The organism is Caulobacter radicis (assembly GCF_003094615.1).
Classification (GTDB): domain Bacteria; phylum Pseudomonadota; class Alphaproteobacteria; order Caulobacterales; family Caulobacteraceae; genus Caulobacter; species Caulobacter radicis.
The window spans coordinates 168,735-279,892 of the sequence record NZ_QDKO01000020.1 but is presented as its reverse complement, the minus strand read 5'-3'; the positions used below and the strand labels follow the sequence as shown (position 1 = coordinate 279,892).

Annotated in this window: 108 protein-coding genes, 1 tRNA gene and 1 other RNA gene (2 of these 110 cut by a window edge); 46 read left to right on the top strand and 64 right to left on the bottom strand. The window is 69.2% G+C overall.

From position 1 onward, the window contains the following. Together DDF62_RS13000 and DDF62_RS12995 are read right to left on the bottom strand one after the other, a co-directional pair. Positions 1-926, bottom strand: partial view of a FecR family protein gene (locus DDF62_RS13000; protein WP_116489485.1) — the 5' portion only. Its footprint begins 100 nt before the window's first position; the window shows 926 of its 1,026 coding nt (coding positions 1-926); its start codon is at positions 924-926; its stop codon lies beyond the left edge, outside the window. Beyond that, entirely contained in the window at positions 889-1,452 is a 564-nt protein-coding gene (locus DDF62_RS12995) for an RNA polymerase sigma factor (protein WP_101711944.1), read from the bottom strand. Before DDF62_RS12995 ends, DDF62_RS13000 begins: the two co-directional genes overlap by 38 nt. A 252-nt stretch (positions 1,453-1,704) precedes the next feature. Here DDF62_RS12995 and DDF62_RS12990 point away from each other — a divergent pair, with 252 nt between their 5' ends. The 5 genes from DDF62_RS12990 (at position 1,705) to DDF62_RS12970 (ending at position 6,965) form a co-directional block, all read left to right on the top strand. Then, entirely contained in the window at positions 1,705-4,224 is a 2,520-nt protein-coding gene (locus DDF62_RS12990; protein ID WP_165832247.1) for a TonB-dependent receptor, read from the top strand. An 86-nt stretch (positions 4,225-4,310) separates the two neighbouring features. Then, positions 4,311-4,493, top strand: a complete 183-nt coding sequence (locus DDF62_RS12985) for a hypothetical protein (RefSeq protein ID WP_116489483.1) — start codon at positions 4,311-4,313, stop codon at positions 4,491-4,493. Positions 4,494-4,580: 87 nt separating this feature from the next. After that, positions 4,581-6,032, top strand: coding sequence for an NCS1 family nucleobase:cation symporter-1 (locus DDF62_RS12980; protein WP_116489482.1), 1,452 nt, complete (start codon positions 4,581-4,583; stop codon positions 6,030-6,032). A 52-nt stretch (positions 6,033-6,084) separates the two neighbouring features. Then, positions 6,085-6,423 carry a GIY-YIG nuclease family protein gene (locus DDF62_RS12975; protein WP_116489481.1) on the top strand — a complete coding sequence of 113 codons (339 nt, stop codon included), beginning with the start codon at positions 6,085-6,087 and terminating at the stop codon, positions 6,421-6,423. Then, positions 6,420-6,965 (top strand): DUF2239 family protein, encoded by a 546-nt coding sequence (locus DDF62_RS12970; protein ID WP_116489480.1) that lies wholly within the window; start codon positions 6,420-6,422, stop codon positions 6,963-6,965. The genes DDF62_RS12975 and DDF62_RS12970 overlap by 4 nt, the downstream gene beginning before the upstream one ends. A 134-nt stretch (positions 6,966-7,099) precedes the next feature. Here DDF62_RS12970 and DDF62_RS12965 read toward each other — a convergent pair whose 3' ends face one another. The 4 genes from DDF62_RS12965 to DDF62_RS12945 all read right to left on the bottom strand — a co-directional run bounded on the left by DDF62_RS12965 (position 7,100) and on the right by DDF62_RS12945 (position 10,486). Continuing rightward, complete coding sequence (locus DDF62_RS12965; protein ID WP_116489479.1) at positions 7,100-8,116, bottom strand: ThuA domain-containing protein; 1,017 nt, start codon at positions 8,114-8,116, stop codon at positions 7,100-7,102. 4 nt (positions 8,117-8,120) lie between these two features. Further along, the gene (locus DDF62_RS12960; RefSeq protein ID WP_116489478.1) at positions 8,121-8,519 is read right to left on the bottom strand and encodes a VOC family protein; all 399 of its coding nucleotides are present in this window, start codon (positions 8,517-8,519) and stop codon (positions 8,121-8,123) included. Positions 8,520-8,586: 67 nt separating this feature from the next. Then, positions 8,587-9,417: a flagellin gene (locus tag DDF62_RS12955; RefSeq protein ID WP_116489477.1), complete on the bottom strand. Its 831-nt coding sequence runs from the start codon at positions 9,415-9,417 to the stop codon at positions 8,587-8,589. A gap of 313 nt (positions 9,418-9,730) precedes the next feature. After that, the gene (locus tag DDF62_RS12945) at positions 9,731-10,486 is read right to left on the bottom strand and encodes a tRNA1(Val) (adenine(37)-N6)-methyltransferase (RefSeq protein ID WP_116489475.1); all 756 of its coding nucleotides are present in this window, start codon (positions 10,484-10,486) and stop codon (positions 9,731-9,733) included. A gap of 104 nt (positions 10,487-10,590) precedes the next feature. On the opposite strand from DDF62_RS12945, the gene DDF62_RS12940 reads away from it, so the two are divergent. From DDF62_RS12940 to DDF62_RS12930, 3 genes are all read left to right on the top strand, one after another. Beyond that, the gene (locus DDF62_RS12940; RefSeq protein ID WP_165829101.1) at positions 10,591-11,601 is read left to right on the top strand and encodes a polyprenyl synthetase family protein; all 1,011 of its coding nucleotides are present in this window, start codon (positions 10,591-10,593) and stop codon (positions 11,599-11,601) included. Continuing rightward, positions 11,601-12,125 (top strand): hypothetical protein, encoded by a 525-nt coding sequence (locus DDF62_RS12935; protein WP_116489473.1) that lies wholly within the window; start codon positions 11,601-11,603, stop codon positions 12,123-12,125. Before DDF62_RS12940 ends, DDF62_RS12935 begins: the two co-directional genes overlap by 1 nt. A 79-nt stretch (positions 12,126-12,204) precedes the next feature. Further along, complete coding sequence (locus DDF62_RS12930; RefSeq protein ID WP_101717553.1) at positions 12,205-12,603, top strand: YccF domain-containing protein; 399 nt, start codon at positions 12,205-12,207, stop codon at positions 12,601-12,603. Here DDF62_RS12930 and DDF62_RS12925 read toward each other — a convergent pair. From DDF62_RS12925 to fumC, 4 genes are all read right to left on the bottom strand, one after another. Next, a complete protein-coding gene (locus DDF62_RS12925; protein ID WP_165832246.1) occupies positions 12,600-12,908 on the bottom strand; it encodes a CcdB family protein in 309 nt (102 codons plus the stop codon). The genes DDF62_RS12930 and DDF62_RS12925 overlap by 4 nt on opposite strands. 1 nt (position 12,909) lies before the next feature. After that, positions 12,910-13,161 carry a type II toxin-antitoxin system CcdA family antitoxin gene (locus DDF62_RS12920; RefSeq protein ID WP_116489471.1) on the bottom strand — a complete coding sequence of 84 codons (252 nt, stop codon included), beginning with the start codon at positions 13,159-13,161 and terminating at the stop codon, positions 12,910-12,912. A 13-nt stretch (positions 13,162-13,174) separates the two neighbouring features. After that, complete coding sequence (locus DDF62_RS12915; protein WP_116489470.1) at positions 13,175-13,915, bottom strand: AAA family ATPase; 741 nt, start codon at positions 13,913-13,915, stop codon at positions 13,175-13,177. A gap of 102 nt (positions 13,916-14,017) precedes the next feature. Further along, complete coding sequence (fumC, locus tag DDF62_RS12910) at positions 14,018-15,409, bottom strand: class II fumarate hydratase (RefSeq protein ID WP_116489469.1); 1,392 nt, start codon at positions 15,407-15,409, stop codon at positions 14,018-14,020. Positions 15,410-15,545: 136 nt separating this feature from the next. On the opposite strand from fumC, the gene DDF62_RS12905 reads away from it, so the two are divergent. Together DDF62_RS12905 and DDF62_RS12900 are read left to right on the top strand one after the other, a co-directional pair. Beyond that, entirely contained in the window at positions 15,546-16,700 is a 1,155-nt protein-coding gene (locus DDF62_RS12905; protein ID WP_116489468.1) for an acyltransferase family protein, read from the top strand. A gap of 62 nt (positions 16,701-16,762) precedes the next feature. Next, entirely contained in the window at positions 16,763-17,149 is a 387-nt protein-coding gene (locus tag DDF62_RS12900) for a RusA family crossover junction endodeoxyribonuclease (RefSeq protein WP_101711910.1), read from the top strand. Here DDF62_RS12900 and DDF62_RS12895 read toward each other — a convergent pair. The 12 genes from DDF62_RS12895 to DDF62_RS26660 all read right to left on the bottom strand — a co-directional run bounded on the left by DDF62_RS12895 (position 17,111) and on the right by DDF62_RS26660 (position 26,215). Next, positions 17,111-17,503 (bottom strand): hypothetical protein, encoded by a 393-nt coding sequence (locus DDF62_RS12895; RefSeq protein WP_116489467.1) that lies wholly within the window; start codon positions 17,501-17,503, stop codon positions 17,111-17,113. The genes DDF62_RS12900 and DDF62_RS12895 overlap by 39 nt on opposite strands. 55 nt (positions 17,504-17,558) lie before the next feature. Further along, positions 17,559-19,427 (bottom strand): serine hydrolase domain-containing protein, encoded by a 1,869-nt coding sequence (locus tag DDF62_RS12890; RefSeq protein WP_244286809.1) that lies wholly within the window; start codon positions 19,425-19,427, stop codon positions 17,559-17,561. Positions 19,428-19,785: 358 nt separating this feature from the next. Further along, on the bottom strand, positions 19,786-20,586 hold the full coding sequence (locus tag DDF62_RS12885) for a C13 family peptidase (RefSeq protein WP_116489466.1): 801 nt from the start codon (positions 20,584-20,586) through the stop codon (positions 19,786-19,788). A 7-nt stretch (positions 20,587-20,593) separates the two neighbouring features. Next, on the bottom strand, positions 20,594-21,064 hold the full coding sequence (locus tag DDF62_RS12880) for a PaaI family thioesterase (protein WP_116489465.1): 471 nt from the start codon (positions 21,062-21,064) through the stop codon (positions 20,594-20,596). A gap of 3 nt (positions 21,065-21,067) precedes the next feature. Then, complete coding sequence (locus DDF62_RS12875; RefSeq protein ID WP_116489464.1) at positions 21,068-21,547, bottom strand: SspB family protein; 480 nt, start codon at positions 21,545-21,547, stop codon at positions 21,068-21,070. A 350-nt stretch (positions 21,548-21,897) separates the two neighbouring features. Further along, positions 21,898-22,263, bottom strand: a transfer-messenger RNA (tmRNA) gene (gene ssrA / locus DDF62_RS12870). A 5-nt stretch (positions 22,264-22,268) separates the two neighbouring features. Next, positions 22,269-22,493 carry an Atu4866 domain-containing protein gene (locus DDF62_RS12865; protein WP_116489511.1) on the bottom strand — a complete coding sequence of 75 codons (225 nt, stop codon included), beginning with the start codon at positions 22,491-22,493 and terminating at the stop codon, positions 22,269-22,271. Continuing rightward, positions 22,493-22,627: a hypothetical protein gene (locus DDF62_RS26485; RefSeq protein WP_279629664.1), complete on the bottom strand. Its 135-nt coding sequence runs from the start codon at positions 22,625-22,627 to the stop codon at positions 22,493-22,495. The genes DDF62_RS12865 and DDF62_RS26485 overlap by 1 nt, the downstream gene beginning before the upstream one ends. Positions 22,628-22,766: 139 nt before the next feature. After that, positions 22,767-23,648 (bottom strand): hypothetical protein, encoded by an 882-nt coding sequence (locus DDF62_RS12860; protein ID WP_116489463.1) that lies wholly within the window; start codon positions 23,646-23,648, stop codon positions 22,767-22,769. Between the two features lie 5 nt (positions 23,649-23,653). Continuing rightward, positions 23,654-24,211, bottom strand: a complete 558-nt coding sequence (gene ilvN / locus DDF62_RS12855; protein ID WP_101717566.1) for an acetolactate synthase small subunit — start codon at positions 24,209-24,211, stop codon at positions 23,654-23,656. 41 nt (positions 24,212-24,252) lie between these two features. Further along, entirely contained in the window at positions 24,253-26,058 is a 1,806-nt protein-coding gene (locus DDF62_RS12850; RefSeq protein ID WP_116489462.1) for an acetolactate synthase 3 large subunit, read from the bottom strand. 109 nt (positions 26,059-26,167) lie between these two features. Continuing rightward, positions 26,168-26,215, bottom strand: a complete 48-nt coding sequence (locus tag DDF62_RS26660) for a hypothetical protein (RefSeq protein ID WP_370444040.1) — start codon at positions 26,213-26,215, stop codon at positions 26,168-26,170. A 290-nt stretch (positions 26,216-26,505) separates the two neighbouring features. On the opposite strand from DDF62_RS26660, the gene DDF62_RS12845 reads away from it, so the two are divergent. After that, positions 26,506-27,051: a hypothetical protein gene (locus tag DDF62_RS12845; protein ID WP_116489461.1), complete on the top strand. Its 546-nt coding sequence runs from the start codon at positions 26,506-26,508 to the stop codon at positions 27,049-27,051. Here DDF62_RS12845 and miaA read toward each other — a convergent pair. Continuing rightward, positions 26,984-27,856 (bottom strand): tRNA (adenosine(37)-N6)-dimethylallyltransferase MiaA, encoded by an 873-nt coding sequence (gene miaA, locus DDF62_RS12840; protein WP_425267047.1) that lies wholly within the window; start codon positions 27,854-27,856, stop codon positions 26,984-26,986. The two genes, DDF62_RS12845 and miaA, sit on opposite strands and share 68 nt — an antisense overlap. Positions 27,857-27,917: 61 nt before the next feature. On the opposite strand from miaA, the gene DDF62_RS12835 reads away from it, so the two are divergent. From DDF62_RS12835 to DDF62_RS12825, 3 genes are read left to right on the top strand one after another with little or no spacing between them, the layout of a single operon-like run. Then, complete coding sequence (locus tag DDF62_RS12835; RefSeq protein WP_165832245.1) at positions 27,918-28,385, top strand: hypothetical protein; 468 nt, start codon at positions 27,918-27,920, stop codon at positions 28,383-28,385. Between the two features lie 42 nt (positions 28,386-28,427). After that, positions 28,428-29,276, top strand: coding sequence for a phosphoserine phosphatase SerB (gene serB / locus DDF62_RS12830; protein WP_244286808.1), 849 nt, complete (start codon positions 28,428-28,430; stop codon positions 29,274-29,276). After that, positions 29,273-29,938, top strand: coding sequence for an HAD family hydrolase (locus tag DDF62_RS12825; protein WP_116489458.1), 666 nt, complete (start codon positions 29,273-29,275; stop codon positions 29,936-29,938). The genes serB and DDF62_RS12825 overlap by 4 nt, the downstream gene beginning before the upstream one ends. Positions 29,939-30,072: 134 nt before the next feature. Here DDF62_RS12825 and hflC read toward each other — a convergent pair whose 3' ends face one another. Both hflC and hflK read right to left on the bottom strand, forming a co-directional pair. Then, on the bottom strand, positions 30,073-30,924 hold the full coding sequence (gene hflC, locus DDF62_RS12820; protein ID WP_116489457.1) for a protease modulator HflC: 852 nt from the start codon (positions 30,922-30,924) through the stop codon (positions 30,073-30,075). Continuing rightward, positions 30,921-32,039, bottom strand: a complete 1,119-nt coding sequence (gene hflK, locus DDF62_RS12815; protein WP_116489456.1) for an FtsH protease activity modulator HflK — start codon at positions 32,037-32,039, stop codon at positions 30,921-30,923. Before hflK ends, hflC begins: the two co-directional genes overlap by 4 nt. Before the next feature lie 105 nt (positions 32,040-32,144). On the opposite strand from hflK, the gene DDF62_RS12810 reads away from it, so the two are divergent. Next, a complete protein-coding gene (locus DDF62_RS12810; protein ID WP_116489455.1) occupies positions 32,145-33,257 on the top strand; it encodes an Mrp/NBP35 family ATP-binding protein in 1,113 nt (370 codons plus the stop codon). 1,029 nt (positions 33,258-34,286) lie between these two features. Here DDF62_RS12810 and DDF62_RS12805 read toward each other — a convergent pair. Next, the gene (locus DDF62_RS12805) at positions 34,287-35,132 is read right to left on the bottom strand and encodes a hypothetical protein (RefSeq protein ID WP_244286807.1); all 846 of its coding nucleotides are present in this window, start codon (positions 35,130-35,132) and stop codon (positions 34,287-34,289) included. A 194-nt stretch (positions 35,133-35,326) separates the two neighbouring features. Then, positions 35,327-35,401, bottom strand: a tRNA-Lys gene (locus DDF62_RS12800). Between the two features lie 228 nt (positions 35,402-35,629). On the opposite strand from DDF62_RS12800, the gene DDF62_RS12795 reads away from it, so the two are divergent. The 4 genes from DDF62_RS12795 (at position 35,630) to DDF62_RS12780 (ending at position 41,258) form a co-directional block, all read left to right on the top strand. Beyond that, the gene (locus tag DDF62_RS12795; RefSeq protein WP_116489454.1) at positions 35,630-36,880 is read left to right on the top strand and encodes a rhamnogalacturonan acetylesterase; all 1,251 of its coding nucleotides are present in this window, start codon (positions 35,630-35,632) and stop codon (positions 36,878-36,880) included. Between the two features lie 19 nt (positions 36,881-36,899). Continuing rightward, positions 36,900-37,871 (top strand): alpha/beta hydrolase, encoded by a 972-nt coding sequence (locus tag DDF62_RS12790; protein ID WP_116489453.1) that lies wholly within the window; start codon positions 36,900-36,902, stop codon positions 37,869-37,871. Continuing rightward, the gene (locus DDF62_RS12785) at positions 37,868-39,313 is read left to right on the top strand and encodes a rhamnogalacturonidase (protein ID WP_116489452.1); all 1,446 of its coding nucleotides are present in this window, start codon (positions 37,868-37,870) and stop codon (positions 39,311-39,313) included. Before DDF62_RS12790 ends, DDF62_RS12785 begins: the two co-directional genes overlap by 4 nt. A gap of 172 nt (positions 39,314-39,485) precedes the next feature. Next, positions 39,486-41,258, top strand: coding sequence for a PAS domain-containing hybrid sensor histidine kinase/response regulator (locus tag DDF62_RS12780; RefSeq protein WP_165832244.1), 1,773 nt, complete (start codon positions 39,486-39,488; stop codon positions 41,256-41,258). 233 nt (positions 41,259-41,491) lie between these two features. Here DDF62_RS12780 and DDF62_RS12775 read toward each other — a convergent pair whose 3' ends face one another. The 8 genes from DDF62_RS12775 to rhmD form a co-directional block, all read right to left on the bottom strand. Continuing rightward, a complete protein-coding gene (locus DDF62_RS12775) occupies positions 41,492-43,117 on the bottom strand; it encodes an MFS transporter (RefSeq protein ID WP_116489450.1) in 1,626 nt (541 codons plus the stop codon). 217 nt (positions 43,118-43,334) lie between these two features. Continuing rightward, positions 43,335-44,444, bottom strand: a complete 1,110-nt coding sequence (gene bglB / locus DDF62_RS12770) for a beta-galactosidase BglB (RefSeq protein WP_109099342.1) — start codon at positions 44,442-44,444, stop codon at positions 43,335-43,337. 42 nt (positions 44,445-44,486) lie between these two features. Continuing rightward, complete coding sequence (locus DDF62_RS12765) at positions 44,487-48,278, bottom strand: beta-galactosidase (RefSeq protein ID WP_244286806.1); 3,792 nt, start codon at positions 48,276-48,278, stop codon at positions 44,487-44,489. Between the two features lie 5 nt (positions 48,279-48,283). After that, the gene (locus DDF62_RS12760; RefSeq protein WP_116489448.1) at positions 48,284-48,619 is read right to left on the bottom strand and encodes an L-rhamnose mutarotase; all 336 of its coding nucleotides are present in this window, start codon (positions 48,617-48,619) and stop codon (positions 48,284-48,286) included. A 29-nt stretch (positions 48,620-48,648) separates the two neighbouring features. Beyond that, the gene (locus DDF62_RS12755; protein ID WP_116489447.1) at positions 48,649-49,566 is read right to left on the bottom strand and encodes an amidohydrolase family protein; all 918 of its coding nucleotides are present in this window, start codon (positions 49,564-49,566) and stop codon (positions 48,649-48,651) included. A 67-nt stretch (positions 49,567-49,633) separates the two neighbouring features. After that, positions 49,634-50,383 (bottom strand): SDR family NAD(P)-dependent oxidoreductase, encoded by a 750-nt coding sequence (locus DDF62_RS12750; RefSeq protein WP_116489446.1) that lies wholly within the window; start codon positions 50,381-50,383, stop codon positions 49,634-49,636. Beyond that, on the bottom strand, positions 50,380-51,243 hold the full coding sequence (locus DDF62_RS12745) for a 2,4-didehydro-3-deoxy-L-rhamnonate hydrolase (protein WP_116489445.1): 864 nt from the start codon (positions 51,241-51,243) through the stop codon (positions 50,380-50,382). Before DDF62_RS12745 ends, DDF62_RS12750 begins: the two co-directional genes overlap by 4 nt. A 45-nt stretch (positions 51,244-51,288) precedes the next feature. Further along, positions 51,289-52,467, bottom strand: a complete 1,179-nt coding sequence (rhmD, locus tag DDF62_RS12740) for an L-rhamnonate dehydratase (RefSeq protein ID WP_101711886.1) — start codon at positions 52,465-52,467, stop codon at positions 51,289-51,291. Between the two features lie 213 nt (positions 52,468-52,680). On the opposite strand from rhmD, the gene DDF62_RS12735 reads away from it, so the two are divergent. From DDF62_RS12735 to DDF62_RS12700, 8 genes are all read left to right on the top strand, one after another. Beyond that, on the top strand, positions 52,681-53,514 hold the full coding sequence (locus tag DDF62_RS12735) for an IclR family transcriptional regulator (RefSeq protein ID WP_116489444.1): 834 nt from the start codon (positions 52,681-52,683) through the stop codon (positions 53,512-53,514). A 32-nt stretch (positions 53,515-53,546) separates the two neighbouring features. After that, positions 53,547-54,308, top strand: a complete 762-nt coding sequence (gene lra1, locus DDF62_RS12730) for an L-rhamnose 1-dehydrogenase Lra1 (RefSeq protein ID WP_058350571.1) — start codon at positions 53,547-53,549, stop codon at positions 54,306-54,308. A 15-nt stretch (positions 54,309-54,323) separates the two neighbouring features. After that, complete coding sequence (gene lldD / locus DDF62_RS12725) at positions 54,324-55,463, top strand: FMN-dependent L-lactate dehydrogenase LldD (RefSeq protein WP_116489443.1); 1,140 nt, start codon at positions 54,324-54,326, stop codon at positions 55,461-55,463. Beyond that, positions 55,463-56,257, top strand: coding sequence for a rhamnogalacturonan acetylesterase (locus DDF62_RS12720; RefSeq protein ID WP_116489442.1), 795 nt, complete (start codon positions 55,463-55,465; stop codon positions 56,255-56,257). Before lldD ends, DDF62_RS12720 begins: the two co-directional genes overlap by 1 nt. Before the next feature lie 332 nt (positions 56,258-56,589). After that, the gene (locus DDF62_RS12715; protein ID WP_116489441.1) at positions 56,590-57,816 is read left to right on the top strand and encodes an SGNH/GDSL hydrolase family protein; all 1,227 of its coding nucleotides are present in this window, start codon (positions 56,590-56,592) and stop codon (positions 57,814-57,816) included. Between the two features lie 74 nt (positions 57,817-57,890). Then, on the top strand, positions 57,891-58,070 hold the full coding sequence (locus DDF62_RS12710) for a hypothetical protein (protein WP_116489440.1): 180 nt from the start codon (positions 57,891-57,893) through the stop codon (positions 58,068-58,070). 157 nt (positions 58,071-58,227) lie between these two features. Beyond that, the gene (locus DDF62_RS12705; protein ID WP_116489439.1) at positions 58,228-59,553 is read left to right on the top strand and encodes a serine hydrolase domain-containing protein; all 1,326 of its coding nucleotides are present in this window, start codon (positions 58,228-58,230) and stop codon (positions 59,551-59,553) included. Between the two features lie 49 nt (positions 59,554-59,602). Next, on the top strand, positions 59,603-60,370 hold the full coding sequence (locus DDF62_RS12700) for an SDR family oxidoreductase (RefSeq protein WP_116489438.1): 768 nt from the start codon (positions 59,603-59,605) through the stop codon (positions 60,368-60,370). 174 nt (positions 60,371-60,544) lie between these two features. Here the strand turns inward: DDF62_RS12700 and DDF62_RS12695 are convergent, their stop codons facing one another. After that, positions 60,545-61,390, bottom strand: coding sequence for an arginyltransferase (locus DDF62_RS12695; RefSeq protein ID WP_116489437.1), 846 nt, complete (start codon positions 61,388-61,390; stop codon positions 60,545-60,547). A gap of 111 nt (positions 61,391-61,501) precedes the next feature. Then, the gene (locus DDF62_RS12690) at positions 61,502-62,401 is read right to left on the bottom strand and encodes a flagellar motor protein MotB (protein ID WP_058350562.1); all 900 of its coding nucleotides are present in this window, start codon (positions 62,399-62,401) and stop codon (positions 61,502-61,504) included. A gap of 126 nt (positions 62,402-62,527) precedes the next feature. Between DDF62_RS12690 and DDF62_RS12685 the strand changes: the two genes are divergently transcribed. After that, on the top strand, positions 62,528-63,385 hold the full coding sequence (locus tag DDF62_RS12685; RefSeq protein ID WP_116489436.1) for an NAD(P)-dependent oxidoreductase: 858 nt from the start codon (positions 62,528-62,530) through the stop codon (positions 63,383-63,385). Positions 63,386-63,388: 3 nt separating this feature from the next. Further along, the gene (locus DDF62_RS12680; RefSeq protein ID WP_116489435.1) at positions 63,389-64,456 is read left to right on the top strand and encodes an alpha/beta fold hydrolase; all 1,068 of its coding nucleotides are present in this window, start codon (positions 63,389-63,391) and stop codon (positions 64,454-64,456) included. Positions 64,457-64,615: 159 nt separating this feature from the next. Here the strand turns inward: DDF62_RS12680 and DDF62_RS26205 are convergent, their stop codons facing one another. The 5 genes from DDF62_RS26205 to DDF62_RS12655 all read right to left on the bottom strand — a co-directional run bounded on the left by DDF62_RS26205 (position 64,616) and on the right by DDF62_RS12655 (position 70,601). Continuing rightward, positions 64,616-65,482, bottom strand: a complete 867-nt coding sequence (locus DDF62_RS26205; protein ID WP_116489434.1) for a 3'-5' exonuclease — start codon at positions 65,480-65,482, stop codon at positions 64,616-64,618. Beyond that, a complete protein-coding gene (gene ligA / locus DDF62_RS12670) occupies positions 65,482-67,830 on the bottom strand; it encodes an NAD-dependent DNA ligase LigA (protein ID WP_116489433.1) in 2,349 nt (782 codons plus the stop codon). The genes DDF62_RS26205 and ligA overlap by 1 nt, the downstream gene beginning before the upstream one ends. Before the next feature lie 182 nt (positions 67,831-68,012). Further along, entirely contained in the window at positions 68,013-69,002 is a 990-nt protein-coding gene (locus DDF62_RS12665; protein ID WP_116489432.1) for a DUF2891 domain-containing protein, read from the bottom strand. Then, positions 68,983-69,936: a DUF979 domain-containing protein gene (locus DDF62_RS12660; protein WP_116489431.1), complete on the bottom strand. Its 954-nt coding sequence runs from the start codon at positions 69,934-69,936 to the stop codon at positions 68,983-68,985. The genes DDF62_RS12665 and DDF62_RS12660 overlap by 20 nt, the downstream gene beginning before the upstream one ends. Beyond that, a complete protein-coding gene (locus DDF62_RS12655) occupies positions 69,933-70,601 on the bottom strand; it encodes a DUF969 domain-containing protein (protein ID WP_116489430.1) in 669 nt (222 codons plus the stop codon). The genes DDF62_RS12660 and DDF62_RS12655 overlap by 4 nt, the downstream gene beginning before the upstream one ends. 164 nt (positions 70,602-70,765) lie before the next feature. Here DDF62_RS12655 and DDF62_RS12650 point away from each other — a divergent pair, with 164 nt between their 5' ends. The 4 genes from DDF62_RS12650 to DDF62_RS12635 all read left to right on the top strand — a co-directional run bounded on the left by DDF62_RS12650 (position 70,766) and on the right by DDF62_RS12635 (position 78,371). After that, positions 70,766-71,542: a class II aldolase/adducin family protein gene (locus DDF62_RS12650; protein WP_116489429.1), complete on the top strand. Its 777-nt coding sequence runs from the start codon at positions 70,766-70,768 to the stop codon at positions 71,540-71,542. 174 nt (positions 71,543-71,716) lie between these two features. Continuing rightward, a complete protein-coding gene (locus tag DDF62_RS12645) occupies positions 71,717-72,856 on the top strand; it encodes an efflux RND transporter periplasmic adaptor subunit (RefSeq protein WP_116489428.1) in 1,140 nt (379 codons plus the stop codon). After that, complete coding sequence (locus DDF62_RS12640) at positions 72,856-76,002, top strand: efflux RND transporter permease subunit (RefSeq protein ID WP_116489427.1); 3,147 nt, start codon at positions 72,856-72,858, stop codon at positions 76,000-76,002. The genes DDF62_RS12645 and DDF62_RS12640 overlap by 1 nt, the downstream gene beginning before the upstream one ends. A 14-nt stretch (positions 76,003-76,016) precedes the next feature. Further along, positions 76,017-78,371: a transketolase gene (locus DDF62_RS12635; RefSeq protein ID WP_116489426.1), complete on the top strand. Its 2,355-nt coding sequence runs from the start codon at positions 76,017-76,019 to the stop codon at positions 78,369-78,371. 44 nt (positions 78,372-78,415) lie between these two features. On the opposite strand, the gene DDF62_RS26655 is transcribed toward DDF62_RS12635, so the two are convergent. The 4 genes from DDF62_RS26655 to DDF62_RS12620 are packed head-to-tail and all read right to left on the bottom strand — an operon-like array spanning position 78,416 to position 79,836. Further along, positions 78,416-78,538 carry a hypothetical protein gene (locus tag DDF62_RS26655; RefSeq protein WP_420808155.1) on the bottom strand — a complete coding sequence of 41 codons (123 nt, stop codon included), beginning with the start codon at positions 78,536-78,538 and terminating at the stop codon, positions 78,416-78,418. Between the two features lie 22 nt (positions 78,539-78,560). Beyond that, positions 78,561-78,923, bottom strand: coding sequence for a nuclear transport factor 2 family protein (locus tag DDF62_RS12630; protein ID WP_116489425.1), 363 nt, complete (start codon positions 78,921-78,923; stop codon positions 78,561-78,563). Positions 78,924-78,925: 2 nt separating this feature from the next. Continuing rightward, complete coding sequence (locus DDF62_RS12625; protein WP_116489424.1) at positions 78,926-79,288, bottom strand: nuclear transport factor 2 family protein; 363 nt, start codon at positions 79,286-79,288, stop codon at positions 78,926-78,928. After that, positions 79,285-79,836 (bottom strand): c-type cytochrome, encoded by a 552-nt coding sequence (locus tag DDF62_RS12620; RefSeq protein WP_165832243.1) that lies wholly within the window; start codon positions 79,834-79,836, stop codon positions 79,285-79,287. Before DDF62_RS12620 ends, DDF62_RS12625 begins: the two co-directional genes overlap by 4 nt. Before the next feature lie 288 nt (positions 79,837-80,124). Between DDF62_RS12620 and DDF62_RS12615 the strand changes: the two genes are divergently transcribed. Further along, positions 80,125-80,616 carry a GcrA family cell cycle regulator gene (locus DDF62_RS12615; protein ID WP_116489423.1) on the top strand — a complete coding sequence of 164 codons (492 nt, stop codon included), beginning with the start codon at positions 80,125-80,127 and terminating at the stop codon, positions 80,614-80,616. Positions 80,617-80,650: 34 nt separating this feature from the next. Further along, positions 80,651-80,851 carry a hypothetical protein gene (locus DDF62_RS12610; RefSeq protein ID WP_058350547.1) on the top strand — a complete coding sequence of 67 codons (201 nt, stop codon included), beginning with the start codon at positions 80,651-80,653 and terminating at the stop codon, positions 80,849-80,851. A gap of 159 nt (positions 80,852-81,010) precedes the next feature. On the opposite strand, the gene DDF62_RS12605 is transcribed toward DDF62_RS12610, so the two are convergent. Next, positions 81,011-81,601, bottom strand: a complete 591-nt coding sequence (locus DDF62_RS12605; protein WP_116489422.1) for an alpha/beta hydrolase — start codon at positions 81,599-81,601, stop codon at positions 81,011-81,013. A gap of 222 nt (positions 81,602-81,823) precedes the next feature. Between DDF62_RS12605 and egtB the strand changes: the two genes are divergently transcribed. Beyond that, positions 81,824-83,983, top strand: coding sequence for an ergothioneine biosynthesis protein EgtB (gene egtB / locus DDF62_RS12600; protein ID WP_116489421.1), 2,160 nt, complete (start codon positions 81,824-81,826; stop codon positions 83,981-83,983). A gap of 159 nt (positions 83,984-84,142) precedes the next feature. Here the strand turns inward: egtB and DDF62_RS12595 are convergent, their stop codons facing one another. Next, positions 84,143-84,352 carry a KGG domain-containing protein gene (locus tag DDF62_RS12595; protein ID WP_058350544.1) on the bottom strand — a complete coding sequence of 70 codons (210 nt, stop codon included), beginning with the start codon at positions 84,350-84,352 and terminating at the stop codon, positions 84,143-84,145. Between the two features lie 9 nt (positions 84,353-84,361). Beyond that, positions 84,362-84,529, bottom strand: a complete 168-nt coding sequence (locus DDF62_RS25600; RefSeq protein ID WP_165832242.1) for a hypothetical protein — start codon at positions 84,527-84,529, stop codon at positions 84,362-84,364. Between the two features lie 252 nt (positions 84,530-84,781). Here DDF62_RS25600 and DDF62_RS12590 point away from each other — a divergent pair, with 252 nt between their 5' ends. Further along, positions 84,782-85,321 (top strand): DUF1345 domain-containing protein, encoded by a 540-nt coding sequence (locus DDF62_RS12590; RefSeq protein ID WP_243410688.1) that lies wholly within the window; start codon positions 84,782-84,784, stop codon positions 85,319-85,321. 6 nt (positions 85,322-85,327) lie between these two features. On the opposite strand, the gene DDF62_RS12585 is transcribed toward DDF62_RS12590, so the two are convergent. From DDF62_RS12585 to DDF62_RS12575, 3 genes are all read right to left on the bottom strand, one after another. Continuing rightward, positions 85,328-86,101: an EF-hand domain-containing protein gene (locus DDF62_RS12585; protein ID WP_116489419.1), complete on the bottom strand. Its 774-nt coding sequence runs from the start codon at positions 86,099-86,101 to the stop codon at positions 85,328-85,330. 91 nt (positions 86,102-86,192) lie between these two features. Continuing rightward, complete coding sequence (locus DDF62_RS12580) at positions 86,193-87,668, bottom strand: ATP-binding protein (protein ID WP_116489418.1); 1,476 nt, start codon at positions 87,666-87,668, stop codon at positions 86,193-86,195. After that, positions 87,665-88,432: a response regulator gene (locus DDF62_RS12575; protein ID WP_101711996.1), complete on the bottom strand. Its 768-nt coding sequence runs from the start codon at positions 88,430-88,432 to the stop codon at positions 87,665-87,667. Before DDF62_RS12575 ends, DDF62_RS12580 begins: the two co-directional genes overlap by 4 nt. A gap of 104 nt (positions 88,433-88,536) precedes the next feature. Here DDF62_RS12575 and DDF62_RS12570 point away from each other — a divergent pair, with 104 nt between their 5' ends. Then, positions 88,537-88,980: an EF-hand domain-containing protein gene (locus DDF62_RS12570; RefSeq protein ID WP_116489417.1), complete on the top strand. Its 444-nt coding sequence runs from the start codon at positions 88,537-88,539 to the stop codon at positions 88,978-88,980. A 7-nt stretch (positions 88,981-88,987) separates the two neighbouring features. Here the strand turns inward: DDF62_RS12570 and DDF62_RS12565 are convergent, their stop codons facing one another. Together DDF62_RS12565 and DDF62_RS12560 are read right to left on the bottom strand one after the other, a co-directional pair. Next, entirely contained in the window at positions 88,988-89,698 is a 711-nt protein-coding gene (locus DDF62_RS12565; RefSeq protein WP_116489416.1) for an MBL fold metallo-hydrolase, read from the bottom strand. A gap of 74 nt (positions 89,699-89,772) precedes the next feature. Then, positions 89,773-91,389 (bottom strand): amino acid permease, encoded by a 1,617-nt coding sequence (locus DDF62_RS12560; protein ID WP_116489415.1) that lies wholly within the window; start codon positions 91,387-91,389, stop codon positions 89,773-89,775. 181 nt (positions 91,390-91,570) lie between these two features. Between DDF62_RS12560 and hrpB the strand changes: the two genes are divergently transcribed. Beyond that, positions 91,571-94,015, top strand: coding sequence for an ATP-dependent helicase HrpB (hrpB, locus tag DDF62_RS12555; RefSeq protein WP_116489414.1), 2,445 nt, complete (start codon positions 91,571-91,573; stop codon positions 94,013-94,015). A 20-nt stretch (positions 94,016-94,035) separates the two neighbouring features. On the opposite strand, the gene DDF62_RS12550 is transcribed toward hrpB, so the two are convergent. Then, positions 94,036-94,725 carry a DUF4145 domain-containing protein gene (locus DDF62_RS12550; RefSeq protein WP_116489413.1) on the bottom strand — a complete coding sequence of 230 codons (690 nt, stop codon included), beginning with the start codon at positions 94,723-94,725 and terminating at the stop codon, positions 94,036-94,038. A gap of 391 nt (positions 94,726-95,116) precedes the next feature. Here DDF62_RS12550 and gatB point away from each other — a divergent pair, with 391 nt between their 5' ends. Next, positions 95,117-96,613 (top strand): Asp-tRNA(Asn)/Glu-tRNA(Gln) amidotransferase subunit GatB, encoded by a 1,497-nt coding sequence (gene gatB, locus DDF62_RS12545; RefSeq protein ID WP_116489412.1) that lies wholly within the window; start codon positions 95,117-95,119, stop codon positions 96,611-96,613. A gap of 89 nt (positions 96,614-96,702) precedes the next feature. On the opposite strand, the gene DDF62_RS12540 is transcribed toward gatB, so the two are convergent. Both DDF62_RS12540 and DDF62_RS12535 read right to left on the bottom strand, forming a co-directional pair. After that, positions 96,703-97,095 (bottom strand): proteophosphoglycan 5, encoded by a 393-nt coding sequence (locus DDF62_RS12540; RefSeq protein ID WP_116489411.1) that lies wholly within the window; start codon positions 97,093-97,095, stop codon positions 96,703-96,705. Positions 97,096-97,297: 202 nt separating this feature from the next. Beyond that, positions 97,298-97,810 (bottom strand): RcnB family protein, encoded by a 513-nt coding sequence (locus DDF62_RS12535; RefSeq protein ID WP_058350533.1) that lies wholly within the window; start codon positions 97,808-97,810, stop codon positions 97,298-97,300. 181 nt (positions 97,811-97,991) lie between these two features. Between DDF62_RS12535 and DDF62_RS12530 the strand changes: the two genes are divergently transcribed. Continuing rightward, positions 97,992-98,717: a glutathione S-transferase family protein gene (locus DDF62_RS12530; RefSeq protein ID WP_116489410.1), complete on the top strand. Its 726-nt coding sequence runs from the start codon at positions 97,992-97,994 to the stop codon at positions 98,715-98,717. 174 nt (positions 98,718-98,891) lie between these two features. Next, on the top strand, positions 98,892-99,170 hold the full coding sequence (locus DDF62_RS12525; RefSeq protein ID WP_058350531.1) for an SEL1-like repeat protein: 279 nt from the start codon (positions 98,892-98,894) through the stop codon (positions 99,168-99,170). Between the two features lie 65 nt (positions 99,171-99,235). Here DDF62_RS12525 and DDF62_RS12520 read toward each other — a convergent pair whose 3' ends face one another. Beyond that, positions 99,236-99,976, bottom strand: coding sequence for a polysaccharide biosynthesis/export family protein (locus tag DDF62_RS12520; protein ID WP_116489409.1), 741 nt, complete (start codon positions 99,974-99,976; stop codon positions 99,236-99,238). Between the two features lie 86 nt (positions 99,977-100,062). Here DDF62_RS12520 and DDF62_RS12515 point away from each other — a divergent pair, with 86 nt between their 5' ends. The 3 genes from DDF62_RS12515 (at position 100,063) to DDF62_RS12505 (ending at position 103,613) form a co-directional block, all read left to right on the top strand. Beyond that, entirely contained in the window at positions 100,063-101,565 is a 1,503-nt protein-coding gene (locus tag DDF62_RS12515; protein ID WP_116489408.1) for a GumC family protein, read from the top strand. Positions 101,566-101,673: 108 nt separating this feature from the next. After that, on the top strand, positions 101,674-102,354 hold the full coding sequence (locus DDF62_RS12510; protein WP_244286805.1) for a P-loop NTPase family protein: 681 nt from the start codon (positions 101,674-101,676) through the stop codon (positions 102,352-102,354). 44 nt (positions 102,355-102,398) lie between these two features. Next, entirely contained in the window at positions 102,399-103,613 is a 1,215-nt protein-coding gene (locus DDF62_RS12505; protein WP_116489508.1) for an O-antigen ligase family protein, read from the top strand. 191 nt (positions 103,614-103,804) lie between these two features. On the opposite strand, the gene DDF62_RS12500 is transcribed toward DDF62_RS12505, so the two are convergent. Genes DDF62_RS12500 through crtY form a run of 3 tightly spaced genes read right to left on the bottom strand, consistent with a single transcriptional unit; the run spans position 103,805 to position 107,453 of the window. After that, complete coding sequence (locus DDF62_RS12500) at positions 103,805-104,749, bottom strand: phytoene/squalene synthase family protein (protein WP_116489406.1); 945 nt, start codon at positions 104,747-104,749, stop codon at positions 103,805-103,807. Then, a complete protein-coding gene (locus tag DDF62_RS12495; protein ID WP_116489405.1) occupies positions 104,746-106,269 on the bottom strand; it encodes a phytoene desaturase in 1,524 nt (507 codons plus the stop codon). Before DDF62_RS12495 ends, DDF62_RS12500 begins: the two co-directional genes overlap by 4 nt. Next, positions 106,266-107,453, bottom strand: a complete 1,188-nt coding sequence (gene crtY / locus DDF62_RS12490) for a lycopene beta-cyclase CrtY (RefSeq protein WP_116489404.1) — start codon at positions 107,451-107,453, stop codon at positions 106,266-106,268. Before crtY ends, DDF62_RS12495 begins: the two co-directional genes overlap by 4 nt. 124 nt (positions 107,454-107,577) lie before the next feature. Here crtY and folD point away from each other — a divergent pair, with 124 nt between their 5' ends. After that, positions 107,578-108,456, top strand: a complete 879-nt coding sequence (gene folD, locus DDF62_RS12485) for a bifunctional methylenetetrahydrofolate dehydrogenase/methenyltetrahydrofolate cyclohydrolase FolD (protein ID WP_116489403.1) — start codon at positions 107,578-107,580, stop codon at positions 108,454-108,456. Positions 108,457-108,673: 217 nt separating this feature from the next. Here folD and DDF62_RS12480 read toward each other — a convergent pair whose 3' ends face one another. The 3 genes from DDF62_RS12480 to DDF62_RS12470 all read right to left on the bottom strand — a co-directional run. Further along, positions 108,674-109,153 (bottom strand): Hpt domain-containing protein, encoded by a 480-nt coding sequence (locus DDF62_RS12480; protein ID WP_109099393.1) that lies wholly within the window; start codon positions 109,151-109,153, stop codon positions 108,674-108,676. Positions 109,154-109,266: 113 nt separating this feature from the next. Continuing rightward, positions 109,267-110,046, bottom strand: a complete 780-nt coding sequence (locus tag DDF62_RS12475; protein ID WP_058350522.1) for an NAD kinase — start codon at positions 110,044-110,046, stop codon at positions 109,267-109,269. Positions 110,047-110,104: 58 nt separating this feature from the next. Continuing rightward, on the bottom strand, positions 110,105-111,158 hold the 3' portion of the coding sequence (locus tag DDF62_RS12470; RefSeq protein WP_116489402.1) for a DUF2336 domain-containing protein. The gene runs 68 nt beyond the window's last position; 1,054 of the gene's 1,122 nt are visible here — the last part of the coding sequence; the start codon falls outside the window, past its right edge; it ends in the stop codon at positions 110,105-110,107.

The window sequence follows — 111,158 nt, the reverse complement described above, 5'->3', positions numbered from 1 at the left end:
TTGAAGCGGCCGCTCATCGGAGTGGCGGCCACGCGCGGCGAGTCGATGCGGATCTTGCGCACCGAATAGCGGTTCAGCTCGCCGACGATCTGCGCCAGCGGCTGGTTGTCGAAGGTGACGCTGCCGTCGCGCCAGCTGGTCAGGGCGGCCACGTCGGCGGCGGCCACGGCCCAGGTCGAACCGGCCTGCTGCTCCAGGCGAGAGCCCGGCAGAAGGTCGACGCTGTTGTGGGCGGCCGGGTCGGCGACGCGGATCTTGCCTTCCAGCAGGCTGACCGACCACTTGCCCGGATCGATGCGCACGTTGAAGGCCGTGCCCAGGGCGGTGACCGTGCGGCCGTCGGCGGTGACCACGAAGGGACGCTGCGGGTTCTTGGCCACCTGGAAGAAGGCCTCGCCGCGATCCAGGGTCAGGGCGCGCCGGGCGCCCATCTCGGTGACGCGCAGCACCGAGTCGGTCGACAGGGTGGCGACCGAGCCGTCGGCCAGGGTGATGACCTTCTGCTCGCCGACGCCGGTGCGATAGACGACCTGGGCCATCTGGGCCGGAGCGACGGCCGGGGCATGGTCCGATGGCGCGGTGGCCAGCCACAGGGCCGTGCCGAAGCCGCCGGCGGTGACCAGGGCGGCGACGGCCGCGGCCCAGCGCATCTGCGGGCGAGCGCGGCGGTGGCGCTGGTCGGCGGCCAGCTCGGCCTTCAGACGGGCGCGGGCGGCGACAATCTCGGGTTCGTCCGACAGGGCGCCGATACGCGTCCAGGCGTCCGAGGCCGAGGCGTAGGCGTCCTTGTTGGCCGGATCGGCCTTCAGCCAGGAATCGAAGTCACGCCGCAGGGTAAGGTCGTTCGGCCGGTTCTGCAGGCGCGCGACCCATTCCGCGGCGTCCGGTTCACCGGAAGAAGCCAGGTTTGGGACGGTGTGGCGCATCGTGTTCCTGCAGGCGGCTCGTCAGGTGCTTGAGAGCCTTGGCGACATGTTTTTCGACCGCGCTGACGGAGAGTCCCAGTTGAGCGGCCGCCGCCTTGTAACTCATGCCTTCAAATCGGACGAGCATGAATGCAGCGCGCGTCCTTAAGGGAAGGTCACCGAGGGCGGCCGCGGCGACGGCGGCCTGCTCCTTGGCTTGCAGGATACGGTCCGGCGACAGCTCGTCCAGGGGGTGGTGGATTTCCTCCAGCTCGCAGTGCGCCTGGCGTTTTCGCACCGTGTCGCGGCGGCGACGGTCCAGCAGGACGTTGGTGGCGGTCTGGAAAATGAAGCTGCCGAGGTTCGACACCTCGCCGCCGTCACGGCGGTTGTGCAGTCGAAGAAGCACTTCCTGCACGAGGTCGTCGACCTCGCCGCCTTCCACTCTTCGGCGGAAGAAAGCCTTCAGGGCCTGCTGGTAGGGCAGGGAAGCATGGGCCAGGCCCTCGCTTCCACGCGCTCCAGCGGCAAGATTCGCCAGCGCCATTCGTCGTCCCCGACACAACGAGTCTTTTTTGTTGCGATCATTCGTCAGCAGCGTGACGGCGCGGTCAACCCACACTCTCGCACTTGCCGTCGGGGCGCCCCGCCTGCCAGATTATCAGGCAGAGTCTTCCGCGCGGTCCCCCTGGCCCGGGCGAGGGGGCCGGATCGCCGGTCAACGGCGACGAGGGGACTGGCTTTGGCGAACGCAGCAGTAAAGGAAGGGGCGCTGCCGCGTACTGGAGCCCCGGGGGTATTGCACACACGTCATCGCCGCTGCGCGCTCGCCGGTTGGCTGGCGCTCGCCGCGTTCGCGACCCCCGTGGTCGCGGCGGCCGCGCCGCGTCGCGTCGACATCGCCGCCGGCACGCCGATGGCGCGCGCCCTGACCGCCTTCTCCGCTCAGACCGACATCGAGATCCTGTTCAACCCGGCCCTGGTGACGGGCCTGCGCGCGCCTCGTGTGCGGGGCCAGATGGAGGCCGACGAGGCCCTTGAGCGCCTTCTGGCCGGCTCGGGCCTGGTCGCCCGCCGCCATGGCGGGCGGCTGCTGATCGAGCGCGGCGCGCCCGAGCGTCCGCCGCCGGCGGCCCTGCCCGCCGCGCCCATGGTCTCGGCCGAGGTCGACGCGGTGATGGTCACCGCCCTGCGCCGCGCCACCGCCGAGCAGAACACGCCGCTGTCGATCCGGGTGGTCAGCGGCGAGGCGCTGCGGGCCACCGGCGCCGTGACCTTCGAGCGCGCCGCCCAGCGCCTGCCGGGCCTGACCCTGACCAGCACGGGCGTGGGCCGCATGCGCATGACCCTGCGCGGCGTCTATGGCTCGGGCGAAGCGACGACGGCCCTCTACTACAACGACATTCCGGTCTCCGGGCCCAGCGGCACCACGGCCGACCCCGGCGGATCGTTCCCCGACCTGCTGCTGGTCGACATCGACCGGCTGGAGGTCCTGCGCGGGCCGCAGGGCACGCTCTACGGATCCAGCGCCATGGGCGGGGCCATGAAGGTGGCCTTCAACCGCGCCGATCCGGCGCGCGACCAGATGGGGCTGGAGGTCGAGGGCGGGGTGGTCGGCGGCCGGGCCGGCGGCGCGGTCACCGCCGTCGCCAACAAGGCGTTCGCCGACGATCGCGCGGCCGTGCGCCTGACCGCCTATCGCCGCGACGAGGCGGCCTTCTCCGACAACGCCCGCCTGGGCCTGCAAGGCGTCAACGCCGGCCGCACGGTCGGCGGGCGGCTGGCGGCGGTCTGGCGGCCGAGCGAGGCGATGCGCTTCGACCTGTTGCTGGCGGGCCAGGAATCGCGCCTGAACGACACCGGCGCCGGCGCGCCGGGAGAGCCCTCGCACGTCTCGCGCAACTTCGTCCGCACGCCCTTCGACAGCGAGGTGTGGTTCGGGGCGCTGTCGATGGAAAGCCGCCTGCCGGGCGTGCGCTTCTCGGCTTCGCTGGCCCACTACCAGTGGAACAACACCCGCCAGATCGACTACACCGGCACCCTTCAGGCCGAGCGCGGCAGCGCCGCCGGCTGCGCCCGCTGGCTGGGCCTGGGGTCGAGCCTGGCCTGCGACGCCGGCCAGATGGGGGCCTATGCGTCCTACGTCGACAGCCGCACGCCGGGCCTGCTGTACCAGCCCATCGACCTGACCGCCGACGTGCGCGAGGCGCGCTTGACCTCCGATCGCGACGGTCCGCTGCAATGGACGGTCGGCGTCTTCTCCGAGACCCGCAGCGACACCATCGACAGCCAGGTCCGTGTCGCCGACCCCGTCACCGGCCTGCCCATCGACGCGGCGGGCTTTACCGGCCGGCGCATCGTCGACACCCGCCTCGACCAGGTGGCGGTCTATGGCGAGGCGACGCTGGCGGTCGACGACCGCTCCGACATCACCATCGGCGCCCGCCGCTTCTCCTACGACAAGAAGACCATCGGCGAGGTGCTGGTGGTCAATGTGATCTCCGACACTTCCGGCGGCAATTTCCGCAACCGGGTCGAGGAGGACGGCTGGAGCGTCAAGGGCCTGGCCTCGCGCCGCTTCACCCCGCGCCTGATGGGCTACATGCAGGTCTCGCAGGGCTTTCGGCCCGGCGGCATCAATACCGCCCCCGGCCTGCCGGCCGCCCTGCAGGGCTACGGCTCGGACACGCTGTGGAACCGCGAGCTGGGCCTGAAGTCCCGCTGGCTGGAGGGGCGGCTGTCGGCGAACCTGGCGGTCTACAGCATCGACTGGCGCGACATGCAGTATTCGGCGACCAGCGAGAACGGCGCCTTCGCCTTCGTCACCAACCTGGGCCGCGCGCGCATCGACGGGGTCGAGTTCGACGCCACCTGGAGCCGGGCCGGCTCGAAGGTCGGGTTTAACTTCGCCGCCACCGAGGCGGTGCTGACCCAGGACCAGACCACCGGCGCCATGGCGGGCCTGGGCCGCGAGGGCGACCACCTGCCGGCCGTGCCGCGCGTCGCCTTCACCCTGTGGGGCGAGACCCGCCGCGAGTTGGCCGGCGGGGCCAGCCTGGTCCTCAACGGTTCGGCCGCCTATGTCGGCGAGTCGCGCTCGACCTTCGAGTCCGTCAGCCCAGGCGCGGGCCGGGACCTCGGCGGCGTGACCCTGATCGACGGCCGCATGGCGATCGAGGTCGGCCGGCGCTCGGTCGGGGTGTTCGTCGAGAACCTGCTCGACTCCGACGCGCCGCTGTTCATCACCGCTGGCCGCCTGCCGCAGTCGTTCTCGCCCCAGCCGCGCCGCGTGGGGCTCAGCATCCGCTTCGCCTACTGAGCGAGTTTTTCGCCTTTTGGGTGAGCTCGTGTTAACCTTCCGCCACGCGCCCGCCAGAGGCGCCTGATCGTCAGGGAGGTTCAGCCATGGCCCACGCCATGCGTGTTTCCACGCGTCCCGTGTTCTTCCGCAAGTGCGACGTCAACAAGCCCGAGGCGTCCGAGCTGCGCCATGCCGGCCCCTGCATCCAGTGGGATCGCGTCGGCATCGTGGCCATGGTGCTGCTGCTGGGGGCGGGGCTGGGGACCTTCGCCTACGCAGCCTTCTAGAAACGCTCCGCGACCGGTGTTTTCCAAGGTGACGGCCCGACCGCCGCCGCGCATGCTCGCGTCTTGAGTGCGGGCTCGGGGGAGCGCATGAGCGACGAAGGCGGAAACCTCTGGAACGAGGATCTGGCGCCGACCACGGCGGCCCAGCGCACCTGGCGCGCCCGCCATTTCGCGGCCCTGTGGCTGGGCATGGTCATCGCCGTGCCGGCCTACATGCTGGCCGCCGGCCTGGTGGAGCAGGGGATGTCGGCCGGCCAGGCGGTCTGGGCCGTGCTGCTGGGCAATGTGATCGTGCTGGTTCCCATGCTGCTGATCGGCCATGCCGGCGCTCGGCACGGCGTGCCCTACGCGGTGCTGGCGCGCGCCTCGTTCGGCTGGCGCGGCGCGCGGCTGCCAGCGCTGGCCCGCGCCATCGTCGCCTGCGGCTGGTACGGCATCCAGACCTGGATCGGCGGCGGCGCGCTGCTGACCCTGCTGGGCGTCATGGTCGGCGCGAAGCTGGACGGCCCGCCGATCCCGCTGCTGGGCATCGGGGTGGGCCAGATGCTGGCCTTCCTGGCCTTCTGGCTGATCCAACTGGCCTTCGTCACCAAGGGCCTGGAGACCGTCCGCAAGCTCGAGACCTGGACCGCGCCGATCAAGGTGCTGGTGTGCCTCGCCCTGGTCTGGTGGGCTCTGTCCAAGGCCGGCGGCCTGGGCCCCATCCTGCATGAGCCCTCGGCCTACGACCCCGGCGGCGCCAAGGCCGGCCGTTTTTGGGCCGACTTCGGACCGGCGGTCACCGCCATGACCGGCTACTGGGCCACGCTGGCGCTGAACATCCCCGACTTCACCCGCTTCGCCCGCACCCAGAAGGACCAGATCCTCGGCCAGGCCCTGGGCCTGCCCGGACCCATGGCGCTGCTGGCGGCGATGAGCGTGGTGGTCACCTCGGCCACGGTGCTGATCTTCGGCAAGGCGATCTGGGACCCGGTGGCCCTGTCGGGCGACATCGGCGGGATCGCCGTGCTCGTGGGCCTGGTGATCATCAGCCTCGACACCGTCTCGTGCAACATCGCCGCCAACCTGGTGGGTCCGGCCTACGACTTCGCCGCCCTCTGGCCCCGGCGGATCACCTACCGCATCGGCGGCTGGATCACGGCCGGGATCGGGGTGCTGATCATGCCCTGGAAGCTGCTGGAGAGCACCGCCGGCTACATCTTCGTCTGGCTCACCGGCTACGGAGCCCTGCTGGGACCGATCGCAGGCATCCTGATCGTCGACTACTGGATCTTGCGCCGCACGGCCCTGGACGTGCCCGCCCTTTACGACCGCGCCGGCGCCTACACCTACAAGGCCGGCTGGAACCCGGCCGCGCTGATCGCCTTCGCCGTCGGGGTCGCGCCCAACCTGCCGGGCTTCCTGCACGCCGCCGCGCCGCACGCCTTCGCCGGGATCGGCCAGCCCTGGACCACGATCTACCAGTACGCCTGGTTCGTCGGCGCCCTTCTGGCCGGAACGCTGTACGGCCTGCTGATGCGCGAAAAAACACCCGGGTAATATTGACTCCATAATTTGCCCGGGTAAAAAGGTCGCCAGCAAGGAGGCGGCCATGAACTCGCGCAAGGCGCTGCTGCGCGCCTACAAGGAAGAAAAGACCGAGCCCGGGGTCTACGCCGTGCGCTGCCAGCGCACCGGCCAGGCCTTCGTCGGCGCGACGCAGAACGTCGCCACGCGCAAGAACGGCGTATGGTTCAGCCTCAAGCTGGGCTCGCATCCCAACGCCCGGCTGCAAGGCGCCTGGAACGCTCATGGCGAGGCCGCCTTCGCCTTCGAGGTGCTGGAGACGATCGACGACGACGGCCTGGAGCCGAAGGGCAGGGCGCTGCGCCTCGCCGACGCTCGCAGGCGCTGGTGCGAAGCCCTGAACGCGGTAGACCTCGTCCGATGACCTACGCCCTGTTCGAATCCGGCGCCCGTCTCGCCGCCGGCGACAAGCTGGCTGTCGCCCTGGCCGCCCAGGCGGTGGTGAACGAGCGTCCAGGCGCCCCGATCCTGATCTTCGATCCCGACGGCCGGCAGGTGGACTTCGACCTGCGCGGTTCGCCCGAAGACCTCGCCGCCCGCCTGGCGCCGGCCGAAGTCGAACCCGAGGCCCCGCGCGGCCGCGGCCGCCCCAAGCTGGGCGTCGTCGCCCGCGAGGTCACCCTGCTGCCCCGTCACTGGGACTGGCTGGCGAGCCAGCCCGGCGGCGCGTCGGTGGCCCTGCGCAAGCTGGTCGAGGCGGCCCGCCGCGAGGCCGAGGCCCCCGACCGCCAGCGCCGCGCCCGCGACGCCGCCTACCGCTTCGCCAGCGCCGCCGCTGGCGACGCCCCGGGCTTCGAGGCCGCCATGCGAGCGCTCTATGCGGGTGATCGGGAAGGCTTCGAAGCCGGCCTGGCGCAATGGCCGGCCGACGTGGCGGCGCATGCGAGAGAGCTGGCGGAGCTCTAGAGATCCTCCCCCTCTGGGGGAGGTGGCCCGGAGGGCCGGAGGGGGGACGTTTTCAGCTTTCTGGGATGCGGCCGATCTTCCAGCCACTCCCCCCACCGATCGCTGCGCGCTCGCCTCCCCACAGGGAGAGGTTCCTAACGGGGCGTCTTCGCCCTGACCTCCGCCAGCAGCGGCTGATAAGCCGCCTCGAACCTCGTCCGGTCCGCCTCCGGCTTGCCCGGATAGGCCCCCCGCAGCGCCGCGATCCGGCCCGCGACCGCCAGCAGCCAGGTCTGGTCCTTAGCCCGCGCCAGCCGCGCCTCGACGTCGGTTTCGCCGGCATAGGTCAACAGCGCCCGCAGCTGGTCGAGCGCCTGCTCGCGCGGGTTGGGTGTGTCGTCGCCGCGCGCCTTCCAGGCCGTCCATCGCACCGCCCGCACGATCTGGTCGGCGAAGCGCGGATCGGCCCAGGTCGCTTCGTTGTGGCCGAGGTTGGTGAAGAACAGGCGGCCGCTCCCCACGCTCCGCACCCAGCTGACCGGCACGGCGTAGGGCCGCTTCAGCGGCGTGCCGGAGAAATCCAGGCTCTGGATCACCCGCACGGCGGCCGGGTCGAAGCGCTTATATTGGTAGATCTCCTCGACCAGGTCGACGCTGCGGCTCCACGGCGCGGCCAGCGGATGGTTGTCGAGCGCCCTGACCCGGACCTTCTGGTCTTCCGTCCACGGATGGCCGGCGAACTGACCGTTGAGCATCGTCGTGTAGTCGAGCCCCGGCCCCGCATAGTCCCAGGCCGTGTCGGCGGCGCTGTGCAGGCCCACGAACCCCAGCTTGCCGGCCGCGAGCCGCTGCTGCACCGCCGCCCAAGCCTGCGCCGAAATCGGCAGGGCGCCGGTGGTGTAGAACACCAGCACGTCCACGTCCTTCAGCCGCTCGGGCGTGATCTCGCGGGCGTCCTGCGTTACCTGCGCCTCGAAGGCGCCGCTGGCCTTGCCTATGGCGATGATCGCCGCTTCTGAAGGCGCGAGGCCTTCGGCGGGCCGGGTCACCGGGCGATGGCGCCAGCCGACCGACTGGTCGAGATAGAGCACGCGGATCGGCGCCTCCGCGGCGCCGGCCGCGCCGGCCGCCAAGGAGAAGACGATCGCGACGAGAGCCAGCAGGAGGCGCACGGGCTCAGGCCTTGCCGCCGCGCGGCTGAAGCAGGTCCCAGCGATTGCCGTAGAGGTCCTCGAACACCGCCACGCTGCCATAGGCCTCGTGGCGCGGCTCCTCGAGGAAGCTCACGCCGGCCGTGCTGAGGCGCGCGTGGTCGCCCTCGAAATCGTCGGTGTGCAGGAACAGCCAGACCCGGCCGCCGCCCTGGCCGCCGATCATCGCGACCTGGCGCTCGTCGGCCGCCTTGGCCAGCAGGAAGCGCGAGCCGCCCGGACCGGGCGAGACCACCACCCAGCGCTTGCCCGCGCCCAGCTCGCTGTCCTCCACGAGGTCGAAACCCATCTTGCCGACATAGAAGGCCAGAGCCTCGTCATAGTCGCGCACGAGCAGGGACAGGAGGGCGAGGTGCTGGGCCATGGCGACTCACGCTGGGGAAGGAAAAGCTGGCGGACTTTGCGGCCAATCCCTCGTCCGTAAAATCCCCTCAGCCCCCGAAGAGCTTGAGGATGTAGCTCGGCGCGGCGTTGGCGATCGACAGCGACTTGATGGCCAGTTGCTGCTTGATCTGCAAAGCCTGCAGGCGGGTGGCTTCCTGGGCCATGTCGGCGTCGATCAGGCGGCCGACCGAGGCCTCCAGCGTGTCTTGCAGCTTGTCGATGAAGGTCAGGTGGGTGTCGAGCCCATTGGCCTGGGTGCCCAGCCGCGACAGGGCCGAGGTGACGTTCTGCATGGCCGTGTCCATGGCCTTGATGTCGGTCGAGGAGGGCGCGGTCAGCAGGTCGGCGCGCATGCCGGCCAGGGCCGCGCCGCCGGTCGACAGGTCCACGTGGTCGACATCGATGGTCTGGTCGGCCTTGGCGTTGGCCAGGGCGCGGATATTGCCGGTGTTCCCGGCCGAGATCAGGTTGACGCCATTGAAGCTGGCGTTCTCGACGGCGCGGTCGATCTGCTTGCGCAGCGAGACGTAGTCGTCGTTCAGCAGCTTGCGGCTGGCGGTGGTCAGGCTGGGGTCCGACGCGGCCAGCATCTTCTGCTTCATCTGGTCGAGCAGGTCGGTGACCGTGTCGCCGGCCGCCAGGGCCACGTCCACCGTCGACTGGCCGCGCTGCAGCGAGGCGCGCACGGCGTCCAGCGACTTGGCCTCGGAGGCCTGCATCTTGGCGGTCGCCCAGACGGCGGGATTGTCCTTGGGGGATGAGATCTTCAGGCCGGTGGCGATACGGCGCAGCGTCGTCGCCAGATCACGATTGATCGTGTTCAGCGACTGCAGGGCGATCATCGCCCCGACGTTCGTGTTGATGCTGTTCTGCGGCATCGACCCGTTGTTCCCGGTGCGGCCTTCTGGCCAAGGGCGCGTTTTGCGCCCGAGGCCCAGCTATGCACGCGTTGCGTTAGCAGAACGTTAGGGGACGCGTAAAAAGCGCTGCGGTCGTGGCGCTCTCCCATAAGGAGAGGCCGGCCTGCTCCAGATCCTCCCCTTGAAGGGGGAGGTGGCCCGGAGGGCCGGAGGGGGAAGTGTCCGATGAGGTCAGCACATCCCCAGCGTCAGCAATCCCTTCCCCCTCAGTCGGCTTCGCCGACAGCTCCCCCTTCAGGGGCAGCGTCTTCAAGGAAAGGCCGCGTCTACCTCACCACGCCAGCGCCGCTTCCCCCCGCAGGATCGCCTCGGCCTGGTCCGAATGTTTCCCCCCGCCGCGCTCGTGCATCACCAGGGCCGGCAGCAGCACCAGCGGGGCCTTGCCGGTCTTCACCGCCCGCACCAGCACCCGCTTGGCCGGCGCGTCGGCGAAGGGCTGGATCGGGCGGATGCGGAACGACCCGGCCTTGGGGGCCAGCAAGGCCAGAATGTCGGCCAGTCGGTCGGCGCGATGGATCAGGGTGATGGTCCCGCCCTCGCGCACCGCCTTCAGGGCGAAGGCGGTCCAGGCGGAGAGGCCCGCATCGGCCATCCAGGCGCCGGTCTTCTCCGGCGCCGGGGCGCGCAGGGTCTTGGGGTCGTCGAAGAACGGAGGGTTGCTCATCATCGCGTCGAAGACGGGCAGGGCCAGCGCCCGGAAGCCGGCCGCCACGTCGCCCTCGACGACCTCGACGCGGTCGGCCAGGCCGTTCAGCGCGGCGTTCTCGCGCGCCAGGGCGGCGGCGGCCGGATCGCGCTCCAGTCCGGCGAATCGCGCGCCCGGGCGACGGGTCGCCGCCGCCAGCAGGGCCGCGCCGACACCGCATCCGGCTTCGATGACGCGGTCTCCGTCGCCGGCGTCGCAGGCGGACGCCAGCAAGGCCGCATCCAGCCCGGCCCGGTATCCGGCGGCCGATTGGCGAAGCTTCACGCGTCCGTCGAGGACGCGGTCTTCGGTGAAGGAAGGAACAGAGGTGGGGTCGGACAACGTTTCGGGCCTTGTGCTCGCCTTGACCCTGACCTATCCCGCCACCATTGTCGCTCGCAACGCCCATGGCGCTACGAGCGGCGTCGCCTGAGGAGTACATGGTCTTGGACGCAGCTGCAGCGACCCTCGCCCGTCAGCCGGGATCGGTGGATCGTCTCGTGCGCCTGGCCGCCGCCGACATGGGCGGCGTGGACCGCCTGATCACCGATCGCATGCAAAGCGACGTCCCGGTGATCCCGGCCCTGGCCGAGCACCTGATCGCCGCCGGCGGCAAGCGCCTGCGCCCGCTGCTGACTGTCGCCGCCGCGCGCCTGGCCGGTTCGGATAACGAGCACTGCCTGAAGCTGGCCGCCGCCGTCGAGTTCATCCACACCGCCACCCTGCTGCACGACGACGTGGTCGACGGCAGCCAGCTGCGTCGCGGCAAGGTCGCCGCGCACCTGATCTGGGGCGCGGCCCAGAGCGTGCTGGTCGGCGACTTCCTGTTCGCCCGCGCCTTCGAGCTGATGGTCGAGACCGACTCGATGCGCGCCCTGCAGATCCTGGCCCAGGCCAGCCGCGTCATCGCCGAGGGCGAGGTGCTGCAACTGATGCGCAGCCACGACCTCAACCTGTCGCAGGCGGTCTATCTCGAGATCATCGCGGCCAAGACCGCCGAGCTGTTCGCCGCCGCCGCCGAGGCCGGCGCGGTGTCGGCCGGGGTCGACGCCGAAAAGTCCAAGGCCCTGCGCGACTACGGCATGAGCCTGGGTCTGGCCTTCCAGCTGGCCGATGACGCCCTCGACTACGGCGGCGCCACCGAGACGCTTGGCAAGAACGCCGGCGACGACTTCCGCGAAGGCAAGGCGACGCTGCCACTGCTGCTGGCCATCGCCCGCTCGGGTCCGCGCGAGGCAGAGTTCTGGGAGCGCGCCATCGGCCGTCGCGAGCAGACCGAGGCTGACTTCCGTCGCGCTCGCGAACTGATCATCGGCACCGGCGCCCTGGACGCCACGCTGGACCTGGCCGCCGAGTACGCCGACAAGGCCAAGGCCGCCCTGGCGGTGTTCCCGGCCAACGACTGGCGCGAAAGCCTTGAAAGCCTCGCCGACTTCGCGGTCAGCCGCCGGGCCTGATGGCGAAGGGCTACAACCCGTCCGGCGATCCCCATGGCGAAGGCCGCCACCACGGCGCGCACGCCGCCGGCGAGGCGGCCGGCAAGGTGATCGGCGGCGGGGTAGGGGTCCTGGTCGGTCTGGCCCTCATCCTTCTCTTCTTCGGCCCGCTGCTGTGGGCGCCGCTGCTGGCCGGCTTTAGCGCGGCGCGCCTGGCGCCGGGAACCTGGCAGCCCTGGCTGGCCGGCTTCGCCGCCGCCTCCGCCGCGATCTTCGTCCAGTTCCTGCTGCTGGTGCAGAAGAGCCCGATCCTGCGCTATCCGGCCGTGGCCTTGTTTTCGATCGCCTGGGTCGGCGGCCTCTGGCTGGAGCTGACCTCGCCCCCGCATGACTGGCTGACAACGGCCCCGACCTGGCAGGCGCCCGGCGCCTGGAGCTGGGCGCTGATCGGCCTGGGCGTCGTCGTCTATGCCGGCCTCTACCTTCTGGCGCTGTCGCGCTTCGGCAAGGGCCGCTGGGCCAAACGCTGGCAACTGCTGCGGTGAATTCGCCGTAAGGTCGCACCGTCAAGCTCGACAACGGGCCGACGAGATCCCAAGTCTTGGCCGAGACGAAAGGACCGCGATGATCCGCTTCATCCTCAACCTGCTCTGGTTCTTCCTCGGCGGCTGGCTGTCGGGACTGCTCTGGCTGCTGGGCGGCCTGCTGCTGGCCATCACCATCGTCGGCCTGCCCTATGCCGGCGCGGCCTGGCGCATCGCCGGCTTCGCCTTCTGGCCGTTCGGCAAGGAGATCGTCAGCCGCGAGATCGTCACGGGACGCAGCGACATCGGCACCGGTCCGCTTGGCTTCCTGCTGAACCTGATCTGGTTCGTGCTGGGCGGCTGGTACATCGCGCTCAGCCACCTGCTGATCGCCGTGGCCGAGGCCATCAGCATCATCGGCATCCCGTTCGCCATCAAGGACCTGCAGCTGGCCTACATCGCCCTGGCCCCGATCGGCCGCACGGTGGTTCGCCGCTAGAAGCCGGTGAACAGCCGGTCCAGGGCGCGCCGGATCGCGTCCTCGTGGGCGGCGAGGGAAGAGATGCGCTGGCGGAGTTGGCGAGCATCGATGCTGAACAGCTCGCTGATCACCAAGGTCAGCGGCTGATCCTCGATCACGACGGGAATCTCCAATTCGGCGACGATGCTCTGCGCATCGTTTACGGCGGGCGCAACCACGACCTCGGTGAGGCCGTGAAGATGATGGGAAGAAAGGACAACGAGGAACGGCGCGACGTGGCGCGCGGCCGGGGCTGGATTTCTGTAGGCATCAAACTGCCTCAAGCTACCACTTTCGGAAGTGGTCCGAGATGAGTCCGCGTCGGGCCACCCGCGCGTTGTGGTCTGTGATCGCCTCGGCGTTCTCTTCGGCCCAGCGCCTGGCGCGTTCCTCGGCCCCGGCGGGATCGACCTTCTGCAGGTGCAGCCGCAACTGCCGCTCGCTCATGCCGGCGACCGAAATCCCCAGCCGTTGAGCCTGCGCCAGCAGTTCTGGGTCGATGGCTTCAGGCGCGATGTCGAGTTCGGGCTTGCCCATGGACGGAAGGCTATCACGCCTCATCGTCGTCCGACAGCAAGACGTCCAGGAAGGTCTGGCGGCGGTTGAGGAAGTTGCGGGTCACCTGGAAGTGCTCGGTGTCCTCGTAGTCCACCCGTTCCAGCCCGCGTTCGGAGGCCTGGTAGATCCAGGCGTCGGGATAGCCCAGCAGGATCGGCGAGTGGGTGGCGATGATGAACTGCGACCGGGCCTGCACCAGCTCGTGCAGGCGCGCCAGGAACGACAGCTGGCGGCTCGGCGACAAGGCCGCTTCCGGCTCGTCGAGGATGTAGAGGCCGTCGCCTCGAAAGCGGTTGTCGAACAGGGCGAAGAACGCCTCGCCGTGCGATTGTTCGTGCAATGGAACCTGGCCGTAGCCCGAGACGCCGACCTCCTCGATATAGCTGGCCACGTTGAAGAAGCTCTCGGCCCGCAGGAAATAGCCGTCGATGGGCCGCAGATGCCCACGGACCTTGCGGATGTGCCGGCTGAGCGGCGAGTGCGAGGCACGGGTGGAGAAGTTGACGCTGGTCGATCCGCCCTCGGCGTTAAAGCCCCAGGCCACGGCCAGGGCCTCGATCAGGGTCGACTTACCCGAGCCGTTCTCGCCGACCAGGAACGTCACGCGCGGATGGAAAGGCAGAGTGTCCAGGCCGCGAACAACGGGCAGATCGAACGGATAGGCGGACGGGTTCCAGCCTTCGCCGCGCTCGAAGCGGGCTTCGATCCAGTAGGGGCGGACAAGACCGGTCATGCGACGTTCCGCATAGCATCGGTTCACCGTGACCGGGATACGAAAACGGGGCGGTCGCCGATGCGCCGCCCCGTCTTGTCAGTCGCTTGGTCGGACGAGGCCTCAGCCCGGCGAGACCATCTTTTCCGGACGGACGTACTGGTCGAACTCTTCGTTCGTCAGGTAACCGCCGCCGACGGCTTCCTCGCGCAGGGTCGTGCCGTTCTTGTGGGCGGTCTTGGCGATCTTGGCGCAGATGTCGTAGCCCAGGCGGCCGTTCAGGGCCGTGACCAGCATCAGCGAGTTCTCGACGCCCTTCTGGATGTTGTCGATGCGCGGCTCGATGCCGACCACGCAGTTGTCGGTGAAGCTGATCGCCGCGTCGGCCAGCAGGCGCACCGACTGCAGGAAGTTGTAGGCCATCACCGGGTTGAAGACGTTCAGCTCGAAGTGGCCTTGCGACCCGGCGAAGGTCAGGGCGGCGTGGTTGCCGAACACCTGCACGCAGACCTGGGTGAGCGCCTCACATTGCGTCGGGTTGACCTTGCCCGGCATGATCGACGAGCCCGGCTCGTTTTCCGGCAGGGCCAGTTCGCCCAGACCGGCGCGGGGGCCAGAACCCAGGAAGCGGATGTCGTTGGCGATCTTGAACAGCGAGGCGGCGACCGTGTTGATGGCGCCGTGGCTGAACACCATGGCGTCGTGGGCGGCCAGGGCTTCGAACTTGTTCGGAGCGGTCGTGAAGGGCAGGCCGGTGATGGCGGCGATGGCCTCGGCCACGCCCTCGGCGAAGCCGATCGGCGCGTTCAGGCCGGTGCCGACGGCGGTGCCGCCCTGGGCCAGTTGCATCAGCTTGGGCAGGGTCTGCTCGATGCGCTCGATGCCGTTCTCGACCTGCTGGGTGTAGCCGCCGAACTCCTGGCCCAGCGTCAGCGGGGTGGCGTCCTGGGTGTGGGTGCGGCCGATCTTGATGATCTCCGCCCACGCTTCCGACTTGGCCTTCAGGGCCGCGTGCAGGTGCTTGAGCGCCGGCAGGAGGTCGGAGACGATCTGCTCGGCGCAGGCCACGTGCATCGCCGTCGGATAGGTGTCGTTCGACGACTGGCTCATGTTGACGTGGTCGTTCGGGTGGACGGGCTTCTTGCTGCCCATCTCGCCGCCCAGGATCTCGATCGCGCGGTTCGAGATCACCTCGTTGGCGTTCATGTTCGACTGGGTGCCCGAACCGGTCTGCCAGACGACCAGCGGAAAGTGGTCGTTCAGCTTGCCTTCGATCACTTCGTTGGCGGCCTGGACGATGGCGTCCTTGATGGCCGCATCCAGCTTGCCGAGCTTGTGGTTGGTCTCGGCGGCGGCGCGCTTGACGATGCCCAGGGCCCGGACGACCGGCAGCGGCTGCTTTTCCCAGCCGATCTTGAAGTTGCCGAGGCTGCGCTGGGCTTGCGCGCCCCAATAGCGGTCGGCGGCGACTTCGATGGGGCCGAAGGTGTCGGTCTCGGTGCGCGTGGCGGTCATGCGGGTCTCCCGGAAAACGGTCGACGGGGGGTCTAGACCCTGAGGGCCGCCAGGGCAACGCTCCCGACGCCGGTTGACACCAGGCGCGAGCATGCGAACCCTCCGCGCCCAGAAAAAGTGTTCGGGGGAAGCGTACATGGCGTCGGGCAAGGGCGGCGGTCGGATCGTCGCGCTGGATCTTCTTCGTGGTCTGGCCGTGGCCGGGATGATCATCGTGGTCAGCCCGGGATCATGGAGCCAGGTCTACGCGCCGCTGGCTCACGCGCCGTGGCATGGCTGGACGCCGGCCGATCTCGTCTTCCCGACCTTCCTGTTCTGCGTCGGCATGGCCATCGGCTTGTCCGTCCCGCGCCTGACGCCCGGCGACCGCGCCTCGGCCGGCTTCTGGATAAAGGTCGCCCGCCGCACGGCGATGCTGATCCTGCTGGGCCTGGTGCTGAACGCCCTGCCGAAGTTCGATTTCGCCCATCTTCGCCTGCCGGGCATCCTGCAGCGCATCGGCCTCTGCTACGCGCTGGGCGTGGCGATCTGCGTGCTGGCCGCGCCGCGCGCCGGAAGCCGCCTGAAGTTCAGCTTCGTGGCCGTCACCATAGCCGCCGTCGTTCTGCTGGCGATCTACTGGGCGCTGCTGGCCTTCGCGCCGGTCCCGGGCTTCGGCGCGGGAAGGCTCGACTCGCACGGCTCGCTGCCGGCCTTCATCGACCGGACGGTGATCACCATCCCGCACCTCTGGAAGCACGGCACGACGGAGGGCGTTGGCGTCACCTATGATCCCGAAGGCCTGCTCTCGACCCTGCCGGCGGCCGTCAACGTGCTGATCGGCGCCATCGCCGCGGCCTTGCTGGCGAGGGGCGGGGCCAGCCGCATCGCCCTGGCCCTGCTGTCGGCCGCGCTGATCGCCGGCGGCCTGCTGCTGGACGGCGTCATGCCGATCAACAAGTCGATCTGGACGCCCAGCTTCGCCCTGCTGAGCAGCGGCCTGTCCATGGCGGCCCTGTTCGTGCTCGACCTGCTGGCGGGACTGAAGCCGGCGCTGAAGCTGGCCGCCCCGCTGACCATCTTCGGCGGCAACGCCATCCTGGCCTTCATCCTGTCGCAGCTGCTGGGGATCTTCGGTTCGATGCCGCTGCTGCCGGGCGGACATTCGGCCCAGGGGCTGACCTACGACCTGGCTCTTCGTGTGATCCCCGATCCAAAGGCCGCGTCCCTGGCCTGCGCCCTGGCGGTGCTGGCCTTCATCCTGGCGATCCTGATCCCGCTGCATCGGCGCGGGATCCATTTGCGCCTCTAGGCCCGGGCCGCGTAGACAGCGCTTCGACGCCCGCCGCGACGGCGGGCCTGGAGGCCTCGCGCTTGCAAGACGACTGGACGCATCACGGCAAGGTCCGCGCCCGCGAGGCCGGGGGCGAGCTGACCATCGTGGTCGACGGCCTGACGACCCAGGCCAAGTACTACAAGCCGCTGATCTACGAGTTCTTCCGCAAGAGCTGGCGCGGCTCGCGGCCGGCCTGGGGCGAGTTTTCGGTCGAGATCGGCATGGAGTTCGTCGGCGAACCGCCGTGGCTGGACCTCGACAACCTGGCCAAGGCCCTGCTCGACGCCATCAAGGGCTACGCCTTCCACGACGACGCCCAGGTCGCCCGGCTGCTGGTCGAGCGGCGTCCGGGCGAGCGCGAGCGGATCGTGATCGTGGTGCGAAAGCTAGAGTCGCGCTTTCTGCGGGGCACGCTCGAAGACTGACGCGCCGATCGAGATGTAGAGCACGATCAGGAAGGCCAGATAGCGCCCCAGGCTGGAGGGCTCGGCGCCGGGCGCCAGGGGCACGAGGCCCAGCAGGATCAGGTTCGCCGCCGCGACGCCGGGCAGGGCGAAGGCCATGGCGGGAAAGAGGCGTCGGGTGCGGGGAATCCGCAGCAGCCGGGCTGTGGCCTGGAATGCGAAGGCGCCCAGCGTCGCGGCCAGGAATGCGTTGAGGGCGTAGAACCAGAAGGCCCGTTCGATCAGTTCGGTCCCGAAGGCCCCGTAGAACAGCGTCGCGGCCAGCCAGACGCCGAGGCCTGCCCCGGCCAGGATACAGACGTTCCGTTTCGACACGCGCCAACTCCCCCATCGTCGCCACGACGGGGGAGCCTGCACGCGGCGTGCCGGATCAGGTGTTCCAGAACTCGAGGAAGCCCCAGGCGGCCAGCACCACCGAGAAGCCGATGAAGATCAGCGCCGTGACCGTGAAGCACAGCTTGCGCAGGTCGTTCCAGCTGTCGACGCGGCGGCCGCCGCGCCAGACGACCGGCGCCATGGCCAGGGTCAGCAGGGTCAGCAGGGTGGCGATGAAGGCGCAGGCCGAGGCCGTCAGCAGCCAGCCGCTGGGCCAGCCGAAGACCACGGCGGCCACGTCTCCCGAGCCCAGCGCGAAGGCGCCCACGCAGGCGATCGCCGTCAGCCACAGCACCGCCTGGGTGGTCTGCAGCAGGCTGGCGCGGGCCTGGCTGGTGGTCTGGCGGGTGTCGCGGCGGCTGCGCACGAACACGCCGGCCAGGGTGGCGATCGAGGCCAGGGCGGCCAGCAGGGTCATGCCGGCCAGGACGCCCTGCTTGAACAGCGGGCCGACCCGCTCGTAGGCGGCGACGCCGGAGGGCGCGAAGAACCGCGCGGCCGCGCCGTCCTGGCGTTGGAAGACCAGCATGTCGGCGCTGTCGGCGGCCTTGAAGACGTCCTCGCGGTCGGTGGGGAGCCACAGGCGGGTCTGGCCGTCGGTGGTCACGGCGAGGCCGCCCTGATCGCTGACCCGCACCTTGGCGACGCCGATCAGGCGGTTCACGAAACCCTCCAGGCCGCCATAGGCGCGGCGGTCGGTCAGGTAGTCGCCCTCGTAGACGGCCGCCGCTTCGGCCGAGAGCGGCGTGAAGGCCGGCACGGCCCGGGCCGGGGCGTAGAAGCGCTCGACGATGGCCGAGGGCAGGGTCGCCGGCAGGCTCTGGCCGGTGTCGGTGTTGACCGAGACGAAGACGCCCAGGCCCAGGTCGGGCGCGATGACCATGTTGGAGTGGAACCACAGGGTGGCGCCGGCATGGCCGAAGCCGCGGCGATTGCCGGGCAGGGCGATGTCCTGGAAGCCGCTGTTCAGGCCGGCGGCGCCGGCCGCGGGGCGATAGCTGGGCGTGCGGAAGGCCTGTGCGGCGCGGGCCGAGAACACGGTGCGGCCGTCGATCGCCCCGCCGTTCAGCAGCAGGGTCATGTAGCGGGCCATGTCAGCGGCGGTGCTCGAGGCTGAGCCGGCCGGCGCGATCTGGCCGATGAACTCCACCGGCTGGGCCTGCAGGCCCAGCGGCGTCCAGCGATAGCCTTGGGCCATGTCGGCGGCCAGGGCCGGGGCCATCGGCGCGGGCAGGTCGTCGCGCCAGGCGCGGGGCTCGCGGAAAGTGGTGCGGGTCAGGCCCGCGGGAACGATCACGCGCTCGGCGATCAGGTCCTCGAACGGCTTGGCGCCGGTGTTGGCCAAGGCCGCGCCGACCAGGGCGACCCCGTAATTGGAGTAGGCCGGCAGCACGCCCGGTTCACGCACCCGGTTGGGGCGCTCCTGGCGCAGATAGACGTCCAGCGGCCGGATGCGGCGTTCGTCGCGCTCGAACAGCTGGCCCAGGGCGCGGTCCTCGAATCCGGGCGTGTGGTTGTAGAGGTCGCGCACGCGAACCGGGTTCTTCTTGCCCTGGTCGCGCACCTGAAGCTTCTCGGGCAGGTAGACGTTGATCGGCGTGTCGGGGCGGATGCGGCCGGCGTCGATCTCGTTTTGAAGGGCGATCCAGGTGAAGGTCTTGGAGATCGAGCCGATGCGGAACAGCGTCCGGTCCGGGTCGACCCGGCGACCATCGGCCAGACTGGCGACGCCATAGCCCTTCTTCAGAACGACCTGACCGTTCTGCACCACCGAGACGGTAACGCCGGCGATGTGGTCCTGGTTCATCGAGCGGCGGACGAAGCCGTCGACGAAGGCTTCCAGTTCAGGCGCGGGCAGGGGCATGACGCCGGGCAGGGCGGGCGCGACGGGAGGCGTCGCGGCGGGCGTGGCGGCCGGCGTGAGCGGACGTGTCGCGCGAACGGCCGGCGCGGTCCTCTGCGTGGTCGTCGCCGGACCAGGGACCGAAGCGCGCGGCGCGGTCGATATGGGGGCTGTCGGCGCCGTGCCTTGGCTCGTGGCGCTGCTCGCGCCTCCCAGCCAGATTCCCACGACCGCCGCGCACCGCGCGACCTTGGACGACAAACGCAACGTCACGTATCCCACCTCGCCGATAGAGCCCCTCAGGGCCTTCTTAGGCCAATTCGCGCGGCGAGGGACACCGGCGCCGGGAAGAAAACTGCCGCTGCGTCAGTCGGGCTGTTCAGTTTCCAGCCGGCGGCGGCGAAGCAGCCGGCGAGGGCGCCGGCTTTCGCGCCTTGGCGAAGGTGTAGAGCGGCAGCAGGGGGCGCAGTTCGGGGCCGATCCACATCTGCGGTTCCGACGGCGGAGTCATGCCGGTGTCGACTTCCTTGCGAGCCACGCAGGCCTGGACCGCCCGGCCCAGCGCGACGAAGTCGCGCGCCTTGCCGATCTCGGCCAGGAAGCAGTCGTCGAAATAGGGATAGCGATCGCTTTCGCCGCAGCCGAACGAGGTGCGGTCCGGACGTGCGGCGGTCAGGATCATGCGGTCGTCGCGTTCCAACGCGGGCACGAACACGCCCGAGAAGCAGGCCGAGACGACCACGATCGAGGGGCGGCCCGGGCAGGCGCCGTCGACCATCGCCGCCAGGCGCTGGGGGCGCAGGACCTTGTCGCCCATCACCACGCCCTCGGGCGCGCCGTGCGAGGTGATGTAGACGAGGCAGCCGGCGGGAGAGACCTCGGCGGCCGAGGCCAGGCCCGCCTGGATCGACTTGGGATCGGATGACGCCACGCCTTGCGACGGGTAGCGCTTTGGACGCGTCGAGAATTGGGCCGGCGCGGGGAAGCCGAGCGCCGTCAGGCTTTGGGAGACGTCGCGGCGAGCATTGTCGAAGGCCTCGGTCGAGCCGCCGGAATGGGCGCGGAAGTCGCCGGCCACGACGACGGCGGCCCAATGGTCGAATGGACCTTCGGCATGGGCGGGCGCGATGGCCAGGCAGGCCAGCAGCAGGCCGATGAGGAGGTTCGCCGTCCGGGCCATGGCGCGCCTATTTCTTGAACTTGGCGAAGGGCGTCGGCAAGGCCGTGCCCGTCGACGTGGCCAGCAGACGGCCCTCGGCGTCGTATAGCTCGCCTTCCATGAAGCAGACGGTTCTCCCCCACTTCACCACGCGGCCGACGCCGCGCAGCGGGCCGGGCATGGCCGGCCGCAGGAAGCTGGTCTTCATTTCGAGCGTGGGGACCACGTGGGTCATGCCCGAGGTGATCAGTCCGGCCACCGACATGCACTCGTCCAGCATGGCGCAGACGAAGCCGCCCTGGACCTGGCCCATCGGATTGGCCAGCAGGTCGGCGCGGGCGTCGAAGGCGATCTCGACGCGCCGCTCGGCCTGGCTGACGGCGATGAGCTTGAAGCCCAGCGTCAGGGCGCTGGGCGGCGCGTTCTTGGAAGCCGTGAAGCGGGCGAGTATCGCCTCGTCGGTAAGAGCGCTCTTCTCCTCCGAGACGACGTCGTTCAAGGCCTACTTCTTCCGGAACTGATCGAGGGAGATGATCTTGGGGGCCTCGTCGCCGTCGGCGGGGGGCGGGGTGGGCTCGGGTTCCGGCTCGACCGGCGCGGGCTCGATCTCGGGCGCCTCGAACTGCAAGGCGAACTGAACCGACGGGTCGTAAAAGCGGGTCACGGCGGCGTACGGGATCGACAGCCGCTTGGGCTGGCCGCCGAATTTCAGCGTCACCGAGAAGAAGGTCTCGCCCGGCGCCAGGTCCCAATACTGGTGCTGCAGGATGATCGTCATCTCGTCGGGGTACTTGCCGAGCAGGTCCTGCGGCGCGGAGACGCCGGGGGCCTGGGTCTTGAAGGTGATGTAGAGATGGTGCGGTTCGGGCAGGCCGCCGGGCGCGGCGGCCTTCTTCAGCGCGGCCTTCACGACGCCACGCAGGGCGTCCTGGGCCATGGCCTCGTACTGCATCAGGTCTTCGGTCGGAGGAGTGCGGGCCATGGGTCTTCGATAAAGCAAAAACGACAAATCCAGCCGCCAGCGTAACCCGTCGCGGGGCTGCGGCAAAGGCGCCCGTATACGGTAGCGGCGTACAAATTTTCGAGGGCGACCGGCGAGCTCGAAAAGTGGCGGATTTCCACCATCAGCCTCCTCGAATCCGCTGGATACGGAAGAGAAGGGAGCCGTCCACATTTCTGGAAGGTGGAGGGATTCTGTTGCCAGGCTCCCTCATTCCACTTTTGGCAAAGAGGAGGGAGCCGTCCACATTCCTAGAAAGTGGAGGGATTCTGTTGCCAGGCTCCCTCATTCCACTTTTGGCAAAGAGGAGGGAGCCGTCCACATTCCTGGAAAGTGGAGGGATTCTGTTGCCAGGCTCCCTCCGGGCCCCGCCTAGGGATCTGAACCCCTAGGACTTAAGAGGCGAATTCACCTGCACCGCATTACGCAGCGACGGCGAACTCTTCAGCGAAGTTATCGTTCGCATTTAGTTTAAAGGCCCGAAACGGTGGGCCAAGCCGAGAGAAAGCAAACACCTTTACACGTCTGTCGATGCTGATCGGCCCCATGCAGTCCCGTGATAACTCGGGAGAGATTTGGTGGAGCCGCCGGGAATCGCACCCGGGTCCAGTCCGCTTATTACGTGCGCGTTTATCCCCATAGTTCGGCCGAAGCCGGACAAACTGAATATAGGCCCTCGGGGCCGCGGATGGAAGGGGCGCGGCTAAACCGTCCCCAGGCTGAGGCGGCCGTCGGAGAGGCGGCCGGTGACCACGGCGCCGTGGTCCTCGAACAGTTTCAGCGTTTCGCCGACCAGGACGTAGGCGCCGGTGAAGACGCTGTCGGGGTTGGCGTGGACCTCGACGAAGCGGCCGTCGGGGCGCAGCTCCAGGCTGAAGCGGCCATCGGGCGAGGACCAGACGCCGGAGACAGGGAGGTGATCGATCATCATGGCAGGATCCTCCAGGCGGAAGCGGACGAGAGCAGGGCGGGCAGGGCGGCCATCGCGCAGGCGCCGGCCCAAAGGGCGATGGCGAACCAGCGCGGCGCCGCCGTCGCGCGACGGGGCATGTGGCGGGTCATGGCCAGGCTTTGACTTGGGGTTTGGTTTGGGGGAACGCCGCAGGGGAGCTACGGCGGAACGAGGCCAATATGACCGGGCCGGCTGTCCAGCCGGTAGAGCGATGCTCCGGGTTGATTGCACGATCCTACGGATCTGCGGTCAGCGAGGCTCGGGCGTAACGGGAGCGGGCGGCTCGACCGGTTCGGGCTCGTCGTCGGCGACCGGCACGGCTGGCGGCTGCGGGCGGCTGGACGTTCCGGCCTTCAGCTTGCCGCCCTGGGCCTTGAGGTCGGCATAGGCCGCAGCCTGGCGCGAGAAGTCGCCGCCGCGCGGCAGCACCGCGTCGAACAGCGGATCGCGGCCCGCCGCCGCACCGACGACGGCCGAGAGGACGCCGGCGATCGAGCCGACCTCGGCGTCGTCGCAGGCGCGGCGCAGGTGGCGCGCCTGGCCGGGAACCAGCAGGGTCACGTCCCAGGATACGCCGTCGACGCAGACGCCTTCGACCGCGCCGGCGCCGTAGTCGACGATGACGCTGCGGGGCTGGCCCCAGGCCGGATCGCCGGCCATGGCCTTGAGTACGGCGATGCGGTCGTCCGCCAGTTCGGCGTTGATGTCGACGCGGCGGCCAATCTCGGGGGTGCAGCAGCCGAGGCCCGCGCGGGCCTGGACGAAGGCGCGGCCGTCGCGGCGCACCGTGACGCGCACCACGGCCTGGCGGACGCCGCGCGCCGGGCGGGCCCAGGCCTCGAGCACGAGTTCGCCGCCGCGCACCAGCTGGGTCTGCAAGGGCTGCAGGCCCCACAGGCGGTAAAGCAGGGGATCGACGCCGTTGTCGATCGGGACCGGCTGTTCCTTGCGCCCCAGCCGGCGACCGGCCAGCGGGTCGATCTCTGACGAAGGGCGGGGAATCTCGTTCGACCACCACACCGCCGGATCGAGCGGCGGGGCGGGCGCGGCCGGAACCACGGGCGCGACCGGCTGGGCCTGGGCCGCGAGCGCCAGGGCTCCCGCGATGACGGCCGGTCCGATGACGCCCATGCGGCTTACATCCCTTCGAAGCCCCGCTCGATGGAAAGGACGCCGGTGCGGGAAAGTTCCACCAGGCCCAGCGGACGCATCAGGTCGAGGAACTTGTCGATCTTCGACGGCGCGCCCGAGATCTCGAACACGAAGCTTTCCAGCGTGGTGTCCACGGGCTTGGCGCGGAAGATGTCGGCGATGCGCAGGGCTTCCACGCGCTCGGGGCCCGAACCGCGCACCTTGACCAGGGCCAGCTCGCGCTCGACGCCATTGGGGTCGCGGGTCACGTCGTGCACGCGGCGGACGTTGACCACCTTGTTCAGCTGGGCCTCGATCTGGTCGAGCACCTGGCGCGTGCCGCGGGTGACCACGGTGATGCGGCTGGTGTGGGCCTTGCGGTCGGTCTCGGCCACCGTGAGGCTCTCGATGTTGTAACCGCGGGCGGCGAACAGGCCGACCACGCGGTGCAGCACGCCCGGCTCGTTGTCGACCAGCAGGGCGAAGGTCGCGGTCTGCTCGGCCTGCTCGTTGGGGCTGAGGTCATAGGCCGAGGCGGGGGCGGGTTGGACGTTTGCGGTCATGAATCGAGCCTAGAACAGTGTGTCGCGAAGGGCGAGGTCGATCAGACCAGCCCCGCGCCCTCTTCGCCGATGACGTTCCCGATGTCCTCGACCTCGCCCATGATCATCTCGTTGTGGGCCTTGCCCGAGGGGATCATCGGCAGGCAGTTCTCGTGCTTCTCGACGCGGCAGTCGAAGATCACCGGCTTGTCGCTGTTGATCATCTCCAGGATCTTGGCGTCGAGCTCGGCCGGATCCGAGCAGCGGATGCCGACCGCGCCATAGGCCTCGGCCAGCTTCACGAAGTCGGGCAGGCTGTCGGAATAGGAGTGGCTGTAGCGCTCGCCATGCAGCAGCTGCTGCCACTGGCGGACCATGCCCATCCATTCGTTGTTCAGGATGAAGATCTTGACCGGCAGGTCGAACTGGATCGCCGTCGACAGCTCCTGGATGCACATCTGGATCGAGGCTTCGCCGGCGATGTCGACGACCAGGCTCTTGGGGTGGGCCAGCTGCACGCCCAGGGCGGCGGGCAGGCCGTAGCCCATGGTGCCGAGGCCCCCGGAGGTCATCCAGCGGTTCGGCTCCTCGAAGCGGAAGAACTGCGCGGCCCACATCTGGTGCTGGCCGACCTCGGTGGTGATGTAGACGTCCTTGTCCTTGGACAGCTCGTACAGGCGCTGGATGGCGTACTGCGGCTTGATGACCGTGTCCGAGCGCTTGTAGGCGAGGCACTGGCGAGCGCGCCAGGCGTCGATCTGGGTCCACCAGTCGGTCAGGGCGGCCTTGTTGGGCTGGTGGCCGGCGGCTTTCCAGGCCTCGATCAGGTCTTCCAGGATGCTGCCGGCGTCGCCGACGATCGGCAGGTCGACGCGGACGTTCTTGTTGATCGACGAGGCGTCGATATCGATGTGGATCTTCTTGCTGCCCGGCGAGAAGGCGTCCAGGCGGCCGGTGACGCGGTCGTCGAAGCGGGCGCCGACGCAGATCATCACGTCGCAGTCGTGCATGGCGTTGTTGGCTTCGAAGGTGCCGTGCATGCCCAGCATGCCCAGCCACGCCGGATCGGCGGCCGGGAAGGCGCCCAGGCCCATCAGGGTCGAGGTGACCGGCGCGCCGGTCAGGGCGGCGAACTCGCGCAGGGCCTGGCTGGCCTTGGGGCCGGCGTTGATGACGCCGCCGCCGGTGTAGAAGATCGGCCGACGGGCCTGGGCGATCATCCTGGCGGCCTCGGCGATGCGGCCGGCGTCGCCCTTGATGCGCGGCGAATAGGCGTGGCTCGAGGCGACTTCCGTCGGGCCGTAGTATTCGCCCTTGGCGAACTGGACGTCCTTGGGGATGTCGATCAGCACCGGGCCGGGACGGCCGGTGGTGGCGATCTTGAACGCTTCGTGGATGATCTGCGGCAGGTCGCGAACGTCTTTGACCAGGTAGTTGTGCTTGGTGCACGAGCGGGTCATGCCGACGGTGTCGGCTTCCTGGAAGGCGTCGGTGCCGATCAGGTGGGTGGGGACCTGGCCGGTGATGACGACCATCGGGATCGAGTCCATCAGGGCGTCCATGATGCCGGTGATGGCGTTGGTGGCGCCAGGGCCCGAGGTGACCAGGACGACGCCCGGCTTGCCCGACGAGCGCGCATAGCCTTCGGCGGCGTGGGTCGCGCCCTGCTCGTGGCGGACCAGGATGTGCTGCAGGCGCGGCTCGTGGAACAGCGCGTCGTAGATCGGCAGGACCGCGCCGCCCGGATAGCCGAACAGGACTTCGACGCCCTGGTCCACGAGGCCGCGAACCACGATCTCGGCGCCGGTCATGGCGCGGTTCGCGGCGTCTGCGGGAGCGTTGCTCTCGATGGTCTGGTGGGCGGTCATGGCGGAAGTCCCGGATGGACGTGAAACTGGGCTTTGGCGGCGGCGGAAAAGAAAAAAGGCCCCGAAGGACCTTTGTGCGCGCGACCGATCTATCAACGTGACTTCGAGGTCACGCCGTGAACGGCCGCTCCATAAGTACGATCATGGTGGTGCGCACGAGTGTTGCTCCAAATGGATGATCGGGGAATGCCATGCTCGCGGAGGGGCGTCAAGGCGCGGTTTGACGCAATAAAAGACCTCGATTGGACGTGCTGGCGATCTCTTTGGCGGCAACTTGCTTCGGTCTCATCGTGCTGGGCGCAATGAGCTTGCGCGCGATGGCCGTCTGTCGGTCACGCTCTGCCTGTAATCTTGCGGCTGCGCGCATGGGGGCGCCGTCTCGCGTCGGACTTGCCGTCTACCGCGACCGTGCGCGAAGCTGACGCGTGAGTTGAGGGGGAGATCAAAATGCCACAGGCCGATACGCCGCCAGCGGCCGTCGCCGAGCCGCCGGCCATGCATCGCCTGGTGTCCATCGCGACCGAGGATCGGCCGCTGGTCCTGGTCAAGGGCGAACGATCGGAAGCCGCGCTGGCGCGGCAGGCGGTCTTCCTGAAGATGTCGGCCAGGGAGGAGGCGGCTCTGGCGACGCAGGGCGAGGGACTGGCCTTCAAGTGCCGGTGGATCATCGAGGCCTATCACCAGCGGGACTTCTGCTTCACCTCGATCACCGGCCAGACGGCCTGCACCGAACCGATGACCCGGATCCTCACGGAGACCGAGGCGGGAGAGACGCTGAGCGGGCCTGATGCACCGTGCGGCCTGGAGCTTCCGGAAGTGGCGCGGGCGTCCGACCGCCTGGGGGCGATCGTCCAGGCGCGCAGTGCGGTCCTGTTCAAGGCCGAGTACGAGCAGCGCGTCCGACCGGGCCTGCTGGCGTCGGGCGTCAAGCTGACGGAACGGCCCCCGGCGAGAGCCGCGACCAGTCCGACGTCTGGTTCCGGAACCAGGTGAGCTGGCGCTTGGCGTAGCGGCGGGTCTCCTGGCGGGCGGCGTCGAGGGCCTGGTCCTGGCTGGTTTCGCCGCGCAGGTGGGCGGCCAGTTCGCGATATCCGACGGCCTTGAGGGCGGGCAGGGCCGGATCGAGACGCCGCGCCTCCATCGCGGCGACCTCTTCGAGCGCGCCGTGCTCGACCATCAGGCCCAGCCGCGTGTCGCAGCGGGCGTAGAGCTCGGCGCGCGGCGGATCCAGGACCACGCCGCTCCATTCGCCGGGCTGCAGCGCGGGCCGGGTGTCGGCCTGCCAGTCTGACAGCGCGCGGCCGGTGGCCACGGCGACGGCATGGGCGCGGACCAGGCGCTGGCGGTCGCCGCTCTCGATCCGGGCCTCGGCTGCGGGGTCGAGGGGGCGCAGCAGGTCGCGGAAGGCGGCCTCGCCCTGGGCCGCGTAGAGCAGGCCGGAGATCTCGCGCTGGCTTTCGGGCACCGGCGGCACGTCGGCCAGCCCGTGGGTCAGGGCGCGGAAATAGAGGCCGGTGCCGCCGACGACGATGGCGGGACGGCCGCGAGCGGCGATGTCGTGCAGGGCCCTGACGGCCGCCGCCTGCCAGCGCCCCACCGACCAGCCCTCGGCCGCGTCGGCGACGCCGAACAGGTGGTGCGGGGCGCGGGCTTCTTCCGCGGGAGACGGAGCGGCCGTCAGCACCCGCAGGCCGGCATAGATCTGCATCGAGTCGGCGTTGACGATCTCGGCTCCGGTGCGCTCAGCCAGGTCCAGGGCATAGGCCGACTTGCCGCTGGCGGTGGGGCCAGCGATCATCCAGACGCGCGAGTCGGGTGCAAAGGGCGTTTCGACGGTTGCATGGGGGGCGTCACGGTCCATGAAGCGTACATACATGATCGCGGCCGCGATGGTCGCCTTCCTGACGGCCGGATCCGTCCAGGCCGCCACCACCGAGGCCGCCAAGGCCAAGGCGCCGCCGCCAGCCGCCCAGGCCGCGCCCGCGCCGGCCGAGTTGACCTCGCGGGAAAAGGCCGGCTGCGGCGCGGTGCTGGTGATCCTGGGCAAGGTGGCGACCAGCTATCCGCAGCTCTTCGCCCAGAAGGGCAATGACGGGCGCGGCGCGCAGTTCATGCTGGAGGCCTTCGGCGCCAAGGGACGCATGATGATGGACGAGGCCTTCGAGGACGGCGCCGAGCAGGGCGTGAAGCCGACCAAGGTCTATGAGGACGGCCTGGGTTTCCTGTTCGAGAGCGTCAAGCCCGAGCCGGGCGAGAGCAACGAGGCCGCCGGCAAGCGGGCCGCCATGGCGCTCTTGCAGCGCTGCACGGGCATCAGCACGAACTAATGCGGGTTGACGGCGGGGGGCGACTGGCTTAGCCGCCCCGCCATGCACGTCCTGACCCTCGTCGGCCCGGAGGCCGAAACTCTCGCCGCCGCTCTTGCGCTGGGCCAGATCGTTCCGCTCGGCCCGGACGCCGTCGACGTGACCTTCGAGGGCGAGGCCGCCCCGGTCCGCGACCGGGTCATCGCCGCCATCGGCGACAAGCCCGTCGACTTCGCGATCCAGCCCGCCCTGAACCGCAGGAAGCGCCTGCTGATCGCCGACATGGACTCGACGATCATCAATGTCGAATGCCTGGACGAGCTGGCCGACTTCGCCGGCGTGAAGGCGCAGGTCTCCGAGATCACCGAGCGCGCCATGCGGGGCGAGCTGGCCTTCGAGGGCGCCCTTCGCGAGCGGGTCGGCATGCTCAAGGGCCTTTCGACCTCGGCGCTGCAGACCTGCTTCGACGAGCGCGTGCGGCTCAACCCCGGCGCCGAGACGCTGGTCAAGACCATGGCCGCCCACGGCGCCCGCTGCGCCCTGGTCTCGGGCGGTTTCACCTTCTTCACCAGCCGGGTGGCGCAGGCCGCCGGCTTCCACCTGAACCGCGCCAACACCCTGATCGAGCAGGGCGACGCCCTGACCGGCGAGGTCGGCGATCCGATCCTAGGCAAGGAGGCCAAGCTGGCCGCCCTGAACGAGGAGACCGCCGCCCTGGGCCTGACCCCGGCCGACGCCCTGGCCGTGGGCGACGGCGCCAACGACCTGGCGATGATCGAGGCCGCGGGCCTGGGCGTCGCCTACCGCGCCAAGCCGATCGTCGCGGCCCAGGCCCATGCGAAGGTCGACCACGCCGACCTGACCGCGCTGCTGTATTTCCAGGGCTATCGCGCCGAGGAGTTCGCGCAGTGAGCTTCCCGCGCCGTGTCGAGGCGGTGGTCTTCGACATGGACGGCCTGCTGCTCGACACCGAGACCGTCTATCGCGCCGCGATGATCGACGCCGGCCAGGCGTTCGGGGTTCCGGTCACCGCGGCGACCTACGCCTCGATGGTCGGCAAGACCAATCCCGAATGCGCGGTGATGCTGCGCGACCTCTATGGCGAGACCTTTCCCGTCAAGCCGTTCTTCGAGCGGCTGTGGGCCGACGTCGAGCTGCTGCTCAAGGCCGAGATCCGGCTGAAGGACGGGGTGCAGGAGATCCTCGACCACCTGGACGAGCTGGGCCTGCCCCGCGCCATCGCCACCTCGAACGGCCTGCCGGCGGTGGAGCGCTATCTGGGCCGCTTCGATCTCCTTCCCCGGTTCCACGCGGTGGTCGCCCACCACGACGTGACGCGCCACAAGCCGCACCCGGATCCCTACCTGCTGGCCGCCCAGCGGCTGGGGGTCGATCCGCTGGCCTGCCTGGCGCTGGAGGATTCCCACCCCGGCGTCCGCGCGGCGCACGGGGCGGGGATGATGACCATCATGGTGCCCGACATCCTCGATCCCACCGAGGAGATGCACGAGAAGTGCGTCCACATCGCCGACAGCCTGCACGTGGTGCTGGACCTGCTGAAGCGGGCGGGGTGAGGACCCAAGAAACCTCCCCCTGTGGGGGAGGTGATCGCGCAGCGATCGGTGGGGGGAAGACGTTCGGACATGGCGGAAGCTGAAAACGTCCCCCCTCCGGCCCTTCGGGCCACCTCCCCCACAGGGGGAGGATCTTATCCCCCGGGACCCTTGTCGAAGTATTTGAAGTAGGCGCTGTCGGGCGACAGGACGAAGGTGGTGTCGCCCTTGCCCATCGACTGCTCGTAGGCCTGCATCGAGCGGTAGAAGGCGGCGAAGGACGGGTCGCGGCCGAAGCTGGAGGCGAACAGCTGGGCGCGCTGGGCGTCGGCCTCGCCTCGGATCTTTTCGGCTTCCTCGTAGGCGGTGGCGACGATCTCGCGGCGCTGCTGCTCGCCGATGGCGCGCAGTTCGGCGGCCTCCTGCTTGCGGGCCGTCTGCATCCGCTCGTAGACGGCCTGCTGGTTGGGCTCGGGCAGGTCGGCGCGCTTGATGCGCACGTCGATGATCTGGATCCCGAGGTCCGAGGCCTTGACCTGGCGCGCCACCTCGTCGCGGATCGCGGCCATGATCTGGGCCCGCTTGCCGGCGATCACGTCGCCGGAGTCGGCGCGGCCGATCTGCTCGCGCAGGGCGGCGTTGACGATGCGGTCCAGGCGGTCGCGGGCCACGGTCTCGCTGCCCAGCGCCCGGAAGAACTGGCGGGTGTCGGAGATCCGGTAGCGGACGAAGGCGTCGACCACCAGCTTCTGCTGGTCGGCGGCGGTGACTTCCTCCTGGTTGGCCGACAGGTCGATGTTGCGCTTGTCGAAGCGCAGCACGTTGTCGATCGGCGACTTCAGGTGCAGGCCGGGCGCGGTGACCACGGCGACCGGGTCGCCGAAGCGGACCACCAGGGCCTGCTGGCGCTGGTCGACCTTGTAGACCGTCGTGCTGACGAGGATCAGCGCGCCGACCGCGGCCACGCCGGCGGCGATCAGGGGCGTGTTGCTGGCGGGGCGGCTCATCGGGCGACTCCGTCGGTGGCGGCAGGGGCGGCGGCGGCGGCCGGGGCGACGGGCCTGGCGCGGAAGGTGTCCGACGGCAGGATCACCGGCGCGTTGGCGCCCTTGTTGTCGACGATGACCTTGTTGGAGTTGGCCAGCACGCGCTGCATGGTCTCGATATAGAGGCGCTCGCGCGTCACGGCCGGGGCCAGCTTGTACTGATCGTAGACCTGGTTGAAGCGGGCCGCGTCGCCCGAGGCCTCGCGCACCACCTGCTCGCGATAGCCCTTGGCCTGCTGGATCACCTGGGCGGCCTCGCCGCGGGCGACGTTGGCGGCCGACTGGGCGTTCTGGGCCGCGCGCTGCACGTCGCGGAAGGCGTCGACGACCGGCTCGGGGGCGTTGGCCACCTGGATGCGGACGCCCTCGACATAGACGCCGATGTCGTAGCGATCGAGCACCCGCTGCATCAGCAGGCGGGTCTGGGCCTCGACCTCGCCGCGGCCGTTGGTGAGGATCGGGGTGAGGGCGGTCTTGCCGACCACCTCGCGCATGGCGCTTTCGGCCACGTCCTTGAGCACGACGTTCGGCTCGCGGACGTTGAACACGTACTTGCCGGCGTCGGACACGCGCCACTGCACCGTGAACGACAGGTCGACGATGTTCTCGTCGCCGGTCAGCATCAGGCGCTCGGCCGGGACCTCGGCGCCGGGCACGCCGCCGATGTCGAGGGTCTGGATCGAGGTGACGGGCACGCGCTGCACGGCCTCGAACGGCCAGGGCAGGTGATAGCGCAGGCCAGGATTGCTGGTGCGGCTATAGGCGCCGAAGGTGGTGACCACGCCCTGCTGGTTGGGCTGGACGACATAGGTTCCCGTCAGCAGCCACAGGCCGACCACGGCGCCGGCGCCCAGCATGATCGCCTTGCCGCGGCCGGGGCCGCCGAAGGTGGCGCGCAGGCGCTCGGTGACCCGCTCGACCAGCTCGCTGACGTCGATCGGAGGCGGCGGAACGCCAGGCGGGCCGGATGCGGGGCGGCGGCCGGGGTCGGACTTGTTCCGCCCACCGTCGTTCTTGTCGTCGCCCGGCGGGGGAGAGCCCCAGGGGCCGGGTCCGGCGTTGTCGTTCCAGGGCATGGGCGGCGCTATCTTCCCGTCGCTCGTTCTTGCGGATGGCGGGGTTGTAAAAGCCCCCCCGTACGCGGATATGAGGACCCCCGCACGACAAGGCAAGACAAAGACGTGACCGCGACCCCTTCCGCCACCCCCGAAGACGCCCGCGAGGCCCTGGATCGCATCGAGGATCCGGCCACCGGTCTTGGCCTGGTCAAGGCCGGCCTGGTGCAGGGCCTGGTGGTGCGCGAAGGCAAGGCGGGCTTCGTCCTGGAGGTTCCGGCCGCGCGGGTCGGCGGCTATGGCCCGGTGCGCGAGGCGGCAGAGAAGGCCCTGGCCGCGCTGCCCGGGATCACCCGCGCCCAGGTGGTGCTGACCGCCCAGGCCCCGGCCGAGACCACGCGGGTGCGCAAGGGCGCCCGTGTCGCCGACGACCCGCAGGCCCAGGTCGGCCCGCCGCCGGCCTCGGAAAAGCCCGCTCACGTGCGCCACGTCATCGCCGTGGCCTCGGGCAAGGGCGGGGTGGGCAAGTCGACGGTCTCGACCAACCTGGCCTGCGCCCTGGCGGGGCTGGGCCTGAAGGTGGGCTTGCTGGACGCCGACATCTACGGCCCCTCGGCCCCGCGCATGATGGGCGTCGACGGCGAGCCGACCTTCGAGGACAAGAAGCTGCTGCCCATGGAAGCCCACGGCGTGAAGCTGATGTCGATCGGCTTCATGGTCGACGAGGGCAGGGCGATGATCTGGCGCGGGCCGATGGCCTCGTCGGCGGTGCGCCAGCTGATCCATGACGTGGCCTGGGGCAGCGAGGCCGAGCCGCTGGACGTGCTGGTCGTCGACCTGCCGCCGGGCACCGGCGACATCCACCTGACCCTGGTCCAGAAGCTGCGCATCGACGGAGTGGTGCTGGTCACCACGCCGCAGGAGATCGCCCTGATCGACGCGCGCCGCGCGGCGGCGATGTTCGCCAAGACCGCGACGCCGATCCTGGGCCTCATCGAGAACATGGCCTTCTTCGCCGACCCGGCGACGGGCGCGCCGATCCCGATCTTCGGCTCGGGCGGCGGCGTGGCCGAGGCGCAGGCGATCGGAACGCCGGTGCTGGCCCAGGTGCCGATCGAGATGAGCGTCCGCGAAGCGGGCGACGCGGGCCGGCCGGTGGTGCTGGCGGCTCCCGACAGCGCGGCGGCCAAGGCGTTCGTCGAGGCGGCCGGCGCGGTGTGGAAGAGCATTTCGCATTAGAGCCAGAGATGCTCCCCCTTCAGGGGGATCTGTCGCCCCCGGGTCCGGCCAAAGGCCGGCCCGAGGATAAACTCCGCCGACTGAGGGGGAGGGGACTGCTGGGTTTGGGGCGGTCGCTGTCTCGTCAGACACTTCCCCCTCCGGCCCTCCGGGCCACCTCCCCCTTCAGGGGGAGGATCTTTGGCGAGGAACCTCCCCCTCCTGGGGGAGGCGGCCGAAGGCCGGTGGGGGGGCGGTTTCAGCTTTCGGGGTGGTGGGTGAGTTCGTAGTCACTCCCCCCACCGATCGCTGCGCGATCGCCTCCCCCACGGGGGGAGGTTCCTCAAGACACGGCTTCGCATTCTCCCGCGCGGATGCGCGTTAGGTCGGGGAGGCGCGGAGCGGCCGGGCGGAGCCCGGGGACCGTGGGTTTGTTTAGCGTTTCGGCTTCGTCGACCGCTCCGCCGCGTCGTTATTCCGAAGGGCCGGAGGCGCGGGTGCTGTTTCAACCCTGGACCCGGCTGTCCCACGGACGGGCAGGACCAATAGCCCCGCGGTAATCCGGCGGCGGCCTCGGCTGATCCTGTTAGGCCGGTTTGAACGATCCCGGCCCTGTCGACCCGCTCGTTACGCCATGGACGGCTTGGCGGCCCAATCGCGCCTTCTGAGCGCTCCTGCAAACCCGCCTTTTCCCATGACGCTCCGAGCGGCCCCGCTCGATGCGGTCCTCGCCACGCTTGGGCCGGTACCAAGAGCCCTCCCCATAGCGGGGACGGGTTTGATTATGACCCAGGGCTGGGCGCGTCTGATAAGTTTGGCTGAGAAAGTTGTAGTACGTTGAGTTCGTTCGGTTCTTTGGCGAATTCACCGGGGATGGAGCTGGGTCTATCCCCGTCCGGCATCCAAGATGCTCCCCCTGAAGGGGGAGCTGTCGGCGAAGCCGACTGAGGGGGAAGGGATCGCCGACGTTGGGGTGCGCTGACGTCATCAGGCACTTCCCCCTCCGGCCCTTCGGGCCACCTCCTCCTTCAGGGGGAGGATCTTGGCGATTCAGTCGCTGGTCGGCCCCTGCGGCGTCGCCGGCTGGACCGGTTGCGGGGCGGCGGGGACGGGGGTGATGGGGTAGGCGGGTTTGCGCTTGCCCTTGGCGGTTTCGGGCGGGGCGTCCGCGGCCGGCGGGGCGTGGACGTCGGGAATCGGCTCGACGGTGGGGCCGACCACCGAGGGCTTGGGCTTGGGCGGCGGGGGCGGCGGCTCGTCCTTGCCGCCCATGAACGGGAAGCGGCGCTTCTTGGCCGGTTCGGGCTGGGCCTCGCCGCGGTGCTGGGGCGTGGCCGGCGGCATGCAGCCGCGCGCCTCGCCCAGGCCCTTGAGATAGGCGCGGCGCACGGCGCCGGCGGCCATGGCCGACTGGACCATGCGGTCGTGCTTCTCGGCGCCCGACAGCTTGCGCACCCAGCCGCGCATCGGGATCAGGTCCTGGGCGGCGCTGGCCATGGCGCCCAGGGCCGCGTCGCCGGCGGCCTTGCGGCCCCGGTCCATCAGGTCCTCGTCCTCGCCCGGCGGCACCTGGTCGAGGTCGATCCCCAGCGCCGCGTCGAGCGGCTTCACCAGGGCGGTCAGCTGGCCGCAGCTGGAGGGCTGGGGCCGGGCGTAGGGGTCCTGCATGGCCTCCAGCAGCACGGCCGGGATCTTGGTGCGCATCAGGTTGACGTCGCGCAGCGGGGCGGTGACGGCGCCGGAGAAGCCGTCCTTGTTGGCCTCGGAGGTGGTCTGGATCTTGTCGGGGTTCTCGACCTCGGCCGGAGCCGTGGAGACCTGGGGAGCGGGCTCGCGCGTGGTGGCGCAGGCGGCCAGCAGGGGCAGCGCGGCGGCGAGGAGGAGCAGACTTCGCATGACTTGACCCTAACGCGCGAGAAGCCGTGTCGTCATCCGCCGTGTCGCGTACGAATCGAACAGCCCCCCGAAGAGGTCGCGGAAGTTGCGGGCCGACTACGGCCTAGATTGGGCGGCAGGATGAACGCGGCCACGCCGGTCCCCGCTGGATGTCCAGTTCGGGGCTGATTTCGTTCAGGTTTTCGAGGAAGGTTTGGTGGGCCGGCTGGGATTCGAACCCAGGACCATTCGATTAAAAGTCGAATGCTCTACCACTGAGCTACCGGCCCGCTGTCGACACGGAAGGCCGTGAGAAGCGGCGCGGAACATAGTCGGGCCTCGGCTGCGTCGCAAGCCGGGTTTCGACCGTGGCTGTGGATGGGATGGCAATTGAATCCCACATGATGAGTTCGCGTGGCGATATGTGAAATATCTTGCGTCCGCGCCCGTTCTTCGGGATGGTCCGGCCTCAGAATGACGGCCGCGGGTCGCGGTACGAAGGGGGAGGCGAATCCAGGATGCAGCTCGCGCGACGCAGTGTTCTGGCCGGCTTGCTGCTGGCGCCCGCGACCGCCGCCACGGCGCTGGAGGCGCAGATGACGGCCCGCAGGTTCGACTTCACCGCCAAGCCGCGCGAGGGCTTCACGCCCGTCGCCGCCGATCGCCTGTATGATGCGGCCACGGGCTACGGCTTCGAGCCGGGCGAGAGGCGGTCGTTCTCGGTCGCCGTTCCGGAGGGCGACTGGCGCGTGACCCTGGAGGTCGAGGGCGGCGCCGACCTGACCGTCAAGGCCGAGTCCCGCCGGCTGATGGCCGAGCAGATCCGCACCAAGGCCAAGGAGCGCCGCGAGGTGGTGTTCGTGGTCAACACCCGCGACGCCTCGCTGCCGCCGCCGCCCAAGAACGCCCCGGGCGGGACCGGCGTGATCCTCAATCCGCGCGAGAAGGGCACGCCCAACTGGGACGACAGGCTGACCGTCGAGTTCTGCGGCCCGGCGCCGAAGGTGGCGCGGATGACCGTCGAGGCCGCCAGCGTGCCGCGCGTCTTCCTGCTGGGCGACTCCACGGTCACCGACCAGCCGTTCGAGCCGGCCGCGGGCTGGGGCCAGATGCTGCCGCGGTTCTTCGCCCCGACGGTGTCGGTGGCCAGCCACGCCGAGTCCGGCGAGACCATGAAGTCGTTCCTGATGGAGCACCGGCTGGACAAGGTGCTGAGCCAGACGCGGGCCGGCGATTTCGCGCTGATCCAGTTCGGCCACAACGACCAGAAGGAAAACTGGCCGCAGACCTATGTGGCCGCCGACAGCACCTATCGCGACTACCTGCGGGCCTATGTCGGCGAGTTCCGGCGCAGGAAGGCCACGCCCGTGCTGGTGACCTCGATGCATCGCCGGCGGTTCGACGGCGAGGGCAGGATCATCAACACCCACGGCGACTATCCGGCCGCGGTGCTGGCGGTGGGCGCCGAGCTCGGCGTGCCTGTCATTGACCTGGCGGCGATGAGCCGCGTCTTCTACGAGGCGCTGGGGCCCGTGCAGTCGCCCAAGGCCTTCGCCGACGGCGGCAAGGACATCACCCACCACGACAACTACGGCGCCTATGAGCTGGCCCGCTGCATCGTGGAGGGGATCAAGGCCGGCGTGCCCGAGCTGGCGCGCCATCTTGCCGCCGACGCCGGGTCGTTCGATCCGGCCAGGCCGACGCCGCCCGACAGCTTCGTCATGGCTCCCAGCGCGGCCCGCAGCAACGCGGCCCTGCGCGGCAACTGAATACTCGCGAGGTTTCCCGATGATCGACCGTCGCTCCCTGCTGGCCCTGGCCGGCGCGACCGCCGCCAGCCCGGCCCTGGCCCAAACCACCCAGGCGACCCCGGCCGTGAAGCCGTCCCTGGAGATCCAGCCGATCTGGCCGGGCAAGGCCCCGGGCGGCGAGAAGGTCACCGTCAAGGAGCAGGTCATCCTGCGCACGCCGGGCGGCGATCCCAACGACACGGCGTTCCTCAACATCACCGACCCGGTGCTGATGATGCGGCGTCCGGAAAAGCCCAACGGCGCGGCGATCCTGATGATCCCCGGCGGCGGCTACAAGCGCGTGGCGGTCAGCAAGGCCGGCGGGGCGATCGACAGGTGGATCGCCGACCAGGGCGTGACCGCCTTCGTCATGACCTACCGCCTGCCGGCCGACGGCTGGGCGGCGGGACCGGACGTGGCCTTGCAGGACGCCCAGCGGGCCATCCGCATCATCCGCTCGCGGGCCGGCGAGCTGGGCCTGGACCCGGCGCGCGTCGGCGTGATGGGCTTCTCGGCTGGCGGCCACCTTGCCGGGCGCCTGTCGACCCAGTTCAAGCGCGAGACCTATGCGCCGATCGACGCCATCGACCAGCTGTCGACCCGGCCGTCGGTGGCGGGCTTGTTCTATCCGGTGGTGACCATGCAGGCGCCGTTCGCGCATGGCGCCTCGATGAAGGAGCTGCTGGCCGGCGACGCCTCGGACGCGCGCCGCAAGGCCGCCTCGCTGGAGCTGGACGTGCCGGCCGACACGCCGCCGACCTTCATCGCCACCGCCGCCGACGACAAGGTGGTGCCGGCCGACAACTCCCTGCTGCTCTATTCGGCCCTGCGCGCGGCGGGCGTGCCCAGCGAGCTGCACATGTTCGAGAAGGGCGGCCACGGCTTCGGCGTGACCGGTCCGCAGGGCATGGACATGGGCTGGCCGCAGCTCTTGCCGCCGTTCCTGCGCCGCCACGGCCTCTACACGTGACCTTCGACGTCACGGGCTTCGGCGGCAGGGGCGACGGGCAGGCGCTGGACAGCGACGCGATCAACGCCGCCATCCAGGCCGCCGGCGCGGCCGGCGGCGGGACCGTGCGGCTGCCGGCGGGGCGGTATCTCTGCTTCTCGATCCGGCTGGCCAGCGGCGTGACGCTGAAGCTGGAGGAGGGCTGCGTGCTGGTCGCCGCCGATCCCGCGCGGCATGGCGGGTCCTACGATCCGCCCGAGGAGAACCCGCACGACCTCTACCAGGACTTCGGCCACAGCCACTGGCGCAACAGCCTGATCTGGGGCGAGGACCTGGAGGACGTGGCGATCGAGGGCCCAGGGCGCATCGACGGCGAGGGCCTGACCCGCGAGGGCCCGGGTTCGCGCTGGCGGCGGCAGGCGGGCGAGTTTCCGCTGAGCATGGTCGGCCTATCGGCCGAGGCGATGGCGGAACTCGTGCCCGAGCGGGCGGCGATGATCGGCCAGGGCAACAAGGCCATCGGGCTGAAGCGCTGCCGCAAGGTGCGGCTGTCGGGCTTCACGCTGGTGCGTGGCGGGCACTTCGCTGTGCTGGCCACGGGCTGCGAGGATCTGACGATCGAGAACCTGCTGGTCGACACCAACCGCGACGGGCTGGACATCGACGGCTGCAGTCGCGTGCGGATCAGCGGCTGCCGGGTCAACACGCCCAATGACGACGCCATCGTGCTGAAGGCCTCGATGGCCCTGGGCGAGGCGCTGCCGACGCAGGACGTCGAGATCGTCGGCTGCCACGTCTCTGGCTTCGACCTGGGCACGGTGCTGGACGGCACGCTGGGCCGCGAGCAGCGGCTGTCGCCCGACCAGGACCGGGTCACCGGCCGCATCAAGATCGGCACCGAGAGCAACGGCGATTTCCGGCGGATCCGCATCGCCGACTGCGTGCTGGAACGCTCGCGGGGGCTGGCGCTGGAGACCGTCGACGGCGGGACCATCGAGGACGTCGAGATCGAGAACGTGCGGCTGGTCGAGATGACCAGTTCGCCGCTGTTCCTGCGCCTGGGCGCGCGGCTGCGCGGGCCCGAGGGAACCCGGCCGGGCGCGCTGCGCCGGGTGAGCGTGCGCAACCTGGACGGCGAGGGCGCCTTCGCCGACCTGCCGGTGATCCTGGCGGGCCTGCCAGGCCATCCGATCGAGGACGTGCGGCTGGAGAACCTGAACCTGTCGTTCCTGGGCGGGGCGGAAGAGGCGGGCGTCGAGCCGCCGGAGCTGGAGGACGCCTATCCCGAGCCCCGCATGTTCGGCGATCCGCCGGCCTGGGGCCTGTGGGCGCGGCACGTGCGGGGGCTGGAGGTGACGGGGCTGTCGCTGGACGGCAACGCCGACGCCCGCTCGCCGGTGCGGGTCGACGGCCAGCCGGTCGCGCCGGAGGCCTTGGCCGGGCGTCCGTACGGTGCGGCTTAGCGTCGCGAGGCGCGATTAAACGCGCGCGACGCGTCGATTTTAGCACCTTCGCCTCATAGATGAGCGACAAGGGGCGGGATCGAGCCGTTCGATCCGGCGTGACGTCGACCCTGGGGCCATGTTTCTAGCCACGTTCCTGAGAACCGTTGCGACTGTCGTTCTGGCCGCGTTGATGGCCGTGACGACGGACTACTGCGTCAACATCCTGATCCTGAAGCGGGCCGAGGTCTTCACGCCGTGGATGACGATGGTCATCGTCGTCATCGTGGGCGGGCCGCTGTTCTACTTCCTGCACAGCCAGCGCCTGAACCTGAAGGCCGCCAAGCGGGACCTCTCGCACAGCCTGAAGATCCAGCGCCAGACGGCCGAGGAGGCCGAACGCCGGCGTCGCGAGGCCGAGCAGACCCTGTCGCGCCTGCGAGAGCATGAGTCGCTGTACCGCATCCTGGCCAACAACCTGACCGACGCCCTGTCGATGTGGTGGCCGGACGGCCGGCGGCGCTACAACTCGCCGGCCATCGAGCGGCTGACGGGCTACACCCCCGCGCAGTTCCTGGTCGCGCCCAACCTGCTGGGCGTCAGCGACGAGGACGGCGCCAAGGCCGTCGCGGCCATCCGCGCGCTGCAGAGCCCCAGCGACAGCAGCACGCTGGAGTACCGGTTCCGCCGCAAGGACGGCCAGGAGATCTGGATCGAGAGCACCTATTCGCTGGTGCCCAAGGAGGAGGGCGGCGGCTTCATCGCCACCAGCCGCGACATCACCGAGCGCAAGCGCCTGGCGCAGGAACTGGCCCAGGCGGCGCAGGAGGCCCAGGCGGCCGCCGCGGCCAAGGCCGACTTCCTGGCCAACATGACCCACGAGCTGCGCACCCCGCTGACGGCGATCATCGGCTTTTCGGGCCTGCTTCGGCAGTCGTCGGGCCTGGGCGAGACCGACGCGCGGCAGGTGCGCCTGATCCACGAGGCCAGCAACACGCTGCTGGGCGTCATCAACGACGTGCTGGACTTCTCGCGCCTGGAGGCGGGACTGGAGCTGGACGCCGAGCCGTTCAAGCCCTGCGACATCGCCCGCTCGGCCGCGGCCCTGATCGAGAGCCAGGCCCAGGCCAAGGGCCTGCCGGTGCTGATCGAGTTCGGGCCCGGCCTCACGCCGCTGCTGGGCGACGCGGCGCGGCTGAGCCAGGTGATGCTGAACTTTCTGTCGAACGCGGTGAAGTTCACCAGCGAGGGGCAGATCGTCATCAGCGTCGAGCAGACCGGCACGGCCGCGGGCCAGCGCTTGCGGATGGCGGTGCGCGACAGCGGCATCGGCCTGCCCGACGACATGCACGAGGCGGTGTTCGAGCGCTTCATCCAGGCCGACGCCGGGGTCGCGCGGCGGTTCGGCGGCACGGGCCTGGGCCTGGCGATCTGCAAGCGGATCATCGAGGCCATGGGCGGGCGCATCGGCGTCGAGAGCGCGCAGGGGCGCGGCTCGACGTTCTGGTTCGAGGTCGAGCTGCCGGTGACCGAGAGCGTGGCCAACGACCTGCCCGTCGCGTCCCAGCCGGCGCCGCTGGAACGGCCCGTGCGGCTGCTGCTGGTCGAGGACAACGCGGCCAACCGCGAACTGATCGGCGCCCTGCTGGCGCCGTTCGAGGTCGAGGTGGACATGGCCGTGGACGGGGTGGCGGCGGTCGACGCCTTCAAGGCCGGCAAGGGCTACGACCTCGTCCTGATGGACGTGCAGATGCCGGTGATGGACGGCCTGACCGCCACCCGTCGCATCCGCGCCCTGGAGCCCATGGGGATCCGCACCCCGATCGTGGCCATGACCGCCAACGTCCTGCCCGAGCAGGTGGCGACCTGCATGGCCGCCGGCATGGACGACCACCTGGGCAAGCCGATCAATCCTGGGCGGCTGCTGGAGATGGTGGCGCGCTGGGGGCAGGCGGAGGCGGCTTAGGTTTTAAGGAACCTCCCCCTGTGGGGGAGGTGATCGCGAAGCGATCGGTGGGGGGCGTGATTGCGGGCTGGCTAACGCCGCGGCGGTTGAAAACTTCCCCCCACCGGCCTTCGGCCGCCTCCCCCAGAGGGGGAGGTTCCTGTAGTCCTGAAACGAAAATGGGGGCGGAACGCGCGGTTCCACCCCCATCCCAACCCTTCCCCCATCGAGGGGGAAGGGCTCTAGTTTCAGTCTCAGTTGATATCCGGGATCTGGTCGCTGGTGACCGAGGGCCTGGCCTTTTCGCCGCGGCCCCAGAGGCGTTCGTACTTCCAGCCGGTGAGGTCCTCGACGATGGCCTTGGATTCCGGCGTCTCGGCTTCCGTGGCGCCGGCGCGCAGGCGTTCGACCTCGTGGACCAGGACCTCGTGGGTCTTGGCGTTGAGGCGGAACTTCCACGAGATGATCATGCCGGTGACCATCACCAGGATCGGGCCGCCGACCATGATCAGCACCAGGGTGTGGATCGCCTGCGGCGTCTGCTGGACCACCTGGCCCTTGCCGCCCGAGACGAAGCCGCCCAGGCCCAGCAGGGTGGTGGTGAGCAGGATGGCGCCCGACTGGGCGATCTTGCGCACGAAGGTCATGACGCCGGCGAAGATGCCCTCGCGGCGCTGGCCGGTGACGGCCTCGTCGACGTCGGGCAGGTAGTTGTAGACGCCCCAGGGCACGAAGTTCAGCGTGCCGCGGCCCAGGCCCGCCAGGATGATCGGCAGGAACAGCCAGAACAGGACCGTGGGGTTGAAGCCCGAACCGGCGGCGTTGAAGATGTTGCCGTGCAGGCCCTCGACGCCCGCGGCGAAACCGGCCGGCTTGACCAGGTAGAAGCCCAGGAACAGCAGCAGGGCCGCGCAGACGAAGCTGATGGCCATGCGGTAGGCGGCCGTCGGGCCGGTCTTGATGATCACGCGGATGGCGATCATCACCGAGATCAGCTGGGCGAAGTACATCATCGTCATCGCCTGGGAGATCACCAGGGTCGAGCCGACCATCACCGTGGCCACGAACAGCGGGAAGGCGGTGTTGAAGATGTCCTGGCTGATGTAGCCGCCCAGGTACAGCGACAGGTGCTGGCGGAAGGCCTTCAGCTTCAGGGTCGAGAACAGGTCGCGGAACATGTTGACCGGGATCAGCGCGGCCTTGCCCCAGTCCATGGGCTCGGGCTGGATCAGCTTCTCGTCGTCGGTGTAGGGGCGTTCCCAGGTGAACAGCACCACCAGCACGACGACCAGGCTGAACAGGCCGCCGAAGATGGCCGCCATGATCAGGAAGGTGTTGGAGCTGTCCTTGCCGCCGAAGTTGTTGATGATCAGCGTGGGCAGGTACGAGGCCAGGATCGCCGAGCTTTGGGCGATCAGCATGCGGGCGCCCGCGAACTTGGCCTTCTCCTTGTAATCCTTCGTCATTTCCGCCGCGAGGGTTTCCCACGGGATCAGGAACATCGTGTAGACGAACTCGAAGAAGATGAAGGTCACCAGGTAGTAGGTGAAGGTCTGGCCCGAGACGAAGATCAGGGCGAAGCTGGGCAGCAGCGGGATCGTCAGCAGCAGGAAGATCTTCCGCCGCCCGACCTTACGGCCGATCCAGGTGTGGCGCAGGTTGTCGGAGATATAGCCGATCAGCGGGCAGGTGATCGCCTCGAGCAGGCGCGGCAGGCCCAGGATCAGGCCGGTCTCGACCGGCGACAGTCCGCAGAAGGTGATGAAGAAGTAGGCCAGCCAGCCGGTGATCACGGCTTGCGCGCCGGCCCCCAGCATGTCGCCGGAGCCCCAGCCCCAATAGTTGATCCAGGACGGTTTGCGGGCGTCTGGCGTGGCCATGTTCGTTTCATTCCCAAGAGAAGGGGGTCTTGTCGCCCCCCAAGTCCGGTCCGGTCGATCGACCAAACTGGGTAGTTCGAAGTGTCTGGCGTCTGAGCCGAAAACCTCGCCCTTCGACAGGCTCAGGGTGAGGTTTCTCTAGCGGCCGGGCCTATGGGTGGTCCTCATCCTGAGCTTGTCGAAGGACGAGGACCACGCAACGGACCGAAGCAGCGGCTTAGATGAAGGCGCGCTGGAACTCGCCGAGGGCCAGCATGGCCAGCGACTGGCCGTACGGCATCGAGGTCAGCGGGATGTCCTTGTAGCCCTGGATCGTGTCGAACACCGGGGTGCCGAACGAGACCTGCTGCAGTTCGCCGGCGTCGTCGATGTTGGCCAGCACGCCCTTGATGGCGCGGATGGCGACGGCTTCGTATTCCTTGCCGATGTAGCGCTTGCGCACGGCCTTCAGGACGCCGTAGGCGAAGCCGGCCGTGGCCGAGGCTTCAAGGTACGAGGTCTTGTCGTTGATGATCGTGTGCCACAGGCCGGTTTCCTGGTCCTGGTACTCGGTCAGGGCCTTGATCTGGGCTTCCAGGGCGTCGATCAGGAAGGCGCGCAGGCCGTCGCCCGGCTTCAGGTCGAGCAGCTCGATGAATTCCGGGATGGCGATCGTCACCCAGCAGTTCCCGCGGGCCCACAGGGCGTCGGCGAAGTTGTGACGGCCCTCGAAGGTCCAGCCGTGGAACCACAGGCCGGTCTTGCGGTCGGCCAGGTACTTGATGTGGACCATGAACTGGCGCTTGGCCTCCTCGACGAAGTCGGGGCGATCGAGCAGCAGGCCGATCTTGGCCAGCGGCAGCACGCTCATCATCAGCGTGTCGTCCCACAGCTGCTGCGGGTTCTCGCTGTTGAAGACGATGTGCTGGAAGCCGCCTTCCTCGGTGCGCGGACCCTCGTACATGACGTAGTCGGCCCAGGTCTCGAGGTAGGGGATGTAGGTGTGGTCGCCGGTGGCCTCGTACAGGTAGGCCAGGGTCAGGAACGGCGAGACCGTGTTGATGTTCTTGGTCGGGGTGCCGGCCTCGAAGCGGTCGGCGAACCACTTGGTCATGATGTCGAAGGCGCGCTCGTCGCCGTACATCTCGTACTGCTTCCACAGGCCGTAGAGGCCCACGCCGTGGGTCCATTCCCAGTCGTTCCAGCCCTTGGTGTCGATGACGCGGCCGTCGTCGAGGCGCAGCAGGAACTCGCCCGTCTCGTCGGTGATGTCGACGAGGTTGCTGATCAGAAGGGCGATCTTGGCCTTGACGTCCTTGGCCTCGATGCCGTGTGCGAGATTGGGCACGGTAGTCTCCTAAAGGGTAGGTCTGTAGCGGTAGACGGGGGCCTACTGCTTGTAGTTCGGCGCGGGGACGCGGGCGACGGGCACGCCGCCTTCCACGTTGCGCAGCACTTCCAGTTTGACGGCTTCCAGGGCGTCGCCGGGGGCGCCGTCGCTGGTTACGGCCAGAGCGATGGTGTTCTTGCCGTGCGGATCGACGATGCCGGTCGGCAGGACGAAGGTCCGCTGCGGGCCGACATGGGCGATGAACTGGCCCATGTTCCAGCCGTTGACGAAGATCAGCACGCGATAGCGGCCGGGCGAGCGCGGGGTCTTCGGATCGCCGATCGTCAGGCCCAGGGTCACGTCCTGGTCCTTGGGCAGGGCCAGGTCGAAATTGGTGCGGTACCAGGTGGTGCCGGCATAGGGCGCAGGTGCGGCCATGTCGGCCTTGGCCCAGCCCTGGTCGGGGAAGCCCGGCAGGTGCCAGCCATTGCGTTCGCCGTACTGGCCGCCCTCGTTCATCGGGCCGCGCACCGGATCGGCGATGTCCTCGCCGCCCTTGTTGCCCTGGATCTTCCAGCTGATCGGCACGGCGAAGCTGTAGCTCGTCGGGCTCGACAGCGAGGCAGAGACCAGGCCGCGGGCTTCCTTGTGGAAGTCGTCGGCGTCGAGGTCCCAGTTGTGGCCGTTGTTGCGCACCATCACCGACAGCACGTGCTCTCCGTCGCCGCGCAGGGCTTCGGGCAGCTTGAAGGTGGCCACGCCCGTGGTGATCGGGCGGGGCAGGCCGCCGTCCAGCTCGTGCTGGCCCAGGAACTTGCCGTCCAGCCACACCTGCAGCATGCCGGCGCCGCCGGCGCCGTAGTGCAGGGTCAGGGTGTCGATGTCGGCCCGGCCCTTGTAGCGGCCGCGATACCAGACGTCGCCGTGGTGGAAGCCGTGGGTGCTCATGTCGAGCGCCGGCTGGCCCGTCGGCGGACGCACGGTCGAGCCGCCGCGCTTGCCCTCGGCCTTGGCCCAGGCGCTGTCGTCGAAGGCCGGGTCGGACTCGGGCGAGCCGGCGGCGGTCTTCCAGTCAAGCCTGGCGAGATCCGGCACGGTGACGGCGGTCGGGCCGGCCAGCGACTTGGACGCCAGCAGCGAGCCCGAAGCCGTGGCCTTGGCGGCGACGGCCGCGCCGTTCCAGCGGACGGACTTCACGCCCTTGGGGGCGAAGATTTCCAGGGCGCTTTCGGTTTCGGTGTCGCCGGTCAGCGACAGGACCGCGCCCTTGACGCTGGCGGTGCGAACGAGGCCGGGGCCGCGTTGCAGGGTCGGGCCGGCGGCGGTGTCCTGGCGCCAGAAGGTCTGGCCGGTGGCTTCATCCGCCAGCAGCAGCACCAGCGGCGGACGGCCGCCGCCGGTGATGCGCACGCGGGCCAGGCCCGTGTGGCTGTAGGAGAGCTTCAGGTCGCCCTTGGCCGCGTCGAAGGCCGACGTCACCTGGCCTTCCAGCACCTCGACCTTGGGGGCCTGCGCATAGCGCAGGACGGTCTCGCCGGCCTCGCCGGCGCGGCCGTACATCAAGGCCAGGTCGCCGCCGTTCCAGGGCAGGTGGGTCTGGATCTCGGACGTCGAATAGACGAGGCGCTGGCCGCCCAGGTCGTACGAAGCCATCAGCATCTTGCTGTCCTGGCCCTTGATCCGCGAGGGGACCACGTACTCGCCGTCGCGGGTCTTGACCTTGAAGGTGAAGGCCTCGTCGCCGGTGGCGCTGCTGGGGTTGTGGATCACCACATAGAGGTGGCTGCCGGTCTCGGCGTTGACGTTGTGATAGACGCGGACCTTGTCGTTCGAGGGAACGACGGCCTCGCCCTTGTCCATGCGGGTCAGGTCCGGAACCGCGTTCAGGAACTGGCCCATCTGCTTCATGACGCGGGCCTTGTCGCGCAGGCCGCGGGCCTCGTCGATGGCCGAGCCGTAGTCGTAGGAGCTGAACACCACCGGGGCCGGCGACCAGCCCCAGCTGGTCCCGCCATAGGTCATGTAGAAGCTCTGGATCGTCAGGCCGTTGGCGATGTTGGTTCCGTAGAACACCCGCTGGTAGCCGACGCCGCGATGGATGGCGGTGCAGTCGTAGTCGCCGTTGCTGCCCCAGTAGTCGAACCAGCCGCCGCCGAACTCGGCCGCGAAGCCGGGGGTGTTGGGGCTGGCCGAGGCGCCGCCCTTGGCCCCGCCGGCGCCGTAGAGGCCCCAGTCGGGGGCCACGCCGGGCGAGGAGGGGGTCGAGTCGACCTTGCACGAGCCGCCCGGATAGCCGTCGAAGGCGTAGAGGTCGGTCGGGCCTTCGACCGCGCCGGGCACGTTGGAGCCCTTGGGCACCCAGTAGCCGTTGCGGCCCTTGTCGTTGTGGAACAGCGGGACGGTGATCCCATCCGCGCGGGCCTTGTCGGCCAGCCACTGCATGTAGCGCTGCTGCGGCGCGCCGACGACGTCGAGCTCGTTCTCGATCTGGTGGGCGATGACCGTGCCCTGGCCGGTGGTCAGCTGGTGGCGGGCGATGACCTTGTTGATCTGGCTCAGCCACTCGTCGGCGGCCTGGATGTATTCCGGCGCGTCGGTGCGGGCGCGGGCCTGCTGGTTGACCAGGTGTCCGGGGAAGCCGCCGCGCGTCAGCTCGGCGTTCACGTACGGGCCGGCGCGGGTGATGACGTAGAGGCCTTCTTCCTTGGCCATGGTCAGCACGCGATCCATGTCGCGGATGCCCGAGAAGTCGTAGACCCCCTGCTTGGGCGAGTGGTAGCCCCAGTCGATATAGATCGCGACGGTGTTGTAGCCGCTGGCCTTCATCTTCTGGAGGATGTCGCGCCACAGGTCGGGGCTGGGCACGCGGAACGGGTGGAACTCGCCGCCCCAGGAATAGATGCGCTCGCCGTCGACCTTCAGGGAGTACTTGTCCCAGGTGATCTTGTGGGCTTCGGCAGGCTTGGCCGCGACCGCCTGGTCGCCGCCTTCCTTCAGCACGGTGAAGTGGCGGACCGTGCCGGAAAGCTCGGGCAGCTCCTTCTTGGGCGTCCAGGTGCGGAAGCCGTCGGCGCTGTCGGAGTACCAGTAGCGCTTCGACATGTACTCGTCGAAATAGATGCGCCAAGCGCCTTCCGGGGTGCGGGTGAGGGCGGGGCCTTCGAGGAACTTGCCCCAGCCGGCCCAGTCGCCGCCGCCTTTGACCTGCCAGGGGCCGTCCAGCGACGGGGCGGTCAGAAGCTCGATGAACTTGGTGGTCTCGTTCTTGGCGAAGGCCTGGTACTGCGAGCCCTCGCGCACGACGAAGGCGTCGATGTAGTTGGGACCCATGCCCGACAGCGGGCGCGGGTTACTCCAATTGGCAAGCTCGGCGTCTTGGGCCGTGATCCTGTAGGGCTGAAATTGCCCGGCGATGCCGGTGGTCGAGACCGACAGGATCAGGTGCTCGGAGCCGTCGGCGTCGACGAACCACTCGGGCGCCCAGGTGTTGGTCGAGCCGGGCACGTCGACGGTGACGTCGCGCAGGAAGGTCCAGTCGACCAGGTCCTTGCTGCGGGCCAGGCCGATGGTGTTGCCGGTCCAGCCGGTGGTGTAGGCGACGTAGTAGAAGCCGTCCTTGCGCTTGATGACGCTGGGATCGCGGATTAGCCCCTTGGGCGGGGTGTAGGCCAGCGGCTTCTGAAGGGTGAAGCGCGAGCCGTCGGCCGAGTCGTACACGCTCATGTTCGACTGGCTGGCGTTGGTGAACGCCGTCATGACGTAGCGCGTCGGCTCAGCCGCAGTCGCGCCGGAGAGCGCGGTCGTGGCGAGCAGGGCGGCGGCGAGGCCGAGGAGGGCGGGACGCTTGATCACTGGTCTTAGCCCTCGAAGTAGAAGACGGGCTTGAGCGGCCATTCGACCGGCTTGTTGTCCGGATGGACGTCCATCAGGTCGGCCATGAAGTCCCACCAGCGCTTCATCACCGGCTGCAGGGGCAGGGCGTCCTTGTCGTTGTCCGGCTTCAGGCGAAGCACGGCGAACAGGCTCATGGTCTCTTCGTCGAGGAAGATCGAATAGTCGTAGATGCCGGCGCCTCGCAGGGCTTCGGCCAGGTCGGGCCACAGCTCGTCGTGACGGCGCTCGTACTCGGCGGCGACACCGGCCTTCAGCTGCATGCGGAAGGCGATCGGGCGGCCTTCGGTCAGCGTGCTCATGGTTTCCTCCTGGCGTCGTTTCTTGGTTTTCAGGCGATGCGGTAGACGGCGGCGGCCGTGCCGGCGAACAGGCGCTGGCGCTCGGCGTCGCTGAACTCGGCCGTGATGGCGTCGTAGGCGCTGTAGAAGGCGTCGAAGCTGCCGTGCACCTTCTCGACCGGGAAGTTGCTGGCGAACATGGTGCGCTCCACGCCGAAGGTTTCGATGACCTGCAGGACGAACGGGCGCAGGCTTTCCACCGTCCAGGCGCGGTCGACCATCGCCAGGCCCGAGACCTTGCAGGTGACGTTCGGACGCTGGGCCAGCGCGGCCAGGCCCGAGCGCCAGAGCGCCAAGCCGTCCTCGTCGCGGTCGGTGGGCATGCCGGCGTGATTGACGACCAGCGGAATGTCGGGATGGGCGTCGGCCAGGGCCGCGGCGGTTTCCATCTGGGCGGGATAGAGTTGCAGGTCGAACGACAGGCCATGCTTGGCCAGCAGGCCGAAGCCCGCGCGCCACTGGTCGTTCAGCAGCAAGTCGGCCGGGCCGTAGGTCTTGGCCGGGTCCGCGTGGAAATTGACGATCTGGCGGATCCCGCGCACGTGCGGCCGCGAGGCGTGAGCCTCCAGCAGGGCCTCGACTTTGGGGTCATCCAGGTTGGCGCCGGCGACGATCGCGCCGATGGGCGCGCCGATGGGGGCATTGGCGGCGATCAGGCTTTCCAGCCAGTCGGTCTCGGAAAGCTGCTTGTCGGTGGGCAGGCCGCACTCGACATGGACCAGGCTCTCGACGCGCCAGGGCAGGGCGTCGGCGGCGTAGTCGGCGGGCAGGTAGTTCTTGCCGGCGATCAGGCTCATGTCGCCCGCCGGATTGCCCGGCAGGGGAACGTCCTGCAGCCAGGAATAGTAGTGCTTGTCGAGATCCCACAGGTGCATGTGGGCGTCGATGATCGGACCCGTGTACGCCATGCCTGTCCCCTTGGTCTCGTAAGCCCGGGCCCGTCCATCCCGAAGGATGGACGGGCCCGGTCTCAAACTAGAAGGTCGTCCGGCCGCCGGACGTGTCGAAGGTGGCGGCGGTGGTGAAGCTGCACTCCTCGCTGGCCATGAAGCAGACCATCGCGGCGCTTTCCTCGACTTCGCCCAGGCGACCCATCGGGATCTTCGAGCGCATGTACTCGACCTGGCTGGCGGGCAGCTGCTCGAGGATCGGGCTTTCGAAGGTGGCGGGGGTCAGGCTGTTGGCGATGACGCCCTTGCCGGCCAGTTCCTTGCCCAGCGACTTGGTCAGGCCGATGACCCCGGCCTTCGACGCCGAATAGGCGCTGGCGTTCGGGTTGCCTTCCTTGCCGGCCACCGAGGCGACGTTGACGATGCGGCCGTAGCCGGCGCCCAGCATGTGCGGCACCACCGAACGGCAGCAGTAGAATAGGCCGTTCAGGTTGATGTCGATGACGCGCTTCCAGCTATCGAGCGGGAACTCGTGCACCGGCACCGTGGCGCCGGTGATGCCGGCCGAGTTGACCAGCACGTCGATCTTGCCCAGGGCCTCGACGCTGGCGGCCGTGGCCGCGGCCACCTGGGCCTCGTCCGAGACGTCCAGCGCGTAGGTGAAGCTGGCGCCGACTTCCTCGCCGGCGGCCTTCAGGGCGTCGGCGTTGAGGTCCCACAGGGCGACCTTGCCGCCTTCGGCGACGATGCGGCGGGCGGTTTCCTTGCCCAGGCCCGAGGCGCCGCCGGTGATGACGGCGGTGCGGCCCGAAAAGCGGTTGGCGTAGACGGTCATGCAACGCCTTCCTTGGTCCAGGCGATGACTTCCTGGCGCTGCTCGCCGAGCTTCTCGATGCCCAGCGTCATGACGTCGCCCGGCTTCAGGAAGATCTTTTCCGGCTTCTGGCCTTCGCCGACGCCCGGAGGGGTGCCCGTCGTGAGGATGTCGCCCGGCTCGAGGGTGACGAAGCGGCTCATATAGGCGATCAGCTCGGCGACGCCGAAGATCATCGTCTTGCTGTTGCCGGTCTGCATGCGCTTGCCGTTGAGGTCGAGCCACATGTCCAGGTTCTGGCAGTCGCCGACTTCATCGGCGGTGACGACCCACGGACCCACCGGACCGAAGGTGTCGCAGCCCTTGCCCTTGTCCCACTGCGAGCCCAGTTCCTTCTGGAAGGCGCGCTCGGAGACGTCGTTCACCAGCACGTAGCCGGCGACGTAGTCCAGGGCTTCGGCCTGCTCGACATAGCGGGCGCGCTTGCCGATCACGACGCCCAGCTCGACTTCCCAGTCGCCCTTCTCGGCGCCCTTGGGCAGCATGACCTGGTCGTTCGGGCCGTTGAGGCACGAGATCGCCTTGGTGAAGAAGATCGGCTCGGGCGGGGGCTCGAGGCCGGCTTCCTTGGCGTGGTCGGCGAAGTTCAGGCCGATGGCCAGGAACTTGCCGACATTGGCGATCGGCACGCCGTAGCGCGGCGAGCCTTCGACCACCGGCAGGGTGGCCTCGTCGATGGCGGCGATCTTGGCCAGGCCTTCCGGGGTCAGGTCCGCGGCGGTGATGTCGGACACGTGGCCCGACAGGTCGCGGATCTTGCCTTCGGAATCCAGCAGGCCGGGCTTTTCGGCGCCCCGCGGGCCGTAACGCAACAGTTTCATGGTCTTCTGGCTCTAGGGGTAAATTGGGGGAAGGGGAGGCGCGGCTTACCGCGGATACGGACGGTGCAGGCCGACGTCGCGGTTCAGCTCGACGCCGAAGCCGGGCGCGTCGCCGAGCTTGAGCTTGCCGTTGACCGGAACGGGCTCGCCGATCAGCTGGGGATGGAACATCGGCACGACCTCGTCGGCCTTCGGCGCCATCATCAGGAACTCGGCGAACGGGCTGTTATGGCGCGTGATGACGAAGTGGTAGCTGTAGACCGACGAGCCGTGCGGGATCATCATCACGCCCTTGCTGTCGGCCAGGTTGGCGATCTTGATCAGTTCGGTGACGCCGCCGCACCAGCCCACGTCCGGCTGGATGATGTCGCAGCACTCCATCTCCAGCAGCATGCGGAAGCCCCAGCGGGTGGCTTCGTGCTCGCCGGTGGTGACCAGCATGCCGGGAGGGGCGTTCTTCTTCAGGTCGCGATAGCCCCAGTAGTCGTCGGGGCTCAGCGCCTCTTCGATCCACTTCAGGCCGTACTCGTGGGCCTTGTGCGCCAGCTTGGTGGCGTAGTTCAGGTCCAGCGACATCCAGCAGTCGAACATCAGCCAGAAGTCCTCGCCCACGCGGTTGCGCATGGTTTCGAGCTCTTCGAGGTTCTTGCGCAGGCCTTCCTCGCCCTCGGCCGGGCCGTGGTGCAGGGGCATCTTGCCGCCGATGAAGCCCATCTCCTTGGCCAGGTCCGGACGCGCGCCGGTGGCGTAGAAGGTCAGTTCGTCGCGAACCTTGCCGCCGAGCAGGGCGTAGACCGGCTCCTGGCGCAGCTTGCCGATCAGGTCGTAGAGCGCCAGGTCGACGCCCGAGATGGCGTTCACGACCAGGCCCTTGCGGCCGTAGTACTGGGTGGAGAAGTACATCTGGTCCCAGATCTTCTCGACCTCGGTCGGATCACGACCTTCGAGGAAGCGGGCCAGGTGCTTTTCGACGATGTAGGCGGCCGGCTCGCCGCCGGTGGTCACCGCGAAACCGATCGTGCCGTCGACGGCCTCGATCTCGACGACCAGGGTGCCCAGGACGTTGATGCCGAAGCTCTGGCGGCTCTGGCGGTATTCGGGATAGCGCGACATCGGCGTGGCGATGTGGTCGTCGATCCAGTGGCCTTCGCCCTGGTCGTGATAGTCGGCGCCGCCCCCGCGGACCACATAGGCGCGAACAGCCTTGATCAAGGGAAGCGGCATCTCGTGCTCCAACCATCGCCCGGTCTCTCGTGACCGGATCTGCCCCTATTAGAGGAGGCGCGCCAGCGGGGCCGCCGAACGACGCGAACGGATGTTCGCGCTACCTCCCCAGAACATCGTATGACACGCTTGTCGCAGGACCCCCGCGACCGAAAGAGTCGCTGACGCGAGCCCTTGTCTTGCGTTCCATATTATGAGAGGTAGTGCTACAAAATGAAACCCAGCACGTCAAGGGGAGCGGAACCGGTGGCGGACGACGAAGGCGCGGCGACCAAGAGCCCAAGCGGCAGCCAGACGCTGTTTCGCGGCCTGGACGTGCTCGACGTGGTGGCCGACGCGGGGGCCATCGGCCTGCCGGCGCTGGCCGCGCGACTCGGCCTGACCCGCAGCACCACGCACCGCCTGGCCACCGCCCTTGTCGAGCGCCGCCTGCTGACCCAGACCCCGCGCGAAGGCTACAGCCTGGGCCCGAAGCTCCTGGAGTTGGGCTATCTGGCCAGTCAGCAGATGGACCTGCCGCGCATCGCGCGCCCGCACCTGGAAAAGCTGTGGGAAGAGCTGGAAGACACCGTCCACCTGGGCGTGCTCGACGACGACCGCGCGCTTTACCTGGACAAGCTGACCGGCCGCCGCCGCATCAACATCTCCTCGCGCGTGGGCGATCGCCAGCCGATCCGCTCGACCGGCCTGGGCAAGGCCCTGGTGCTGGACGATGACGAGGGTCGCTGGCGGACGCTGTATCGCAAGGAAGGCCCGGCCGCGGCCGGCGCGCCGAACGAAGAGCAGTGGATCGCCTGGATGCACGACTATTCCCAGCGCGGGATCGCCTTCGACTTGGAAGAAAACGAAGACCGCATCCGCTGCGTGGCCGCGCCCGTGCGCGGGGCGGGCGGTCAGATCGTCGCCGCGATCAGCGTCTCGGGCGCTGCGCAATACATGGACGACGAACGGATGGGCGGGCTGGTGGACGACATCCGCCTGGCCGCCGACGCGATCAGCCGCGATCTGGGCTGGAACGGTAAGCGGGGTTCGGGCGCCAAGACCTGACGCCTCCCGCGCGTATGTATGACGGAGGAACTATGCTTCTGAAGGACAAGGTGGTGCTGGTGACCGGCGCCTCGGGCGGTATCGGCAAGGCGGCCGCCATCGGCGCGGCGCGTCATGGCGCCGACGTGGCGATCAACTACCACTCCGACGAGGCCGGCGCGGCCGACGCCGTGGCGCAGATCGAGGCCCTGGGCCGTCGCGCCATCGCCGTGAAGGGCGACGTGGCCCAGGTCGAAACCGCCCAGGCCTTCGTCGACGCCGCCGTGGCGGCCTTCGGCAAGGTCGACGTCTTCGTCAACAACGCGGGCATCTGCCCGTTCCACGCCTTCCTGGACATGCCGCCGGAAGTGATGGAGCGGACCATGAAGGTGAACCTGTTCGGCGCCTACTACATGGTGCAGGCGGCGGCCAACCAGATGGTCAAGCAGGGTCACGGCGGTTCGATCATCGCCGTCTCCTCGATCAGCGCCCTGGTCGGCGGCGGCATGCAGACGCACTACACTCCGACCAAGGCCGGCGTGCACAGCCTCATGCAGTCGACCGCTATCGCGCTCGGGAAGCATGGCATTCGCTGCAACTCGGTGCTGCCGGGCACGATCGAGACCGCGATCAACAAGGAAGACCTCGCCGACGTCGCCAAGCGCGAATACATGAGCGGCCGCATCCCGCTGGGCCGTCTGGGCGAGCCCGACGACCTGGCCGGCCCGATCGTGTTCCTGGCCTCGGACCTGGCCAACTACGTCACCGGCGCGGCCCTGCTGGTCGACGGCGGCGCGTTCGTGAACCTGCAGTAGATCGATCGCCCTTCCATGATCGTCTCGTCGACCACCGACTTCCGTGAGGCTGCGCGGCGCAAGCTGCCGCGCTTCCTCTTCGACTACATCGACGGCGGCGCCTACGCCGAGCGGACCCTGGCCCGCAACGTCTCCGACCTGGCCGATCTGGCCCTGCGACAGCGGGTGCTCAAGGACGTGTCCAAGGTCTCGACGGCGACCAGCCTGTTCGGCGTGGAGCAGTCCATGCCCGTGGTGCTGGCCCCCGTGGGCCTCACCGGCATGTACGCCCGGCGCGGCGAATGCCAGGCGGTGCGCGCGGCTTCGGCCAAGGGCGTGCCGCTGTGCCTGTCGACGGTGTCGGTGTGCGACGTTGACGAGGTGGCGGCCGCGTCGAGCCGGGCGCTGTGGTTCCAGCTCTACGTGCTGCGCGACCGGGCCTTCATGCGCGACCTCCTGGCGCGGGCCGAGGCGGCGGGGGCGAGTACGCTCGTCTTCACCGTCGATATGCCCGTGCCGGGCGCCCGCTACCGCGACGCCCACTCGGGCATGAGCGGTCCGAACGCCGGGGCCCGCCGCATCCTGCAGGCCATGGGCCGGCCGCAGTGGGCGTGGGACGTCGGCTTGATGGGCCGCCCCCACACCCTGGGCAACGTGGCCCCGGTGCTGAAGGGCAATACGGGCCTGGAGGACTTCATGGGCTGGCTGGGGGCCAATTTCGACCCCTCGATCCAGTGGAAGGACCTCGAATGGATCCGGCAGTCCTGGAAGGGGCCGCTGGTGATCAAGGGCGTGCTCGATCCCGAGGACGCCAAGGCCGCCGCCGACATCGGCGCCGACGGGGTGGTGGTGTCCAACCACGGCGGCCGCCAGCTGGACGGCGTGCTGTCTTCGGCGAAAGCGCTTCCGGCCATCGCCGACGCGGTCGGCGACAAGCTGACCGTGCTGGCCGACGGCGGGGTGCGCTCGGGCCTCGACGTGGTGCGGATGCTGGCCTTGGGCGCCAAGGGCGTCCTCTTGGGCCGGGCCGCCGTCTACGCCCTGGCCGCGCGCGGCCAGGCGGGCGTGACCCAATTGCTGGACTTGATGGAAAAGGAGATGCGGGTGGCCATGGCGCTGACCGGCGTCAATTCCGTCTCCGAGATCGACCGTTCAATCCTGGCGGAGACCCGCTGATGAAGATCGCCGCCGCCCTCGCACTGGCCATGGTCATGGGGGCGGCGCCGGCCGCCCTGGCCGACCCGAACCGTATCGTCATCGCCAGCGACTCCACCGCCGCCGACTACAGCGCCCGCAGCTTCCCGCAGATGGGCTGGGGCATGGTGCTGAAGTGCTCGCTGACGCCCGAGGCCCAGATCGTCAACCTGGCCCGCGGCGGCCGCTCGACCAAGACTTTCCAGGAGGAGGGGCTGTGGTCGGTGCTGATGGCGCAGCTGAAGCCGGACGACACGGTGCTGATCCAGTTCGGCCACAACGACGCCGACACCAAGAAGATCGTCCGCTTCACCGATCCGAACGGGGCCTATGCCGATAATCTGCGCCGCTTCGTGGCCGACGTGCGCACGGCCGGCGCCAAGCCGGTGCTGATCACCCCGATCGCCAAGCTGATCTTCAAGGACGGCCAGATCCAGGACACTCACGGCCCGTACTCGGCGACCGTGCGGCGCGTGGCGGCCGAGACCAGGACCCCGCTGATCGATCTCGACAAGGAAAGCCAGGCGGCTCTCCAGAAGCTGGGCGAGGCCGAGGGCGCCAAGCGCTTCATGATCTATTCGGCGGCCGACAAGATCGCCAGCCATCCCGACGGGATCAACGACACCACCCACCCCAACGAGCTGGGCGCGCGCATGGCGGCCGGCATCGTGGCCAAGGGGCTGCGGGGGGCGAAGGTTCCGGCGTCCAAGCTGGTGCTGCGGGGCGAGGCTGATGCGTCCGCGCGTGGCGAGCCGACCTGCGCGGCGAAGCCTTGAGTTCAGTCCTGGAGGTTCTCTTCCTTCCGTAAAATCCCCGCGAAAGCGGGGACCTGGGCTTTTTCTGAAACCTCTGGCGCTCGACGACAAAACACCTGGGTCCCCGCTTTCGCGGGGATTTTACGGAAGTGGGGTGTGCTGCGGGCAAAAAGAAAGGAGCGACGGCTGGGCCGGCGCTCCTGGACCTCAGAGGGGGAAGTACGAGGTCAGGCAGAACAGGGAAGGATCGAGCTTCGATCCATCGATCAATTCTCACAATATGGACAATTGATCGATATATTGAGAATAGCATCGAAGCGGCGAACGTCAACCGCCGTTGTGGGGAAACGCTGATGAACCGATCCATCCTGTCCGCCGCCCTGGTGCTGGCGCTGGCGCCCGCGCCGCTGCTGGCCGCGCCGAAAGCCCGCCCGGCCGCCGTCTCGGAAGCGCCGGCCTGGCGCAGCGCCTGGGGCAATGCGCCGATCGCGCCGCAGGCCGTGGCCCGGCCGGGCGAGGCGCGGGCCTTCACCGACGTCACCGTGCGCCAGGTGATGCGCCTGAACGCCGGCGGCGACGCCGTGCGGCTGCGCCTGTCCAACGAGCTGAACGAGCGGCCGCTGGCGGTGGGGGCGATCACGCTGGCGCCGGCCGACGCCGACGGAAAGATCATGGGCGCGCCGATCGCGGTGACGGTCGGCGGCAAGGCCGAGTTCACGATCCCGCCGGGCGCGCCGGTGCTGAGCGATCCGGTGGCGCTGCCGGTGAAGGCGATGGACCACGTCTCGGCGGCGATCTTCTACGTCGGGACCCAGGCCCCGGCCGGGCACCGCGTGCGGCTGTTCGTGGCCCCGCCCGGCAACCACGTCGCCAAGGACGCGATCCCGGGCGAGCAGGCCCTCAAAGGGCCGGGTCTGGTCAGCGGCGTCGAGGTGCGCGGGCCGGGCGAGGCGCCGGTGCTGGTGGCCATCGGCGACTCGATCACCGAAGGCTCCGGCTCGACCCCGAACGCCGACAAGGGCTGGCCCGAGCAACTGGCGGCGCGGCTGGCCGCGCGCGGCCAGGGCTGGAGCGTCGTCAACATGGGCGTCGGCGGCGGGCGGTTGCTGCGCGAGGTCTCGGGCCCCAGCGCGCTGTCGCGCTTCGATCGCGACGTTCTGAGCGTGGCGGGGGTCAAGGCGGTGGTGGTGCTGGAAGGCATCAACGACATCGGCCGCCCCGCCCAGCCGGGCTTCGCCGCCGACGCGGTGACGTCCGAGGACCTGATCGCCGGCTATCGCCAGCTGATCGCCCGGGCCCACGCGCGCGGCGTGAAGATCTATGGCGGCGTCATCCCGCCGTTCGAGGGCGCCGCCTACTATCACGACAAGGGCGAGGCTACGCGAGCGGCGGTCAACGCCTGGATCCGCACCGGCGGCGAGTTCGACGGCGTCATCGACTTCGACGCGGTGCTGCGCGATCCGGCCAAGCCGAGCCAGCTGCGCGGCGAGACCCACGGCGGCGACCACCTGCATCCCAACGATGCGGGCTACGCCCTGATGGCCGAGGCGGCGGACAAGGCCGTCTTCTCTGGCAAGTAGACCCGTAACCCGCCTTGCCGCGAAGGCGGCGGGCGGGTTAGCTCCCTCTTGAGTATTCGCGAGGGGGCTAATCCATGAAGACCATCAAGTCGCTGCTGATCATGACCGCCGTGCTGGCGACGCCGGCCCTGGCCCATGCCGCCGACGGCGATTCCAAGAAGTCGGTGGCGATCTTCGCCGCTCTGATCGCGGTGTTCGCCGGAGTGGGGACCACGTTCCTGGCGGTCTACGCCTCCAAGGCGAAGAAGAAGTAGCCGGTCATCCCTTTCACCCTTCCCCCTTGATGGGGGAGGGGATCATGTAAAAGCGTTTCCCCATTTGCGGCTGATCGATCCCGGCCGTCGCTCCAAGCGCGATTGCGCCTGTCGCAATCCTGGGTAAGGTCCCTCAAACGGCTGTTTGGGGTGTAGCATGATGATACGGCGTTTCGGGTTGGCGACGGCCCTGGCCCTCTCCCTGGCCCTTTCCTTTGGGGGGAGCGGCGCGCTCGCCCTGGCCGCGCCGAAGGACCAGCTGGTCGCTGCCGCCCCCGAGAGCGTCGGCGTCTCGTCCGAGCGGCTCAAGCGCCTCGACGCCCTGATGAAGGACCTGGTCGCCACCGGCCACCTGCCGGGCGCGACGACGATGCTGGTGCGTCACGGCAAGGTGGTCAGCTTCGAGACCTACGGCGCGCGCGGCTTCGGCGGCCCGCCGATGACCAAGGACACGATCTTCCGGATCTACTCCCAGACCAAGCCGGTCACGGGCGTGGCGATGATGATCCTGTTCGAGGAGGGCAAGTGGAGCCTCGACGACCCGGTGACCAAGTACGTGCCGGAATTCGCCAACCTGCGCGTCTACAAGGGCGTCAACGCCGACGGCTCGTTCGTCACCGAGGCGGCCGACCGGCCGCCGACCATGCGCGAGATCATGAGCCACACCGGCGGCTTCGCCTACGGCCTCGTGCCCAACAACCCGATCGACAAGGCCTATGTCTCGACCGGCGTGCTGGGCTCCAAGAGCGGCCAGGAGTTCGTCGAGAAGGTCGCCAAGCTGCCGCTGGTCGGCCCGCCCGGCAAGCAGTGGAAATACAGCGTCGCCGTCGACATCCAGGGCTTCATCGTCGAGAAGCTGTCGGGCCAGAGCCTGCCGGACTTCATGCAGAGCCGCATCTTCGCGCCGCTGAAGATGAAGGACACCGGCTTCTGGCTGCCGGCCGAGAAGGCCGATCGCCTGGCCAGCCTCTATCTGTGGGACGCCAAGGCCAAGAAGATCATCCCGGCCGAAGGCTTCATGGTGCTGGACGTCAGCAAGCCGCCGGTGGTGGCCTCGGGCGGCGGCGGCCTGGTGTCGACCAACGCCGACTACGCCCGCTTCTGCCAGATGCTGCTGAACGGCGGCGAGCTGGACGGGGCGCGGATCCTGTCGCCGGCCACGGTGAAGCTGATGGCTTCCGACCATCTGCCCGACGCGATCCTGGACGACCCCAAGGCCGAGTTCTCCAAGGCCAGCGGCAAGGGCTTCGGCCTCGACTTCATGGTGGTCACCGATCCGGCCCGGGCCGGGACGCTGGCGGGGAAGGGGACCTACAGCTGGGGCGGCGCGGCCGGCACCTGGTTCTGGATCGACCCCGAGAACGACCTCTTCTTCCTGGGGATGATCCACGTTCTGGCCAAGGACGGCGACCCGGCCCTGCGCGACCTTGGCGACCGTGCTTCCACCCTGGTCTACCAGGCGCTTGTCCAACCAGAGAAATAGGCCAATCCCGAAAAATAAGGCCCGCCAAAGGGCTGACGGAGGAAATCACATGCAGGATCTGTTTTCGCTCGAGGGCCGCGTGGCCCTCGTCACCGGCGGTTCGCGCGGCATCGGCCGGATGATCGTCGAGGGCTTCCTGCGCCACGGGGCGGCCAGGGTCTACATCACCGCCCGCAAGGCCGGCGCCTGCGACGAGGCCGCGCGGGAGCTGTCGCAGTTCGGCGAGTGCGTCTCGCTGCCGGGCGACATCTCGACGATGGAGGGCGTGCAGGGCCTGGCCGCGCGGATCCTCGAGCGCGAGAGCAAGCTCGACATTCTGGTGAACAACGCCGGGGCGGCCTGGGGCGCGGGCATCGACGAGTTCCCCGAGGCCGGCTGGGACAAGACCGTCGACCTGAACATGAAGACCCCGTTCTTCCTGACCCAGGCCCTGCTGGCTCCGCTGCGCGAAGCGGCCAAGACCCGGGTGGCCAAGGTGATCAACATCGCCTCGATCGACGGCCTGTCGGTGACCAAGGAGGAGACCTATCCCTACGGCGCCAGCAAGGCCGGCCTGATCCACATGACCAAGCGCATGGCCCTGCGCCTGGCGCCCGAGAACATCGCGGTGTCGGCCATCGCGCCCGGCGCCTTCGCCAGCGACATGAACCGCACGGCCCGCGATCACGCCGACGCCGTGGCCAAGTTCATCCCCGCCGGCCGCATCGGCGAGGCCGAGGACATGGCGGGGGCGGCGATCTATCTCGCCTCGCGGGCGGGGGATTACGTGGTCGGCGGCACGTTGGCGGTCGACGGCGGAGTGGCCTGGTCGCGCTGAAATGACCCTCTCCCAAAGGGAGAGGGAGGGGCCCAGGCGAAGCCTGGGAGGGTGAGGGGGTAAGGTCTGGCCGATTGGGACGCTGAGTGGGATCAGACGGCCAAGGGTGAAACCTCTCACCCTCCCACCGCTTCGCGGCGGGCCCCTCCCTCTCTCAAAGAGAGAGGGTTCTAGTTACGGCTTCCCAGCCGCGGGCAGTTCGGTCAGCGGGATGGCGTCGGAGAGCTCGACCTCGCGGACGGCCGGGGCCGGGGCGGTCCTGGGCGGGCGGGCGCCGCGTTCGCGGGCCGACATCAGCGACCAGCCGCCGGGCTTGAGGATCTCCAGGGGCGAGAACTTGGCCTTGTAAGCCATCTTCTCCGAGCCCGGGACCCAGTAGCCCAGATAGACGTAAGGAAGGCCGGTCAGGCGGGCCTGGACGATGTGGTCGAGGATGATGAACGACCCCAGGCTGCGGCGTTCCTGCGTCGGGTCGTAGAAGCTGTAGACCAGCGACAGGCCGTCGGCGAGCACGTCGACCAGCACGCAGGCCACCAGCTCGCCCGGGCCGCGATCCACCGACGGGCGGCGGTACTCGATCAGGTGGGTGCGGACAGCGGTGTCCTCGACCATCGCCACGTAGTCGGGCCAGGTCATTTCCGCCATCCCGCCGTCGGCGTGGCGGGCGGTGAGGTAGCGGCGCAGCAGCTCGAACTGCTCCAGCGTGGCCTCAGCCTCGACCAGGCAGCGGACGAGATCGTTGTTGCGATTGAGGGCGCGGCGCTCGGAGCGCGAGAATTCGTAGTCGGCGGCGGGCGCGCGGGCCGACTGGCAGGCGCGGCAGGTCTCGCAGGCGGGCCGATAGGCGATGTTCTGGGAGCGGCGGAAGCCGACCTGGGTCAGGCTATCGTTGACGCCGGGGCCGTCGGACAGGGGCAGGTGGGTGAACACCTTCCGCTCCTGGCGGCCGGGCAGGTACGGGCAAGGGGTCGGCGCCGTCAGGAAGAACCGAAGCTGTCGCGTCGGAAAATGCTGCGTCACGTCGTCCCTGTCCCCTTACTCCCGGTCAGGCCCCCGCCTGATCCGTGAAGGTGATTAGGCGGTATGCCGAGCCGTTGTGCAAGCAGGACAAACGCGCGACGCGGCTAACGGTCACAGGTTGTCGGGCAGGACGGGCTTTTCGCGCAACAGGACGATGGAGATCCGGCGGTTGCCGGCCAGGGTCGGATCGTCGGCGTAGAGGGGCTCGGAATTGGCCTTGCCCGAGACCTGGTAGATGCGGTCGTCGTCGACGCCGGCGCCGCGCAGGATCTGGCGCGAGGTGTCGGCGCGCTGGGCCGACAGGGCCCAGTCGCTGTCGGCCTTGCGGCCGCGCTGGTCGGCGCTGGTGTGGCCCGAGACGGTGATGCGGTTGGGCAGCTGGTTGATGACCTTGGCCACCGCGCGCAGCAGCAGGCGGGCGCGGTCGTTGGGCTCGCGCGAGCCCTCCTTGAACATCGAGCGGCCTTCCTGGTCGACCAGCTGGATGCGCAGGCCTTCCGGGGTCTGGTCGATGAGGATCTGCTTCGACAGCTCGGCCAGCTCGGGCATGTCCTGCAGCGACTGGCGCAGGGACTGGGCGGCCGAGGCGAAGCTGTCCTGTTCCTTCTTGGCCAGGGCGTCGCGCAGGGCCTGCTCGCTGGCCGAGTCGAGGCTGGCGGTGGTCGAGGACTGGCCGTCCTGGTTGGTCTGGTCGGGGGCCTCGGGGGCCATCTGCTGGACGACCGACATCTTGCCGTCGGCCTTGGCGCCGTCGTCGCCGAGCGAGGTGCCGCCCAGGATGCCGCCCGAGCCGCTGGTGCTGGACGAGATCGAGGCCGGCGCGAAATAGTCGGCGATGCCCTGCTTCTGTTCGGGGCTCGTCGTGTTGAGCAGCCACATCAGCAGGAAGAAGGCCATCATCGCCGTCACGAAGTCGGCATAGGCCACCTTCCAGGCGCCGCCATGGTGACCATGGCCGCCGCCCTTCTTGACCTTCTTGATGATGATCGGCGCTTCGCCGGTCGACGCCATCGTGCTTAAGCCTGCTTAACCCTGTCGGGGCAACCTGCGCGCAGGACGTTAAAATGGCGTTGCGATGCGGGGCCGATGGGCTCATGCACGGGGCCAATTCGCAGGGTGCGGCAAGGAGTCTCGCGCATGAAGACGGCGTTCATCGGTCTTGGCGTCATGGGCTTTCCGATGGCGGGCCACCTGCGGGCCGCCGGCCACGAGGTGACCGTCTACAACCGCACCGCCGAAAAGGCCGCGCGCTGGGTGGAAAAGCACGGCGGCAAGAGCGAGCCTACCATCGCCGGGGCCAGCAAGGGCGCGCGGCTGGTCGCCCTGTGCGTCGGCAACGACGACGACGTCCGCGCCGTGGTGGCGGAAATCCTTCCCGCGCTCGAGGCGGGCGCGATCATCGTCGACCACACCACCACCTCGGCCAAGGTGGCGCGCGAGATGGCGGAGCTTTGCGCCGCCAGGGGCGTGGGCTTCCTCGACGCGCCGGTCTCGGGCGGGCAGGCCGGGGCCGAGAACGGCCAGCTGACCATCATGGTCGGCGGTGACGAAGCGACCTACGCGGCGGCCGAGCCGGTTCTGAACGTCTACGCCAAGGCCATGCGCCGCATGGGGCCGTCGGGCGCGGGCCAACTGACCAAGATGTGCAACCAGATCGCCATCGCCGGCGTGGTGCAGGGCGTGGCCGAGGCGCTGCATTTCGCCAAGCGCGCGGGCCTGCCGACCGACGATGTGCTGGCGGCGATCTCCAAGGGCGCGGCCCAGTCCTGGCAGATGGAGAACCGCTGGGGGACGATGTCGCGCGGCGAGTTCGAGTTCGGCTTCGCCGTCGACTGGATGCGCAAGGATCTCGGCATCGCCCTGGACGAGGCGGCCAGCAACGGCGCGACCCTGGAGGCCACCAAGCTGATCGACGGCTTCTACGGCGAGGTGCAGGCCATGGGCGGCAGTCGCTGGGACACCTCCAGCCTCGTGGCGCGGCTGGAGAAGAAGTAAGCCATGCGCCGTCTTCTGCTGACCCTGGCCGCCTGCGCGGCCCTGTCGCCCGCCGCCGCTTTCGCGGCTCCCGCCGTGACGCCCAAGGAAGGCGACTTCGTCGTTCGGGACTTCAGGTTCGGCTCGGGCGAGACCCTGCCGGAGCTGCGGCTGCACTACACGACGCTGGGCGAGCCCAGGCGCGATGCGCAAGGACGGGTGACCAATGCGGTGATGGTGCTGCATGGCACCGGCGGCAGCGGAAAGCAGTTCCTGTCGCCGCAGTTCGCCGACGAGCTGCTGGTTCCGGGCGGCCTGCTGGATCCGGCCAAATGGTACGTGATCCTGCCCGACGGCATCGGCCACGGGAAATCCTCCAAGCCCTCGGACGGGCTGAAGGCGAAGTTTCCGCACTACGACTACGACGACATGGTGCGGGCCCAGCACCAGTTGCTGGTCGAGGGGCTGAAGGTCGACCGGCTGCAGCTGCTGATGGGCACGTCGATGGGCTGCATGCACGGCTTCGTCTGGGGCGAGACCTATCCGGGCTTCGCCGCGAAGCTGGCGCCGTTCGCCTGCCAGCCGGCGGCCATCGCCGGCCGCAACCGCATGTGGCGCAAGATGACCATGGACGCCATCAAGGCCGACCCGGCCTGGAACGGCGGCGACTATGTGCAGCAACCGATGCAGGGCCTGCGCACGGCGACCGACTTCCTGATCATCGCCGGCGCCTCTGCTTTGCCGATGCAGCTGGCCCTGCCGACCCGCGAGGCGACCGACAAGGCGCTGGAGGCCGACTTCAACCGCCGCATCGCGGGCCTGGACGCCAACGACCTCCTCTATCAGGTCGACGCCTCGCGCACCTACGACCCGTCGGCGGGGCTGGAGAAGATCGAGGTCCCGGTCCTCTGGATCAACTCGGCCGACGACTTCATCAACCCGCCGGAGCTGGGCATCGCCGAGCGCGAGGTGAAGCGGCTCAAGCGCGGGCAGTTCGTGCTGCTGCCGGCCAGCGAGAAGACCAAGGGGCATGGCAGCCACACCTGGGCGGTGCTGTGGAAGGACCGGCTGGCGGCGTTTCTGGGGAAGTAGGTCGGTCTGACATTCAGGAACCTCCCCCTATGGGGGAGGTGATCGCGAAGCGATCGGCGGGGGGCGTGACTGCTGAACCTGCCAGCGCCGCGGCGGCTGAGAACTTCCCCCCACCGGCCTTCGGCCGCCTCCCCCACAGGGGGAGGTTCCTTGGTCGGCTCACCCCACCAGCGCCAGCCAGGCCTCTTCGTCCATCACCTGCAACCCGCGCTCGCGGGCCGTGCGCAGCTTGGCGCCCGCGCCGGGGCCGGCGACCACGAGGTCGACGGCCTTGGTCACCGACAGCACCACCCGCGCGCCCATGGCCGCCGCGAGGTCCTGGGCGTCGGGACGGCTCATGGTGTCGAGCTGGCCGGTGAAGACCACGGTGCGGCCGGCCAGGCGGCGCTCGGCGCCGGGCAGCAGGACGGGGCGCGGCGGCGGCGGGGCCTTCCTGGGAAGATGCCGGCTCTGCGACGGAGCGTAGTCACCCTGGCTCAGCCGGCCCAGAGTCAGGCCGATCCGTGTCGGCAGGTCGTGGACGCCGACGGCGTCGGCCTGGCCCGCGGCGGCGAGGGCCACCTGGCCGCAGGCATAGGCGTCGCCGGCCGCGTCGTGGTGCTTGAAGCTGATCCCCAGATGCCGGCCGACCACGTTCAGCTTGTGCGAGGGCAGGCTGGGCCAGACGCTGCGGGCGACCTGCACGGTGCACATGTAGTCGAAGGCCGGCGGGGCGATGCCGTAGTGCTCGCAGGTGCGGCGGATGACGCTGATGTCGAACGCGGCGTTGTGGGCCAGCACCAGGGCCCCGTCGAGATCCTCGCGCAGCCGGTCGAGCACGGCCGGAAACTCGTCGGCGCCGCGCACGTGGTCGGGGCCGATGCCGTGGAAGGCGATGTTGAACGGCGCGAAACGCATGTCCCACGGCCGGATGTAGTGGTGGTCGACGCGGGCGACCGCGCCGTCCTCGATGAAGGCCAGGCCGATCGAGCAGGGGCTCGACCGGGTCTCGTTGGCCGTCTCGAAGTCGATGGCGACGACCTTCATCAGCCGCCCACCAGCTCCAGCCACTCGTCCTCGGTCATCACCTGGATGCCGAGGTCCTGGGCGGTCTTGAGCTTGGAGCCCGCGCCGGGACCGGCGACCACCAGATGGGTCTTCTTGGACACCGAGGAGGCGACCTTGGCGCCGAGGGCTTCAGCCTGGGCCTTGGCCTCGTCGCGGGTCATCTTCTCTAGCGCGCCGGTGAAGACCACGGTCTTGCCGGCGACGGCGGTGTCGGTCTTGGGCTTGGCCACGGCCTGGACGTCGAGCTGGGCCAGGAGGTTCTCGACCTTCTGGCGGTTATGCTCCTCGGCGAAGAAACGGGCCAGGGACTGGGCGGCGACGGGGCCGACGCCGTCGACGGCCGCCAGGTGCAGGTAGTCCTCGCCCGGCGCGCCCTTGGCGGCCTGCGCCAGGCCTTCGGCGAAGGCCTCCCAGGTTCCGTAGCGCTGGGCCAGGGCCGCGCGGGCCGGCTTGGTCAGCTTGGGGACCACCTGGCCGATCTTCAGCTCCAGGTCTTCCGACTGGGGCCACGGATCGGCCGGAACACCGGCGCGGCCGGCTTCGACGAGCAGATCGAGCGCCTTGGGGCCGACGCCGGCGGCGGTCGACAGCTCCAGATAGGTCGCGCCGGGCAGGCCCCTGGCGGCGGCTTCGGAGGCGGCTTGCAGGTCGGCGAACTGGTCGAAGTGGCGAGCCAGAACGGTCGAGGTTGTCTCGCCGATGTCGCGGGCGCCCAGGCCGTAGATCATCCTGTCGAGACCGATGGTGCGGCGGGCCTCGATGCCGGCGACCAGGTTCTTGACCGAGGTCTCGCCATAGCCGTCGCGTTCGCGCAGGGCGGCCAGCTTCTCCTCGTCGCGGGCGAGGGCGAAGATGTCGGCTGGCTCCTTGATCCAGCCCTCGTCGAAGAAGGCCTGGAGCTGCTTTTCGCCCAGGCCCTCGATGTCGAAGGCGCGGCGGGAGACGAAGTGGCGCAGATGCTCGACGCGCTGGAACGGGCAGGCGAACTCGCCGGAGCAGCGACGGACGACCGACACCTCGCGATTGGCGTTGAGCTCCTGGGTCAGAGCCGTCTTCAGCGGGCACTCGCAGACGTGCGGGAACGCGTAGGGCTCGGCGCCTTCCGGGCGGGCGGCGAGGTCGACCTCGACGATCTGCGGGATCACGTCGCCGGCCCGTTGCAGGACGACGGTGTCGCCGATGCGGGCGTCGAGGCGGGCGATCTCGTCGGCGTTGTGCAGGGTGGCGTTGGTCACCGAGACGCCGCCGACGGTGACGGGCTTGAGCCGCGCGACGGGGGTGTGGGCGCCCGTGCGGCCGACCTGGATGTCGATGGCTTCGAGAATGGTCCTGGCGCGCTGGGCCGGGAACTTGCGGGCGATGGCCCAGCGGGGCGAGCGCGAGACGAAGCCCAGGCGGCGCTGCCGTTCAAGGTCGTCGACCTTGTAGACCACGCCGTCGATGTCGAAGGCCAACTGCGGGCGCAGGGTCTCGAAGCGGGCGTAGATGTCGAGCAGGCCCTGCGCGCCCTCGACCCGTTCCGCCGGCGGGGCGGTGGTGACGAACCCCCATTCCTTCAGCTTGCCGAGCGCCTCGGACTGGCTGGCGGCGAAGGGCGCCGACACCAGGCCCCAGGCATAGCCGAAGAAGCGCAAGGGTCGCGTGGCGCTGATCTTCGGATCGATCTGGCGCAGCGAGCCGGCGGCGAAGTTGCGCGGGTTGGCGTAGGTGCGCTGGCCGGCTTCCTCGGCGGCCTTGTTGAAGGCGGCGAAGGCCTCGAGCTCGACATAGACCTCGCCGCGGATCTCGATGACGTCGGGCCAGCCCGAGCCCTTCAGGCGGTGGGGGATGTCGGCGATGGTCTTGAGATTGGCGGTCACGTCCTCGCCGACGCGGCCGTCGCCGCGCGTGGCGCCCTGCACCAGCACGCCCTTTTCATAGCGCAGCGAGGCCGACAGGCCGTCGATCTTGGGCTCGGCCATGTAGAAGACCGGCTCTTCGGCGCCCAGGCGCAGGAAGCGACGGATGCGGGCGTCGAACTCGGCGGCCTCGTCGTTGGAAAAGGCGTTGTCCAGGCTGAGCATCGGCACGCCGTGCTCGACCGGCGAGAACTGGGCCGAGCGCGCGGCGCCGACCTTCAGCGACGGCGAGTTCTCGCGCTGCAGGTGCGGGAAGAGCGCCTCGATGTCGGCGTTGCGGCGCTTGAGCTCGTCGTACTCGGCGTCGCTGACCGTGGGGGCGTCGTCCTGATAGTAGCGCAGGTCGTGGCCGGCCAGCTCGTCGGCCAGACGCTCCAGCTCCTCGACGGCCTGGGCTTCGGTGAGATCGGAGACGGGGATCAGGGGCACGGGTCGGCGAATCCGGTTGCGGTCGGCGGGGCACAGTAGAGGAACCTCCCCCTGTGGGGGAGGCGGCCGAAGGCCGGTGGGGGGAAGTTTTCAGCGTCTTGGGCGTTGGCCGGTCCCGCAGCTACGTCCCCCCACCGATCGCTGCGCGATCGCCTCCCCCACAGGGGGAGGTTCCTTTTCGCTCACCCCTCCAGCATCGCCAGCAGCGCGAAGCTGGCCAGCCAGTGCTCGCCCATGTAGTCGCCGGTGACGTGGGGCAGGGCGGTGGTCAGGTGCAGGTCGGCGGCTTCGGTGGCCACGGCGGCGAGCGCCGGCGGGGCGTCCTTGGCGACGGCGCGCCAGCACCAGGCGCGGGAAAGGGACAGGCCGTCGAGATGGGCGATCTTGCCGTCGGTGCGGTCGCTGACGCTGGGCGGGGTGAACAGCGTGGCGGGCCGGCGGCCGGAAAGGTCCGGAAGGAAGGCGGCGAACCATTCGGCGAAGCTGTCGGGGTGCAGGCGGCGCATGGCCAGGGCCTCGACCAGGGCCGAGGACAGAAAGTCGTCGCCCGACGGCTCCCAGGCCTGGCAGGCGCGGTCCTGGCCGTACCAGGCGGCGGCCTTGGCCGCGAGCACGGCGCGGAACTCGGCGTCGCCGGCGGCGTCGGCGTAGTCGGCGGCCAGGGCCAAGGCGAAGGCGGTGTTGGAGTGTACGCCGGCCCGGATCGGATAGTCGGCGATAGGCAGGAAGGCGCGGTAGCGGGCGACGAAGGCGTCGGCCAACGGCCGCATGGTCGCCGCCCAGGGCGCATCGTGGGCCAGCAGTTCGGCTTGCAGCTTCAGAAGCCAGGCCCAGCCGTAGGGACGTTCGAAGCCCCGGCTTTCGGGGCGGGCCAGATAGGCGACCTCGGCGGCGACCTTTTCGGCCGTGAAGGCGTCGTCGAACAGGGCGCGGATGGCGCCAGCCTCGGCGATTTGCGGATGCAGGCGCAGGATCGTCGCCAGGGTCCAGTAGCCGTGGACGCACGAGTGCCAGTCGAAGCTGCCGAAGAAGATCGGGTGCAGGGCGCGAGGGCCCAGGGCGTCGGCGTCGCTCGCCAGCACGTGGTCGAGCTTGTTGGGATACTCGCGGGCGACGTGCCCGAGAGCGGCCTGGGCGAAGCGGGCGGCGGTCTCAGCGGAAGGCGAGGACATACATCAGGACCATGTTGATCAGCAGCATCAGCACCGCCGTCGGCGCCTGGGCCTGGATGACGGCGTAGCGGTTCGAAAGCTGGAGGAGGGCGGCGGGGACGAGGTTGAAGTTGGCGGCCAGCGGGGTCAGCAGGGTGCCGCAGAAGCCCGACAGCATGCCGATGGCGCAGACCACGGCCGGGTCGCCGCCGAAGCGGCCGATCACCAGCGGCAGGCCGATGCCGGCGGTCATCACCGGGAAGGCGGCGAAGGCGTTGCCCATCATCACCGTGAAGATCGCCATGCCCAGGCAGTAGGCGACGACGACGGCCAGGCGGCTGTCGACAGGGGTGATCGCCAGGGTGATGTCGCCGATGGTCTGGCCGACGCCCGCCAGGGCGAAGACCGCGCCCAGGGCGGCCAGCATCTGCGGCAGCAGGGCGGCCCAGCCGACCAGGTCCATCAGGCGGCGGCCTTCTTGGAGCGGTGCGCTGGCGGGCTGCCTGAAGAGGCGCTGGGCCAGGATCGCGGCGACCACGGCGGCGATGGCCAGCGAGACCAGCGTCGCCTGCTTGGGATCGACGACATGCTGGCCGTTCCAGGTCAGGGCCTTGAAGGTGAAGGTGCCGGCCAGGACGATCACCGGGATCAGCAGGGCGGGCAGGAACAGCTTGAGGCCGAAGCGCTGGGCCATCTGCGCCCGTTCCTCGCCGGTGGTGGTGACGGGCTGGCCCACGCCCAGGCGGCCCGTGCCGGCCAGCAGGGCCAGCGCCACGACCAGGAAACCGTTGCCCAGATCGCCTAGGCTGTCGCCGAACAGGAAGCTGATCGCGAACAGGCCCCAGAAGGCGGCGTTGCCGAAACGCTTGGGGTTGGCCTTGTCGCCCGCGCTCATGGCCGCGAAGGCCGTGAACATGAAGCCGGCGAGCAGGTAGACGAGCGGCAGGCCGATCATGACTTTGCTCCCCGGCGCGAGAGCTTGCGGTCGAAGAGCAGCAGTCGCGCCCCATGCACGAGGAAGGCGCAGATCGCCGTCGGGATGGCCCAGACCGACAGGTGCAGCGGCTCGACCACCAGGCCGTTCTGGTCGAGGAAACCGACGATCAGCAGGATCGAGCCGATGGCCATGAACACGTCCTCGCCGAAGAAGACGCCGACATTGTCGGTGCCGGCGCTCATGGCTTTCACCTCGTCGCGGGTGGCGTCGTCCAGCGCGCCCTGGTTCTCGGCGGCGGCCTCGGCCATCGGGGCGACGAGGGGGCGGACGGTCTGGGCGTGGCCGGCGATCGAGATCAGGCCCATGGCCGCCGTCAGCTGGCGCAGAAGCAGGTAGACGACGAGGATGCGCCCGGCGGTGGCGGCCTTCAGGCTCTTGATCGCCATCCGCGCGCGCTCCTGCAGGCCCGAGCGTTCGAGCACGCCGATGGCCGGCAGGATCAGCCAGGCGATGCTGACATAGCGGTTCTGGTTGAAGGCCTTGCCGAAGGCGGCCAGCACCTCCAGCGGGCCAAGGCCGGCGGCCAGGCCCGAGGCCATGGCGGCGCAGACCACCACCAGCAGCGGATTGAACCTCAGCGCGAAGCCGAGGACGATCACGCCCACGCCGATTGAGGGCAACATGCGGACGATCCCCCGTCTTCGAATCCGCCAGGACCGTCCGACGACGAAAGGGCTCTGGCAAGTACGATCCCGTCTAACGCTGGTCGCTTGACCCGATCGCTTGACTGGGGCGCCCGTCAGCGCGACGCTCAACTCAACAATGATAACCTACGGGAGCAAGCGTCATGGCCGACGGAACCGGCGCGATCGCCGCATCGATCAAGGATCAGGTCAGCGAGGCCGAATGGCAGGCCCGGGTCGACCTGGCGGCCCTCTATCGGCTGGTCGCCCTGCACGGCTGGGACGACATGATCTTCACCCACATCTCGGCGCGGATCCCGGGGCCCGAGCACCATTTCCTGATCAACCCATACGGCATGTTCTTCGGCGAGATGACCGCCTCGTGCCTGGTGAAGGTCGACCTTGACGGAAACGTCATCGACAAGACGCCGTACTTCATCAATCCGGCGGGCTTCACGATCCACTCGGCCATCCACGCCGCGCGCGAGGACGCCCAGTTCGTGATGCACCTGCACACCGACCAGGGCGTGGCCGTGGCCGCCCACGCCGAGGGCCTGCTGCCGCTGAGCCAGCAGGCGCTGATCGTCACGCCGCAGCTGGCCTATCACGACTACGAGGGCATCGCGCTGAACCTGGACGAGCGCGAGCGGCTGGTGGCCGACCTGGGCGACAAGCGGCTGATGCTGCTGCGCAACCACGGCACCCTGGCCACGGGCCGCACGGCCGCCGAATGCTGGCTCGGAATGTTCTTCCTGGAGCGCGCCTGCGCCCAGCAGGTGATGGCTCTCAGCGCAGGGCGCGATCACGTGCTGCTCGCTCCGGAGGCAGCCCAGGCCGAGGTTCGCAGCCAGACGGGGATGGGTCTGGGCATGATCGCGGGGCTGGCCTGGCCCGGTTGCCTGCGCCAGCTGGACCGCCAGTCCCCGGGCTACGCGGATTAGACGCCCGCGGTCAAGCTTGGCGACCGACGTTACGTCAAGCTAAAGCTTTGCAACTGTTTCAAAGTTGAAATGTCACGTAATTCTAGTGTCACTAGACGCGGGTCTAGGGTGGGGTCATATGTCGCCCCAACCTAGACCTTAAGGGCGCCGGTTCAACGGCGCCGGAGCGTATTTGTGATCCGCAGGCACTTCTTCCTCATCGCGGCCGGGGTCGCGTTGGTTCTGATGATCCTGGCCGGCGGAGCCAAGCTGATGCTTGGCGGCAAGGCCGAGGGGCAGGGCGGCCCGGCCGGCCGCGCCACGGCCGTCTCGCAGGTCAAGGTCGGCGAGCGTCCGTTCACCGATCGCATCGAAGTGCTGGGCGTGGCCAAGGGTCGCCAGTCGGTGACGATCACCTCCAACACCACCGAGCTGATCACCGCCGTCCACTTCACCGACGGCCAGCTGGTTTCGCGCGGGCAGGTCCTGGTCACCCTGAAGGACGACCAGGAGACCGCCGACATCGCCCAGGCCCAGGCCAACCTGGACCAGGCCAAGCGCAACTACGACCGCTGGAAGACCCTGGCCGACAAGGGCATCGCCCCGCGCGCCACCGCCGAGCAGAACCTGGCCGCCTATGAGAGCGCCAAGGCCGCCCTGGCCTCGGCCAAGGCCCAGCGCCTGGACCGCGTGATCCGCGCGCCGTTCGCCGGGCGCGTCGGCATCTCCGACGTCGCGCCGGGCACGCTGATCGCGCCGGGCGGGGCCATCGTCAGCCTGGACGACGCCTCGGTCGTGCGCGTCGACTTCTCGGTCCCCGACCGCTACCTCGCCACCCTGCGCGACGGCCTGCCGATCAAGGCCAGCCCCGACGCCCTGCCGGGCGAGACCTTCCAGGGCCAGATCGCCCAGATCGACACCCGCATCGACGCGGCCACCCGCGCCATCAAGGCCCGCGCCGAGTTCCCCAACCCGGGCGGCCGCCTGAAGCCGGGCATGCTGGTCAAGGTCGCCATCGACCAGGGCGTGCGCCAGGGCCTGGCCGTGCCGGAAGCGGCCGTGCAGTTCGAAGGCCAGCAGGCCTCGGTGTTCCTCGTCGCCAAGGGCGAGAAGGGCCAGGTCGCCCGCCGCACCAACATCACCACCGGCCTCACGGCCGACGGCTTCGTCGAGATCCGCTCGGGCCTGAAGGCCGGCGACGTGGTGGTGGCCGACGGCCTCAACCGCGTGCAGGACGGCGGCGCCGTGCGCGACGTGGCCAAGCCGGCCGGCGGCCCGGGCGGCCCAGGCGGCCAGGGCGGCGGCAAGCCCGGCCAAGACCGTAAGGCCGGCTGATGCTGTCCGACATCTCCGTCCGCCGCCCGGTATTCGCCGCCGTCGCGGCGATCATCCTGTGCGTCATCGGCCTGGCGGCCTTCGGCTCGCTGCCGATCCGCGAGCTGCCCAACGTCGACCCGCCGGTGGTGTCGATCTCGACCGTCTATCGCGGCGCCTCGGCCGAGGTCATCGAAGAGCGCATCACCCAGGTGATCGAGCGCCAGGTGTCGGGCATCCAGGGCATCGACCGGGTCAACAGCTCGTCGCGCGACGGCCGCTCGCAGATCAGCATCACCTTCCGCCTGGACCGCGACCTGGACGCCGCCGCCAACGACGTGCGCGACGCCGTCAGCCGGGTCTCGGCCAACCTGCCCGACCAGGCCGACCCGCCGCAGATCGCCAAGGCCAACGCCGACGCCTCGCCGATCATCATCCTGAACCTGACCTCGACCACGCTGGATCCGCTGGAGCTGGCCGACTACGCCGACCGCTACCTGGTCGAGCGGATGTCGACCATCGACGGCGTGGCCCAGGCCAACCTGTTCGGGGCCAAGATCTACGCCATGCGCATCTGGCTGAACGCCGACGCCATGGCCGCCCGGGGCGTGACCGTCAGCGACGTCGAGGACGCGCTGAACGCCCAGAACCTGGAACTGCCGGCCGGCTCGCTGGAAAGCAGCGCCAAGGATTTCACCATCCGCGTGGCCCGCGCCTACGCCAAGCCCGAGGACTTCGCCCGCCTGCCGATCCGCGCGGCGGACGCCAACGGTTTCGTGCTGCGCCTGTCGGACGTGGCCCGCATCGAGGAAGGGCCGGACGAGCGCCGGCGCCTGTTCCGCGGCAACGGCGTCGACCAGGTCGGCATCGGCCTGACCCGCCAGTCGCAGGCCAACGACGTCGCCATCTCCGACGCCGTCCGCAAGGAGGTCGAGGTCATCAACCAGACCTTGCCGCCCGGCACCAAGCTGGTGGTGGCCGTGGACAACTCGGTGTTCACCGCCGAGGCCATCCACGAGGTCTGGATCACCATGGGCATGTCCGTGGCCCTGGTGGCCCTGGTCAACCTGATCTTCCTGGGCAGCTGGCGCTCGGCGCTGATCCCCTCGATCGTCGCGCCGATCTGCATCCTGTCGACCTTCATCGTCCTGGCGCCGCTGGGCTTCTCGCTGAACCTGCTGACCCTGCTGGCCCTGGTGCTGGCCGTCGGCCTGGTGGTCGACGACGCCATCGTCGTGGTCGAGAACATCCAGCGCCGGGTGGACGAGGGCGAGCCGGCCCTGATCGCCGCCCAGCGCGGCTCGCGCCAGGTGTTCTTCGCGGTGGTGGCCACCACCGTCGTGCTGATCTCGGTGTTCGCGCCGCTGATGTTCCTGCCCGGCTATATCGGCCGGCTGTTCGTCGAACTGGCCGTGGCCATCGCCGCCGCCGTGGCCTTCTCGGCGCTGCTGGCGCTGAGCCTCTCGCCGATGATGGCCTCCAAGCTGCTCAAGCCCGCGCACGGCGGGGGCTGGTTCAACAAGCGCATGGACTGGGCGATGGACCGGCTGAAGGAAAGCTACCGCGCCTCGCTGGAGAGCCTGCTGGGCGTGCGCGCCGCCAGCTTCGCCGCCGGCGGGGCGGTGATCCTGCTGGCCGGCTTCGCGGCGCTGCTGTTCGTCAGCCTGCCCAAGGAGCTGGTGCCGGCCGAGGACCGCGGTCGCGTCGACATCCAGATCAGCGCGCCCGAAGGCGCCGGCTTCGACTACACCGCCGGCATCGGCGCCAAGATCGAGAAGATCATGGCCCGCTACCGCGAGGACGGCATCGCCGAACGCACCATCCTGACCATCCCGCGCTTTGGCCAGAGCCAGTTCAACTCGGGCAACGGCGTGGTGGTGCTCAAAGGCTGGGGCGAGCGCGACAAGACCGCCGACGACGTGGCGGCCGAGCTCAACAAGGACCTTTCCAAGATCACCGGCGTGCGCGCCGTGGCCAGCGTTCGCGGCGCCTTCCAGCGCGGCGGGGGCGGTGGCGGCGGGGGCGGCACCAATGTCGACCTGATCGCCGTCGGCAACGACTACGTGCAGCTGTCCAACTGGCTCAAGCCCATCCTGGCGGCGGCCCAGGAGAACCCGGGCTTCTCGCGCCCGCGCATCGACTACGAGCCGACCGCGCCGCGCCTGTCGGTGCAGATCGACCTCGACAAGGCCGCCAGCCTGGGTGTCTCGGCCCAGGCCGTGGGCCGGGCGCTGGAGACGATGTTCGGTTCGCGCCAGGCGACGACCTACATCAAGAACGGCCAGGAATACGACGTCATCCTGCAGACCGAGCTCGACCAGCGCCGCAGCGTCGCCGATCTCGACAAGCTGCAGGTGCGCACCAACGCCGGCGGCCTGGTGCCGCTGTCGACGGTTGTGAAGACCGAGCTGCGGGGCGACACCCCGGACCGTCCGCGCGTCGACCGCCTGCGCTCGGTGACCCTGACCACCCAGCTGTCGCCGGGCTATACCGTCGAGGACGCCGTCAGCTTCTTCCAGGACCAGGCGGCCCAGCACCCGACGCCCGGCGTCAGCATCAAGTGGGGCGGCCAGGCCAAGGACTATCTGGAAGGCTCGGGCGGCATCGCCATCGCCTTTGGCCTGGCCCTGCTGCTGGTGTTCCTGGTGCTGGCCGCGCAGTTCGAAAGCTGGATCCACCCGGCGGTGATCATGCTGACCGTGCCGCTGGCGGTGCTGGGCGGGCTGTTCGGCCTGGTCATGGCCGGCTCGACCATCAACACCTACAGCCAGATCGGCCTGATCATCCTGATCGGCATCGCCGCCAAGAACGGCATCCTGATCGTCGAGTTCGCCAACCAGCTGCGCGACGAGGGGCTGAAGGTCACCGAGGCGGTGATCGAGGCGGCGGCCCTGCGCCTGCGCCCGATCATCATGACCTCGATCGCCACGGCCATGGGCGCCTTGCCGCTGCTTCTCTGGACGGGGGCCGGGGCGGGAAGCCGCCAGACGATCGGGGCCGTGATCTTCTTCGGCGCGATCGTGGCGACCCTGCTAACGCTGTTCATCGTTCCGGTGTTCTACAACCTGCTCGCACGCTTCACGAAATCTCCGGAGTGGACGGCGCGGCAGATCGAGGACTATGAAGCGCGCGAAAAGGCGGGCGAGGGGCATACCTCACCCGTATAAACGGGTGAGGAAGCATGGCTGACGGGTCTCTGACGGCCAAGCGGCAGGAAATCGCGCTGCTGCGGCGTCTCGAGGAACGCATTCTCTGGCTGGCGTCGTGGACGATCCACAACGCCAACCACCTTCGCGAAAGCCGCGACGGGCTGAAGGTCGGCGGTCACCAGGCCTCGTGCGCCTCGATGACCACCCTGATGACGGCGCTCTACATGAAGGCGCTGCGGCCGCAGGACCGGGTCGCGGTCAAGCCGCACGCCAGCCCCGTCTTCCACGCCATCCAGCACCTGTTCGGCCGCCAGAGCCTGGACAAGCTGAAGGCCTTCCGCGCCCTGGGCGGCGCGCAGTCCTATCCCTCGCGCACCAAGGACGTCGACGACGTCGATTTCTCGACCGGCTCGGTGGGCCTGGGCGTGGCGGTCACCGCCTTCGCCTCGCTGGCCCAGGACTATCTGGCCGCGCGGGGCTCGGTGAAGCCCGAGAGCATGGGGCGGATGATCTCGCTGCTAGGCGACGCCGAGCTGGACGAGGGCAACATCTACGAAGCCCTGATCGAGGCCTGCAAGCACGACCTGCGCAACACCTGGTGGATCGTCGACTACAACCGCCAGAGCCTGGACGCGACAACCAAGGACCGGATGTTCACCCGCTACGGCGAGATCTTCGAGGCCGCCGGCTGGACCGTCGAGACCCTGAAGTGGTCCAAGCGCCAGCGCGAAGCGTTCGAGCGGCCCGGCGGGGCGGCGCTGAAGGCCTGGATCGAGACCGCGCCCAACGACCTCTATTCGGCCCTGACCTACCAGGGCGGGGCGGCCTGGCGTGAGCGCCTGACGGCCGACCTGGCCGGCGACCCCGACGCCCTGGCGCTGATCGCGACCTACAAGGACGTCGACCTCGGCGAGCTGATGACCGAGCTGGGCGGCCACTGCCTGGAGACGATCCTTGAGGCCTTCGAGCGGGCTTCGCGCGACGACGCCCCCCGGTTCTTCATCGCCTACACCGTCAAGGGCCTGCGGCTGCCGTTCCAGGGCCACAAGGACAACCACGCCGGCCTGATGAACCCCACCCAGATCGCCGAGCTGCGCGAGCGGCTGGGCGTGGTCGAGGGCGAGGAGTGGGACGCGCTGTCGGGCCTGTCCTCGGCCGAGCGCACGGCCCTGAAGGGCCTGGTCGCCCGCGCGCCCTTCGCGGTCGCCAACGATCGCAACTACACGGCGGCGAGCGTGGCGACGCCGAGCGCCGACGAGCTACTGTCGGCTATCGCTGGCGGCGGCGAGCAGTCGACCCAGGCCGCCTTCGGGAAGGTCATGTTCGACATCGCCGCCCGCAAGGACGAGTTCGCCGGCCGGGTGGTGACCACCTCGCCGGACGTCACGGTCTCGACCAACCTGGGCGGCTTCGTGAACCGGCGCGGCGTGTTCCACCGCCGGGCCCACGAGGACGTCTTCAAGCGTCGCCGCATCCCCTCGGCCCAGGTGTGGTCGATGGGCGAGACGGGCCAGCACGTCGAGCTGGGCATCGCCGAGAACAACCTGTTCATCGCCCTGGCGGCCCTGGGCCTGACCGCGCCGCTGTTCGGCGAGCGCCTGTTTCCGGTCGGCACGCTGTACGATCCCTTCATCGCCCGGGGGCTCGATGCCCTGAACTACGCCTGCTACCAGGACGCCCGGTTCCTGCTGGTCGCCACGCCGTCCGGCCTGACTCTGGCCCCCGAAGGCGGCGCGCACCAGTCGATCGGATCGCCCCTGATCGGCATGAGCCAGCCGGGGCTGGACAGTTACGAGCCCGCCTTCGCCGACGAGACGGCGGTGCTGATGGCCCACGCCTTCGAGCGCATCCAGGCGACCGACGGCTGCTCGACCTATCTGCGCCTGTCCACGCGCTCGATCGCCCAGCCGGAACGCGCCGACGCGGCCTGGAAGGCGGGCGTGGTCGAGGGCGCCTACTGGCTGAAGCCGCCGGCGCCGGATGCGCGCCTGGCTATCGTCTACAGCGGGGCCCTGGCCCCCGAGGCGCTGGAGGCGCACGCGGCGCTTCTGGAGGACGAGCCGGGGGCGGGCCTGCTGGCCGTCACCTCGGCCGACGTGCTTCACCGCGACTGGACGGCCGCCGGCCGCTCACGTTGGACGGACGGCGCCAAGCGCACTTCGACGGTGGAGCGGCTGCTGGCCGACCTGCCGCGCGAGGCGGGCCTGGTGACCCTGGTCGACGGCGCGCCGGCGACGCTGTCGTGGCTGGGCTCGGTGCACGGCCATCGCCTGCGGGCGCTGGGCCTGGAGACCTTCGGCCAGTCGGGGGACTTGCCGGACCTCTATGCGAAGTACCGGCTGGATGCGGAGGCGGTTCTGGACGCCTGCGCGGATCTGCTGGCCTGATCCCTGATCCCAAACACTTCGTCATCCCGGAAAGCCCGAAGGGCTTATCCGGGACCCAGGGGGACTGGACGCGGCATCGAGATCATCCAACCAGACGGCGGCCGGCGCATCGCGGCGGCCCCTGGGTCCCGGCTCTCCGCGCTGCGCGCTCCGGCCGGGATGACGATGAAAAAGTCGTGGGAAGGCGCTCTACCGCGTCCCAGGATCCGGCAGCGGGTCTATCCCCACGATCAGGTCGTCGCGGATCAGATAGGCGATGATGGCGGTGTTCTGCGACCACAGGCGGCCGTCGGGGCGGCGCAGGGCGATCTCGACGTCGGCGTGGACCCAGCCGTCGGTCTGGCGGCGCACGCGCATCAGGCTGATCTCGACGCCGGCCATGGCGAACTGGCGCTCGAAATAGCCCCGCGCCGCCTCCAGGCCCACGACCTCGCCGCCTTCCAGCACGTTGGCGAAGGCGATGTCGGGGTGCAACTGGGCGACCACGGCTTCGAGGTCGCGGCGGCGCGTCGCCTCGAAGTGCCGGGTCAGCAACACTTCAGCCTTCGCCATGCTTACGCCTCGTCCAAACGCTCGACGATATCCATGCGCGACACGCGCTCGCCTTGGAACGTGTAGATATGTCGCACGCAGCTGTCGGACCAGAGCCGGCCCTCCAGGTTATGCACAGTCTGGTTCGTGGCGACGGAAACGCGACCGTCCTCCAGCACCGTGAACTCCATGGGGGCGGCCTCGACCCGGACCATGCCGTCGCGCCGCGCCCAGAAGGCCCGCATCGCCTCGACCCCCACGACCCGGCCGCCGCCGATCTGGTCGGGCCAGTCGACGGCGGGATCCAGCTCGGCCGCGAAGGCGTCGAAGTCGCCTTTGTTGTAGGCGTCGTAGAGCCGGGTCAGGAGGGCGATGCGCGGGGTCATGGGGCCGATGGGGCGGGGGGCGGCGTGGCGGGGGCTGTCGCCGCCGAGGGCTCGGGCTTGTAGCCAGTCTCGACCTTCAGATAGGCGATCAGGTCGATCCGGTCCTTGGGATTGGACAGGCCCGCGAAGGTCATCTTGGTGCCCGGCAGGAAGGTGCGCGGGTTGTCGAGCCAGTGGTCCAGATGCTCGGCGTCCCAGGTGAAGCCGGCGTTCTTGACGGCGTCCGAGTAGACGTACTTCGGATGGGTCCCGGCCTTGCGGCCGAACACGCCATAGAGGTTGGGGCCGGTCATGTTGGGGCCGCCCGGCGTGATCGTGTGGCACGAGCGGCAGAGGGCGAACTTGCTCTGGCCGTTCAGCAGGTCGCCGGTGTTGTAGGGGGCGGGGAGGGCGGCCAGGGCGGCGGCCTTTTCGGCGGGGGTCGGAGGCGGCGGTGGCGGCGCGGCGGCGCCTTCACCGGAGGTTTCGCCGCCCTTCGAGCAGGCGGCCAGAGACAGGCTGATGGAAAGGCAGAGCGTCGCGGTGGCGACGACGGTGAGGGTACGCATCACAATCCCCGTAGGCGTTATGTCGCAAGGCTTGCGACGCCGCGCCGCATTCAAATCCAAGCCGGTTTCTGACCCGTGAATTCATCGCGGAACGACGTTATTCGGTCAAGGTCTTGCCGCAGTTCAAAACGGCTCCCTGCGACATCGTCTGCTATCCGACGGGATTCGTTCGGAAAATGTGATTTCGAGAACCGTGGGTATGCACGGAAGAATTTGACCGTCGTTAACCATGATTCTACCGAAGAAGGGCGGGGGCTGATCCCGCACCCTTAAGAAGCGGAAACCGTCATGGACTGGAACGAGGAACGTACCGCCACGCTCAGGAAGTTGTGGCTCGAAGGGTTGAGCGCCAGCCAGGTGGCGCGCCAGTTGGGCGGCGTCAGCCGCAGCGCCGTCATCGGCAAGATCCACCGCCTGGGCATCACCGTCCGCGAGACGCCGGTGCGCCAGCGCGCCGTCACCGTCCGGGTGTCGCGTCAGGTTCCGCGGACCCGCACCAGCGCCCCGGCCCAGGCTCGTCCGGCCGCCCGCGCCCTGACCTCGGTGATGGAAGAGCTGACCCCCACGGCCGGCATCCTCGACCTGTCGATGCACTCGTGCCGCTGGCCGATCGGCAATCCGGACGCCGGCGACTTCGGCTTCTGCGGCCGCGAGACCTCCAGCAAGCGCGCCTCGTACTGCCCCGACCACACCCAGGGCGCCTTCCGCCGCTTCCAGAGCTCGGCCGACATCGACGCCTGGACCCGCCAGAGCCTGCCCCAGGAACGCCGCGTCCTCTGACGCGCCTTCAAGCCCTCTCAGAGAGAGACATCCCATGATCCTCATCGAGAACGCCGCCGGCAGCAGCCAGGTGATCACGATCATCCAGGAATTCGCGGGCCATTCGGTCTCGCGCGACCTGCAGCCGGGCGACGCCGCCCGCATCCCGGTCGGCCAGTTCAAGTCGATCGTCGTGCGTGAGACCTATCCGGAAGACTGGATGAGCCGAGTGCGCAGCCGCCAGGCCGCCGCCTGAGGTTCGACCATCGGTACGATCTTCGCGGAACAGCGCGCTCGCCCGTAGGGAGGCTGGAGCCAAGCGCTGAGGATCGCGAAGCCGGACCGGCGCAGTACGTCTAGACAGTCCGCGTAAAGAACGACCCCCGCGAACCCGGTTCGCGGGGGTCGTCTTTTGTCAGGCCCGCGCTGTCGGCGTAGCCGTGGCGCGGATCAGCTCGTTCAGCAGCAGGCGGCCGCGCGGCCAGGCGCCGTGACCGGAGTCGACATTGATGTGGCCGGCCCGGCCCAGGTCGACGAAGCGCGATCCCCAGCCCCGGGCGAAGGCCTCGGCCCGGTCGATGGCCACATAGGGGTCGTCGCGACTGGCCACCACCAGGGACGGGAAGGGCAGGCGCGGCCGGGGGATCGGCGAGAAGCCGATCAGCAGCCGGCCGGCCGGGCCCTCGCGGTTGACGTCGGCGGGGGCCACCAGCAGGGCGCCGCGCACGCCCCGGCCGCCGGTCACCTGGGCCAGGTGGCAGACCAGGGCGCAGCCCAGGCTGTGGGCCACCAGGATCGCGCCAGGGCGGCTGCGCACGGCCTCGGCTAGGCTGATGGTCCAGTCGCCCAGGGCGGGCCGCTCCCAGTCGACCTGGTCCACGCGCTCGGCGCCTGGCAGGGCGCGCTCCCAGTGGCTCTGCCAGTGGTCGGGGCCGGAGTTGTAGAGGCCGGGCACGATCAGGATCGGCGGATCGGCGGCGGGATCGGGCGACGAGATGAAAGACATCGCTGAACTCTTCAAGACGGGGCCGCGCGAAGCGGATTTGTGCTGCTTGTCGCTCCCGCGAGGCGGGAGGATCAAACCAGATCAATTCAATAGGAATTGAGAAGTGCTGATGACACCATGCTGGCAGCAGGCCGCCTTGCCCTCGATCCGGGGAACGCCCAAGCTCGCGATCCGTTTTGGACAACGGCCCGCGCGCGCGGCCGGACAACGCCAGGAGCGTGCATGAGTCCCGACGACACCTTCGTCCTGACGTCCGTCGCCGAGGCCGCCGACACGCCGCTGGCCCGCTATCGCGCCGTGCGTGAACGCACCGAAGCCCTGGCCGGGCCGCTGTCGCCCGAGGACCAGGCGGCCCAGTCGATGCCCGACGCCAGCCCGACCAAGTGGCACCGAGGCCATACGACCTGGTTCTTCGAAACCTTCCTGCTGGCCTCGTACGCGCCGGGCTACAAGCCCTATGACCCGGCCTTCGGCTATATCTTCAACTCGTACTACGAAGCCATGGGGCCGCGGCAGCCGCGGCCGCAGCGGGGCCTGCTGACCCGGCCGTCCTGCGCCGAGGTCGGAGCCTATCGCCGGCATGTGGACGCGGCCATGGCCCGGCTGCTGTCGGGTCCGCTGTCGCCGGAGCTGCTGGAACGGCTGGACCTGGGCCTGGCCCACGAGGAGCAGCATCAGGAGCTGCTGCTGATGGACATCCAGCACCTGTTCGCCCAGTCGCCGCTGTATCCTGCCTATCGCGAGCGCCCGGATCCGCCGCGGCCGGCCGTCCCAGCGCCCGGCTTTGTCGGTTTCGAGGGCGGGCTGGCGACCATTGGCGCGGACGAGGGGGTCTTCGCCTTCGACAACGAGCGGCCGCGCCATCGCGTGTTCCTCGAGCCTTTCCGCTTGGCCGACCGCCTGACCACCAACGGCGAATGGCTGGGCTTCATCGAGGACGGCGGCTACGAGCGGCCCGAGTTCTGGCTGTCGGACGGCTGGGCCACGGTCCAGGAGCAGGCGTGGCGCGCGCCGCTCTACTGGCGCCAGGACGAGGACGGCGCCTGGAGCGAGTTCGGCCTGGCCGGCCTCCGGCCTCTGGATGGGGCAGCGCCGGTGGCGCATGTCAGCTATTACGAAGCGGCCGCCTTCGCGACCTGGGCCGGCGCGCGCCTGCCCACAGAGGCCGAATGGGAGCTGGCCGCGCGCTCCGGCCAGGACCTGCGGCAGATGTCGGGCGAGGCCTGGCAGTGGACCGCCAGCGCCTATGCGCCCTATCCGGGATTCCGGGCGGGGGCAGGGGCCCTGGGCGAGTACAACGGCAAGTTCATGGTCAACCAGATGGTTCTGCGCGGCGGGGCGGCGGGCACGCCGCCGGGCCATGCGCGGGCCAGCTATCGCAACTTCTTCCATCCCGCCCAGCGCTGGATGTTCTCGGGCGTGCGCCTGGCGCGCGACGGGGCGGGCGGCCGCGAGAAAGCCATGGACGCCGGATTCCGCGAAGACGTGCTGGCGGGCCTGACCGCCAGCCCAAAGAGCCTGCCCAGCAAGTATTTCTACGACGCCGAGGGCTCACGGCTGTTCGAGGAGATCACGGTGCTGCCGGAATATTATCCGACCCGCACCGAGACGGCGCTGCTGCGCCGCATCGCGCCCGAGATCGCCGCCCGCATTCCGGAAGGCGCGGCGATGATAGAGTTCGGCAGCGGGGCCAGCACCAAGACCCGCATCGTGCTGGACGCCGCGCCGCAGCTGGCCGTCTACGCGCCGATGGACATCAGCGCCTCGGCCCTGGACGCGGCCGCCGCAGCCATCCGCGCCGACTATCCCAAGCTGGCCGTGGCGCCGGCCGTGGGGGACTTCACCCATCCGCTGGGCCTGCCGGGGGCGGCGCGCGGTCGGCCGGCGGTCGGCTTCTTCCCGGGCTCGACGATCGGCAATTTCCCGACGGACGAGGCGGTCGACTTCCTGGTCGCGGCGCGCGAGCTGCTGGGGCCGGGGGCTTTGTTCGTGGTCGGGGCCGACATCGCCAAGGGCGAGGACGTGCTGATCCCGGCCTATGACGACGCGGCGGGCGTGACGGCGGCGTTCAACAAGAACCTGCTGGCGCGCATCAACCGCGAGCTGGACGGCGGCTTTGACTTGGAGGCCTTCGCTCACCGGGCGGTCTGGAACGCCGTCGAGAGCCGGATCGAGATGCATCTGGTCAGCCTGCGCGACCAGGCGGTCGAGATCGCCGGCCGCTCCATCGCCTTCGCCGCCGGCGAGAGCATCCACACCGAGAATTCCTACAAGTACGACCCCGGCGCCTTCGCGGCGATGGCGCAGAAGGCCGGGTGGCGCGTCGAGGCGCGCTGGATCAGCGAGGCGCCGGCCTTCGGCGTCTTCGCGCTTCGCTCCTGAGAACCTGCCAGGAGCGGAAAAGAAGAAGTCGCGGCCGGCCGCTGGATGGCGGACAGCCCAAGAGCCCGGATCGGCTAGACCGATCCGGGCCCTAAAATCCTGATACGTGCGCCACCACCGTCGGCTGCGTCGCCCGTCCCCCCCTCGGCCGCGGCATTCCTAGAGGTCGCGAGCGCCGAGGCGGCCGCCGCCACGCGACGAGGAACCGCCCTTGCGGCCGGCATTGGCGGCCAGGTCGCGGTCCTTGGCGAAGCTGCGCTTCTCACTGGGGACGCTGGCGCCGCCCTTGCGAGCTATCTCGCGGCGGCGTTCCGGATCCATGGCGGCGAAGCCTCGGCGGCCGCGGGGCCGTTCGCTGTCGAGGTCCATGTCTTGCTCCTAATCGGGACTGGTAACGGGAGGGAACGGGGCCGGAGCGACGTCATAGGGCCGATCGTCGCCCGGCTGCACCGGAGGCGGCTGCAGCGGGACTTCGTCGGGCGTCGAGCCCGGCGGATCGTCCGGCGTTTGCGGCTCCAGCGGAGGCGGTGCGTCGGGGTCGGTCATGGCGTCGTTCCAGTGTTCCGGTGAAGTAACCGGTGAAGCCGAGTTCGGTTTCACGTGTCAGGCGAGACAAATGCAGCGTTAAGGACGATTGTCTGGGGAAAAGGCAGGCTGAGAGCGATGCGCAAGAGCACCTTGGAAGGTGGTAAATCCTCATTAATTACAAGGCACTGGAGGCTCTTTGTCGGCGTTCTGGCGGGGCTTCTGGGATGGCTTTTCGCCCGCCAGATAAATCTGCCCGAAAGCACGCATATTTTGATCGGGTGGGACTTCGGCGCCGCAATTTACGCCGTTCTGCTGTGGCGCCTGTTCCTCACCGCCGACGAAGCGACGCTGCGAGCGAAGGCCGCGGCCGAGGACGAGGGGCGTTCATTGATCCTGCTGATCGTGCTGTCGGCGATCGCCGCCAGCCTGGCCGCGGTGGTGGCGGCGATGATCGGCGCGCGCTCGCAGGCGGCCTTCGCCAGGAACCTGACGGCGGCCTGTGCGGGCGTCACCCTGGTGCTGTCGTGGATCGTGCTGCACTCGGTGTTCGTGCTGCACTACGCCCACCGCCATTTCGGCGCGGGGGCGGGGAAGGGCGGGTTCGGCTTTCCCGGTGAACCGGCCCGCACCTACAAGGACTTCGTCTACCTGGCCTTCAGCATCGGGGCGACCTTCCAGGTCTCCGACAACGACGTGCGCACCGGGGCGCTGCGCAACCTGGTCACCGCCCACGCCGTGACGGCCTATTTCTACAACACCGCCATCCTGGCCCTGGGCATCAACATCATCGCCGGGGTGGTGGCGGGGTGAGGGGCGCTAGCGGGGCGGGCGGCGGCCGCCCTTGCCGCGCCGGCCGCCTTCGCGCAGGTCTTCCTCGCCGCTCATGATGCGCTGGACGCGGGTCTGGGGCAGCTCGGCCAGGGTCAGGCGGCCGTCGCCGTCCTTGTCGAGCAGCTTGAAGCGGGCGTTGGCCGCGCGGGTCGCCTCGTCGCGGGTGATGCGACGGTTGAAGTCGGCGTCGGCGCCCATCACCGGCTGGGGCTCGGCCAGCAGGGCGTAGGGCGTGGCGCCCAGCAGCATGTTGCCAAGGCCCCCGTCGCGGCGGGCGCGCGGTCCCTCGCCGTCGGGGCCGTCGCCGCCCGAGGGCGGGGCCTGTTGCGGCATGGCCGAGGCCTGGACGATCTCGGGGGCGATGTTGCGCTCGTAGGCCGAGACCTCGAAGCCGTCGAGGACGCCCGACTTGTCGGTGTCGAGCCTGTCGAAGAAGCGCAGGGAGTCGGCGACGAACTCTTCGCGGGTGAGCACGCCGTCATGGTCGGCGTCGGCGCCGGAAAACCACAGGGCGACCGGGTAGGGCTGGCCAGGATCGGCGCGGAACGGCTCGCCGGCCGGGCTGATGAACACCTGCTTGCCGCCGCCCATGCGCGGGCCGCCGGGGCCGCCTTCGCCCGGAGGCGGACCGCCGCCAAACCCGGGACGGCCGCCAGGACCGCCGGGACCGCGACCGCCCGGTCCGTCCGGCGGGGCGTGGCCGCATGCGGCGAGCGACAGGGCGGCGAGGGCCAGGAGAGGCAGGGCGCGTGCGGTCATGGAAAGAAGCTCCTTCTCTCCGCATGAAGCCCCGCCGCGTTGCGCGGTTATGTCGTCAAGGCCGCGCTTGATTGCGCGGTCGCAACAGACGTCAGGCCGGCAGGGTGACGCGGGCCCGCAGGCCGCCTTCCGGACGGTTCAGCAGGGTCACGTCGCCCCCGTGGGCGCGGGCCAGCGAGCGGACCACGGCCAGGCCCAGGCCGATGCCGCCGGTCTCGCGGTTGCGCGAAGGCTCGCCCCGGAAGAACGGCTCGAACACGCGCTCGAGCTCGCCGGAAGGCACGCCGGGACCATCGTCGTCGATCTCGAGGATCGCGCCGCCGCCCTGGCGATAGACCCGGCCGCGCGCGGCGCCGCCGTACTTGAGGGCGTTCTCGACCAGGTTGGTGACCAGGCGCTTGAGGGCGATGGGGTCGCCTTCGATGACGATCTTCTCGCTCTCCTCGGCCGTGGCGTCGCCGCCGGTCTCGGCAGCCTCGTCCATGACGCTTTCCAGCAGCGAGGCCAGCTCAAGCTTCGTGCGCTCGGCCGGGCGGCTGGTGTCGCGCACGAAGGCCAGGGTGGCCGAGATCATGGCCTCCATCTGGTCGATGTCGCTCTCGAGCTTGCTGCGGACATCGTCGGGCGTGGTCTCGATGCGGAAGCGCAGGCGGGTCAGCGGCGTGCGCAGGTCGTGGGCCACCGCGCCGATCATGGCCGTGCGGTCCTCGACGTAGCGGCGCAGGCGCTCCTGCATCTCGTTGAAGGCGTTGGCGGCCGCGGCCACCTCGGCCGAACCCGACAGGCTGAGCGGCGGCGCGCGCGGGTCGCGGCCCAGGCGCTCGGCGGCGGCGGCGAAGGCGGTGATCGGGCCGGCCAGGCGACGGGCGAACAGCCAGGCCAGCGGCGAAACGGCCGCGGCCGACAGCGCCAGGATCAGCAGGATCCGCACCTGCCAGGTGTCGCGCAGGACGGTGAACTTCGGCTCGACCACCAGCCAGCGGCCGTCGGACTGGCGGATGCCCAGCTCGAAATCGCCGAACAGGAAGGGTTCGTCGCGCATGACGGCCGCGATGCGGTCGTTGAGGATCTGCATGCGAGGCATCGGACCGGGCGGGCCGGGCGGCGGACCGCCTTGGCCGCTGGGACCGCCGGGGCCTTCCGGCCCCCCCGGACCCGGGCGCGGGCCATTGGGCCCTGGCGGGGGCGGCGGACCCTTCTGGCGCTGGGTGCGGACGAAGAAGCGGGGGCCGTTCTCGGTGCGGATCGAGATCCGGTCGACCGGCACGTTCAGCTCGCGGCCGATGGCGGCCTTGAACTCGGCGCGGCGCTGGGAGTCCTCGCCATCGGGCTTGATGCTGGCGCGGTGGCGGACCATCAGGGGGCGACCGTCGCGGGGATGCACGGTTTCGCCGCTCTTCAGCGCCCGGCTGATCTCGCTGAGCTTGTAGAGTTCGGGGGGAGGGGGCGGCACGTTGAATACGACCGCCACGCAGATCAGGATCGTAGCGACCAGTGTGACGAGCGCCAGTCCCAGGGCCTGGGCGAACAGGGGCGCGCCGCCGCGCCCCGGGACTGCGAACTTCATGGCGTGCGGGTGACCTTGGGCGTGAACATGTAGCCCTCGCTGCGGATCGTGCGGATCAACTCGCCGCCGCCGCCGTCGTCGAGCTTGCGGCGAAGCCGGCTGATCTGGACGTCGATGGCGCGGTCGTAGGCGTCGCTGTCGCGACCGCGGGCGAGATCGAGCAACTGGTCGCGGGTCAGCACGCGCTGCGGGCGTTCCACGAAGGCGCGCAGCAGCGAGAACTCGCCGCTGGAGAGGTTGACTACCACCGACTGCGGCGAGCGCAGTTCGCGGCGGACGAGATCCAGGCGCCAGCCGGCGAACTCGCAGGCGGCTCCCATGGTGTCGTCGCTGGAGCGCGGCTCGGTGCGGCGGCGCAGGACGGCGCGCACGCGGGCCAGCAGTTCGCGCGGATTGCACGGCTTGGGCAGGTAGTCGTCGGCGCCGAGCTCGAGGCCGACGATGCGGTCGGTCTCCTCGCCCATTGCCGAGAGCATGATGATGGCCGGGCCGTCCTGGGCGGCCAGGCGGCGGCAGATGGCCAGGCCGTCTTCGCCCGGCAGCATGACGTCGAGCACCACCAGGTCGACCGGGCCCTTGGCCAGGGCCTGTTCCATGGTGCGCGCGTCCTGGGCCGTGTCGACGACATAGCCGTGGCGGACGAGGAAATCGGACACGACGTCGCGGATGCCCGGATCGTCGTCGACGATCAGGATGCGGGCGCCGGCGCCCTTGGCGGTGTCCGCGACGGCGGCGGACGAGGCGGTGGTCGGGGAGGTCTCCATGCCGATGGTCCTTTCATGCCCCTGTCACCGTCAGATTTCACGCTTGCAACAGGCGCGCAACCTGATCGTGGCCCCCTAGCGTCAAATCGCCACGGAGCGTCTTCATGAACCGACTCGTTTCCACCGTCCTCGGATTGTCGTTGCTCGGGGCCGCAGCGGCCCAAGCCCAGCCGGGTCCCGGCATGCGCGGCCCGGACGCCGACGGCGACGGCGTGGTCACCGTCGCCGAGTACGAGGCCTTGGCCGTGCAGCGCTTCGAGCGCATGGACGCCGACAAGGACGGCGTCATCGACGCGGCCGAGATCGAGGCTATCAAGCAGCGCTTCGCCCAGCGCGAGGGGCAGGGCGGTCCTGGCGGCGGTTTCGGCGGCCGGATGCTGGCCCAGCTGTCCGCCCAGGACGCCGACAAGGACGGCAGGATCACCAAGGACGAGGCCCTGGCCGCCGCCCGCGCCCAGTTCGCGGCCGCCGACAAGGACGGCGACGGCAAGCTGACCGGCGACGAGTTCCGCCCAGGCCCGTCGGGCGGCCCGCCGCCGCGTCAGTAGGGATGGCTCACCCCGGCGAGCGGTTCACCGGAGCCGTGTAGCCGGGGCCCTTCATGGCCGCGACCGCGCGGTCGCCGACGAACGGGTTGGTGCGCCGCTCGGCGCCGAAGCTCGACATCGGGCCGTGACCCGGCACGAAGCGGATGTCGTCGCCCAGCGGCCACAGCTTGCCGGTGATGGCGTCGATCAGGTCCTGGTGGTTGCCGCGCGGGAAGTCGGTGCGGCCGATCGAGCCCTGGAACAGCACGTCGCCGACCTGGGCGAACTTCGTCTCGCGGTGGAAGAACACCACGTGGCCCGGCGTGTGCCCCGGGCAGTGCAGCACCTCGAACTCCGTCTCGCCCAGGGTGACGACGTCGCCGTCCTCCAGCCAGCGGTCGGGCACGAAGATGCGGGCCTCGGGCATGCCGTACATCTCGCCGCTTTCCTGGATGCGATCGATCCAGAACTGGTCGTCCTTGTGCGGCCCTTCGATCGGTACGCCGGTCTTGGCCTTCAGCTCGGCCGCGCCGCCGGCGTGATCCATGTGGCCGTGGGTGATCCAGATCTTCTCGAGCGTCAGGCCCTGGTCGTTCAGCGCGCGCAGCAGGCGGTCGACCTCGCCGCCTGGATCGATGATCGCGGCCTTCCTGGTCTTGGAACACCAGACGATCGTGCAGTTCTGCTGCAGCGGCGTGACCGGGGCGATGACGGCGCTGATGGGCGACGGGGTGGTCAAGGTGTCGGCTCCAAACGAAAACGGGCGGGAACCGAAGTTCCCGCCCGTCTGAACTAGAGGCTAGAGCCCCAAGATCAAGACCGTTCCTCGGGCGAGCCCGGGGCCGGGGCGCCCGGCATCGGCGGCACCGGGCCGGCCGGCGCGTCGGCGGCCAGTTCCGGAACCTCGACCAGGCCGCGGCCCAGGTGGCTCTTGCGGATGCCGTAGGCCAGGTAGATCACCATGCCGATGGCGCCCCAGATCGGGAGGACCAGCATGGCTTCGGCCGGCAGGTTGAAGTAGAGCGCCGCGCAGCCGACCATGGCCAGCGGAGCCACGACCCACACCAGCGGGGTCTTGAAGGGACGCGGACGGTTCGGATCCTTCACGCGCAGCACCATCACCGCGATCGCCACCATGAAGAAGGCGAACAGGGTGCCCGAGTTCGAGATGTCGGCCAGTTGGCCGACCGGGAAGAAGGCGGCGGCGATGGCGACGAAGATGCCCGTGACGATGGTCACGATGTAGGGCGTCTTGAACTTCGGGTGGATGGTGGCGAGCTTCTCGGGCAGCAGGCCGTCGCGGGCCATGACGAAGAAGATGCGGGTCTGGCCGTAGATCATCATCAGGATGACCGAGGGCAGGGCCAGGTTGGCGGCCAGGCCCAGGGCGTTGCCGACCACGGGCCAGTTGATCTCGCGCAGGACGTGGGCGAGGGCTTCGTTCGAGCAGACCAGGCGGCCGCTGTTGTCGGCCAGGGAGCAGGCGGCCTGGAAGGCGGCCGAACCGGGCTGGACGGCCGAGCCGTCGGCGCCGAACACCGGCTGGGCGCCGATGGCGCCGATCGCGCCGGCGGCGACCAGGAGATAGAAGATGGTGCAGAGCGCCAGGCTGCCGATCAGGCCGATCGGCACGTTGCGCTGCGGGTTCTTGGTCTCTTCGGCGGCGGTCGACACGGCGTCGAAGCCGACATAGGCGAAGAAGATCGAGGCGGCGGCGCCGACGATGCCCATGCCGCTGGTGCCTTCCGGACCGAACCAGCCGTTGGGGGCGAAGGGCGAGAAGTTGCCGCTCTTGATGACCGGGATGGTCAGCACGATGAAGGCGGTCAGGGCGGTGACCTTGATGGCCACGAGCACGGCGTTGACCCGGGCGCTCTCGGTGGTGCCGACGACCAGCAGGGCGGTGACCGACAGCGCCACGATGATGGCCGGAACGTTGACGATGCCGGCGCTGAAGTCGGCGACCGGGATGAAGCCGTTCATCGACCAGGCCGGGCCGGCCTTGAACAGGGCGGGCCACTGGAAGCCCAGCGCGTTCTCGATCAGGCCGAGGAAGTAGCCGGACCAGCCGGCCGACACGGCGCTGGCGGCCACGGCGTATTCGAGGATCAGGGCCCAGCCGACCATCCAGGCCAGCGGCTCGCCCATCACGGCGTAGGAATAGGTGTAGGCCGAGCCCGAGACGGGGACCATCGAGGCCAGTTCGGAATAGCAGAGCGCGGCGATGGCGCAGACGGCGCCGGCGATCACGAAGCTCCACATCATGCCGGGGCCGGCCTTCTGGGCGGCGGCGGCGGTCAGGACGAAGATCCCCGTACCGATGATGGCGCCCACCCCCAGCAGCGTCAGCTGGATCGGTCCGAGCGAGCGATGAAGGGATTTTTTCTCAGCCGTCGCAAGGATCGCATCAAGCGATTTAACGCGCCACATAGTTCCTCCTGGATAGGCAAGACTCCCCCCCGGGGGTCGCCTTTGGAAAATTTTGCGGACGGTGACCCGTTTATGAGCATGGGGTCAAGGCCGCGCCGCCGAAGCGCGTAAATGTTCTCCACACCTTAGGCTAGTCCAGTCCTGCTTGGCGTTGATCCCCAGCCCAGCTAAAGCCGGCGCAATGCTGCCCATTTTTCAGGCCATTCCCGCGCTCAAAGGCGCCTTGTCCGAACGCGAGACCGCCGTTCTCGTCGCGCCTCCGGGGGCGGGCAAGACCACGGCCGTTCCCTTGGCCCTGCTGGAGGAAGCATGGGTCGGCGACGGCAAGATCGTCATGCTGGAGCCTCGGCGCCTGGCCGCCCGGGCGGCGGCCTCGCGCATGGCCCAGACCCTGGGCGAGGCGGTGGGCGACACGGTCGGTTTCCGCGTGCGCCTGCAGTCCAAGGTGTCGGCCAGAACGCGCGTCGAGGTGGTCACCGAGGGCGTCTTTACCCGGATGATTCTCGACGACCCCGGCCTGGACGGCGTCGCCTGCGTGATCTTCGACGAGTTCCACGAGCGCAGCCTGGACGCCGACCTGGGCCTGGCCCTGGCCCGCGACGCCCAGGGCCTGCTGCGCGACGACCTGAAGATCCTGGTGATGTCGGCCACGCTGGATGGCGCGCGCGTCTCGGCCCTGCTGGGCGATGCGCCGGTGGTGGAGAGCGAGGGTCGGATGTTCCCGGTCGAGACCCGCTATCTGGGCCGCGACGACCGCCAGCGGCTGGAAGAGCGGGTCGGCCGCGCCGTCGAGCGGGCCCTGGCCGAGGAGACCGGCTCGATCCTCGTCTTCCTGCCGGGCCAGGGCGAGATCCGCCGGGCCGAGAGCTGGCTGGCCGAACGCCTGCGCCGGCCCGACGTCGATCTCGCTCCCTTGTATGGCGCGCTGGAGCCGGCCGAGCAGGACCGCGCCGTGCAGCCCGCGCCGGCCGGCCGCCGCAAGGTGGTGCTGGCTACCTCGATCGCCGAGACCAGCCTGACCATCGAGGGCGTGCGGGTGGTCATCGACGCAGGGCTTTCGCGCGTGCCGCGCTTCGACCCGTCCAGCGGCCTGACACGGCTGGAGACGGTGCGGGTGGCCCGGGCCGCCGCCGACCAGCGCCGGGGCCGCGCCGGCCGCACCGAGCCCGGCGTCTGCTACCGCCTGTGGGACGAGCCGGAGACCCGGGCCCTCACACCCTTCGCCCGGCCTGAGATCCTGGAGGCCGACCTGTCGCGCCTGGCCTTGGACCTGGCCCGCTGGGGCGCCAAGGACGCGGAGGGCCTGGCCTTCCTCGATCCGCCGCCCAAGGCCGCGTTCAGCGAGGCGCGATCGCTGCTGAACCGGTTGCAGGCGCTGGACGCCAATGGCGGCCTGACCGCGCACGGCAAGGCGCTGTCGAACATGCCTCTGGCTCCCAGGCTGGCCCACATGGTCGCCCGCGCGGCCGCCAGCGGACAGGCCCACCGCGCCGCCGAGATCGCCGCCGTGCTGAGCGAGCAGGGGCTTGGCGGGCGGGGCGTGGATCTGCGCGGCCGGCTTGAGGGTTTCGGCCGCGACCGCACGCCGAGGGCTCGCGACGCCCGTGCGTTGGCCGAGCGCTGGTCGCGCCAGGCCGGCAAGCCCAGCGGCGCCGAGCCCCTGGACGACGCCCTGCTGCTGGCCGAGGCCTATCCCGAGCGGGTGGCCCGTGCTCGCGGCAAGCCCGGCGAATACCAGCTGGCCAGCGGCCGCGGCGTCTATCTGGAGCCGACCGACGCCCTGGCCCGCGAGACCTGGCTGGCCGTCGGCGAGCTGGGCGGCGGCGACGCCCGCGACCGCATCCTGCTGGCCGCGCCCCTCGATGAAGAAGCCCTGCGCGCCGCCTTCGCCGACCGCCTGGTCGCCGAGGACCGGCTGGAGACCAGCGGCGGCGGCAAGCTGCGCGCCAAGCGCCTGCTGCGCCTGGGCAAGCTGGTGGTCGACGAGAAGATCATAGAGAGGCCCGACCCGGCCCTGATCGCCGGGGCCCTGGCCGACCAGGTGCGCGCCGACGGCCTGTCAGCCCTGAAGCTGGGCGAGCGGGGCAGGGGACTGCTCGACCGCGTGGCCTTCCTGCGCGCGCATGATGGTGACGCCTGGCCGGACCTGTCGGAAGCGGCCCTGGTCGCACGGCTGGACGAATGGCTCGAACCCCTGCTGGCCGGCCGCTCGTCGCTGGCCAGTCTCGACGAGGCCACGCTGGAGGCCGCGATCAAGACCCTGATCCCGTGGGACATGCAAAGCCGCATCGAGGCCCAGGCCCCGGCGCGCTTCACCGCCCCCACCGGCTCGACCTTCGCCATCGATTATGGCGCCGAGGGCGGCCCGCGCGTCGAGGTGCGGGTGGGCGAGCTCTATGGCCTGGCCGAGCACCCCTCGGTCGCCCACGGCAAGGTCCCGCTGACCCTGGCCCTCCTGTCGCCCGCCCACCGCCCGATCCAGATCACCAAGGACCTGCCGGGCTTCTGGAAGGGCTCCTGGCGCGAGGTGAAGGTCGAGATGAAGGGCCGCTACCCCCGCCACGTCTGGCCGGATGATCCGGCCAGCGCGGCGCCGACGACGCGGGCCAAGCCGCGGGGGACGTGAGGGCGAAGTGTATATTTATGTTAGTTGTCTTTAATTAATAATTTCGCTCTTTTTATTGTTTCGTTGTGTCTTGCTGGCCCGTTGTATAGCTTTTCTAGTAGTCCTTCTACGATGCTCATGCCTGCAATAAGTTCCTTGGAATTCATTCCAATAGCTTCGTGTGCGCCAGCATTTCCTCGTCTACGTATTCTGTGAAGAAGGTCTTTTTGGTCTTCGTCTATTAGTTCTTTTGACCGAAGGTCATTTATTTTCGCTGATAGACTTGATCCGAGGCATTCTTTGTCGTTGACGATATATTCAATGGCGAGTCTGAGTCCAATTGTGGCTGTGAGCATTTTTGAACCGGCAAGTGCATAAAGCAATTCGTCCAATATGCGATTCAATTTTGTTGGAGTTGACTCCGTGTTGAAGTTAAAATGAGCTGATACTGGAGCTGGATATTGGGTGGTGTATTCTATTGCGCGTGCTTCTCCGTCTTCATCGTATTCAATATCCTCGCTATTCCATGATGATGTCTCGTAGCAAACTGTATCGCACGCGCCGCATCGAAATATTGAGTGACTACGTCCGCCGTTTACCAAGGCACGATCGTCTGACCAGGAGCCCATGCATCTAGCTTCAAGTTTATGTATGGTAATTCTTTTGCAGTTTACGCAGTGAAGTCTCTTTCGTTCTTTTATATTTTTTTCTCTCTTAAATGTATCCAGCATAACTGGTCTTTCTGGGTGGTAATTTAAAAAATGTAATGTTTGGCAGCGCGATTGCGTTGCGATACCGCTATGGAGTTACTTGAGCGTCATCATATTACTAACGGCCTAGTTGACTCGATCTGAGAGGGTTGTGCAACAGGTGTTTGGGATGTCCGGCTTGGTTGCCGGTCGATTACCGCGCCTTCATGCCCTCGGAGAAGGCGAGGTCGGCGCGGAGGTCAACTGAGGTGGATGGCATGGAAGCACGTGCTCATGCCCCCCCCCGCAACAAACCACCCCGCCAGCCTTGCGCTCCCCGACCCCCACGGTGCATGAGGAACCCTGACACGGCGAGGCCTGCTTCGCCGCCCGCGCTAACCGGCCTTCCGGCGACGGAGGGAGGACAAGAGACATGACCGAAGCTGCTTCCAAGACGATCAAGGGTCGCACCGGCGACTGGGAAATTGTGCTGGGCCTCGAGGTTCACGCCCAGGTGGCCAGCAAGTCCAAGCTGTTCTCGGGCGCCGCCGTCGGCTTCGGCGCTGGTCCGAACGAGCAGGTCAGCCTCGTGGACGCGGCCATGCCGGGCATGCTGCCGGTGCTGAACCGCTTCTGCGTCGAGCAGGCGGTGAAGACGGGCCTGGGCCTGAAGGCTCAGATCAACCTGAAGAGCCGCTTCGACCGCAAGAACTACTTCTATCCCGACCTGCCGCAGGGCTATCAGATCAGCCAGTTCGACCAGCCGATCGTCGGCGAGGGCGTGGTGGTGGTCGAGCGCGACGACGGCACGACCTTCGACGTGCGCATCGAGCGCCTGCACCTGGAACAGGACGCCGGCAAGTCGCTGCACGACCAGGACCCGAACGCCACCTATGTGGACCTGAACCGCGCGGGCACGGCGCTGATGGAGATCGTCTCCAAGCCCGACATGCGCACCTCGGAAGAGGCCGCCGCCTATGTGAAGAAGCTGCGGACGATCCTGGTCTATCTGGGCACCTGCGACGGCGACATGGAGAAGGGCAACCTTCGCGCCGACGTCAACGTGTCGGTCTGCCGTCCGGGGGACTACGAGAAGTTCCGCGAGACCGGCAGCTTCAAGCACCTGGGCACGCGCTGCGAGATCAAGAACGTCAACTCGTACCGCTACATCCAGCAGGCCATCGAGTACGAGGCCCGTCGCCAGATCGAGATCCTGGAAGACGGCGGCGTGATCGACCAGGAGACCCGCCTGTTCGACCCGACCAAGGGCGAGACCCGCTCGATGCGTTCGAAGGAAGAGGCGCACGACTACCGCTACTTCCCCGATCCCGACCTGCTGCCGCTGGTGCTGGACCCGGCCTGGGTGAAGTCGATCGAAGAGACCCTGCCGGAACTGCCGGACGCCAAGAAGGCGCGCCTGCAGAGCGAATATGGCCTGTCGGCCTATGACGCGGGCGTGCTGATCATCGACGCCGAGCGCGCCGACTACTTCGAGGCCGCCGCGAAAGGTCGCGACGCCAAGCTGGTCGCCAACTGGGTCACGAACGAACTGCTGGCCAAGCTGTCGGCCGCCGGCACGGCGTTCCCGGACTCGCCGCTGCCCTCGTCGGACATCGCCCAACTGGTCGAGCTGATCGAGAACGGCACGATCTCGTCGAAGATCGCCAAGGAGGTCTTCGAGCACATGTGGGCCGGCGAAGGCCGTCCCGCGCAGATCGTCGAGAAGCGCGGCCTGGTCCAGATCAACGACACCGGCGCCATCGAGGCGGCGATCGACGAGCTGATCGGCGCCAACCCCGACAAGGCCGCGGCCGTGAAGGACAAGCCCCAGGCCATCGGCTGGTTCGTGGGTCAGGTCATGAAGGCCACCGGCGGCAAGGCCAACCCGGGCACGGTCAACGATCTGCTGAAGGCCAAGCTGGGTCTCTGATCGGGCCTTCCAGGCAAAAGGAAAAGGGCCCGTCGCGAAAGCGGCGGGCCCTTCTCTTTGTCGGAGGGGGGACTCGAACAGGGACGCGTCTACTGAGGCGTGGTCGGGTCCTGCGCGGACGCGCCGGCGGCGGCCGGGTCGTCGTGCTTCTTGTGCTTCTTGGACTTCTTCTCGGCCTTGGTCGTGCCCTCGGCGGCCGGGGCCGTGGTGGTCGAGGTCTCGCCCGGGGCCGTGGCCGAGGTCGGCTCGCCCGCGCTCGCGGCGCTGTCGGCCTGCGGCGTGGTGCTGTCGGTCGTGGCCGGGGCGGTGGTCGAGGCCGACGGATCGGTGGTCGTGGTCGACGAACCCCAGCTGCTGCTGCTGGACGAAGGCGGGGTGGACTGGGCGGAGGGATCGGCCGGGGCCTGCTGGGCCAGGGCCGAACCGGCGTAGCCGGCGGCGGCGAGGGCGAGGACGGCGGCGGAGATGCGCAAGCTCTTCATCGGTAAGCGCCTTCGTGTCTGCTGCGTCGGACTGTGACGCGAGGCTCACGCTGGAGGCGGCTTGCGGCCGAAATGACCCGACAATCGGGCTTTGCGGCCCGATGCATGGCGCGCGCGCGGCGAGCATGGCGCAAAAACGGCGCCCCAGGTGGAGTTCCCGGGGCGCCGCAAGACTTTTCAGATATCGATGATCGCGTTCGGCCTAGTTGTTTATGATCTCGAAGATCAGGCCGGTGGCGATGGCGGCCAGCACGTAGTCGTTGCCGGCGCGGTACCAGTAGTAGCCGCGGGGCGGCTGGCGCAGGTGGTAGCGGCCGTAGTCGTGCACGACATAGCCGCCGCCGCGATAGTAGGGCGGCAGGTAGCCGCCGCGACGCCAGGCGCTGTAGCCCGGGCGATAGTCCGGACGGCCGTAATAGTGGGCCGGCGGGGCGCCGTAGTACCAGCGGTCGCGATAGTAGTAGCCGTTGTAGCGACGGTCGTCCCAGCGGCTGTGGCGGTCGCCGCGACGGTCGTCACGACGGTCCCAGCGGTCGCCCCGGCGATCATCGCGGCGGTCGTCGCGACGATCCCAACGGTCGCCGCGGCGATCGTCACGGCGATCCCAGCGGTCCTCGTTGTGGCCGCGGCCCTGGGCCGAGGCGTCGGTGGCGACGGCGGCCATCGGGCCCGCGACCGAAGCCACGGCGGCGATGGTGAGCAACAGACGTTTCATGTGTACGTCTCCTTGTGGTCAGCGGTCGCCTGGAGGCGGCCTAGTCCCTCGACCTTGGAAACAAGATTGATCCCCGGCGCCTGAACCGTCGCTGAACGGTCATGTCAGGATGGATGTTGGCGTCGCGCGCGCGGATGGCCATGTTCCGTGTCACCAAGACCGACATCAGGGAGTCGCGTGCATGACCAGTCCCATCGAGCTGCACTATTGGCCCACGCCCAACGGCTGGAAGATTTCCATCGCCCTTGAGGAGATGGGCCTGCCCTATGAGATGATCCCGGTGAACATCGGCACGGGCGAGCAGTTCAAGCCGGAGTTCCTGGCCATCAGCCCCAACAACCGCATGCCGGCCATCGTCGATCCCGACGGTCCCGACGGCCAGCCGATCTCGGTCTTCGAGTCCGGGGCCATCCTGCAGTACCTCGCCCGCAAGACGGGTCAGTTCTACGGCCAGGGCGAGCGCGACCGGGTGAACATCGACCAGTGGGTGATGTGGCAGATGGGCGGCCTTGGCCCGATGGCCGGCCAGACGCACCATTTCCGCCAGTACGCGCCAGCGATCATCGCCGATCAGCGCCAGCTGGCCTACGGCGCGATCCGCTACACCAACGAGACCCATCGCCTCTACGGCGTGCTGGAAAAGCAGCTGGCGGGCAGGGATTTCGTCTGCGGCCAATTGTCCATCGCCGACTTCGCCATCTGGCCCTGGATCGTGCCGTGGAAGAACCAGGGCATCCAGATCGAGGAGTTCCCGAACATCAAGGCCTGGTTCGAGCGGGTGAACGCGCGCGAGGCCGTGCAGAAGGGCTTCAAGCTGGGCGCGGAGCTGCGTTCCAGCGGCCTGCAAGCGTCGGGAAAAGCTGCCGAAGAGGCGCGCAAGGTTCTGTTCGGCCAGCGCGCCCGTTAACCACCCGTATACCCGTGTTTATCGGGTGTTACTTCAATGATCGAGGCGTGTTGTCGCGCCTCGATTCATGATCTCTGCGCGCTTAACTATATGTTCAGCGAGCAAGGTTTTCTCTGTGTTCATGGCCGAGCTGGACCACTGGGGACCGGCCGGAAGGACTGGGGAATTGAAGTCATGATGATGAGCATCGAACCGCCCGCCGCCGTGATGGGCCTGCCGCTGCCGACCGCCGACTCGAGCGGCGACGAGCTGTTCCGCATGGGCATGCTGTACTCGACCGGCCAGGGCGGCGCGCCGCTGGACTACGTCTCGGCCCACATGCTGTTCAACCTGGCCGCCATGCGCGGTTCGGTCGAGGCCAAGGTCTATCGCAAGGAACTGTCGCAAGAGATGGCCAGCGAAGACGTCGCCGAAGCCCAGCGCCAGGCGCGCCAATGGCTGGCTCACGGCTGAACCACGGTTCAGCCGTTTCTACTCTCGGGCCGGACGCTCTCTGGATCCGGCCGTGACTTTCAAGGTCAGTTGCTGAAGCCGTTGATGGCGTAGCTGAAGCTGATCGGCAGCAGGTCTCGGAAGTACTGCTGCATGAACAGGCCCGTCTCCGCCGCCCCGCTGCGCGGCACGTAGACGATGTCGAAGCGGCGAAGCGGCACCAGGTCCGCGCCGCGCGGGTCGGTCAGACCCTTCAGAAGATCGGCCGTCCGCATCATGGCCCGGCCGTCCGGGCCGCGCCGGATGATGATCACCTGGCTGCGCTTGGACGAGCTCTTGAACCCGCCGGCCTGGATCACGGCCCGCAGGGCGTCGCCGTCGCCGGCCATGTCGTAGACGCCGGGATTGCCGACCTCGCCGCCGACGAAGACCTTCAGAGGCGCCGTCGCCTTGACCGCCACCTGCACCTGCGGGCGCAGCAGCTGCTGGCCGTAGGCCTGGGTCAGCGAGTCCTCGAGTTCCTCGATCGTGCGGTCGGCGGCCATCACCGGTCCGACCAGCGGCAAAGCGACGCGGCCGTCGGGCTGAACCACAACCGACTTATTAAGCTCCGTGGCCGAAGGTACGGTCACCTCCAGCTCGTCGCCCGGATAGAAGCGATAGGCTGGCTCGCTCTCGCTCCAGTCGGCGTAGCCGATGTTGGGGAACTGGCCGGTGGGCCGCGGGGCGGGCGTCAGCGGCTCGCCGTCGACGTGGCCGCAGGCCGAGAGGCCGGCGCTCGCGAGCGACAGGGCCAGGGCGGTGGAGAGAGCGATGCGCCGATCCATGCGACGACTCTTACCAAACATAGGTAACCAAACCTTAAGCCCGGAAGCCCCAGGGTCGTGTGGAAGTTTGGACCCATTGGATTCGCATGTCGACGAGCGCCTGGACCAGCGTGCCGCACGACCCGCCGTCGCGACGCGACTGGGCGGCGCGGGCTCGCTATGCGCCGACGGACTTTATCACCCTGCTGTGGCGTGAACGCTGGCTGATGCTGGGCGTGTTCCTGGTGATCCTGTTCCTGGGCGCGGCCTTCGCCTTCACGCTCAAGAAGTCCTACACCGCCAGCTCCAGCCTGTTCGTCCGCCTGGGCCAGGAATATGTCTATGAACCGCGCGCCGGCGACGCCGCCCGTGGCGCGGTGCCCGACGTCGACCAGGTGATCCAGTCGGAAAGCGAAATCCTGGGCAGCGGCGAGCTGCGCGAGCGGGTGATCCGCAAGCTGGGCTTCGCCACCGTGTTCCCGGAAGGCGCGGCCAAGTACGCCGCCGCCAATCCCGAGCAGAAGCGCAAGATGATCGCCCAGGGGCGCGACAGCGTCGGCCGCAGCCTGAAGATCGAGACCGCGCCCGACAATTCGATCATCCGCCTGGCGTACCAGCACCAGGACCCGGAAACGGCCGAGAAGGTGCTCAACACCCTGCTGGAAGAGTACCTGATCTATCGTCGCAGCCTGCTGATCAACGACGACGACAAGGTGCTGTCGCGCCAGCGCGACAATTTCGAGCAGCGCCTGGCCGAGACCGACACCGCCTACCAGGCCTTCCTGCAGACCAACGACATCGGCGACTTCACCGCCCAGAAGACCGCCCTGACCCAGCTGCAGGCCCAGGTCGAGGCCCAGAAGTATTCGATCGACGCCCAGCTGCAGGATCGCCAGGGGCGCCTGGCCGCGGTGCAGGCCGAGCTGTCCCGCACGCCGTCCGAAGCCGTGCTCTACCGCGACCAGGACATGTCGGCCTCGACCAAGCTGGCCCAGCTGAAGCTCGACCGCGAGGGGCTCCTGGCCCGCTACCTGCCCAACGCCCAGCCGGTGCGCGACATCGACGCCCAGATCGCCCAGCTGGAGCAGGGCGTGGCCAGTGGTCGCACCAACGGCGAGGGCGCGCGCCGCAGCGGCCCCAACCCGATCTGGCAGACCCTTCAGTCGACCCGCAACGACCTGTCGGCGGAAGTCGCCGCCCTGCGCGAGTCGCAGGGCGCCTACGCCATGCAGGTGCAGGAAGTGAACGAGCGCCTGCTGCGCCTGGCCCAGCTGGAGCCGCAGTTCAACCAGCTGACCCGTGACCGCGACGTGCTGTCGGCCAATGTCCGCGACTTCACCGTCAAGGAGCAGCAGGACGAGGCCCAGCGCCAGATGTCGGCCGAAAGCAGCGACAATATCCGCATCGTCCAGCGCGCCGTCGCGCCGTCGGAGGGCAAGAGCCTGAAGAAGCCGGTGTTGGTGCTGGCCTTCCTGTTCGCCGCCTTCACCGCCGCCTGCGCGGGCCTGGTGCGGATGCTGCTGCGTCCGGGCCTGCAGACCCCGGCCTCGGCCTCGCGCACCCTGGGCCTGCCGGTCCTGGCGACCGCCGGCGTCAAGCGCGCGGCCTAGGGTCAAAGTGGGCGATTTGGTCGCCTTTCGCGCGAACATGGTTAGGCATTAGTTTCAACGGTCTTCAACGCGCGGCGATTCGGGCGAATGGTGGATTTGAACGTGGAAATGGCGGAATTGTGGGGGTCGCTCGGCGCCCCCGCGGCCGGCCGTGCGCACGTCGTCCAGTTCGTGTCGGCCCGGCGCGGGGAGGGGACCTCGACGGTCGCCCGCGAGTTCGCCCGCTTCGCCTCCAGGCGCGCCGGTCGCCGGACCTGGCTGATCGACCTGGACCTCACCACTTCGCCGCAGTACCAGGCCATCGCGGCCCAGCCCGACCGCTACGGCCCGTTGGGCTCCGGCGCGGCGGCCAGCCCCGACGGCTCGATGTTCTTCACCGTGCAGCCGCCGGCCCCCCGTCCCGACGGCGGGGTGTGGCCGGACGCCAAGTACGTCGCCGCCCACAGCGTCGGCGGACCGCGTCTGTGGGTCACCCGCTTCAAGCGCGAGGCCCTGCGCGGCCGCCAGAAGGCCCACATCCTGCCCGGCGTCGAATACTGGGCCGGCTTGCGCCGTCACGCCGAGATCATCGTCGTCGATTGTCCGTCGGCCGACAGCTCGCAGGCGGCGCTCACCATTGCCCAGCACATGGACCAGACCATCCTGGTGGTCAGCGCCCAGGAGGCCGACGTGCGGCCGCCGGGTCTGCTGCGCGACGCCTTGGCCTCGGCGGGCGGGCGCTGCGCCGGGGTGTTCTTCAACCAGGCCTCGGTGACGCCGCCGAGCTTCCTGCGGGCCATACTGCCGTGACCTCGTCCTACGGCGGACCGGTCAGCGTCGCGCCGCCGAGGCTCCTGTTTCCCCAGATCGCCATCTTCACCGCCGCGGTGTTCCTGCTGCTGCTCTATAGCGGCGGCTGGGAGCTGCCGCTGGTGGGCGAGAACGCCGACGAGGCCGGCTCGGCCATCCTGCGGGTCGCCTATCTGCCGGCCTATGCGGCGGGCTTTGGCCTGATCGCCCTGGACCCGCGCAACAGCTTCCGGGCCAGCATCCGCCAGCCGTTCCTGTTCGCCTTGATCGGGATCGTCTGCCTGTCGACCTTCTGGTCGATCGCGCCGGACGTCACCACGCGCCGGGCCTTCGCGGTGACCTGCACCACGCTGGGCGGCGTCGCCCTGGCCGCGCGCTTCCGCTGGCGCGAGCTGGCCGAGGTGTTCGCCGCTGCGTTCGCGGTGCTGATCGTGGCCTCGTACGTGGTCTGCATCGCCGTGCCGCGTATCGGGGTGATGACCGAGTTGTTCCCCGGCGCCTGGCGCGGCCTGTGGCGCGAGAAGAACGGCCTGGGCGGCATGATGGCCTTCGGCTTCTGCATCGTCTCGGCCGCCGCCCTGCTGAACCCCCAGAGGGCCAAGATGTGGTGGGGCTTCGCGGCGCTTGCGGTCGGCCTCGTCCTGATGTCGACGTCCAAGACCTCGCTGGTGTCGCTGATGCTGGGCGTGGCGGCCCTGGGCTTTGTCCTGATCGCCCGGCGCGGCCCGGCGGCGGGCACGGCGGCGACCTGGACGGCGGTGACGGGCTTTGGCCTGCTGATCGCCTTCGTCGTTCTGGCCTCGGACGTGTTCTTCGCCATCCTCGGCAAGGACGCCACACTGACCGGCCGCACCAAGATCTGGAGCGCGGCCCTGGTCGAGATCCAGGAGCGGCCGTGGCTGGGCTTCGGCTATCACGCCATCTGGGGCGACAAGAGCGGCTGGGGGCCCTTCGCCTGGATCAGCAAGAACGCCGGCTTCCAGGCCCAGCACGCCCACAATTCCTGGCTGGAGCAGTGGCTGGGCATGGGCCTGTTCGGCATGGCCGCCTGGGGGCTGTTCTATATCCAGACCATGACGCTCGCCCTGATCGCCGTGTTCCGCGACCGGGGCGCCTTGCTCGCCTTCCCGTTCCTGGTCGTCTACAGCCTCGTGGCCCTGACCGAGAGCATCGCGGTGGCCTATAACGACTTCCGCTGGGTGCTGTTCGTGGCCCTGGCGGTGAAGCTGGCGTTCCCGGACCGCGAGCTGGAGCGGTAGGGAGTTTTCCTCCCGAGCCATTCCATTTCTTCCGTCATTCCCGCCCTTGTGGCGGGAACCCCTGGTTCCGCTCGCAGGTGAAGCGCCTGCGGCGTGCTCAGCACGCCGCCCCATCCATCCTTGCGGCTGATAGAGGGCTTCCCGCCACAAGGGCGGGAATGACGGGAGGATAGGTGGGAGGGGAAGTCGGTTTAAATCCTCGACCACATCGCCGGCCGCTGCGGCGTCTTGCCCAGCCGGTCCAGCGTCGCCGAGCGCAGGGCGACGATGCCGCCTTCCAGGGCGCGCCAGGCCTTCATCCGTCCGCTGACGACCACGCGCTCGTCCCAGGCGGCAGGCCCTGCCGAGACCACGTCCAGGCCGATCTGGCGGTAGACGCCGCGCGCCGCCGCGATCGCCCAGGCCGAGCGGACGGGCAGGTCGCGCAGGCCCCAGCGGGCCGAGGCGTAGTAGGGCTCGGCGGCTTCCACCAGGCGGCGGGCGAGGGCGGCGACGTCGGCGCGGCGGGCCGGGTCGGTGAGTTGCTCGACCGGAAGGTTCAGTTCCGCCAGCCAGGCGCGGGGCACATAGACCCGTTCATTGCGGGCGTCCTCGACGATGTCGCGGGCGATGTTGGTCAACTGGAAGCCCAGGCCCAGATCCTGGGCGCGGCGCAGGGTGGCCAGATCCGAGGCCGGCACGCCCATGACGATGGCCATCATCGCGCCGACGACGCCCGCCACGCCCCAGCAGTAGGCCAGCAGGTCTTCCAGCGTCTCGTAGGTGCGGCCCTCCACATCCATGGAAAAGCCGTCGATCATGTCGAGCGCATAGCGCTCGGGTATGCCGCGCCGCAGGGCCACGGTCTGGAAGGCGGCGAACACCGGATCGGTCGGAGTCTCGCCGGCCAGGGCGCCGCGGGTCTGGGCGTAGAGCGCTTCCAGCCGCGCCGGGGCGTCGGCCACCGGGCTCATGCCGTGGCCCAGGGTCTGGCCGTCGATGACGTCGTCGCAGTGCCGGCACCAGGCGTACAGCATCTCGGCGTCGGCGCGGGTCTGGGCGTCGAACAGCGCCGCGGCGGCCGCGAAGCTCTTGCTGCCTTTCTGGATCGCTTCCCGGCTCTGGGCCTCGAGATCGGTGGCTTCCAGCGCGCTCATTCCGCGGCCGAAGCCTGGGTGGCGAAGTCGTCGATCATCAGCCCGGCCGTGGCCTTGGCGCTGCCGACCACGCCAGGGATGCCCGCGCCCGGATGGGTGCCGGCGCCGACGAAGTAGAGGTTGGGGATCACGTCGTCGCGGTTGTGGGTGCGGAAGAAGGCGCTCTGGGTCAGGATCGGCTCCAGCGAGAAGGCCGCGCCCTTCCAGGCGTTGAGGTCCTTCACGAAGTCGTCGGGTGTGATGAAGCGGCTGGTGACCAGGTCGGCGGTCAGGCCCGGAATGTAGTGCTTTTCCAGATAGGCCAGGATGCGGTCGCGGTACTTGGGCCCCTCGACCGACCAGTCGATGTCGGCCGTCTGCAAGTTGGGCACGGGCGAGAGGGCGTAGAAGGTCGAGCAGCCCTCGGGGGCCATGGCCGGGTCGCTGGCGGTCGGGTGGTGCAGGTAGAGCGAGAAGTCCTCGGCCAGGGCGTTCTTGCCGTAGATCTCGCCGATCAGCTCGCGATAGCGGTTGCCGAAGCAGATGGTGTGGTGGCGGATCTCGGGGTGCTGGGTCTTGAGGCCGAAATAGACCACGAACAGCGACGGGCTCCAGCGCTTGTTCTCCAGCGCCTTGCCCACCTTCTGGCCGCGCGGCTCCTCGCGCAGCAGGTGTCGGTAGGTGTGCATGACGTCGGCGTTGGAGGCGACGGTGTCGAAGGCCTCGAAGCCTTCCCTCGTCACCACGCCCGTCACCCGGCCCTCGCGCACGGCGATGCGCTCGACGGGGTGTGACAGGTGCAGCTTGCCGCCCAGGTCGGTGAACAGCTTGGCCAGGGCCCGCACCAGGGCGTGGGTGCCGCCGCGCGGGAACCAGACGCCGCCGCGACGCTCCAGGGCGTGGATCAGGGCGTAGATCGACGAGGTGGCGAACGGGCTGCCGCCGACCAGCAGGCTGTGGAACGACAGCGCCTGGCGGACGTGCTCGTCCTTCACGAAGCCGGCGACCTTGTCATAGACGCTGCGCCAGGCCTGCAGCTTCATCAGCGACGGCGCGGCGGCGATCATCGAGCCGAAGTCGAGGAACGGCACGGCGCCCAGCTCGACATAGCCCTTCTGGTACAGCTCCTCGGAATAGTCGTGGAAGCGGCGGTAACCCTCGACGTCGGCCGGGTTGCGGGCGGCGATCTGGCGATCCAGGCCCTCCTGGTCGTTGACGTAGTCGAAGACGTCGCCGTCTTCCCACAGCAGGCGGTAGAAGGGATCGACCGGCAGCAGGTCGACATAGTCCTCGATGCGGCGGCCCGAGAGCTCGAACAGCTCCTTCAGGCAGTCCGGATCGGTGACGACGGTGGGGCCGGCGTCGAAGGTGAAGCCTTCCTGTTCCCAGACATAGGCGCGGCCGCCCGGCTTTTCGCGGCCCTCGTACAGGGTGACGTCGAAGCCCTGCGACTGCAGGCGCACGGCCAGCGACAGGCCGCCGAAGCCGGCGCCGATGACGGCCGCCTTGGGACGGGGCGGGACCGGGGCGTGGGCGTTCATGCGTCTTGTCCTCCGAACACGGAACTCTCGCTTATGCACTTCATGGCGGCGCCGATCGGCACCGGCGGCTTGCCGATCAGAACCCGGGCCTTGTCGCGCCAGGTCAGGCGCGCCGCATAGAAGCGCTGAATGAGCGGGACCGATAGCCGATAGAACCGCTCCAGCACCCGATAGCGCTCTTCCGGCGCGCAGGCGCGAAACAGCATGCGGTTGAGCAGGCGCAGGAAGCGCCGCTTGCGCCAGGCGGCCTTGGAGTGGGCCTCGACGCAGGCGCGAACGCTGGCGCTGGTGATGCGGGGCAGGGCGGCGATCTTGTCGGCCAGCCGCGCGGCGTCGGGCAGGGAATAGCCGGTGGTCGGCTGGAAGAGGGCGGCGCGCAGGCCAACCTCCGCCACCTGCGGCCGGGCTTCCTGCCAGTAGGCGTCGATATCGCCGCCCAGGGCGATGGGCAGTACGCCGTGCTCCTCGCGCTCGACCGCCTCGATGGTCCAGCCCTGGGTCTTGGCGTAGTCGGCGATGGCCGCGCCCAGCGAAGCGCGGTCGAGGCCTGGGCCGTCGCTGTAGCGTGTGTCCTCGATCAGCAGGCGATGGGCGTCCAGCGGCAGGACGTAGACGAAGCGGTAGCCGTCGGTCTGCGGCACCGTGGCGTCCATGATGATCGGGGCGGAGAGGCCATGGGGGGCGGAAAGGCGCAGGTCCTGGCCGACGAACTTCTGCCAGCCCAGCGCCAGGCGCTTGCTGCGGCGGGCCCCGCGGCCGTCGATCACCGCGCCGGCGACGATGCGGCGGCCGTCGGCCAGGGTCACCTGGTGCGGATTGACGTCGACGACGGCGACGCTCGTCCAGGCGTCGGGGCCGAGCACGCGGCTCACCATCTCGTGCAGGCGCTTCGAGGTGATGGCGAGGTAGGGCGTGGGCAGGCGGCGGCTGTGGGCGGGGAAGCGCACCTCGTAGCCGGTCCAGCGGTGCACGATCAGCGGCCGCAGCCAGCCGCCGATGGCCGCGTCGACGTCGGTCTCGAAGTGGCACCAGGTGTGCTCGCCGCCGATGGCGGGCTCGCGCTCCAGCAGCAGCACGCGCAGGCCCGGCCGCAGCGCCTTGAGGCGCAGGGCGACCAGGCTGTTGGCCAGTCCGCCGCCCACCAGGACGACGTCGGCGCGAAGCGCGGCGGAAGCGGATTCCATCGTTCTGGCTCTAGCACGAAAGAACGACGCTCACGCCAGCGCTATGACGCAAAGCGGCCGCCCGTTTGGACGTTGCACCCAGGCGGGCGAGACGTTAGGGGAGCGCGCACAGGAGCGCCCCCACATGTCAGAAGCCGCCATCATCGACGGGAAGGCCTTCGCCGCCCGCCTGCGCCAGACCATCGCCGCCGAGGTCGCGGCCCTTAAGGCAGAGCACGGCCTGACGCCTGGTCTGGCCGTCGTGCTGGTGGGCGAGGATCCGGCCAGCCAGGTCTATGTGCGCAGCAAGGGCGAGCAGACCCTGGAAGCGGGCATGCATTCGGAGACCCATCGCCTGCCGGCCGAGACCAGCCAGGCCGAGCTCCTGGCCCTGGTCGAGCGCTTGAATTCCGATCCGGCCGTGCACGGCGTGCTGGTGCAGTTCCCGGTGCCCGACCACATCAGCCAGGCCGACGTGGTCGCCGCCATCTCGCCCGACAAGGACGTCGACGGCCTGACCGTGGCCAATGCCGGACGCCTGGCCAGCGGCCTGCCGGCCCTGACACCCTGCACCCCGACCGGCTGCATGATGCTGCTGCGCGACCAGCTGGGCGAGCTGTCGGGCAAGCGCGCCGTGGTCATCGGCCGCTCGAACCTGATGGGCAAGCCGATGGCCCAGCTGCTGCTGGCCGCCGACTGCACCGTCACCATCGCCCATTCGCGCACCAAGGACCTGCCGGCCGTCGTCCGCGAGGCCGATATCGTCGTGGCCGCCGTCGGCCGTCCGCAGATGGTCAAGGCCGACTGGGTCAAGCCCGGCGCGGTGGTCATCGACGTCGGCATCAACCGCATTCCCAAGGACGACGGCAAGACGCGCCTGGTGGGCGATGTGGCCTTCGACGAGGTCAAGGCCGTGGCCTCGGCCATCACCCCGGTGCCGGGCGGCGTGGGACCCATGACCATCGCCTGCCTGCTGGCCAACACCGTCCTGGCCGCCAAGCGCCTGAACGGGATCGGCGAGTAGTTCTCTTCCTCCCGTCATTCCCGCCCTTGTGGCGGGAACCCCTCTATCAGCCGCAAGGGCGGAGGGGGCGGCGTGCTTGGCACGCCGAGGGTAGCTCACGTACAAGTGGACCCAGGGTTTCCCGCCACAAGGGCGGGAATGACGGGAGTGGGGGTAAACGAAGAAAGCCGGGGCGATGGCCCCGGCTTTCTTGTTTTCAGGTTCTGTATCCGACCGATCAGCCGGCCAGGTATTCGGCCACGCGGCCTTCCAGTTCCAGCGCCAGGGCGCGGCCCACGGGGTGCTCGTCGGTCTTGATGTCGTCGCGGACGCAGGCCTTGATCGCGTCGATGTGGGCGTCGACCAGGAACATCGGCGCCTGCAGGCGCGTCGCCGGATCGTCGATCAGCTTGCACAGCGAGGCGGCCAGGCGCGTGATCAGCGGGAATTCGTAGGTGGCGCCCAGGCCCTTCAGGTCGTGGGCGCGCAGATAGAGGGTTTCGACGGTCTGGGCGTTGAGGCCGTCGGCGCGGACGCCCTGGCGGGCGGCTTCCAGCTTGACGATCTCGTCGTTGAGCCATTGGGCGAAATTGCCCGACAGGCTCTTGAGCGCGGCTTCGGCCTTGGCGATCGCGGCCATGTCGATGCCGCCGCGTCCGCCCACCTTGAGCTTGAGCATGTTCGGCACCTGGATCACCTCAGCGGTGGGCTTGTTCATCGGGTCGCCTCCCCGTCGGCGTTACTTAGGGAACGGTCACACGACAGGCGTTAACAATGAGTGAGACGAAGGTTTCACTCCACAGGCCAGTGTCGGGTTTCCGACGTTCCCGGCTAGGCCGAGAACTGTTCTGTCAGTACGCGCTCCTCGAGACTGCGGCCCGCGTCGAACAACATCGACAGGGTCGAACCCCGGTCCTCGGAGATATGCACCTCGACGACGTCGCGGACCTCGTAGTTGTCGGCCACGGCGCTGACGGGTCTCTTATCGCATTCCAGGACCTCGAACGTCACCCTCGCGCTCTGCGGCAAAAGCGCGCCCCGCCACCTACGCGGGCGGAAGGCGCTGATCGGGGTCAGGGCCAGCACCTGGGCGCCGAGCGGGATGATCGGTCCGTGGGCCGAGAGATTGTAGGCGGTGGAGCCGGCCGGGGTGGCCACCAGGGCGCCGTCGCAGACCAGTTCGCCCATCCGCACCTTGCCGTCGATCGAGATGCGCAGCTTGGCCGTCTGGCGGGTCTGGCGCAGCATCGAGACCTCGTTGATCGCCAGGGCCCGGTGCTGGCGGCGGCGCGAGTCGATGGCGACCATGGCCAGCGGATGGATGACGGCGCGCTCGGCGGCGTTGATCCGCGCCAGCAGCTCGTCCTCGCTGTACTCGTTCATCAGGAAGCCGACCGAGCCGCGGTTCATGCCGTAGATCGGCTTCTGGTTCAGGATCGTCTCGTGCAGCATTTCCAGCATGAAGCCGTCGCCGCCGAGGGCGACGACGATCTGGGCGTCATCGCCGGCGTCGCCGTAGCGGGCGGCCAGGCGCTCGCGGGCCTCCTGGGCTTCGGGACGGTCGCTGGCCTTGAAGGTCAGGCGAGTCGAGTACGGCTGGGCTTGGAACATGCCGCCCCAAGTGGCGGGAACGTCGGTCGCTTGTCAAACGGCGGTCTTGCCGGCTCCGTCAGGCGGCGCTGACGGCCTGGCGGAACGCCATGGCGGCTATGTCCGGGCGGAACGGGCCGAAGGCGCCGCTGGCCTTGCGGGCGGCTTCCGCGCCGCCGCCGGGACGGCCGCCGTTAAGTTGGCGCACGTGCTCGAGGATGGTCGGGAAGACGCTGCGGTCGATGCCCACGGCCGAGCAGGCGAGAGCCAGCAGTTCGGGGCGGTTGCTGTCGATGGCGCGGCGCACCTGGCGCACGTCGAAGCGGCCAAGGCGCGCCATGGCGAACACGAACAGCGGCAGGCGGCCCTCGCGCAACACCCGCAGCAGGTAGCCGGGACGCAGCTGGCCGGCGGCGTCGAGCTTTTCGACCAGCGCGGCTTCCATCTCCTCGCGGTCGGCCTCGTCCTCGACGGCGAGGGCCGCGGGGGCGGAGGGGAGAAGGCCCAGGTGGGCGGCGTGGGTGGCTTCGTCGACGGCGGCCTGCATCTTGGCCGGATCCAGGTCGAAACGGCCGGTGAGGGCTTCACGCAGGGCGCGGCCGACCCACAGATAGAGCTGCTCGGCCAGCAGGGGCGACAGGCCAGGGTGCCGGGCCAGGGGCGAGCGCAGAGCCACGACATCCTTGGCCTGGGCCACGAGACGGCCCATGGCGTCCTGGTTGATCTCGGCGCTGGCGTTGCCGGCCAGGGCGGTCAGCACGGCCGGTTCGCTCTGAGACAGGATGGCCTCGACCACCGGCGCGCGCAGGCCGGGACGGCGGGCGACCTCGATCTGGTGCTCAAGCGTGGCCTGCACCAAGAGGCGGATCAGGTCGTGGTCCTGCAGCACCGGGCTGCGGGCGATGATCGGGCGGGCGATCTCGATCTCGTCGAGGGCCAGGATGTTGACCAGGGCCGACGGGGCCCAGCTGGCGTCGGCCAGGCGTTCGGCCAGCCGCTGGCGGATGTCGCGCTCGGCCTCGACCACCAGGGTCATGAAGATCGAATCGAGCAGGACCTGGATCTCGGGGGCGGCGGGTCTGCCCTGCGCCTCGCCCGCTTCACAGAGGTCGACGATGCCGGCGAGCAGGCGT

Coding starts and splice junctions, on each gene's coding strand:
- DDF62_RS12650 (WP_116489429.1), top strand. CDS start 70,766: ATGGCCGACGGAACCGGCGCGATCGCCGCATCGATCAAGGATCAGGTC.
- DDF62_RS12605 (WP_116489422.1), bottom strand. CDS start 81,601: ATGTCTTTCATCTCGTCGCCCGATCCCGCCGCCGATCCGCCGATCCTG.
- lra1 (WP_058350571.1), top strand. CDS start 53,547: ATGCTTCTGAAGGACAAGGTGGTGCTGGTGACCGGCGCCTCGGGCGGT.
- DDF62_RS12875 (WP_116489464.1), bottom strand. CDS start 21,547: ATGGCCCGCACTCCTCCGACCGAAGACCTGATGCAGTACGAGGCCATG.
- DDF62_RS12500 (WP_116489406.1), bottom strand. CDS start 104,749: ATGAGCGCGCTGGAAGCCACCGATCTCGAGGCCCAGAGCCGGGAAGCG.
- lldD (WP_116489443.1), top strand. CDS start 54,324: ATGATCGTCTCGTCGACCACCGACTTCCGTGAGGCTGCGCGGCGCAAG.
- DDF62_RS12620 (WP_165832243.1), bottom strand. CDS start 79,836: ATGCGTACCCTCACCGTCGTCGCCACCGCGACGCTCTGCCTTTCCATC.
- DDF62_RS12520 (WP_116489409.1), bottom strand. CDS start 99,976: ATGGATCGGCGCATCGCTCTCTCCACCGCCCTGGCCCTGTCGCTCGCG.
- DDF62_RS12915 (WP_116489470.1), bottom strand. CDS start 13,915: ATGACCGGTCTTGTCCGCCCCTACTGGATCGAAGCCCGCTTCGAGCGC.
- DDF62_RS12705 (WP_116489439.1), top strand. CDS start 58,228: ATGATGATACGGCGTTTCGGGTTGGCGACGGCCCTGGCCCTCTCCCTG.
- hrpB (WP_116489414.1), top strand. CDS start 91,571: ATGCTGCCCATTTTTCAGGCCATTCCCGCGCTCAAAGGCGCCTTGTCC.
- gatB (WP_116489412.1), top strand. CDS start 95,117: ATGACCGAAGCTGCTTCCAAGACGATCAAGGGTCGCACCGGCGACTGG.
- DDF62_RS12685 (WP_116489436.1), top strand. CDS start 62,528: ATGAAGACGGCGTTCATCGGTCTTGGCGTCATGGGCTTTCCGATGGCG.
- DDF62_RS12550 (WP_116489413.1), bottom strand. CDS start 94,725: ATGCTGGATACATTTAAGAGAGAAAAAAATATAAAAGAACGAAAGAGA.
- DDF62_RS12560 (WP_116489415.1), bottom strand. CDS start 91,389: ATGTGGCGCGTTAAATCGCTTGATGCGATCCTTGCGACGGCTGAGAAA.
- DDF62_RS26205 (WP_116489434.1), bottom strand. CDS start 65,482: ATGAAGGTCGTCGCCATCGACTTCGAGACGGCCAACGAGACCCGGTCG.
- egtB (WP_116489421.1), top strand. CDS start 81,824: ATGAGTCCCGACGACACCTTCGTCCTGACGTCCGTCGCCGAGGCCGCC.
- DDF62_RS12515 (WP_116489408.1), top strand. CDS start 100,063: ATGTCGACGAGCGCCTGGACCAGCGTGCCGCACGACCCGCCGTCGCGA.
- DDF62_RS12570 (WP_116489417.1), top strand. CDS start 88,537: ATGAACCGACTCGTTTCCACCGTCCTCGGATTGTCGTTGCTCGGGGCC.
- hflK (WP_116489456.1), bottom strand. CDS start 32,039: ATGCCCTGGAACGACAACGCCGGACCCGGCCCCTGGGGCTCTCCCCCG.
- DDF62_RS12635 (WP_116489426.1), top strand. CDS start 76,017: ATGGCTGACGGGTCTCTGACGGCCAAGCGGCAGGAAATCGCGCTGCTG.
- DDF62_RS12995 (WP_101711944.1), bottom strand. CDS start 1,452: ATGGCGCTGGCGAATCTTGCCGCTGGAGCGCGTGGAAGCGAGGGCCTG.
- fumC (WP_116489469.1), bottom strand. CDS start 15,409: ATGACCGCCACGCGCACCGAGACCGACACCTTCGGCCCCATCGAAGTC.
- DDF62_RS12540 (WP_116489411.1), bottom strand. CDS start 97,095: ATGAAGAGCTTGCGCATCTCCGCCGCCGTCCTCGCCCTCGCCGCCGCC.
- DDF62_RS12510 (WP_244286805.1), top strand. CDS start 101,674: ATGGCGGAATTGTGGGGGTCGCTCGGCGCCCCCGCGGCCGGCCGTGCG.
- hflC (WP_116489457.1), bottom strand. CDS start 30,924: ATGAGCCGCCCCGCCAGCAACACGCCCCTGATCGCCGCCGGCGTGGCC.
- DDF62_RS12640 (WP_116489427.1), top strand. CDS start 72,856: ATGCTGTCCGACATCTCCGTCCGCCGCCCGGTATTCGCCGCCGTCGCG.
- DDF62_RS12845 (WP_116489461.1), top strand. CDS start 26,506: ATGCCACAGGCCGATACGCCGCCAGCGGCCGTCGCCGAGCCGCCGGCC.
- DDF62_RS12750 (WP_116489446.1), bottom strand. CDS start 50,383: ATGACCGTCTACGCCAACCGCTTTTCGGGCCGCACCGCCGTCATCACC.
- DDF62_RS12885 (WP_116489466.1), bottom strand. CDS start 20,586: ATGGCCCGGACGGCGAACCTCCTCATCGGCCTGCTGCTGGCCTGCCTG.
- miaA (WP_425267047.1), bottom strand. CDS start 27,856: ATGATCGCTGGCCCCACCGCCAGCGGCAAGTCGGCCTATGCCCTGGAC.
- DDF62_RS12975 (WP_116489481.1), top strand. CDS start 6,085: ATGAACTCGCGCAAGGCGCTGCTGCGCGCCTACAAGGAAGAAAAGACC.
- DDF62_RS12980 (WP_116489482.1), top strand. CDS start 4,581: ATGAGCGACGAAGGCGGAAACCTCTGGAACGAGGATCTGGCGCCGACC.
- DDF62_RS12690 (WP_058350562.1), bottom strand. CDS start 62,401: ATGGCGTCGACCGGCGAAGCGCCGATCATCATCAAGAAGGTCAAGAAG.
- DDF62_RS12745 (WP_116489445.1), bottom strand. CDS start 51,243: ATGAAACTGTTGCGTTACGGCCCGCGGGGCGCCGAAAAGCCCGGCCTG.
- DDF62_RS12970 (WP_116489480.1), top strand. CDS start 6,420: ATGACCTACGCCCTGTTCGAATCCGGCGCCCGTCTCGCCGCCGGCGAC.
- DDF62_RS12930 (WP_101717553.1), top strand. CDS start 12,205: ATGATCCGCTTCATCCTCAACCTGCTCTGGTTCTTCCTCGGCGGCTGG.
- DDF62_RS12755 (WP_116489447.1), bottom strand. CDS start 49,566: ATGGCGTACACGGGTCCGATCATCGACGCCCACATGCACCTGTGGGAT.
- DDF62_RS12780 (WP_165832244.1), top strand. CDS start 39,486: ATGGCCGTGACGACGGACTACTGCGTCAACATCCTGATCCTGAAGCGG.
- DDF62_RS12865 (WP_116489511.1), bottom strand. CDS start 22,493: ATGATCGATCACCTCCCTGTCTCCGGCGTCTGGTCCTCGCCCGATGGC.
- DDF62_RS12575 (WP_101711996.1), bottom strand. CDS start 88,432: ATGGAGACCTCCCCGACCACCGCCTCGTCCGCCGCCGTCGCGGACACC.
- DDF62_RS12715 (WP_116489441.1), top strand. CDS start 56,590: ATGAACCGATCCATCCTGTCCGCCGCCCTGGTGCTGGCGCTGGCGCCC.
- DDF62_RS12535 (WP_058350533.1), bottom strand. CDS start 97,810: ATGAAACGTCTGTTGCTCACCATCGCCGCCGTGGCTTCGGTCGCGGGC.
- DDF62_RS12475 (WP_058350522.1), bottom strand. CDS start 110,046: ATGTTCCAAGCCCAGCCGTACTCGACTCGCCTGACCTTCAAGGCCAGC.
- DDF62_RS12955 (WP_116489477.1), bottom strand. CDS start 9,417: ATGCCGCAGAACAGCATCAACACGAACGTCGGGGCGATGATCGCCCTG.
- DDF62_RS12720 (WP_116489442.1), top strand. CDS start 55,463: ATGAAGATCGCCGCCGCCCTCGCACTGGCCATGGTCATGGGGGCGGCG.
- DDF62_RS25600 (WP_165832242.1), bottom strand. CDS start 84,529: ATGACCGACCCCGACGCACCGCCTCCGCTGGAGCCGCAAACGCCGGAC.
- DDF62_RS12680 (WP_116489435.1), top strand. CDS start 63,389: ATGCGCCGTCTTCTGCTGACCCTGGCCGCCTGCGCGGCCCTGTCGCCC.
- DDF62_RS12710 (WP_116489440.1), top strand. CDS start 57,891: ATGAAGACCATCAAGTCGCTGCTGATCATGACCGCCGTGCTGGCGACG.
- DDF62_RS12760 (WP_116489448.1), bottom strand. CDS start 48,619: ATGAGCACGCTGACCGAAGGCCGCCCGATCGCCTTCCGCATGCAGCTG.
- DDF62_RS12660 (WP_116489431.1), bottom strand. CDS start 69,936: ATGATCGGCCTGCCGCTCGTCTACCTGCTCGCCGGCTTCATGTTCACG.
- DDF62_RS12920 (WP_116489471.1), bottom strand. CDS start 13,161: ATGGGCAAGCCCGAACTCGACATCGCGCCTGAAGCCATCGACCCAGAA.
- DDF62_RS12735 (WP_116489444.1), top strand. CDS start 52,681: ATGAAACCCAGCACGTCAAGGGGAGCGGAACCGGTGGCGGACGACGAA.
- DDF62_RS12655 (WP_116489430.1), bottom strand. CDS start 70,601: ATGTTGCCCTCAATCGGCGTGGGCGTGATCGTCCTCGGCTTCGCGCTG.
- DDF62_RS12495 (WP_116489405.1), bottom strand. CDS start 106,269: ATGAACGCCCACGCCCCGGTCCCGCCCCGTCCCAAGGCGGCCGTCATC.
- DDF62_RS12775 (WP_116489450.1), bottom strand. CDS start 43,117: ATGGCCACGCCAGACGCCCGCAAACCGTCCTGGATCAACTATTGGGGC.
- DDF62_RS12580 (WP_116489418.1), bottom strand. CDS start 87,668: ATGAAGTTCGCAGTCCCGGGGCGCGGCGGCGCGCCCCTGTTCGCCCAG.
- DDF62_RS12595 (WP_058350544.1), bottom strand. CDS start 84,352: ATGGACCTCGACAGCGAACGGCCCCGCGGCCGCCGAGGCTTCGCCGCC.
- DDF62_RS12700 (WP_116489438.1), top strand. CDS start 59,603: ATGCAGGATCTGTTTTCGCTCGAGGGCCGCGTGGCCCTCGTCACCGGC.
- folD (WP_116489403.1), top strand. CDS start 107,578: ATGTCAGAAGCCGCCATCATCGACGGGAAGGCCTTCGCCGCCCGCCTG.
- serB (WP_244286808.1), top strand. CDS start 28,428: ATGCACGTCCTGACCCTCGTCGGCCCGGAGGCCGAAACTCTCGCCGCC.
- DDF62_RS12480 (WP_109099393.1), bottom strand. CDS start 109,153: ATGAACAAGCCCACCGCTGAGGTGATCCAGGTGCCGAACATGCTCAAG.
- DDF62_RS12790 (WP_116489453.1), top strand. CDS start 36,900: ATGATCGACCGTCGCTCCCTGCTGGCCCTGGCCGGCGCGACCGCCGCC.
- DDF62_RS12615 (WP_116489423.1), top strand. CDS start 80,125: ATGGACTGGAACGAGGAACGTACCGCCACGCTCAGGAAGTTGTGGCTC.
- DDF62_RS12985 (WP_116489483.1), top strand. CDS start 4,311: ATGGCCCACGCCATGCGTGTTTCCACGCGTCCCGTGTTCTTCCGCAAG.
- DDF62_RS12850 (WP_116489462.1), bottom strand. CDS start 26,058: ATGACCGCCCACCAGACCATCGAGAGCAACGCTCCCGCAGACGCCGCG.
- DDF62_RS12530 (WP_116489410.1), top strand. CDS start 97,992: ATGACCAGTCCCATCGAGCTGCACTATTGGCCCACGCCCAACGGCTGG.
- DDF62_RS12625 (WP_116489424.1), bottom strand. CDS start 79,288: ATGACCCCGCGCATCGCCCTCCTGACCCGGCTCTACGACGCCTACAAC.
- DDF62_RS12665 (WP_116489432.1), bottom strand. CDS start 69,002: ATGTCCTCGCCTTCCGCTGAGACCGCCGCCCGCTTCGCCCAGGCCGCT.
- DDF62_RS12805 (WP_244286807.1), bottom strand. CDS start 35,132: ATGCGAAGTCTGCTCCTCCTCGCCGCCGCGCTGCCCCTGCTGGCCGCC.
- DDF62_RS12795 (WP_116489454.1), top strand. CDS start 35,630: ATGCAGCTCGCGCGACGCAGTGTTCTGGCCGGCTTGCTGCTGGCGCCC.
- DDF62_RS12835 (WP_165832245.1), top strand. CDS start 27,918: ATGAAGCGTACATACATGATCGCGGCCGCGATGGTCGCCTTCCTGACG.
- DDF62_RS26485 (WP_279629664.1), bottom strand. CDS start 22,627: ATGACCCGCCACATGCCCCGTCGCGCGACGGCGGCGCCGCGCTGGTTC.
- DDF62_RS12935 (WP_116489473.1), top strand. CDS start 11,601: ATGGCGAAGGGCTACAACCCGTCCGGCGATCCCCATGGCGAAGGCCGC.
- DDF62_RS12630 (WP_116489425.1), bottom strand. CDS start 78,923: ATGGCGAAGGCTGAAGTGTTGCTGACCCGGCACTTCGAGGCGACGCGC.
- DDF62_RS12905 (WP_116489468.1), top strand. CDS start 15,546: ATGGCGTCGGGCAAGGGCGGCGGTCGGATCGTCGCGCTGGATCTTCTT.
- DDF62_RS12585 (WP_116489419.1), bottom strand. CDS start 86,101: ATGACCGCACGCGCCCTGCCTCTCCTGGCCCTCGCCGCCCTGTCGCTC.
- DDF62_RS12610 (WP_058350547.1), top strand. CDS start 80,651: ATGATCCTCATCGAGAACGCCGCCGGCAGCAGCCAGGTGATCACGATC.
- DDF62_RS12860 (WP_116489463.1), bottom strand. CDS start 23,648: ATGGGCGTCATCGGACCGGCCGTCATCGCGGGAGCCCTGGCGCTCGCG.
- DDF62_RS12525 (WP_058350531.1), top strand. CDS start 98,892: ATGATGATGAGCATCGAACCGCCCGCCGCCGTGATGGGCCTGCCGCTG.
- crtY (WP_116489404.1), bottom strand. CDS start 107,453: ATGGAATCCGCTTCCGCCGCGCTTCGCGCCGACGTCGTCCTGGTGGGC.
- rhmD (WP_101711886.1), bottom strand. CDS start 52,467: ATGCCGCTTCCCTTGATCAAGGCTGTTCGCGCCTATGTGGTCCGCGGG.
- DDF62_RS12890 (WP_244286809.1), bottom strand. CDS start 19,427: ATGCCCCTGCCCGCGCCTGAACTGGAAGCCTTCGTCGACGGCTTCGTC.
- DDF62_RS12960 (WP_116489478.1), bottom strand. CDS start 8,519: ATGGCCCAGCACCTCGCCCTCCTGTCCCTGCTCGTGCGCGACTATGAC.
- ilvN (WP_101717566.1), bottom strand. CDS start 24,211: ATGACCGCAAACGTCCAACCCGCCCCCGCCTCGGCCTATGACCTCAGC.